This window comes from Pontibacter aydingkolensis, from assembly GCF_019443125.1.
Lineage (GTDB): Bacteria > Bacteroidota > Bacteroidia > Cytophagales > Hymenobacteraceae > Pontibacter > Pontibacter aydingkolensis.
Genome location: NZ_JAHYXK010000007.1, coordinates 57,672 through 173,014, shown reverse-complemented (window position 1 = coordinate 173,014; position 115,343 = coordinate 57,672). Strand labels below are relative to the sequence as shown.

93 protein-coding genes and 4 tRNA genes (2 of these 97 cut by a window edge) are annotated in these 115,343 nt (G+C 45.4%); 52 read left to right on the top strand and 45 right to left on the bottom strand.

Going from position 1 to position 115,343, the window contains the following annotated elements; all coding sequences use genetic code 11:
• On the bottom strand, window positions 1-8 hold the 5' end (the start) of the coding sequence (locus K0O23_RS10680; protein WP_219877408.1) for a hypothetical protein. The gene continues 724 nt to the left of window position 1, outside the view; only the first 8 of its 732 coding nucleotides appear in the window; the start codon lies at window positions 6-8; its stop codon lies off the left edge, out of view.
• A gap of 422 nt (window positions 9-430) precedes the next feature.
• Here K0O23_RS10680 and K0O23_RS10675 point away from each other — a divergent pair, with 422 nt between their 5' ends.
• From K0O23_RS10675 to trpS, 10 genes are all read left to right on the top strand, one after another.
• Entirely contained in the window at window positions 431-1,873 is a 1,443-nt protein-coding gene (locus K0O23_RS10675; RefSeq protein WP_219877407.1) for an SDR family oxidoreductase, read from the top strand.
• Between the two features lie 213 nt (window positions 1,874-2,086).
• Window positions 2,087-3,043: a phosphoribosylaminoimidazolesuccinocarboxamide synthase gene (locus tag K0O23_RS10670; RefSeq protein ID WP_219877463.1), complete on the top strand. Its 957-nt coding sequence runs from the start codon at window positions 2,087-2,089 to the stop codon at window positions 3,041-3,043.
• Window positions 3,044-3,087: 44 nt separating this feature from the next.
• Window positions 3,088-3,465 (top strand): STAS domain-containing protein, encoded by a 378-nt coding sequence (locus tag K0O23_RS10665; protein ID WP_187066453.1) that lies wholly within the window; start codon window positions 3,088-3,090, stop codon window positions 3,463-3,465.
• Between the two features lie 16 nt (window positions 3,466-3,481).
• The gene (locus tag K0O23_RS10660; RefSeq protein ID WP_219877406.1) at window positions 3,482-4,399 is read left to right on the top strand and encodes a ribonuclease Z; all 918 of its coding nucleotides are present in this window, start codon (window positions 3,482-3,484) and stop codon (window positions 4,397-4,399) included.
• Window positions 4,400-4,629: 230 nt separating this feature from the next.
• Window positions 4,630-4,989: a DUF4260 domain-containing protein gene (locus K0O23_RS10655; protein ID WP_219877405.1), complete on the top strand. Its 360-nt coding sequence runs from the start codon at window positions 4,630-4,632 to the stop codon at window positions 4,987-4,989.
• 82 nt (window positions 4,990-5,071) lie between these two features.
• Complete coding sequence (locus K0O23_RS10650) at window positions 5,072-5,839, top strand: queuosine precursor transporter (protein WP_219877404.1); 768 nt, start codon at window positions 5,072-5,074, stop codon at window positions 5,837-5,839.
• Window positions 5,840-5,924: 85 nt separating this feature from the next.
• A complete protein-coding gene (locus K0O23_RS10645; protein ID WP_246597039.1) occupies window positions 5,925-6,323 on the top strand; it encodes a GxxExxY protein in 399 nt (132 codons plus the stop codon).
• Between the two features lie 321 nt (window positions 6,324-6,644).
• Window positions 6,645-7,547 carry an EamA family transporter gene (locus tag K0O23_RS10640; RefSeq protein WP_246597038.1) on the top strand — a complete coding sequence of 301 codons (903 nt, stop codon included), beginning with the start codon at window positions 6,645-6,647 and terminating at the stop codon, window positions 7,545-7,547.
• Between the two features lie 329 nt (window positions 7,548-7,876).
• A complete protein-coding gene (locus K0O23_RS10635) occupies window positions 7,877-8,350 on the top strand; it encodes a copper resistance protein NlpE (protein WP_219877401.1) in 474 nt (157 codons plus the stop codon).
• 84 nt (window positions 8,351-8,434) lie between these two features.
• Window positions 8,435-9,409 carry a tryptophan--tRNA ligase gene (trpS, locus tag K0O23_RS10630; protein WP_219877400.1) on the top strand — a complete coding sequence of 325 codons (975 nt, stop codon included), beginning with the start codon at window positions 8,435-8,437 and terminating at the stop codon, window positions 9,407-9,409.
• A 75-nt stretch (window positions 9,410-9,484) separates the two neighbouring features.
• Here trpS and K0O23_RS20380 read toward each other — a convergent pair whose 3' ends face one another.
• The 5 genes from K0O23_RS20380 to K0O23_RS10605 form a co-directional block, all read right to left on the bottom strand.
• A complete protein-coding gene (locus K0O23_RS20380) occupies window positions 9,485-10,078 on the bottom strand; it encodes an EF-hand domain-containing protein (protein ID WP_219877399.1) in 594 nt (197 codons plus the stop codon).
• Between the two features lie 273 nt (window positions 10,079-10,351).
• On the bottom strand, window positions 10,352-10,720 hold the full coding sequence (locus K0O23_RS10620) for a methylglyoxal synthase (RefSeq protein ID WP_219877398.1): 369 nt from the start codon (window positions 10,718-10,720) through the stop codon (window positions 10,352-10,354).
• A 230-nt stretch (window positions 10,721-10,950) separates the two neighbouring features.
• Window positions 10,951-11,091, bottom strand: a complete 141-nt coding sequence (locus K0O23_RS10615) for a hypothetical protein (RefSeq protein WP_219877397.1) — start codon at window positions 11,089-11,091, stop codon at window positions 10,951-10,953.
• 92 nt (window positions 11,092-11,183) lie between these two features.
• A complete protein-coding gene (locus K0O23_RS10610) occupies window positions 11,184-11,936 on the bottom strand; it encodes a hypothetical protein (RefSeq protein ID WP_219877396.1) in 753 nt (250 codons plus the stop codon).
• Between the two features lie 215 nt (window positions 11,937-12,151).
• The gene (locus tag K0O23_RS10605) at window positions 12,152-12,550 is read right to left on the bottom strand and encodes a hypothetical protein (RefSeq protein ID WP_219877395.1); all 399 of its coding nucleotides are present in this window, start codon (window positions 12,548-12,550) and stop codon (window positions 12,152-12,154) included.
• 149 nt (window positions 12,551-12,699) lie between these two features.
• Here K0O23_RS10605 and hppD point away from each other — a divergent pair, with 149 nt between their 5' ends.
• From hppD to K0O23_RS10590, 3 genes are all read left to right on the top strand, one after another.
• Window positions 12,700-13,824, top strand: coding sequence for a 4-hydroxyphenylpyruvate dioxygenase (gene hppD / locus K0O23_RS10600; RefSeq protein WP_219877394.1), 1,125 nt, complete (start codon window positions 12,700-12,702; stop codon window positions 13,822-13,824).
• A 293-nt stretch (window positions 13,825-14,117) separates the two neighbouring features.
• Window positions 14,118-15,851: a phospho-sugar mutase gene (locus K0O23_RS10595; RefSeq protein WP_219877393.1), complete on the top strand. Its 1,734-nt coding sequence runs from the start codon at window positions 14,118-14,120 to the stop codon at window positions 15,849-15,851.
• A 911-nt stretch (window positions 15,852-16,762) separates the two neighbouring features.
• Window positions 16,763-17,983, top strand: a complete 1,221-nt coding sequence (locus K0O23_RS10590) for a glycosyltransferase family 61 protein (protein ID WP_219877392.1) — start codon at window positions 16,763-16,765, stop codon at window positions 17,981-17,983.
• Between the two features lie 144 nt (window positions 17,984-18,127).
• Here the strand turns inward: K0O23_RS10590 and dnaB are convergent, their stop codons facing one another.
• Window positions 18,128-19,699, bottom strand: coding sequence for a replicative DNA helicase (gene dnaB / locus K0O23_RS10585; protein ID WP_219877391.1), 1,572 nt, complete (start codon window positions 19,697-19,699; stop codon window positions 18,128-18,130).
• A 156-nt stretch (window positions 19,700-19,855) separates the two neighbouring features.
• Between dnaB and K0O23_RS10580 the strand changes: the two genes are divergently transcribed.
• The gene (locus K0O23_RS10580; RefSeq protein ID WP_219877390.1) at window positions 19,856-21,232 is read left to right on the top strand and encodes a UDP-N-acetylmuramate--L-alanine ligase; all 1,377 of its coding nucleotides are present in this window, start codon (window positions 19,856-19,858) and stop codon (window positions 21,230-21,232) included.
• A gap of 18 nt (window positions 21,233-21,250) precedes the next feature.
• Window positions 21,251-22,057, top strand: coding sequence for a 3'-5' exonuclease (locus K0O23_RS10575; RefSeq protein WP_219877389.1), 807 nt, complete (start codon window positions 21,251-21,253; stop codon window positions 22,055-22,057).
• Between the two features lie 144 nt (window positions 22,058-22,201).
• Here K0O23_RS10575 and K0O23_RS10570 read toward each other — a convergent pair whose 3' ends face one another.
• Both K0O23_RS10570 and K0O23_RS10565 read right to left on the bottom strand, forming a co-directional pair.
• Window positions 22,202-22,840, bottom strand: coding sequence for a hypothetical protein (locus K0O23_RS10570; RefSeq protein ID WP_219877388.1), 639 nt, complete (start codon window positions 22,838-22,840; stop codon window positions 22,202-22,204).
• An 18-nt stretch (window positions 22,841-22,858) separates the two neighbouring features.
• Window positions 22,859-23,650, bottom strand: coding sequence for a M48 family metallopeptidase (locus tag K0O23_RS10565; RefSeq protein WP_219877387.1), 792 nt, complete (start codon window positions 23,648-23,650; stop codon window positions 22,859-22,861).
• A gap of 360 nt (window positions 23,651-24,010) precedes the next feature.
• On the opposite strand from K0O23_RS10565, the gene K0O23_RS10560 reads away from it, so the two are divergent.
• From K0O23_RS10560 to K0O23_RS10520, 9 genes are all read left to right on the top strand, one after another.
• Window positions 24,011-24,622: a fumarylacetoacetate hydrolase family protein gene (locus K0O23_RS10560; protein WP_219877386.1), complete on the top strand. Its 612-nt coding sequence runs from the start codon at window positions 24,011-24,013 to the stop codon at window positions 24,620-24,622.
• Window positions 24,623-24,653: 31 nt separating this feature from the next.
• On the top strand, window positions 24,654-26,531 hold the full coding sequence (locus tag K0O23_RS20375; RefSeq protein WP_317195681.1) for a M23 family metallopeptidase: 1,878 nt from the start codon (window positions 24,654-24,656) through the stop codon (window positions 26,529-26,531).
• A 93-nt stretch (window positions 26,532-26,624) separates the two neighbouring features.
• Window positions 26,625-27,074: a thioredoxin-dependent thiol peroxidase gene (gene bcp / locus K0O23_RS10550; RefSeq protein ID WP_219877384.1), complete on the top strand. Its 450-nt coding sequence runs from the start codon at window positions 26,625-26,627 to the stop codon at window positions 27,072-27,074.
• 145 nt (window positions 27,075-27,219) lie between these two features.
• The gene (locus tag K0O23_RS10545; RefSeq protein ID WP_219877383.1) at window positions 27,220-28,077 is read left to right on the top strand and encodes a transketolase; all 858 of its coding nucleotides are present in this window, start codon (window positions 27,220-27,222) and stop codon (window positions 28,075-28,077) included.
• A 73-nt stretch (window positions 28,078-28,150) separates the two neighbouring features.
• On the top strand, window positions 28,151-29,524 hold the full coding sequence (locus K0O23_RS10540) for a vWA domain-containing protein (RefSeq protein ID WP_246597037.1): 1,374 nt from the start codon (window positions 28,151-28,153) through the stop codon (window positions 29,522-29,524).
• Between the two features lie 75 nt (window positions 29,525-29,599).
• A complete protein-coding gene (locus tag K0O23_RS10535; RefSeq protein WP_219877381.1) occupies window positions 29,600-30,556 on the top strand; it encodes a transketolase family protein in 957 nt (318 codons plus the stop codon).
• 142 nt (window positions 30,557-30,698) lie between these two features.
• Window positions 30,699-31,238 (top strand): RNA polymerase sigma factor, encoded by a 540-nt coding sequence (locus K0O23_RS10530; protein WP_219877380.1) that lies wholly within the window; start codon window positions 30,699-30,701, stop codon window positions 31,236-31,238.
• A 35-nt stretch (window positions 31,239-31,273) separates the two neighbouring features.
• Window positions 31,274-31,717, top strand: coding sequence for a hypothetical protein (locus K0O23_RS10525; protein WP_246597036.1), 444 nt, complete (start codon window positions 31,274-31,276; stop codon window positions 31,715-31,717).
• A gap of 7 nt (window positions 31,718-31,724) precedes the next feature.
• The gene (locus K0O23_RS10520) at window positions 31,725-32,162 is read left to right on the top strand and encodes a hypothetical protein (protein ID WP_246597035.1); all 438 of its coding nucleotides are present in this window, start codon (window positions 31,725-31,727) and stop codon (window positions 32,160-32,162) included.
• Window positions 32,163-32,236: 74 nt separating this feature from the next.
• Here the strand turns inward: K0O23_RS10520 and K0O23_RS10515 are convergent, their stop codons facing one another.
• From K0O23_RS10515 to K0O23_RS10500, 4 genes are all read right to left on the bottom strand, one after another.
• Window positions 32,237-34,045, bottom strand: a complete 1,809-nt coding sequence (locus tag K0O23_RS10515) for a DUF885 domain-containing protein (RefSeq protein ID WP_219877379.1) — start codon at window positions 34,043-34,045, stop codon at window positions 32,237-32,239.
• A gap of 192 nt (window positions 34,046-34,237) precedes the next feature.
• The gene (pepE, locus tag K0O23_RS10510; RefSeq protein WP_219877378.1) at window positions 34,238-34,957 is read right to left on the bottom strand and encodes a dipeptidase PepE; all 720 of its coding nucleotides are present in this window, start codon (window positions 34,955-34,957) and stop codon (window positions 34,238-34,240) included.
• Between the two features lie 115 nt (window positions 34,958-35,072).
• Window positions 35,073-35,333, bottom strand: coding sequence for a hypothetical protein (locus K0O23_RS10505; protein ID WP_219877377.1), 261 nt, complete (start codon window positions 35,331-35,333; stop codon window positions 35,073-35,075).
• Between the two features lie 98 nt (window positions 35,334-35,431).
• A complete protein-coding gene (locus tag K0O23_RS10500) occupies window positions 35,432-35,692 on the bottom strand; it encodes a hypothetical protein (RefSeq protein WP_219877376.1) in 261 nt (86 codons plus the stop codon).
• 271 nt (window positions 35,693-35,963) lie between these two features.
• Here K0O23_RS10500 and K0O23_RS10495 point away from each other — a divergent pair, with 271 nt between their 5' ends.
• Window positions 35,964-37,058 carry an MBL fold metallo-hydrolase gene (locus tag K0O23_RS10495; protein WP_219877375.1) on the top strand — a complete coding sequence of 365 codons (1,095 nt, stop codon included), beginning with the start codon at window positions 35,964-35,966 and terminating at the stop codon, window positions 37,056-37,058.
• Between the two features lie 75 nt (window positions 37,059-37,133).
• On the opposite strand, the gene K0O23_RS10490 is transcribed toward K0O23_RS10495, so the two are convergent.
• Window positions 37,134-37,349: a hypothetical protein gene (locus K0O23_RS10490; protein ID WP_246597034.1), complete on the bottom strand. Its 216-nt coding sequence runs from the start codon at window positions 37,347-37,349 to the stop codon at window positions 37,134-37,136.
• A gap of 191 nt (window positions 37,350-37,540) precedes the next feature.
• Here K0O23_RS10490 and K0O23_RS10485 point away from each other — a divergent pair, with 191 nt between their 5' ends.
• Window positions 37,541-38,269 (top strand): Dph6-related ATP pyrophosphatase, encoded by a 729-nt coding sequence (locus K0O23_RS10485; RefSeq protein WP_219877374.1) that lies wholly within the window; start codon window positions 37,541-37,543, stop codon window positions 38,267-38,269.
• A gap of 82 nt (window positions 38,270-38,351) precedes the next feature.
• On the opposite strand, the gene K0O23_RS10480 is transcribed toward K0O23_RS10485, so the two are convergent.
• On the bottom strand, window positions 38,352-39,254 hold the full coding sequence (locus tag K0O23_RS10480) for a DUF4249 domain-containing protein (protein ID WP_219877373.1): 903 nt from the start codon (window positions 39,252-39,254) through the stop codon (window positions 38,352-38,354).
• 12 nt (window positions 39,255-39,266) lie between these two features.
• On the bottom strand, window positions 39,267-41,618 hold the full coding sequence (locus K0O23_RS10475) for a TonB-dependent receptor (protein ID WP_219877372.1): 2,352 nt from the start codon (window positions 41,616-41,618) through the stop codon (window positions 39,267-39,269).
• Window positions 41,619-41,785: 167 nt separating this feature from the next.
• Between K0O23_RS10475 and K0O23_RS10470 the strand changes: the two genes are divergently transcribed.
• The 3 genes from K0O23_RS10470 to K0O23_RS10460 all read left to right on the top strand — a co-directional run bounded on the left by K0O23_RS10470 (window position 41,786) and on the right by K0O23_RS10460 (window position 45,123).
• Window positions 41,786-42,586 (top strand): SDR family NAD(P)-dependent oxidoreductase, encoded by an 801-nt coding sequence (locus tag K0O23_RS10470; RefSeq protein WP_219877371.1) that lies wholly within the window; start codon window positions 41,786-41,788, stop codon window positions 42,584-42,586.
• Window positions 42,587-42,698: 112 nt separating this feature from the next.
• Window positions 42,699-44,456, top strand: a complete 1,758-nt coding sequence (locus K0O23_RS10465; RefSeq protein WP_219877370.1) for an SLC13 family permease — start codon at window positions 42,699-42,701, stop codon at window positions 44,454-44,456.
• Window positions 44,457-44,502: 46 nt separating this feature from the next.
• On the top strand, window positions 44,503-45,123 hold the full coding sequence (locus tag K0O23_RS10460; RefSeq protein WP_219877369.1) for a hypothetical protein: 621 nt from the start codon (window positions 44,503-44,505) through the stop codon (window positions 45,121-45,123).
• Window positions 45,124-45,128: 5 nt separating this feature from the next.
• On the opposite strand, the gene K0O23_RS10455 is transcribed toward K0O23_RS10460, so the two are convergent.
• Window positions 45,129-45,461, bottom strand: a complete 333-nt coding sequence (locus K0O23_RS10455) for a hypothetical protein (protein ID WP_219877368.1) — start codon at window positions 45,459-45,461, stop codon at window positions 45,129-45,131.
• A gap of 3 nt (window positions 45,462-45,464) precedes the next feature.
• Window positions 45,465-45,893: a TerB family tellurite resistance protein gene (locus K0O23_RS10450; protein ID WP_219877367.1), complete on the bottom strand. Its 429-nt coding sequence runs from the start codon at window positions 45,891-45,893 to the stop codon at window positions 45,465-45,467.
• 303 nt (window positions 45,894-46,196) lie between these two features.
• Here K0O23_RS10450 and pfkA point away from each other — a divergent pair, with 303 nt between their 5' ends.
• From pfkA to tamL, 4 genes are all read left to right on the top strand, one after another.
• The gene (pfkA, locus tag K0O23_RS10445) at window positions 46,197-47,168 is read left to right on the top strand and encodes a 6-phosphofructokinase (protein WP_219877366.1); all 972 of its coding nucleotides are present in this window, start codon (window positions 46,197-46,199) and stop codon (window positions 47,166-47,168) included.
• 213 nt (window positions 47,169-47,381) lie between these two features.
• The gene (locus tag K0O23_RS10440) at window positions 47,382-47,639 is read left to right on the top strand and encodes a hypothetical protein (RefSeq protein ID WP_219877365.1); all 258 of its coding nucleotides are present in this window, start codon (window positions 47,382-47,384) and stop codon (window positions 47,637-47,639) included.
• Between the two features lie 477 nt (window positions 47,640-48,116).
• Complete coding sequence (locus K0O23_RS20370; protein ID WP_219877364.1) at window positions 48,117-52,982, top strand: translocation/assembly module TamB domain-containing protein; 4,866 nt, start codon at window positions 48,117-48,119, stop codon at window positions 52,980-52,982.
• 3 nt (window positions 52,983-52,985) lie between these two features.
• Window positions 52,986-55,367, top strand: a complete 2,382-nt coding sequence (tamL, locus tag K0O23_RS10430; RefSeq protein ID WP_246597033.1) for a translocation and assembly module lipoprotein TamL — start codon at window positions 52,986-52,988, stop codon at window positions 55,365-55,367.
• A gap of 125 nt (window positions 55,368-55,492) precedes the next feature.
• Here tamL and miaA read toward each other — a convergent pair whose 3' ends face one another.
• Entirely contained in the window at window positions 55,493-56,416 is a 924-nt protein-coding gene (gene miaA / locus K0O23_RS10425; RefSeq protein ID WP_219877363.1) for a tRNA (adenosine(37)-N6)-dimethylallyltransferase MiaA, read from the bottom strand.
• Window positions 56,383-57,492 carry a glycosyltransferase gene (locus tag K0O23_RS10420; RefSeq protein WP_219877362.1) on the bottom strand — a complete coding sequence of 370 codons (1,110 nt, stop codon included), beginning with the start codon at window positions 57,490-57,492 and terminating at the stop codon, window positions 56,383-56,385. Before K0O23_RS10420 ends, miaA begins: the two co-directional genes overlap by 34 nt.
• Window positions 57,493-57,675: 183 nt before the next feature.
• Here K0O23_RS10420 and K0O23_RS10415 point away from each other — a divergent pair, with 183 nt between their 5' ends.
• The 5 genes from K0O23_RS10415 (at window position 57,676) to K0O23_RS10395 (ending at window position 65,986) form a co-directional block, all read left to right on the top strand.
• Entirely contained in the window at window positions 57,676-62,889 is a 5,214-nt protein-coding gene (locus K0O23_RS10415) for a PAS domain S-box protein (protein WP_219877361.1), read from the top strand.
• 9 nt (window positions 62,890-62,898) lie between these two features.
• The gene (locus K0O23_RS10410) at window positions 62,899-63,276 is read left to right on the top strand and encodes a response regulator (RefSeq protein WP_219877360.1); all 378 of its coding nucleotides are present in this window, start codon (window positions 62,899-62,901) and stop codon (window positions 63,274-63,276) included.
• The gene (locus K0O23_RS10405; protein ID WP_219877359.1) at window positions 63,277-63,552 is read left to right on the top strand and encodes a hypothetical protein; all 276 of its coding nucleotides are present in this window, start codon (window positions 63,277-63,279) and stop codon (window positions 63,550-63,552) included.
• Window positions 63,549-64,310, top strand: a complete 762-nt coding sequence (locus K0O23_RS10400; RefSeq protein WP_219877358.1) for an MBL fold metallo-hydrolase — start codon at window positions 63,549-63,551, stop codon at window positions 64,308-64,310. The genes K0O23_RS10405 and K0O23_RS10400 overlap by 4 nt, the downstream gene beginning before the upstream one ends.
• A gap of 104 nt (window positions 64,311-64,414) precedes the next feature.
• A complete protein-coding gene (locus tag K0O23_RS10395; protein WP_219877357.1) occupies window positions 64,415-65,986 on the top strand; it encodes an NFACT RNA binding domain-containing protein in 1,572 nt (523 codons plus the stop codon).
• Between the two features lie 33 nt (window positions 65,987-66,019).
• Here the strand turns inward: K0O23_RS10395 and K0O23_RS10390 are convergent.
• Window positions 66,020-66,101: transfer RNA gene (locus K0O23_RS10390), tRNA-Leu, on the bottom strand.
• A gap of 358 nt (window positions 66,102-66,459) precedes the next feature.
• Here K0O23_RS10390 and K0O23_RS10385 point away from each other — a divergent pair.
• Together K0O23_RS10385 and K0O23_RS10380 are read left to right on the top strand one after the other, a co-directional pair.
• Window positions 66,460-67,218 (top strand): ABC transporter ATP-binding protein, encoded by a 759-nt coding sequence (locus K0O23_RS10385; RefSeq protein WP_219877356.1) that lies wholly within the window; start codon window positions 66,460-66,462, stop codon window positions 67,216-67,218.
• Window positions 67,219-67,311: 93 nt separating this feature from the next.
• A complete protein-coding gene (locus K0O23_RS10380; protein ID WP_219877355.1) occupies window positions 67,312-68,673 on the top strand; it encodes a hypothetical protein in 1,362 nt (453 codons plus the stop codon).
• Window positions 68,674-68,743: 70 nt separating this feature from the next.
• Here the strand turns inward: K0O23_RS10380 and K0O23_RS10375 are convergent, their stop codons facing one another.
• Window positions 68,744-69,358: a DUF4403 family protein gene (locus K0O23_RS10375; protein WP_219877354.1), complete on the bottom strand. Its 615-nt coding sequence runs from the start codon at window positions 69,356-69,358 to the stop codon at window positions 68,744-68,746.
• Window positions 69,359-69,662: 304 nt separating this feature from the next.
• Here K0O23_RS10375 and K0O23_RS10370 point away from each other — a divergent pair, with 304 nt between their 5' ends.
• Window positions 69,663-69,824: a hypothetical protein gene (locus K0O23_RS10370; protein WP_219877353.1), complete on the top strand. Its 162-nt coding sequence runs from the start codon at window positions 69,663-69,665 to the stop codon at window positions 69,822-69,824.
• Window positions 69,825-69,884: 60 nt separating this feature from the next.
• On the opposite strand, the gene K0O23_RS10365 is transcribed toward K0O23_RS10370, so the two are convergent.
• Window positions 69,885-69,957, bottom strand: a tRNA-Lys gene (locus K0O23_RS10365).
• 141 nt (window positions 69,958-70,098) lie between these two features.
• Window positions 70,099-70,171 (bottom strand) — tRNA-Lys (locus tag K0O23_RS10360).
• Between the two features lie 69 nt (window positions 70,172-70,240).
• On the opposite strand from K0O23_RS10360, the gene K0O23_RS10355 reads away from it, so the two are divergent.
• On the top strand, window positions 70,241-70,978 hold the full coding sequence (locus tag K0O23_RS10355) for an SH3 domain-containing protein (protein ID WP_219877352.1): 738 nt from the start codon (window positions 70,241-70,243) through the stop codon (window positions 70,976-70,978).
• Between the two features lie 201 nt (window positions 70,979-71,179).
• Window positions 71,180-72,454, top strand: a complete 1,275-nt coding sequence (locus tag K0O23_RS10350) for a hypothetical protein (RefSeq protein WP_219877351.1) — start codon at window positions 71,180-71,182, stop codon at window positions 72,452-72,454.
• Window positions 72,455-72,572: 118 nt separating this feature from the next.
• Here the strand turns inward: K0O23_RS10350 and K0O23_RS10345 are convergent, their stop codons facing one another.
• Entirely contained in the window at window positions 72,573-73,382 is an 810-nt protein-coding gene (locus K0O23_RS10345; protein WP_219877350.1) for an SDR family oxidoreductase, read from the bottom strand.
• Between the two features lie 471 nt (window positions 73,383-73,853).
• On the opposite strand from K0O23_RS10345, the gene rlmD reads away from it, so the two are divergent.
• Together rlmD and K0O23_RS10335 are read left to right on the top strand one after the other, a co-directional pair.
• Window positions 73,854-75,206 carry a 23S rRNA (uracil(1939)-C(5))-methyltransferase RlmD gene (gene rlmD, locus K0O23_RS10340; protein ID WP_219877458.1) on the top strand — a complete coding sequence of 451 codons (1,353 nt, stop codon included), beginning with the start codon at window positions 73,854-73,856 and terminating at the stop codon, window positions 75,204-75,206.
• Window positions 75,207-75,212: 6 nt separating this feature from the next.
• Complete coding sequence (locus K0O23_RS10335) at window positions 75,213-75,581, top strand: hypothetical protein (RefSeq protein ID WP_219877349.1); 369 nt, start codon at window positions 75,213-75,215, stop codon at window positions 75,579-75,581.
• A gap of 150 nt (window positions 75,582-75,731) precedes the next feature.
• Here K0O23_RS10335 and thiL read toward each other — a convergent pair whose 3' ends face one another.
• The 4 genes from thiL to K0O23_RS10315 all read right to left on the bottom strand — a co-directional run bounded on the left by thiL (window position 75,732) and on the right by K0O23_RS10315 (window position 80,790).
• Window positions 75,732-76,757 carry a thiamine-phosphate kinase gene (gene thiL, locus K0O23_RS10330; protein WP_219877348.1) on the bottom strand — a complete coding sequence of 342 codons (1,026 nt, stop codon included), beginning with the start codon at window positions 76,755-76,757 and terminating at the stop codon, window positions 75,732-75,734.
• 327 nt (window positions 76,758-77,084) lie between these two features.
• Complete coding sequence (locus K0O23_RS10325) at window positions 77,085-79,193, bottom strand: ComEC/Rec2 family competence protein (protein WP_219877347.1); 2,109 nt, start codon at window positions 79,191-79,193, stop codon at window positions 77,085-77,087.
• Window positions 79,193-79,621: a GNAT family N-acetyltransferase gene (locus K0O23_RS10320; RefSeq protein WP_219877346.1), complete on the bottom strand. Its 429-nt coding sequence runs from the start codon at window positions 79,619-79,621 to the stop codon at window positions 79,193-79,195. The genes K0O23_RS10325 and K0O23_RS10320 overlap by 1 nt, the downstream gene beginning before the upstream one ends.
• A 122-nt stretch (window positions 79,622-79,743) precedes the next feature.
• Entirely contained in the window at window positions 79,744-80,790 is a 1,047-nt protein-coding gene (locus K0O23_RS10315; protein ID WP_219877345.1) for a PhoH family protein, read from the bottom strand.
• A gap of 96 nt (window positions 80,791-80,886) precedes the next feature.
• Between K0O23_RS10315 and K0O23_RS10310 the strand changes: the two genes are divergently transcribed.
• The 4 genes from K0O23_RS10310 to K0O23_RS10295 all read left to right on the top strand — a co-directional run bounded on the left by K0O23_RS10310 (window position 80,887) and on the right by K0O23_RS10295 (window position 83,281).
• The gene (locus tag K0O23_RS10310; protein WP_219877344.1) at window positions 80,887-81,663 is read left to right on the top strand and encodes an SAM hydrolase/SAM-dependent halogenase family protein; all 777 of its coding nucleotides are present in this window, start codon (window positions 80,887-80,889) and stop codon (window positions 81,661-81,663) included.
• Window positions 81,664-81,895: 232 nt separating this feature from the next.
• Window positions 81,896-82,186: a putative quinol monooxygenase gene (locus K0O23_RS10305; protein ID WP_219877343.1), complete on the top strand. Its 291-nt coding sequence runs from the start codon at window positions 81,896-81,898 to the stop codon at window positions 82,184-82,186.
• Between the two features lie 461 nt (window positions 82,187-82,647).
• Window positions 82,648-83,181 carry a Fe-S protein assembly co-chaperone HscB gene (gene hscB, locus K0O23_RS10300; RefSeq protein ID WP_219877342.1) on the top strand — a complete coding sequence of 178 codons (534 nt, stop codon included), beginning with the start codon at window positions 82,648-82,650 and terminating at the stop codon, window positions 83,179-83,181.
• Window positions 83,182-83,197: 16 nt separating this feature from the next.
• Window positions 83,198-83,281: transfer RNA gene (locus K0O23_RS10295), tRNA-Leu, on the top strand.
• 107 nt (window positions 83,282-83,388) lie between these two features.
• Here K0O23_RS10295 and K0O23_RS10290 read toward each other — a convergent pair.
• The 4 genes from K0O23_RS10290 to K0O23_RS10275 form a co-directional block, all read right to left on the bottom strand.
• The gene (locus tag K0O23_RS10290; protein ID WP_219877341.1) at window positions 83,389-87,120 is read right to left on the bottom strand and encodes a two-component regulator propeller domain-containing protein; all 3,732 of its coding nucleotides are present in this window, start codon (window positions 87,118-87,120) and stop codon (window positions 83,389-83,391) included.
• A 760-nt stretch (window positions 87,121-87,880) separates the two neighbouring features.
• On the bottom strand, window positions 87,881-90,805 hold the full coding sequence (locus K0O23_RS10285; protein ID WP_219877340.1) for an SBBP repeat-containing protein: 2,925 nt from the start codon (window positions 90,803-90,805) through the stop codon (window positions 87,881-87,883).
• A gap of 421 nt (window positions 90,806-91,226) precedes the next feature.
• Complete coding sequence (locus K0O23_RS10280) at window positions 91,227-93,224, bottom strand: SBBP repeat-containing protein (protein WP_219877339.1); 1,998 nt, start codon at window positions 93,222-93,224, stop codon at window positions 91,227-91,229.
• A complete protein-coding gene (locus tag K0O23_RS10275; RefSeq protein WP_219877338.1) occupies window positions 93,190-93,978 on the bottom strand; it encodes an SBBP repeat-containing protein in 789 nt (262 codons plus the stop codon). The genes K0O23_RS10280 and K0O23_RS10275 overlap by 35 nt, the downstream gene beginning before the upstream one ends.
• A 541-nt stretch (window positions 93,979-94,519) precedes the next feature.
• Here K0O23_RS10275 and K0O23_RS10270 point away from each other — a divergent pair.
• Entirely contained in the window at window positions 94,520-95,461 is a 942-nt protein-coding gene (locus K0O23_RS10270; protein ID WP_219877337.1) for a DUF808 domain-containing protein, read from the top strand.
• A 137-nt stretch (window positions 95,462-95,598) separates the two neighbouring features.
• Here the strand turns inward: K0O23_RS10270 and K0O23_RS10265 are convergent, their stop codons facing one another.
• From K0O23_RS10265 to K0O23_RS10235, 7 genes are all read right to left on the bottom strand, one after another.
• Window positions 95,599-96,081 (bottom strand): hypothetical protein, encoded by a 483-nt coding sequence (locus K0O23_RS10265; protein ID WP_219877336.1) that lies wholly within the window; start codon window positions 96,079-96,081, stop codon window positions 95,599-95,601.
• Between the two features lie 12 nt (window positions 96,082-96,093).
• Window positions 96,094-96,978, bottom strand: a complete 885-nt coding sequence (locus tag K0O23_RS10260) for a hypothetical protein (RefSeq protein WP_219877335.1) — start codon at window positions 96,976-96,978, stop codon at window positions 96,094-96,096.
• Window positions 96,979-97,463: 485 nt separating this feature from the next.
• Window positions 97,464-98,645, bottom strand: a complete 1,182-nt coding sequence (locus tag K0O23_RS10255; protein ID WP_219877334.1) for an OmpA family protein — start codon at window positions 98,643-98,645, stop codon at window positions 97,464-97,466.
• A 16-nt stretch (window positions 98,646-98,661) separates the two neighbouring features.
• On the bottom strand, window positions 98,662-99,657 hold the full coding sequence (locus tag K0O23_RS10250; RefSeq protein ID WP_219877333.1) for a PorP/SprF family type IX secretion system membrane protein: 996 nt from the start codon (window positions 99,655-99,657) through the stop codon (window positions 98,662-98,664).
• Between the two features lie 5 nt (window positions 99,658-99,662).
• The gene (locus K0O23_RS10245; RefSeq protein ID WP_219877332.1) at window positions 99,663-107,468 is read right to left on the bottom strand and encodes an FG-GAP-like repeat-containing protein; all 7,806 of its coding nucleotides are present in this window, start codon (window positions 107,466-107,468) and stop codon (window positions 99,663-99,665) included.
• Between the two features lie 559 nt (window positions 107,469-108,027).
• Window positions 108,028-108,957, bottom strand: a complete 930-nt coding sequence (locus K0O23_RS10240) for a Crp/Fnr family transcriptional regulator (protein WP_219877331.1) — start codon at window positions 108,955-108,957, stop codon at window positions 108,028-108,030.
• A gap of 310 nt (window positions 108,958-109,267) precedes the next feature.
• Complete coding sequence (locus K0O23_RS10235; RefSeq protein ID WP_219877330.1) at window positions 109,268-109,660, bottom strand: DUF983 domain-containing protein; 393 nt, start codon at window positions 109,658-109,660, stop codon at window positions 109,268-109,270.
• A gap of 144 nt (window positions 109,661-109,804) precedes the next feature.
• On the opposite strand from K0O23_RS10235, the gene K0O23_RS10230 reads away from it, so the two are divergent.
• Window positions 109,805-110,683, top strand: coding sequence for a helix-turn-helix domain-containing protein (locus tag K0O23_RS10230; protein ID WP_219877329.1), 879 nt, complete (start codon window positions 109,805-109,807; stop codon window positions 110,681-110,683).
• 33 nt (window positions 110,684-110,716) lie between these two features.
• Here the strand turns inward: K0O23_RS10230 and K0O23_RS10225 are convergent, their stop codons facing one another.
• The 5 genes from K0O23_RS10225 to K0O23_RS10205 all read right to left on the bottom strand — a co-directional run bounded on the left by K0O23_RS10225 (window position 110,717) and on the right by K0O23_RS10205 (window position 113,091).
• On the bottom strand, window positions 110,717-111,019 hold the full coding sequence (locus tag K0O23_RS10225) for a hypothetical protein (protein ID WP_219877328.1): 303 nt from the start codon (window positions 111,017-111,019) through the stop codon (window positions 110,717-110,719).
• A 100-nt stretch (window positions 111,020-111,119) separates the two neighbouring features.
• A complete protein-coding gene (locus tag K0O23_RS10220) occupies window positions 111,120-111,869 on the bottom strand; it encodes a class I SAM-dependent methyltransferase (protein WP_219877327.1) in 750 nt (249 codons plus the stop codon).
• A gap of 6 nt (window positions 111,870-111,875) precedes the next feature.
• Complete coding sequence (locus K0O23_RS10215) at window positions 111,876-112,334, bottom strand: hypothetical protein (protein ID WP_219877326.1); 459 nt, start codon at window positions 112,332-112,334, stop codon at window positions 111,876-111,878.
• Window positions 112,335-112,522: 188 nt separating this feature from the next.
• Entirely contained in the window at window positions 112,523-112,774 is a 252-nt protein-coding gene (locus K0O23_RS10210; RefSeq protein ID WP_219877325.1) for a hypothetical protein, read from the bottom strand.
• Between the two features lie 77 nt (window positions 112,775-112,851).
• Window positions 112,852-113,091: a hypothetical protein gene (locus K0O23_RS10205; protein WP_219877324.1), complete on the bottom strand. Its 240-nt coding sequence runs from the start codon at window positions 113,089-113,091 to the stop codon at window positions 112,852-112,854.
• 265 nt (window positions 113,092-113,356) lie between these two features.
• On the opposite strand from K0O23_RS10205, the gene K0O23_RS10200 reads away from it, so the two are divergent.
• On the top strand, window positions 113,357-115,343 hold the 5' portion of the coding sequence (locus K0O23_RS10200) for a M3 family metallopeptidase (protein WP_219877323.1). 212 nt of this gene lie beyond the right edge of the window; only the first 1,987 of its 2,199 coding nucleotides appear in the window; it begins with the start codon at window positions 113,357-113,359; its stop codon lies beyond the right edge, outside the window.

Here is a 115,343-nt window from a genome sequence, read left to right as displayed (position 1 = left end):
ATCTTCATCTCGGTACAATTTTAAGGTCACTTCATTACTTAGATGTACGTGCATATTTATGTTATAGCTACAATTTATCACACCTATTTTTCGGTGTTAAAGCCATATGGTCTATCTTTAATCCATTTTATTAACATAAGTATATTTCTTAATACTAAGATTATACTATTCAACGTTATGCATTGATAGGCAATTATTTACCATTGCCAAACAAGTGCTTCCCGTACTCATTCTTTCTTATCCTGCATATCATCTGATAGAGGCATAACAGATTAGTATAACCTACTTACATATTACCCATTTACAGGTTCGTAATTTCTCAGTGCATGCACTTGGCCGTATTTATACTTTAAACAAGAAACCTTGCAATCTGTTGCAGCTAAATAGAAAGCTTCCCTTATTTAGTTAGCTTGCGTTTATATTTAATAAGATGAGAATACTCCTGACCGGCGCCAACGGCTACATCGGCAAAAGACTATTACCGCTGTTAGTAGAGCAAGGGCATGAAGTAGTTTGTGTAGTGCGTGACCCCAGGCGCTTTGATCTGCCTCAAACCCTGAACGAAAAAGTACAGGTTATAAAAGGAGATTTGCTGGACCAGGATTCTCTTGCTAAGCTACCTATTAATATAGATGCCGCTTACTACCTGGTGCATTCTATGGGCGGGGCTGGAGACAACTTTGCAGAATTGGAAACCACGTCGGCACAAAACTTTGTGAGCTACCTGAATACAACTACTGCCCGGCAATTAATTTACCTGAGTGGCATTGCCAACGTAAATAACCTTTCAAAGCACCTCACCTCCCGCCTGCATGTGGAAACTATACTTGGCCAGGCCAGGGCCAACCTTACGGTATTGCGCGCCGCCATTATTATTGGCTCCGGCAGCGCCTCCTTCGAGATACTCAGAGACCTTGTGGAAAAGCTGCCTGTTATGATCACACCAAGATGGCTAAACTCCAGGTGTCAGCCTATTGCCATACGCGATGTCATGTTTTACCTAACGCAGGTACTCGACAACCCTGCATGCTTCGGTAACAGCTTTGAGATTGGTGGCCCGGACACACTTACTTATAAAGAGATGATCCTGCGCTTTGCCAGACAACGAGGCCTGAAACGTTACATAATTTCGGTACCAGTGCTCACGCCGCGCCTGTCATCTTATTGGCTATACTTTGTAACCAGCATCAGCTTTAGCCTGGCAAAGAGCCTGGTAGATAGTTTGCGAAACGATGTGGTAGTAAAAGACCATAGCATTGAAAGTATAATTCCGCACCAGTGCCTTGCCTATGAAAAGGCGATTGAGCTTGCTTTCAGCAAAATTGAGCAGAACATGGTGGTATCGAGTTGGAAAGACTCGCTTGTAAGCGGCAACATGCACCTGAACTACATGGATTTTATCCAGATTCCGGAGTTTGGTGTGCTTACAGATAATCAGCGCCGGAAATTTAACAGGCCGGTATCCGAAGTGCAGCAGAACATCTGGCGGATTGGTGGCGAACGCGGATGGTACAAAACGGACTTTCTGTGGCGGATAAGAGGCCTGTTGGATAAGATGGTGGGAGGCGTTGGCCTGAGGCGTGGCCGGAGAAGCCCTATTGAGCTGAAGGCCGGCGATACCATTGACTTCTGGCGTGTGCTGGTTGCTGATGAAAACCAAAAGCGCCTGTTGCTCTATGCCGAAATGAAATTGCCCGGAGAGGCATGGCTTCAGTTTAAGATTTGTGAGGAAGCTGACGGCAACTACCTGGAGCAACTAGCCGCTTACAGGCCTAAAGGTTTACTCGGCCGCTTGTACTGGTATGCTGTGCTGCCTTTCCATTTTGTTATTTTCGGAGGGATGATCCAGAATATCATTGACTACCAGGAGTAGCTGCGCCATAAATTAAACTCCCGCAATATTCAAAGTATAATACAATTTATAGGTCCTTAAATATAAAACTTAAAACTTAAGCCTTAGTATACTTCAATATAAAATTCAAACTATATTTTAGTAGTCTCAAGACATATAAAACTGTTTCTTCAATAATTTTTCCAGCCCTGTAAATAATAATTAACTTTGCTCGTCTACTACACAAAACACCTGATGGAGGCTATACAAGAAACTAACTTCTCATTTGCCGGCCAAACCGGATTTTACAGGGGCAAAGTTCGTGACGTTTATTATTTCGAGGATAAAATAGCAGTTGTAGCTACAGATCGCATCTCTGCCTTTGATGTGGTGCTGCCACGCGCTATCCCCTACAAGGGCCAGGTGCTTAACCAAATTGCAAGCCTTAACCTGAAAGCCACCAAAGACATTGTTCCCAACTGGGTGCTTTCTACCCCCGACCCTAACGTGACCATCGGATACAATTGCGAGCCTTTTAAGGTAGAAATGGTGATCCGTGGATACTTGGCAGGGCATGCCTGGCGCGAGTACAAGGCCGGCAAAAGAAGCGTTTGCGGTGTAACTTTACCAGAGGGCCTTAAGGAAAACGATAAGCTGCCGCAGCCTGTTATCACTCCTACCACCAAAGCCGATGAAGGCCACGACGAAGACATTTCGAGAGAAGAAATTTTAGCGAAAGGCCTTGTTTCTGAGGAAGATTACACTAAATTAGAGCGCTATACGCAGGCACTTTTTGCCCGTGGCACAGAGCTGGCAAAGCAGCAAGGCCTGATTCTGGTGGACACCAAGTATGAGTTTGGCAAGTATAACGGCGAAGTTTATTTAATAGACGAAATACATACACCGGACTCTTCGCGTTACTTTTACAGCGAAGGCTACACCGAAAGGCAGGCCAGCAGCCAGCCACAGCGCCAACTCTCTAAGGAGTTTGTTCGCCAGTGGCTGATTGAGAATGGCTTCCAGGGCAAAGAAGGCCAGCAAATACCGGAAATGACAGAAGAAGTTGTAGCGGGAATTTCTGAGCGCTACATTGAGCTTTACGAAGTTTTTACCGGTAATAAATTTATAAAACAAGATTACAGCAATGCTCTGAAAAGAATAGAAGCGCAGCTGAAAGAAAACATTTTTAACACCAAAGATTACAAAATTTAAAGTAGATTTGGTACATTTGCTTTTAAATCCTTATAGGTAGATCTATGAAGTACACGATTGATAAGAAAGAAAACTACACAACCATCACGATAGATGAGAAGAAACTTGATACTTCCATCGCACCCGATCTTAAATCTGAGTTCGTGAAGTTGAATGCTGAAGGGATCACCAACCTGATTCTTGACTTAAACAACGTTAAATATACTGACTCTTCAGGCTTAAGCTCTATACTGATCGCAAACCGTCTTTGCAACTCATCAAATGGCTTACTAATTTTGACAGGACTACAGGACCACGTGATGAAACTGATCACAATTTCTAAACTAGAGTCTGTGTTGAATATTCTGCCTACAGTAGAAGAGGCTATTGACCGTGTTTTCCTACACGAGATTGAGCAGGACCTTACAAACAAAGAAGACTAAATAAAAGCCGCCTGTGGTGGAATTCGAACTCAGAATACTTGGCAGTTCGTCGGCAACACCATCGGCAAACAGGCACCATACCGCCCAGGTTTTAACCATTGGCAATCAGTATCACCTGATTGATTGCGGAGAAGGTACTCAAATGCAGCTGATGCTTTACAAAATAAAGCATCAGCGCATTTGTAACATCTACATCAGCCACCTGCACGGCGACCATTACTTTGGGTTGGCAGGCTTGCTGTCTACCATGCACCTGCAAGGTCGCCAAACTCCATTGCATCTCTTCGGCCCTCCGGGCCTATCCGAAATCTTAAGCTTACAGTTAAAGTACTCCGGTACCAATTTGGTATACCCGCTTATTTTTCATGAGCTGGATACTACCTGCAGCAAAAAGATATTCGAGGACAAACAACTAACGGTACACACCATACCAATGGAGCACCGCATACCCTGCTGCGGATTCCTGTTTAAAGAGAAACTTAAGCCGCGACCGCTCCTAAAGGAAAAATTGCCACCCCACCTAACGCCTCCCCAACTGGTGCGGTTAAAATGGGCCGAAGACATTAAAGACGAGCAAGGCAATGTGCAGGTATACTATAAAGACGTAACCGGCGAGCCAAAACGCAGCCGCAGTTACGCCTATTGCGCCGACAGCCGCTACAAGCCCGACATCATACCTATAGTGCAGCACGTAGACCTGCTTTACCACGAGGCTACATTCCTGGACGACATGCGTGAGCGGGCCAGTTATACGTTTCATAGCACTGCCCTACAGGCCGCTAAACTGGCCTCACAGGCAAAAGTAAACAAGCTTGTGCTGGGGCATTTTTCTGTGCGCTATAAAGACCTTACACCGCTTTTAGAAGAAGCAAAACAGGTTTTCCCGGATGCAGATCTGGCTGTTGAGGGAAGCGTGTTTAGTATAGAGGAGTAAGACCGGTGATGAAAGGGATTTAAAAGATTACGAGGATTTCTTTTATCGGTAGTACAATTGGTTTTTACATCGCCACATATCCAGCAAAGGTCAATAAGCTTGTTTCTTTAAAAAAACTTAGAATTCGCTATAAACAACCTGCTTTCTACAAAGTCAGAAATGCTGTACTTTCCCATAATCGAAAAAAGTCTGAACTTGCCCAACTACATACCAACACTCTATAATAAAATATGAAAAGCGTTCTAAGACTAGAAGACATTGCCAGGTTTATACTTGCCTATACTTTAAGCCTATACCTGGGCTATAGCTGGTGGTTGTTTTTTGCTTTACTCCTTGCCCCTGACCTAAGCATGATCGGTTATTTGTTTGGCACAAAAGCCGGAGCCTGGTTATACAACATCTTTCATCACCAGGGCTTGGCCATTGCAGTTGGTCTGGCAGGTTTATACTTTGGTGTAGCGTGGCTACAACTTGCGGGCCTTATACTTTACGGTCACAGCGCCATGGACAGAGCTTTAGAATACGGCTTGAAGTATACAGACAGCTTTAAGCATACCCATTTAGGCTGGATAGGCAAACAATCCGGTTAAGCACCTGTTCCTTTGCAGCTACATTTGTCTTTCCTAATATTTTGTAAATTAGCTTTTCAATAATGGCTTAGCTGCTAATATTATGGCTCAACATACTTCTCTAGAGAGAAAACGTACCAATTTGTTCCTGGTACTAAGCGGTATTTTTATTTCCAATGCATTACTCGCAGAACTTATTGGTGTAAAAATTTTCTCAGGAGAAGCTATTTTTGGGTTGCCAGGCGCTCAGATACCATTGTTTGGCGATAGCATGCTAGACTTTAACCTGTCTGCAGGTGTTATTATCTGGCCGGTTGTTTTTATCACCACCGATATTATAAATGAATACTTTGGTAAAAGCGGGGTTAAAAAGGTAAGCATACTTACAGTTATACTTATACTTTATGCCTTTCTGGTGATTACCTTGGTTACCGGTTTGCCCCCTGCCCCATTTTGGCTTGAGCTTAACAGTACCGATGCAAATGGTAATCCTTTTAACATCGGCTTTGCTTACAACGCTATTTACCGTCAGGGGCTGGGCATTATTATTGGCTCTGTAGTAGCTTTCCTGATATCCCAGTTTCTGGATGCTACCGTGTTTCATTGGCTGCGAAAGTACACCGGAAGTAAAAAGATCTGGCTCCGCGCCACAGGATCTACACTCGTGTCTCAACTCATCGATAGTTTTGTAGTGCTTTTTATTGCCTTCTTCCTGTTCGGTAACTGGACCATGGAATTGGTGTTGTCAGTAGCGGCGTTAAATTACTTATACAAGTTCCTGGTGGCAGTATTGCTTACGCCATTGTTATATGTGGCTCATTCGCTAATCGATAACTATTTAGGAGAGACTAAGATTCTTGTGATTAATTGATTTTTGGATTCAGGAGTTACAAATTTAGAAAGGATAACTTGTTGTGATGCGATTCGTAAATCCTGACATATCACGAAATTCAATATTGGAATTCGATCAGCTAACACACAAAATCATTGGTTGTGCCATGCAGGTGCATCGAACACTCGGAAGTGGATTTCCGGAAGTAATATATCAACGTGCTCTTGAAATAGAATTTAAAAAGCAGGCATTACGCTTTAACAGAGAGATGCAAATGACCATTTACTATGATGGCATTAATATAGGCACTCGTAAAGTAGATTTCTTTGTAGAAGACAACATAATGGTTGAGCTAAAAGCAGTGTCAAAGCTGGAAGATAACCATCTTGCACAAGCGTTAAATTACCTGGAGGCTTATAACCTGCCAATTGGTTTACTGATAAATTTCGGTGCAAAAAGCCTGGAATCCAAACGGCCGTACAATACAAAACATCTCTTATATAAGAAATCCCAAAAGCGTTAAAGAGACTATTAACGAGTTTTATAAATCCGTTACTGCCCAACGCACCTGCAATCATTAAAATCTATAAATCAGAAGCTTATAGGCTATAACCTGTAAATTCTAAAAAATAAATCCTAAAATCTTTTAATCCTAAAAATCCTAGTCTACCTTTGCAGTCCTTATGCCAGCTCATTTAGCACATACACAGATTTTTATTACAGGCTACGTTCTCCACGACTTGTAAGAGTACCCTTTCTAAGATCAGGGCTACTACAGCCCAGCTATTCCCATTTTTTGATTTAGTATTTTTTTGGAGGGACGATTGTGTTCAAAGGCAGTATTATGGTTTTTCTTGGAGCGTGTAGCTTCGGGATTCTTTCGACTTTTGTAAAATTAGCATATAAAGAAGGTTTTACCTTGGGTGACGTGACTGGCACTCAGGTATTTTTTGGGTTGATTTTTCTTTGGGTGATGGTGTTGTTGCGACAGCTGCTTGGCAGCAAAAGCAGCAGCACGTCGTTCAGGGAAAAGCTACAACTCGCAGCAATGGGCACCAGCACAGGGCTCGTTAGCATTTTTTACTACAAGTGCGTTCAAACAGTACCAGCATCTATTGCCATACTTTTACTCATGCAGTTTACCTGGATGAGCCTCGTATTTGATGCCATACTGAAGCGCAAATTACCAAAGGCGTCGCAGGTTAGTATGGTCATACTTGTGCTACTGGGCACTTGCCTGGCAGGCAGGCTCTTTTCCGGCCAGCCACAAACCTTTGACTGGGCCGGGATAGGTTACGGTTTACTGGCTGCATTCTGCTATACTATATTTCTGGCTGTAAACGGTAAAGCCGGCAACAACATGCACCCGATAAACAAGAGCGCTATACTTTTAACCGGGGCAACTATACTGGTGTTCACTATTTTTCCGCCGGTATTCCTGGTAAACGGCGCTTTATTTGATGGCCTGTTAAAATGGGGATTGGTGCTATCAATTTTCGGAACAGTGCTGCCTCCTATACTATTCGCCTATGGTATACCTAAAACCGGACTGGGTGTAAGTGCCATACTTAGCTCGGCAGAGCTGCCTGTTGCAGTGCTTATGTCGTGGGTGGTGTTGCAGGAAGAAGTATGGCCCGTACAATGGGTAGGCGTGGCCCTTATACTTTTGGCCATACTGGTGGCAAACTGGAAAACGATCTTTAAAAAGAAAAAATACGCTGGTGCACTTGCCGCATCCGGTTCATAAAATATACTTCATTACCTACTTTAATCTGATACTACTGCCTATGATGCTATAAAAGTTTTAAAATTTGAATTGGTTGATTTACGATGGTTAGGTTCGGCGAAGCGCTGTTCACTAACCATTATTTTTTACATGCATATTTAACAGAAAAGCTGCTCCTGATCAATGCTGACAACATTTTACTGACTAGGACATACAATAATACAGGAGCTGCATTGTTATATAAGTATAGTTTCAAAAATTAAAGTATTCTACTAACGCACATCCCATATCTATTAACTGCTTGCTGTAAACCTCTACTTTATTTCAACTCTTATTTTAATACATTACAGATGAAACAGTTTCTTGCAGTTATTCTCGTGTCAGCGTTTTGCACCTTTTCAAACAACAGCCAGGCAAGTAATTTACTTGACTCTGCTGCACCGGCAATTGCCAACTCCGCAACCACAATTGCAGCCTATACCGGCACATACCAGGGTACACTGCCCTGCGCTGATTGCCAGGGCATAAGTATAGAGCTTACCTTACAAGAAAACGGGAAAGCGAAGAGCAAGACGTTTGTACTTAAGCAAAAATATCTGGGCAAGTCAGCCAACGCGAATGCGCATACTATTACCGGCAAGTGGTTTTTGGCAACCGGCAATAAGCAAAACCACAAAGCTAAAATCTTACAGCTTATCCCCGACGGCAAAGAAGACCTGATGTACTTTGAACTGCTGAAGGACGGAAGTATAAAATTGCTGGATAAGCGCCAGGCCCAGATCAAATCAAAGCAGAATTATACTTTAAAAAAACAGCGGGCCTAAGGTATTTTGGCAATTTCCGGTAGATGCTTCAATAAACAGGCATTTTAACTTAAATTGCGTGCCGAACATACTTACTATATATAAATGGCACGTTACCTTACCGGAATTCAGGCTACTGGCAGGCCACATTTGGGCAACCTGCTGGGTGCTATCGTTCCAGCTGTAGAACTATCCAGATCTTCTGAGCAGGAGTCGTTATACTTTATTGCAGACCTGCACTCACTTACCACTGTGCGCGATGCAGAGTTGCTGCGTAGCAATACCTATGCCGTGGCAGCTGCCTGGCTTGCATTCGGTTTTGACACAGACAAGCACATTTTCTACCGCCAGTCAGATGTGCCGATGGTAACGGAGCTAACCTGGTACCTGAGTTGCTTTACGCCTTTCCCAATGCTGGCTAACGCGCACTCGTTTAAAGATAAGTCTTCCAGAAGAGGTCTGGCTGAGGTGAATGCCGGTTTGTTTACCTACCCGGTGCTGATGGCTGCTGATATTTTGATGTATGATGCCAACATAGTGCCCGTAGGAAAAGACCAGATACAGCACCTGGAAATTACCCGCGACATTGCCAGCTCGTTTAACCATACTTACGGTGAAACATTTGTACTGCCCGAAGCCAGGGTAGACGAATCGGTGATGACCATACCAGGTATAAACGGTGAGAAAATGAGCAAGTCGTATGGCAACATCATCGATATTTTTGAGGCTGAAAAACCGCTGCGCAAAACTATCATGAGCATTGTTACCGACAGCAGAGCACTGGAAGAGCCAAAAGACCCGGACAGCGACACGGTATATAAGTTGTACAGCCTGCTTGCCTCCCCAGACGAGGTAGCAACCATGCGCGACAACTACATGGCAGGCGGTTATGGCTACGGCCATGCAAAGCAGGCATTGTATGAGCTTATACTTAAAAAGTATGCCCACGAGCGCGACCTGTTTAACTACTATATGAATAACCTGCCCGAAGTAGACAAAAAATTACTGGAAGGTGCCGAGAAAGCCAAGGCCATTGCAGCACCTGTATTAGGCAGGGTGAGGCAGAAGCTAGGTTTCTAGTAACTATTGCATAAAACAGAAATCGCCTGCTAAACTTAAACTAGCAGGCGATTTCTGTTTTATCCTTATAGATGATTACATACCACCATAGTATTTGTTATACCTTGTGTTGTACTCATTAGCATCTAAGGTACCATCTCTGTTAGTATCCCATACTTTAAATAAACCATCCGAATATTCTCTCTGGCTTATCTTGCCATCACGGTCCATATCCCAGTCACGCATGTAGTTGCTCTTCATAAAGCCTGTTCTAAATTCGGTGTCGCTTAGGTTATTGTCTTTGTTTGTATCCCAGTCAGCCCAGCCCTGGCCGGTAATACCGTAGTCAGCTGTGGCAGTACTCCATTCCGCTTCATCTAACACGCCATCATTGTTAGAGTCCCATGCTCTGTAAAAGGTCATGTTAAACTCATTTTCATCCAGATTCCCATCTGCGTTAGCATCCCACTGAGAATACATGTTGTTAGACTCGAACGTAGTGCCAAAACGATCATTATCCCAGGTATCCATTGCTGTTGCATCTGTATCGTCAGCCATTACATCTGTTTCTGTAGTAGTTTCGGTAGTCTCCATTTCAGAGGCTGTTTCTGTTCCGTTTGTTGTACAAGCCGATGCACCGGCTAAAAGGGCCACTCCTAGCCCTATGCTTAAAATCTTATTAATATTCACAGTTTTCATCTCTCTACTATTTAAGGTTTTACACTAAAACATTACATAAAGTGTACGAACCAGGGCAGCGCTTAGGTAAAGATATTACCTACAGACTAGCAAAAGACTTATTTTGATGGGTGTAGGTGGATATTAGCATGGCAAGCATACTTACCCAAGCTTTACGAAAGGGCTGCAAATATTGTACTTTAACAATAATTAACCCAATAAAAAAAGCACTTGTACTGTTATACTACAGCGGCAAGTGCATCTCAAAATAAGGTAAAAGTAGACTTATGCGTTCTCCTGAATAATCAGGTCGGCTGAAGTGCGGTTAAGCGCAATCGGGATATTGTTGATAACGGCCGTGCGTATCAGTGTCTGGATGTCGTGCTCGTGGCCATGAGGTGTTTCGGCATCTATGAAGAAAATCACTTTCTGAACCTCTCCCTGCAGAATCTTGGCTGCAAGTATAATATCGCCGCCACTTGGGCCGTGGCCAAAAGGTTTTACATCCAGGTCCAGCATATCGTTTATCAACTGCGATGTGTTGGAGGTGCCTATCAGATCATGCTCCCGCAGAATGTTGTAGTTTACTTTTGCCCAGTTCAGCATATCGGTTTTGCGGCTGTTGTGGGCAATTAAGGCAATTGTTTTTCTCATATTATCTTTTGTTTACAAAGCCACCATTGTAGTGGCCTCCATTAAAGATAACAGAATACCGAAGATAAAACAGCCTGTTTACAATTTGATAACCTGTACTTCCGGCATCCGGACTATTTTATCACAATTATCCGCTCCTCAAGAGCCAGAGAATTTCAGCGGTTACTTCTGTCTACTTCATACTTCACAAATTCTCTTTGGGTAGTCTCGGAGCCGGATACTCTATACTTTTAGTTGATGATGACATAACTTTGGGTCTCGTTTTTATCCCAATAGCCGATCACCTGCACCGTGGAATCCTGTAGGTTTATTTGCCCGAAAGCTGTGAAAGAAATTAGAAGCGTAAGGGTGGTAAGTAAAAGTTGTTTCATACGGGTGTTTTGTGGATAGTATGAACAAGTATAATTAGAATTTTATACTTGCCGCAATTTTATCAAATAATGGTTTGTATTGGGTAAAGTTATTAAGGCAAGATAAAGCTGACTATGTTGGATGAGTTATTCCCATAAGTCGGAAAAAGATGAGAAATATATCCACCTTCCGTATTGTTATATTGTATAAACATTGAATTACCGGGATAGGCTCTTAAATAAATTCTATCGCCTGACACAAAACCTTTATCGCGGAATAGTTGAAGAGGGAGCAGGGAAGAAAATGAAGCTGCATTGCCAGTCTTCCCCCCAAAACTGCCAATATTATTCCTCATTTTAAAATTAGTGGAAGATACTTGCGAGCTTTTACTGAAGAAGAGCCAATGAGATGCTAAATACCATTCATTTGAGTTGAACTCTGTAATAATCGGGATAGAAACCTGCCCATTATGAAGGCTTGGGCCTAACAAGGAAGTTATCGCAGGGGGTAGTTCGGCTAGCTTAATAAAGTTAAGTGAGTCTGTAGCGGATTGGTGGTTATAGTTCAATGAATCAAATCCACGGTAATTATCTTTTTTAAAGTTAACAGTCAACTTTCCGTAGGCTATATCTCTGAAAGAAAACTCCCCTTTTACATTTGTGGTGGTTGATACCTTGTTGTCACCAATCAAAACTTCGACTATTACTCCTTCCTTATTGGGAAGTTCTTTTTCGAATTTGTCAAAAAGAGTGACAGTACCTACAAGATCGCCAGCTGTCACTTCTGGTGTAGGTTCATCTGATGTGCAGCCAACTAATAACAAATAAGCTACTATAACAGTACTCCAAAAATAACCTTTATGCATTTCCTCTACTAATTAAATTATTTAAACTTATGCCAACAACCTTATCTCAACAGCTACTTTATACTTTAACTACTAAGCATTTAAATTCTCGAAACACAATATAAACAGAAAACTCTGACCAAGTATAAAAAAATTGCCGCACCCACCCAGCTCAAAGCATTGGTAAGTGCGGCAAGTATAAGCCGTATAATTACAGTTCTTAATTAAAGCATGTTCTATTCAGCTGTCCAGAGCACACGCTCCTGATCAGAAAGTACAAGCAGAATGCGTGGCGGGTTAGCTACCAGCACCAGGCGCATCTCCACACCCGGAAAAGAGTCAGACTCAACCCAAACACCTTCAGATTCTTCGCCTTCTTCCAGTTCTTTGCCATCTAAAGAGCTGGCCAGGTAAGCTGTAGGCAACAGAATATCGGCGTCAGATTTTATTTTGCCATGCACATCTTCCAGGGCGTCTTCCAGCAAATCGCCGAACTCTTCGTTAAAGTCGTCCTCCAAGTCGTGCAGTTCTTCTTCAATATCATCGTAGCGGGCATCGTTATAATCCAGAGCATTCAACTCCTGCTTCTTCGCAAGTATGTCAACGATGGCACTGTTAAGGGCAATTGCATTCATAGCATTATGTATTTTTTACAAAGTTGTCAACATGCCACAGCAATTGCAAGTATTCGGTTTGATAATTTGCCTTGCTGGGGCTATGGTTTTGTTAAAACATTAAAAGCTGTATTTTTACGTAATACTTTATAACATCTTTTTTATAAACTATGACAACAGAAACCAAAGCTGCCAATACAACCAGCACAGATATCCTGCCATTAAACGGCACCGACCATATTGAGTTTTATGTGGGAAACGCCAAGCAGGCCGCCCACTTTTACCAGACTGCTTTTGGTTTTAAGCTGATAGCTTATGCAGGTCCCGAAACCGGTGTGCGCGACCGTGCTTCCTATGTGGTGGTGCAGGACAAGATACGGTTTGTACTTACCACGGCGCTGGACCCGAACTCAGAAATAGCCCAGCACGTGCACCTGCACGGCGATGGCGTAAAAGTGCTTGCCCTGTGGGTCGACGATGCTGAGAAATCCTTTAGAGAAACTGTAGAGCGCGGAGCCAAGCCAGCTATTGAGCCTAAAACGCTTACCGATGAGTTTGGTGAAGTAAAGGTAGCCTCCATCCATACGTATGGCGATACCATTCATACGTTTGTGGAGCGCAGCAATTACTCTGGTCCGTTTATGCCAGGCTACGTGGCACGTACTTCTCAGCTGCAGGTAGAGTCTGTTGGCCTGAGGTATGTAGACCATTGCGTAGGTAACGTAGAGCTAGGCAAGATGAACAGCTGGGTAGAGTTCTACGAAAAGGTAATGGGCTTTAACCTGCTGCTTACTTTTGATGACAAGGACATCAGCACAGAGTACACTGCACTTATGTCTAAGGTGGTATCTAACGGCAACGGCTACATTAAATTCCCGATAAACGAGCCGGCTGAGGGCAAGAAGAAATCGCAAATAGATGAGTACCTGCAGTTTTATCGCGGCGCCGGTGTGCAGCACATTGCCGTAGCCACCAACGATATACTTAAAACAGTAGCCGACCTGCGCAGCCGCGGTGTAGAGTTCCTGTATGTGCCTGAAACATACTACGAAGACCTGATCGAGCGCATCGGCCACATAGACGAAGACATGGCAGACCTGCGCAAACTAAACATACTCGTAGACCGAGACGACGAAGGATACCTACTGCAGATCTTCACAAAACCGGTAGAAGACAGACCAACTGTGTTTTATGAGATCATCCAACGTAAAGGAGCCAAGTCATTTGGCAAGGGTAACTTTAAGGCCCTCTTCGAAGCTATAGAGCGTGAGCAGGAACTACGCGGTAACCTTTAATCAATAATAAAAGTATAGAAACCCGTGAATATTCGGGCACTATGCTTTAGATAGAATCGCAAAATCACACCAGTTCTTTCATATGTGTTATAAGCACACAGAAAGCTGGTGTGATTTTTTGTGCAGCAGGGGTACAATTTTCATCCCCCTACCCCCTTCAAAGGGGGACTTTTTCTAATGATGTAAATAAAAATCAAATAAACGCTACAGGTGTCCCCCTTTGAAGGGGGCAGGGGGATGACCTTACACCTGAGTTCACATTATCATCAATAACATTAACACCTATAACGAGAATGATCGAACCATCTATACAACAGAAAATAGACAGCTGGCTAGCCGGCAACTACGATGAAGCAACTAAAACAGAAATAACCGGCCTGCTGGAGCGCGACGAACACGAAGCGCTTTCGGACGCATTTTATAAAGACCTGGAGTTTGGAACCGGCGGTTTGCGCGGCATTATGGGTGCAGGCAGCAACCGCATGAACCGTTATACTTTAGGTATGGCTACGCAGGGCCTTTGCAACTATCTGAAGCAGAACTTTCCGAACGAGCAGATAAAAGTAGCCATTGCCCACGATTGCAGAAACAACTCAGATGTTTTTGCCCGCATCGCCGCTGAGATCTTTTCGGCCAACGGCATTAAAGTATACTTGTTTGAAGAGCTTCGCCCTACACCGGAGTTATCGTTTGCCATACGCCACCTGGACTGCCAGAGCGGTGTAGTGGTTACGGCATCGCATAACCCAAGAGAGTATAACGGCTACAAAGTATACTGGAACGATGGCGCACAGGTAACAGCTCCGCACGACAAAAACATTATTGCAGAGGTTAACAGGATCACAAGTATAGATGATGTTAAATTCGAACCAAACCCTGCTAATATCGAGATGATCGGCAGAGAACTAGATGAGGCTTACATGGAGAAAGTACTTGGCCTGTCTATCTCGCAAGATGCGATTAAGCGCCAGCACGACCTCAAAATAGTATACTCTTCTATACACGGCACTGGTATTACCCTGGTACCGGAAGTGCTTAAGCGTTTCGGCTTTACCAATGTGCATGTTGTAGAAGAGCAGGCAGCCCCAGATGGCAACTTCCCGACGGTAGTATACCCGAACCCGGAAGAGAAAGAAGCCATGACACTGTCGTTGAAGAAAGCCGCCGAAATCAACGCGGACATTGTGTTTGCTACCGACCCCGACTCTGATCGTGTAGGTATAGCCGTTAAGAATCTAAAAGGTGAGTTTGTACTGTTGAACGGTAACCAGACCGGCGCGCTTTTAATTAACTACCTGCTGCAGGCCTGGCAGAAAGCCGGCAAACTAACTGGTAAAGAATTTATCGTAAAAACCATTGTTACCACCGACCTTATCAAAGACATTGCCGAAAGCTACGGCGTAAAGCACTACGAAACCCTGACCGGCTTTAAGTACATCGCTGAAAAGATACGCGAGGTAGAAGGCCAGGAAATATACATAGGCGGCGGCGAAGAAAGCTACGGCTACATGATCGGTGATTTTGTGCGTGATAAAGATGGTATCTCTGCCTGCGCTTTAATTGCCGAGATGGCAGCTGTAGCAAAAGATAACGGACAGAGCCTGTTCGAGATGATGATAGAAATGTATGAAAAGTATAACTTCTACAAAGAAGAACTGGTATCGTTTACCAAAAAAGGCCAGCGCGGGGCCGAGGAGATACAGCAGATGATGGCCGACATGCGCGGCAACCCGCCTAAAAGTATAGCAGGCTCTAACGTTGTAGAAGTAAGCGACTTTAAACTAAGCACGCGCAAAAACCTGATAACCGGCCAGGAAAGCAAGCTGGCCCTCGAAAGCTCAAACGTATTGCAGTACCTTACAGAAGATGGCAGCAAAATATCAGCGCGTCCGTCCGGTACAGAGCCAAAGATCAAATTCTACATCAGCGTAAACGAGCCGTTGCAAAACAAAGAAGAGTACGACGCCGTGGAGCAAAAGCTTGACGAGAAAATTGAGCAGATACTGGTTGACCTTAAACTGAAGTAACAGCATAGTAAACCGGAAGTATAAAACTGATACTTATACTTTTGGATTATACTTCTGCTTAACCCGTAACTTATCACAAATAACCCTTACCCGATCATGATCTGACTAAGAACATGATCGGGTAATTTGTTTATTAACTGGTTCTAATAAAATTACCTTTAATTCTTTCAGTACCTGAACCTGACTTATAAAACTGTTAGACATTAATCTCTTAACGAACGGACAGAGTTTACAAAGCCCAACAGAGGCGTATATGCCATACTGGAACCTGCTCCTGAAAATGCTTATCTGTTTGATCTCTGGACAGGAATTCAAACTTTAGAACAATAATGGAGTAAGGCATGGTGTTTTTAGAGGTGACCCGCCAAAATCCTAATCCTAAACTGCTTAACAGCTACCACGAACTAACTGGGCTCTGAGACTTCGCGAACGTGTAGATATCGCAGGGATAGACACTCAAATCCGTAGGGTTGGGCTTGCGCTACAAGGCTAAGCACTAGCGCCAGTCATCTGTGACCAGATGCCTTTCCTCCATTTGCACCAACGCATTGGCAACTTACTGGAGGTTAAACTTTTCGATAGCGAAGGGAGTGCATAGAACGGACTAAAGATGTTTAGTGTAAAATTACTTTACCTTAATATGATGCTTAATCAGTTAAATTACCTTAATAATACAATTTATTATAACACTAATACTATAAATTTAAACCTTAATTACTTCTCTTCTGCATACGTTCACTCTAACTTATACATTTCTAAATTGTCCAAATTCTGCTTCCACTAAAAAGTTGCTATCAAATATTATTGTAAGGTATAACATAAACTATACTTGAGAGTATACTAGTAGGCGTTGCTGTTAACAGCGACATATTTTTTTATTTAAGCCTTTATGAATACATAATATGCAATATATGTCTAAGCTGTATACTAAGGTGTGCAGAAAGTTAAGCAGAATAATTGAACACCATATACCTTATAATCAGTCATATAAACCAACAGGTATCTATAAAACACTTTCTGATTACGTAAACAATTCCAGTGCAAATCATGCAGAAGTATATCCACCGGAAAAGTCTATCTTAAAGGTGCCTCATGAGCTTTTAAAAAATAATAAAAATCATATTTTCACACCCCTTAAAGGAGTACAGCCTGCCGCCTCTGTTACGGCTATAAACCAAGGCAGGCTATGCACAGACGGCACCCATTTTGCAGCTGTAATTTCAGAAGACAATAAACTTATCGGTGATATTTCGTTACAGGTAGGCACTACTGACCCGGAGAAGAATGGCATCTTCGAGCAAAGTTATTTTACCACACCATTGGGGCTTAAAGGCAATGTTTTTAATATGCTGATAGGCGGAAGTGGGGAGAACAACTACTTCCATTGGATGGTTGATTCGCTGCCCCGTTTACATTTACTTGAAAAAGCCGGCTGGCTTAATAAAATAGATTGGTTCGTGGTACCTACACAAAGTCTGCCGTTTCAGAAGGACACGCTGCGTCTGCTTGGCATCAACACGACTAAAATTGTAGAGGGGCATAGTATAGGACATTTTCAGGCAGACACTTTATTTGCCTCTACCTTTGTGCGTAACATAGAGCACATACCCTCGTGGGCCTGCCAATTTTTAAGGGATAAATTTCTGCCTACAGCGCAAAAAATAATTAATTCACCGAAACGCATCTATATTAGCAGGCAAGACAGTGACGTACGAAATGTAGCCAACGAACCCGAAGTGGTAGAGCTTTTAAACAAGTATGGTTTTCAGCCTGTAGTCCTCAGCGATTTTACTTTTTCAGAACAGGTTGCACTATTTGCATCAGCCGAGTTTGTTGTTTCGCCTCATGGTGCAGGCCTTACAAACCTGGTTTTCTGCCAGAAAGGAACACAGGTTATTGAGCTTTTTGCCCAGGAATACACCCCAGTGCTTTATGCTGACCTGGCAAGTAAGGTTAGGTTAAACTACAGCTATTTACAAAGTTACACACACCCTGTTGCCCAAACCCTGCGTGAGGCCATGCATAAAAGCATACATGTGCAGTTAGACAAGTTAAAAGAGCTGGTTGAGGAAAGCCTGATTGCAGAACCGCAGTTATCACCTGATGACGTTCCCAGCCTGAAAGTGGTTTAAAGCATCACCAAAAAGAAAAGCCGCTGGTCCTTCAGACGCAACGGCTAATCTACCTTTGGCTATATCTTTAAGCTATTCGCCTGTTTTATACTTTAACAGAACAGCTTATACTTCTTTTTATTGCCTTGCTCTAAAATTTATACTTTAGAAAGGCGGCTCTTCCTCAAAGCTTGATGCCGGGAAGCCTCCTCCGGTACCATCGTTCATACGGCTGCCCAGGCGTATCGATCCCGGTGAGTCAGTATCAAACGTACTGTTTGGCAAAGCGTTAAAGCCTCCCATGGCGTCACCCCCGAAGTCGTGATCCAGGTTTGTAAACTTAGTAAACTTACCGATAAATTTCAACTGCACATTTTCCAGCGAGCCGTTACGGTGTTTGGCAATGATCACCTCTCCAACTCCTGCAGTCGGGTTGCCCATTTCATCCTCGGTTATACCATAATACTCAGGGCGGTAAAGGAAGCACACCATATCCGCATCCTGCTCAATAGATCCGGATTCACGAAGGTCGGATAGCTGTGGGCGTTTATCGCCACCACGGGTTTCCACGGCACGGCTTAGCTGCGAGAGGGCAATTACCGGTACGTTCAATTCCTTTGCCAGCATTTTCAGGGCACGTGAGATCGATGCGATTTCCTGCTCCCGGTTGCCGCCACCTTTGCCATCCGAGTTTCCGCTCATCAGCTGAAGGTAGTCGATAATGATCATCTGGATGTCGTACTGTGCTTTTAAACGGCGGCACTTGGTACGTAGCTCACGAATAGAAAGGCCAGGCGTATCGTCGATGTAGATAGGTGCTTCGGTTAGCTTCGCGATTTTATGGTTTAGCTGTGCCCACTCATACTCTTCCAGACTGCCTTTCTTAATTTTTTCTGACTCCAGTTCAGCCTCCGACGAGATCAAACGATTTACCAGCTGCAGCGACGACATCTCCAGGGAGAAAATTGCCACACCTTTGCCAAAATCTACTGCCGCGTTACGCATCACGGAAAGTACGAAGGCTGTTTTACCCATCGCAGGACGTGCTGCAAGTATAACCAGGTCAGATTTCTGCCATCCAGACGTAACTCTGTCCAGAGCAACCAAACCAGTTGGCACACCTGTCAGACCATCCGCCTGTTTACGTTTTTCCTCCAGTTCTTTAATGGCCATGTGCATTAGAGAGCGCATGTCGTCAAAGTTCTTACGGATGTTTGATTCTGAAACTTCGTACAGCTTTGCCTCTGTTTTATCGAGTAGCTCAAAAACGTCGGTGGTATCTTCAAAAGCACTGGAAAGCACCTCTGAGGAGATAGAAATAAGGTCGCGCTTAATGGAGTTCTCTGTGATGATACGCGCGTGGTACTCAATGTTTGCTGCTGAGTTTACGCGTGTAGTAAGCTGTGTAACATAATAGGCGCCTCCAGCCAGTTCCAGTTCGCCGTTCTCACGCAACTCATGTGTTACCGTTAAAATATCAATCGGCTCCGACTTATCGAACAGCGCAAGTATAGCTTTGAAGATACGTTGGTGTGCCTCTTTGTAAAAACTTTGCGGGCGCAAAATATCAATTACACTGGTAAGAGCATCCTTCTCCAACATCAGTGCGCCAAGCACGGCCTCCTCCAAATCAAGTGCCTGCGGCGGCTTTTTGCCTAATTCCGACACAGCAGGGGCTTTTTTCTGCCACCCGTTGCGGTTGCCCGCAGGCCTCACATTCATTTTCATCTCCTCCATAAGCACAAATTTAACAGTTACGGCCTTAAAGCAATCTTAATAACCTTGTTAATAATCCACAAGATATCCACAAAGTATCAACATATTAGTGTATAGCTATTTTATTTTAGTTAAGGTCTTCTAACTTTGCTTACTTGAGTATAAATAGTTTGGCTTATGGAGAAGGATTTTAAGCACATACACCTGATTGCCGTTGGTGGCAGCATCATGCATAACCTGGCGCTGGCGCTGCACGACAAAGGCCTGAAGGTAACAGGCTCTGACGATGAGATTTATGAACCTGCCAAAGGCAGGCTAACTGCCGCAGGTATACTTCCAGAGCAGGAAGGCTGGTTTCCGGAGAAACTCGATGCAAAGCCGGATGCCGTTATACTTGGCATGCACGCACGCCCCGATAACCCCGAGCTGAAGCGCGCGCAGGAGCTTAACATCCCGATCTTCTCTTTCCCGGAATTTATTTACGAGCAGAGCAAAGACAAGCAGCGCATTGTAATTGGTGGCAGCCATGGTAAAACATCCATTACCTCCATTATTATGCACGTGCTTAAGCACATGGGCCGTAAATTCGACTACGCCGTTGGTGCACAGCTAGAGGGTTTTGACCGCATGGTAAAACTCACTGACGATGCCCCGATCATTATCATCGAAGGCGATGAATATTTGTCTGACCCGATCAAGCGCAAACCTAAATTCCACCTGTACTATCACCACATTGGCGTGATCAGTGGCATCAGTTGGGACCATATCAACGTATTCCCGAACCCAGACATGTACCGCGAGCAGTTCCGCATTTTTGCAGAGATGACTCCAAAAGCCGGAACCCTGATCTATAACCAGGACGATGAGCAGGTGCAGTTAGCAGCCGTTCCGCGCAACCCAGCCGATATTGCTTACATTGGCTACGGCGTGCACGAGCACAGCATACGCAACGGCAAAACCATACTTCATACCAAAAAAGAAGGTGACATTGAGATACAGCTGTTTGGGGAGCACAACCTGCGCAATATCAATGCTGCCAAAGAGGTGTGCAAGAAAATAGGTATAAAGGCACACGATTTCTACGAAGCACTAAAAACTTTTAAAGGCGCTGCCAAACGACTGGAGAAATTGGGCGAAAACAGCCACTCTGTTATCTATCGCGATTTTGCCCATGCCCCTTCTAAAGTAAAAGCTACCACGGAGGCAGTTAAGGGACAGTTTCCGCAGCGCGAATTGGTGGCAGTGGTAGAGCTTCATACGTTCAGCAGCCTGAACAAAAACTTTCTGCCGCAGTATGCCGGCGCTTTAGATAAAGCCGATGAGGCCATTGTATTCTTCAGTCCGAAAACGCTCGAGCACAAGCGCATGGAGATGATCTCGGAAGAGGAGTTAAAAGCTGCTTTCAAGAACCAAAGTATAATAGTGTTTACGGATTCATCTGCTTTACAACAGCACCTGACCAGCCGCAACTGGCAAAACGCTAACCTGCTGCTTATGAGCTCGGGCACTTACAACAATTTAGACTTAGAAGCTTTAAAACAGGCTATACTTTAATTTATACTTTAAGCAGCTATGAAACTTAACTTAAAGCGCCCCATGGTTTTCTTCGACCTGGAAACCACCGGCACCGACATTTGCAACGACAGAATCGTGGAGATAAGCGTGCTGAAGATAATGCCTGACGGCGAAGAGATTTTGAAAACACGTCGTATCAACCCGGGTATTCCGATTCCGCTGGAGAGCAGCCTGATACACAAGATCTACGATGAGGATGTTAAGGATTGCCCGATGTTTAAGCAGGTAGCCAGGGATTTTGATAACTTCCTGAAAGGCTGCGATCTGGGTGGATATAACTTGCTGCGCTTCGATATCCCGTTGCTGGCCGAAGAGTTTTTGCGCTGCGATATCGACTTTGACATTGAGAACAGGAATGTAGTGGATGTTTGCCGCGTTTTTCACCAGATGGAGCAACGCACCTTGTCTGCCGCTTACAAGTTTTACTGCGACAAATCGTTGGAAAACGCTCACAGCGCCGAGGCTGACACTGTGGCTACCTACCACATTCTGATGGCCCAATTGGACCGTTACCAGAACACCCCGGTAGAAGTTACTGAAGGCGTGGAAGATTTCCCGGTACAAAACGACATGGAGGCTTTGCATAAATTCACTACCCAGAAAACAGCAGACCTTTCGGGCAGGATAGTGTACAACAATGCCGGCCAGGAGGTGTTTAACTTCGGCAAGTATAAAAATGTATCTGTTGAGGAGGTGCTTAAAAAAGAGCCTAGCTATTACGACTGGATGATGAAAGGTGATTTCCCGCTATACACCAAAAAAGTACTCACGCGGATAAGATTGCGCAACGTACAGATGTCGTAGCGTAACAAGTAAAGTATGAAGACTACTTAAAGTATGAGGCTAAATGTGGAGTTTATGATTTCCAACTGCTGATAAATATTGCATACTTTGATTTTAAGCCATAACCAAAAAGGGCCTGCCAGAATTCTGGCAGGCCCTTTTTGGTTATGGCTTTGGAAGTGGCTTCGGTTTCTGTTCCGACCTTTCTACCTCCCTTAATCTGGAGTTGGAGAGCAGGCTATTTGTTTCGGACACCTTGTGTGCGCAGTTGTTACCTGCGGCACGAGCCGAGCATTCGCAGCCGGTTATTTTATTACCTGCAAACGTAAAGTAACAGAAATCACAGCCCGGCCCGGCATGGCACATAAACTTTGGATTCTTGCTGCTTAAGTATAAACTGTTGTCAGCAGCAATATCCAGTTGTAAAGCCATTGACCGGAATGCTCCGTTTCGGATGCCAAGGCCAACAAGGTAATAAGCGGGTTTGTCAGCCTTTGTCTCCTGCACTTTCCGTATCATCACTTTATCTACTACAGTACCGTCGCCAAACTCTTTTATAAAAGGCTGTAGCAGGTCTTTGCGGTCTACGATATAATCCACGCTGTCAAATACCACCTGGGCAAGCAGCACCCCGTCATACTTTGCAGGAGCCTCTTCCCCTTCCGCTACTTCAATAGGTTCTTCGCTATCTTCCGGAAACGCTTCTCTTCGGGTACAAGCTGTAGTTAACAGCAGCACAAGCATCATAAAAAATCCGGCATGTGAAGCAGCACGCCAATTGCGGCCAAGGGTGAATTTGCTCATGTGGTTATGTTGGTTGGTTTATTTCTTATAGTACTGCAGGGCTTCCGGCATATACTTTTTAAGGTCGGCCTGGCGTGTACCTGCACTTGGGTGCGTAGACAAAAACTCAGGCGGTGATGCACCACCCTTTGCCTCCATACGCTGCCAGAATGGTATCGCCTCCTGCGGGTTATAACCAGCCATGGCCATAAAGATCAGGCCTAAACGGTCGGCTTCCGACTCCTGCGTACGGCCATACTTTAGCAAGCCCAGCTGCGAACCTACACCATAAACAGCCATTACTAAATTTGTGGCTGTGCCTGGCTGAGAACCTGCCAATGCAGAAAGTGTTTGTCCGCCGAATTGCTGCGCCAGCGCCTGGCTCATGCGTTCGCTACCGTGCTTGGCAATAGCGTGCGCAATCTCATGCCCCATTACGACAGCAAGGCCGGTTTCGTTTTGCGCTACAGGTAAAATTCCTTCGTAAACTACAGTTTTACCTCCGGCCATTGCAAAAGCGTTCACCTGGTCATCAGCTATCAGGTTATACTCCCACTTAAAACCCTGAAGTTCACTGCTCAGGTTATTGGCCGCCATATACTGCTCTACCGCATTTTTGATACGGTTACCTACACGCTTCACCATGGCGGTTGCCTGTGCATTGTTGGATAGTTTATTTTCTCTTAAAAACTGGTTATAAGCTTCGTAGCTCATAGACTGCATTTCTGCCTCGGATACAAGGCTTAGCTGGCGGCGACCTGTTATCGGAACTGTCGTACAGCCCACAAACATCACCACAGCTACTACAAAAGCGATTAATTTCTTATACATCGTCATAAAATTTTAGTGGTCATTAAAAATGAATTCAAATTTTGAACCATTTTTTTTATAACCAAACGTAAACACATTAATAAATTATCATATCACTATATTCCGAGAGGCAGAAAAACCATTGTTTACACCATAGCAGCCACTCAGCAAAGTGCAAAATACTTTTCCCGTTATACGTTTTAAGCTTAATAAAATGTTCTGGATGCCGGTAAGGCAATATTCCTGCGCTATACTTGTTGTTAAAACAAAAGGCTTAAGGTTATCAGAACTACGAAGAGAAGTATAAAATTATTGATTTATAGTACGCAGAAAGGTAAGAAAACCCTATTTTTGAGAAACAGATCACCCAAATCACCCTTTATGAAAATATTAGCCATTGGCAGAAACTATGCTGAGCACATCGCCGAACTTAAAAACGAAGTACCCGATGAGCCTGTCATTTTCTTTAAGCCCGATACGGCCATACTAAAGAACAACGAACCGTTCTATTACCCGGAATATTCAAATGATGTACACTACGAGGTAGAGCTGCTTCTGCGCATCAGCCGGGAAGGAAAAAACATCGATAAAAAATTTGCGCACAAGTATTACGATGCCATTGGCCTGGGCATAGACTTTACGGCCCGCGACCTGCAGGCAAAGGCAAAGGCAAAAGGCCTGCCCTGGACGCTGGCCAAAGGTTTTAACGGCTCTGCTCCTGTTTCAGAGTTTCTACCACTGGAGCAGTTCCCCGACCTACAGAACATCAGCTTCAGCCTGAACGTTAACGGCGACACAAAGCAAAAAGGCAACTCACAGATGATGCTGAACACGTTCGACGACATCATTGCCTACATTTCAAAATTTATCACATTAAAAAAAGGCGACATAATTTTTACGGGAACACCAGAGGGTGTTGGTCCGGTTAAGATAGGAGACAGATTAGAAGGGTATGTTGAAGATAAAAAACTTTTGGACTTCGAAGTTAAATAAGAAGCCGCTTGCATTTGCTATACTTGCTTACATGGCATTTGGCAGCGCGTTTGCCCAAATGGCACCAAACTCAGCTCCGGCAACAAAGCCACCGGCAGGCGATTTCCTGTTCCCGATAAAACCCGGGGAGCGTAATTACCTGTCGGGAAGTATGGGCGAGATACGCTCTAACCATTTCCATGGCGGACTTGATATTAAAACCGACCAGCGTGAAGGCTTACCGGTGTATGCCGCTGCAGATGGCTATATTTCCAGGGTAAAGCAGTCTACCTACGGGTACGGTAACATTATCTATATTACTCACCCTACCAATGGCTATGTAACAACTTATGCGCACTTACGCGAGTTTGCCAAGCCGCTGGCAGACCATATACTTCAGAAGCAGTACGAAAAGAAAACCTTTGAGCTGGAGCTTTTCCCGGAGCCGGATAAGTTCCAGGTAAAGCGCGGCGACATTATTGGCTACTCAGGCAATACTGGGGGCTCAGGGGGCCCGCACCTGCACTTTGAGGTGCGCGATGAGAAAGACCGTCTTTACAACCCGCTTAAGCAAAGGTTCTCCGAAATTATAGATACAACGCCACCAGATATTTACAGCATCGGCATTACTCCCCTGAACATCCATGCCCGTGTAAACAACGAGTTTGAGCGCAAAGAATTTAAAACTGTACAAAAGGGTGGCAACGTTTCTTTAACCGATACGGTTTATGCGCACGGGCTTTTGGGACTGGAACTACAGACGATTGACCGCTATGATGGCACAACAAATAAGAACGGCACACAGGAGGTAACCCTGATTGTAAACGGGAAACAAGTATACAGCCATTACATAGACCAGGTACCGTTTGAGCTGTCGCGGCAGGTATCGCAGCACATTAACTATACCCAGTATAAAAGCACAGGACGCACGTTCCAAAAGGCCTTTGTAGATTATGGTAACAACTTGCCACTGTATAAAACCAATGGGCGCCAGGGCAGATTTAGTGTACACGCAGATTCCACTTACCGTGTGCAACTGATAGCCCGCGACTCTTACGAGAATACCTCTACCCTGAGTTTTGTGGTAAAGGGTAAAAAACCGGCATTCTCCCAAACGATGTCTAAAACCGTAACTAAGCCTGCATTGCGCTACGAAATTGTAGGCAACATTCTTAAAGTGAGCGCCAGCGACACCAGTTCTACTCCGCAGAACATCGAGCTCTACAAAGGTGGAAAAGCACTTATACTTGTGCCTAGTTACGTTAAAAACTCAGCTGGCATCGGCCTTTACGACCTGCGTGCCGGAGCCCCGGATTCTATCAGGTTCTGTGGCATTTCGGCTGGGTTGGGACTGGAGCAGATGATACCGCCGGCAACAGATTATACATTTAAAAACCAATTCGTTAAAGTGCAGTTTAACCAGGCTTCGCTTTACGACACCTTATACTTCCAGACCAAACTGGAGGGCGATGTTTATACTATTGGCGACTACTTTACACCGCTGCACCAAGCCATAACAGTAACCATTACACCGCCAAACGAGATCAAAGACAAATCAAAAGCAGCAGTATATTTTCTGGGCACCGGCCGGGGCCGTGGCTACACAGGTGGCAGATGGGAAGGCAACAGTATAACCTTCAGCACCAAAAACATGGGTAAGTATAAAGTGCTGGAAGATACAAAAGCGCCAACCATAAAACTGCTCGGCAAAAGCGGTACACAAGTGAGGTTTAAGATTGGTGACGATTTGTCGGGTATTGCCTCTTTTAACTGCTACGTTAACGGTGAGTGGCTCCTGATGAAGTATGAGCACAAACAGGCATTGATTTACTCAGAAAAATTAGATAAAAGTGTACCTTTGTCCGGTGAAGTAGTTTTAAAGGTTAAGGATTTAGCCGGCAACGAAGCTACTTATACTACTAAGATTTAATTTTAGTCGAATCACGACACACGTATCAGGAATCACGATTTAGGAATCGATAGTCGTGCTACGTGATACGTGCTACTTGATACGTAACCAACTATGACCCTGAACATCGGCGACAAAGCCCCTGCGTTTGAAGGAAAAGACCAGCACGGCAATACCATTAAACTAAGCGATTACAGCGGAAAAAAAGTGGTGTTATACTTTTACCCGAAAGACAACACTCCCGGCTGCACCGCCCAATCCTGCAACCTGCGCGACAACTACAGCGAACTGCAGCAACAGGGCTACGAAGTGATAGGCATAAGTATAGACAGTGAAAAATCGCACCAGAATTTTATAAACAAGTTCGAGTTGCCTTTTACGCTGATAGCAGACACAGATAAAAAGATAGTAGAGCAATACGGTGTGTGGCAGGAGAAATCGATGTATGGCCGGAAGTACATGGGCACCATGCGCTATACTTTCGTGATAGACGAAAACGGTACTATACAAGATATTATCACCAAGGTAAAGACAAGCGACCACGCCAAACAGATACTCAACTAATAACAAGCGCAGCTGTCCTTCCGGGCAGCTGCGTTTTTCGTATCTTACGTATCTTAAGAGGATATATTTTATACTTTGTAATTGAGCATAAGTATAGAATCTGAACTTAGTAATAAAACAATTTAACAATCAACAATTAAATACCGTGAATCCACACAACAAGAGCATTGAAGAGCTAAAAGATATTGCATCGCAGGTACGCCGCGACATAGTGCGCATGGTACACGCCGTTAACTCAGGCCACCCGGGTGGCTCACTGGGCTGTACAGATTACTTTGTGTCGCTATACTTTAAGGTAATGAACTACAGCACTGATTTTAAAATGGACGGTAAAGGCGAAGACCTGTTCTTCCTCTCTAACGGCCACATCTCTCCGGTTTGGTATAGCACGCTGGCACGCGCCGGCTTCTTCGATGTAAAAGAACTGGCTACATTCCGTAAGATCGACTCAAGGTTACAAGGCCACCCGGCCACTGAAGAAGGCCTGGAAGGTATTCGCGTGGCGTCCGGCTCACTTGGCCAGGGTTTATCAGTGGCCTTAGGCGCTGCTCAAACCAAAAAACTGAACAACGACAACAGCCTGGTATATGTGCTGATGGGTGACGGTGAAGTGGAAGAAGGACAAGTATGGGAGGCCGCCATGTATGCCGCACACCACAAAATTGACAACGTAATTGCCACCATCGATAGAAACGGACAGCAGATTGACGGATCTACAAACGAGGTAATGAGCCTTGGAGACCTGAAAGCCAAATTCGAGGCATTCGGATGGCATGTATTAGAAGCAAATGGTAACAGCTTTGAAACATTACTACCCGCTTTTGATGAAGCGAAGAAATCTACCGGCCATGGAAAGCCTGTCATGATCATGATGGACACTGAAATGGGTTATGGCGTAGACTTTATGATGGGCTCGCACAAGTGGCACGGCGTGGCACCAAACGATGAGCAGTTGCAGATTGCCTTGCAGCAGTTGGCCGTACAGGTAGCTTCTGACTATTAATATCCTGTAAGTATAAAATGTCTTTGCTTTACCGCATTTAGCTATAGACGCAATGTTTAACTGGTGCAAACCTTTGGCAGTACTGCTCCTTTTGCTGATAATAACGGCAGGCGGGGATACTATTGCCCAGGAAAAAAAGCCTCAGCCTAAAACACGCATTCTTTTCTTGCTGGATGCCTCTGGAAGTATGCTGGCCAAATGGGAAGACAGCGACCGCATGAGCGTTGCAAAGAACCTGCTGGCACACCTGGTAGACTCCCTGGAAAAGTATGACAACGTGGAGGTGGCACTGCGGGTATATGGGCATCAGTCTGGTCGCGAACGCAGCGATTGTAAAGATACAAAGCTGGAGGTTCCGTTCTCAGTAAACAATAACAGCGCTGCCATCCGGAAAAAGCTGGAACAGATAGTACCCAAGGGCAATACCCCGATAACGTACTCATTGCAGCAAACAGCCACCGATTTCCCCGCTGATAAAGCGCGTAATGTGATCATCCTTATCACCGATGGGCTGGAGTCGTGCGGTGGCGACCCTTGTGCTGTGTCTCTGGCGCTGCAAAAGAACCGGATTTTTCTGAGGCCTTTTGTTATCGGCATTGGCATTGCGCCGGAGTATGAGCAGCAGCTAAGCTGTATTGGCCAGTACTTTAATGCCGCTGATGTTAAAACCTTTGAGAACGTACTGACCCAGATCGCCACGCAAACGCTAAGCGAGACAACAGTAAGTGTGGAGTTGCTGGACGAGCAGAACCGCCCTACAGAGACCAACCTGAACATGACGTTTGTAAATGCTGTAACCGGAAGCACAGAGTATAACTACGTGCACTACCAGGACAGCAAAGGTAAAACCGACATGCTGGAGATAGATGCACTGGTGCCTTACGACCTGGTAGTAAACACTACCCCTGTTGTAACGGCAAAAAGCCTGCAACTAAAGCCAGGACAGCATAACGTGATCCGGGTAAAGTCTCCGCAGGGCGAATTATACCTACGCCAGGATGGCCCCTCCCCTTACGGTGCGCTGGCAGCTATTGTAAAGCAGCAGGGATCAGACCAAACGCTGAACGTGCAGGTATTCGGCAACAGGCATAAATACCTTACCGGAAAGTATGACCTGGAGATTCTTACGCTGCCGCGCATTTACTTAAAAGACGTGGAGGTAAAGCAGAGCCAGGTTAACACGATTACGATTCCGCCTCCGGGGCAGCTGGCCATACCTTCGCAAATGCAGGGTTTTGGCAGTGTTTATACCCTCGACGAGGCAGGCAAACAGACATGGGTGTGTAACCTGCCGGAAGATAACAGCAGAGTAACTCTGGCATTGCAGCCCGGAAAGTATAGGTTGGTTTACCGCATGAAGTCGGCCCAATCAAGCAAGTTTACTGATGTGCAGGATTTCACGATCAGATCAGGCGCAACAACAAGTGTAAAAATTTTCAACAGATAAAAGAACAGGCATTCTCTCAGCATCATCAAAAAGTATGATTAACAGGAACATGCCATTTTAGACAAAAACATACAGATGAAAGAGTACACGTATTCAGAGAAAAAAGACACACGTTCAGGTTTTGGCGCCGGCTTGCACGAGCTTGGCAAAAGCAACCTAGAGGTAGTAGCCCTTTGCGCCGATCTTACCGGCTCGCTTAAAATGGATGCCTTTAAAAAGGATTTCCCGGAGCGCTTTTTCCAGGTGGGTATTGCGGAGGCTAACATGATGGGCCTTGCCGCAGGTATGACCATTGGCGGTAAGATTCCTTTTACCGGCACGTTTGCCAACTTCTCTACTGGCCGCGTTTACGACCAGATCCGCCAGTCTATAGCGTACTCTGGCAAAAACGTAAAAATATGCGCTTCCCATGCCGGCCTTACTTTAGGCGAGGACGGTGCCACACACCAGATACTGGAAGACATCGGCATGATGCGTATGCTACCGCACATGACGGTGATCAACCCTTGCGACTATAACCAGACAAAAGCAGCCACTATCGCGATCGCCGAATACGAAGGCCCGGTTTACCTGCGTTTTGGTCGTCCGTCGGTTCCTAACTTTACACCTGCTGATCAGAAGTTTGAGATTGGTAAAGCTGTGATGCTGAACGAAGGTACAGACGTAACCATAATCGCAACAGGCCACCTGGTTTGGAAAGCTATACTTGCCGGCAAAATGCTGGCAGATAAAGGCATCTCAGCTGAGATCATCAACATCCATACGATAAAGCCATTGGATAACGAAGCTGTACTGGCATCTGTTCGCAAAACCAAGTGTGTAGTAACAGCAGAAGAGCATAACCGTTTTGGCGGCCTCGGCGACAGCGTAGCACAGGTATTAGGCACTAACTTCCCGGCTCCGCAGGAGTATGTGGCAACCAACGATACGTTCGGAGAATCTGGCACACCGGAAGAATTGATGGTGAAGTATGGCCTGACAGAGAATGATATTGTTGCCGCAGCAGAGCGCGCTATCAGCAGAAAGCAATAACATATTTTTATTTTAAAGTATAAAATAGAGGGAGGTACAGTGTTATCTCCCTCTATTTTTTTATACTTGCTATCTTATTCCCATAAACCAAAATTATTATCCTGCTTAGCAAGGTTACTACCTCCTTGCCATTACCTGACCAGTGGAAGACAAAGAGATTTTAGAAAAATTCTCGAACCCGGAAAGCCAGAACCTGGCCTTTAACCAACTTGTGCGTAAGTACCAGCAGAATATATACTGGCACATCCGCAAGATGGTGATAGACCATGACGACTCTGATGACCTAACACAGGAGGTATTTGTGAAAGTATGGAAGAACCTGGGCAATTTCAGGCAGGATGCACAGCTTTATACCTGGATTTACCGTATTGCCACCAACGAGTGCCTTACCTTCCTGTCGAACAAGAAAAAACGTTTCTTTTTACCGATACATGATGTTGCCGCTGAATTGGCTGAGAAGATAGATTCATCGCCGGACATATCCGGAGACGAGATTCAGCTAAAGCTGCAAAAGGCTTTGTTGCGCCTGCCAGACAAGCAGCGGCTGGTGTTTAACATGAAGTATTATGATGAGATGAAGTACGAGGAAATGTCTGAGATATTAGGCACTTCGGTGGGCGCCCTGAAAACATCTTATCACCTGGCAGTAAAAAAAATAGAAGAATTTATAAAGCGGGATTAAACTTTATGACGAGTTCTCTATCTAACCATTAGAGTATGAATAAAATGAAAGAGGATTTTAAACTGGAAAACCTTCCAAAGCACAATGTGTACCAGGTGCCGGAGCACTACTTCGATCGCCTGCCCATGCATGTGATGGAGCGTACAGCCGGAGCAGAAAACAAGGTACCAACCTGGCAGCGAAGCCTTTGGGCACCGCTGCGTATAGCTGTGGCTCCGCTGGTTTTGCTTTTAGTTTTTGTAGGTGCTTTCTATTTTACCCTGCAACAACAAAAGCAGGACGATTATTTTGCGATGCACCCCATGGCTGAACACGAAATTATGGATTACCTTAATTACAACGAAGATCTGGAGACTGCAGACCTGGCTGAGCTTAGTTACCTTTCAAAAAATGAGTTTACAGCTGATTTTTTAAATATCAGTCCTACAGCTGCCGAAGAGGAGTTGGAATATTACCACATCAGACACCTTGAAGAATAATTCACCCATGAGAAAATACCTTATACTTTTACTTTTCTGCGTGATAGGTATGGGCAGCCCTAGTGCATTTGCCCAGGAACGCAACGAAAACGTAGAGGCTGCTAAAATTGCCTACATTACCGATAAGATTGAACTAACGGCTGATCAGGCACAGAAATTCTGGCCGGTTTACAACGAGTACGAGGCAAAGCGCCGCGCCCTGATGAAAGACTACCGAAGCGGTTACCGCAAAGATGTAGATGAAATGAGTGAGCAGGAGGCAAAAGCCAGGATGGACGAGATGTTTGATACAAAAGAGAAAGAACTGGCACTGGAAAAAGAGTATGCAGCCCGGTATCAGCGTATTATCTCTACCAAGCAACTCATTAAGCTTTACCGAGCAGAAAGAGACTTTACAAAACTGCTCTTAAAAAGGCTGGATGCCAGCAGAGCAGCAAACAGATAATAAATACTTTGGCTAAAGTTGAAAAGAGGCACTACCTTAACCGGAGTGCCTCTTTTATTTATTCAGGTTTCGTCTTAACTCTTCTTTTGCGCTGCTACCCACTCATCTATTTTCTTTTCCAGTACGGCCAGTGGCATTACGCCTCCTTTTAGTATTTCGTCATGAAAAGCACTGATGCTAAACTTACTTCCTAACTCACGCTCTGCCCGCTGGCGTAGTTCCTTAATTTTTAGTTCTCCAATCTTGTAACTAAGCGCCTGACCAGGTATGGCCATATAACGCTCTATTTCTGCAACGGCAGCCTCCTTACTTGTCAGTTCGTTATCCAGGGAGTATTGGATGGCTTGTTCACGCGTCCAGCCCTTGGCATGCATACCTACATCTACTACCAATCGTATGGCACGGTGCATTTCATCGCTGAGGCGACCAAAATACTGATAAGGATCTGTATACAGGCCCAACTCTTTGCCTAAGCTTTCGGAGTATAGCGCCCACCCTTCACCAAAAGCACCGTACCAGGCATACTGCCGAAACTTAGGCAGTCCCTCCTGCTCCTGCTGAATTGAGATCTGGTAATGATGGCCTGGAATTGCCTCATGCAGGAAAAGCGACTCCATGCCTACTGCATTATACTTGGTAGCATCCAGAATTGGAACGTAAAAGATACCAGGGCGTGATCCGTCGGGTGCAGGCGGGTTATACTCTGCACTGGCAGATGCCGCACGAAAAGCCTCTGTTTGGCGCACTTCAAATTTTGATTCAGGTGTAATCCCGAACAGTTTGTTTAACTGTGGCTGCATTTTCTGTTCTATACTTCGGTATGCCTCCAGTACCTGCTTCGGCGTTTTATATGGCATAAACTTTGGATTATCGTTTACATGCCTGAAAAAAGCTTGCAGATCGCCTTTAAAACCAACCTGCTCCTTTATCTTCTCCATTTCGCTCCGGATGCGTGCTACCTCCTGCTGTCCTATATCAAAAATCTCATCCGGTGTCATTTCGGTTGTGGTCCAGTAGCGCACCAGGTAACGGTAGTATGCATCTCCACCTTTTATGCCGCTTATGCCGGAAGTTGTCCTGCCTTTTGGTAGGTACTCCTGTTTCATGAAGTCATGCAGCTTTTTGTAGGTAGGAATTATTTCTTCCTTTATCGCCCTCGTGTAGGCCTGGCGAATGCTATCTTTCTGTGTGGTAGTAAAATTATCCGGAAGCTTTTCTACTGGTGCCCAGAAGATGGTCTTTTTTGGGTCTTCCACCACCATGGCCTGCAGTTGTGGCAACACCTTTTGTGTAAGAGAGCGCGGAAGTACAACTCCAGCAGCCATTCCCCTGCGCATGTTGGCTATAGCCGTATCTCCCCATACTGCAAACCCCTGAATACGACCCAGGAAGTCACGGTAGTCCTCTGGTGTTTTAAAAGGCTGGTTACCTGAACCAGAGCCAAGTTGTGCCATCGTAATGGGCATACTCCAGAACTGATTGATCGGCAATAGTTCGTCTGGCTGCTTGAGCGCTTCCAGCGACATCTCCATCTCATACTTAAAGATGTCGTAGCTTACCTGCTCTTGTTCTGTCAGCTTGCTTCTGTCTACTTTGTTTATTTGGTCCAGGTACTTTTGGTATAACTGCCTTACCTGTTCCTCATATTCCAGGCTCAGGGTATTTGGCAATTGATCATTGTAGCGGTTGTCGGCAATGGCTGTAGCTTCGAGCGGAAAGAGTTTGAGTCGGTCCTCAAAATAGTTATCAAACACCTGGCTGATGTTTTGCTCTGTCTGTACGGCTTCTATTGTTTGCTCACTTTCAGAGCTTCGCGTACAACTGCTTGTGCCAGACAGTATTCCTGCCAATGCTGCACATAAAGTTAGGTAATGGATTCTCATAGGTAAAGGTTATATGATTTCGTATCAAAACAAATCATTTAATCCCGGAAATAACTCAAGGGCAGATTTCTTTCAGAAAAAGTATACGCAATTGAAAACAAAACAAATTGAAGGGGCTAAAATAAAAAAGGTGAAGCAACTTATACTTCACCTTTTTTGCAGGCAACTATCCACCCTGATTAGTAATGTCTTTTAATACGCTTCTAACAGAAAGCCTATGTCATCTCCTGGTTTAAACTCAACTGGCTTCTCAGATTGCAGAAAGATGCGGGCAGTGTGTGGTCCTTTAAGTTCTATTCTATCGCCTTTAACACGCAGCATACTGCCCTCACGCAAACCTACCACTGGCTGGCGGTTAAGGTGGTGAAACTCTGCAATACGGGTTTCGCGGGTTTCTCCCATGTGGGTAGAGCCTTCTATCGGGTCGAGGTAATGCGGGTTGATGTTGAAGGGCACCAACTGTAGTGCATCAAAAGACTTTACATGCACAATAGGCATATCGTTGGTAGTGCCAATTGTTTTGCCTGCCACGTTTGTTCCGGCACTTGTGCCCATATACGGCATGCTCTTTTTCACACGCTCCTGCAAGGGCTCAATCAATTTGTTAGCGTACAGGTTCTTTAGCAACTGAAAGGTATTACCGCCGCCAATAAAAACAGCCTCGGCTTCCTGCACCGCCTTTACAGGGTTATCATACTCATGCACGCCAGTTACAGCAAAGCCCCAGGGCTCCAGGGTCTCTTTAACTTTGGCTGTATAATCTTTATGGGAAATGCCGCCCGGGCGCGCATAAGGTATAAATAAGATGCTGGACTTACCCTCCAGTAATGTCTTTACCTCTTCTTGGGCATGCTCCAGATAACCTGTGCCGTGTGTTGTAGAGGTACTTATCAAAAGTAAATTTCTGCTCATGCTCAAAAGTATAAATTTTGAAGTTATGAGACAGGTTTTGATCAACAGAATTTAAGTAAGCCCGGTACTATTTATACTTGTGCAGGTTTGTGGCTCAGGAAAATGTAATTTGTAACTACTCTTTTCTGGCAGTCTTCAGTTTAAGCTTTATAGTTTCCAGGTAGGGCTCCAGGTGCCGGTACTTGGTAAGAGCGCGCACTAAACCTATACTTTTGAGGTCGTATAGAAACCAGATCTCTACATAAAAATCATGAAACCAGTAGAGATCTATTTTGCACCAGCCTTTAATTCGGTGATAGAGGTAATGCCCCTGGCTTAAAACAAGCTCTGACTGTAAATGAGGAGGCAGCTCATTGAATTCTTCGGCGCTTATCATGGTAAAATTATACTCCTATACTACTCTGAAAGAAAAAGTTAAAAAAAAGGCTGCACTGGGCAGCCTTTATAGTTAAACGTAATTTCTCTGAATTTGGTCTAGTTCAGGTGCAAAGTATAAAGCTCGAATCGCGTAGAAGAGAAACTCCAGTGCGAAGACGATGGGTGAATTTCAATGCCATCCTCATCCATGATTGTAATGGCAAAGCCATCACCCTGGTTCAGGGGCTCTGAAAAATGCTTTACAGGGTACACCTTGCCCTCCTCAATCCACTCTTCCGGATCGAAGGCTGGCATCGACGCATCTATACACTTTGCATAAACCGCCATGTAGCTCGGTGGAACAAATAAATTAACCATATGAAGTAAACTTATCAGAAAGATAAATAATTCCTGAAAAAAAGGAAATCAAATTGCCAATAAATAAAGGCAATTATTTATTCATACTTCAAAAAACATGCCTCAATCAAATCCTGCCACATGCTCTTTAAAAAGTATTAATGTAACCAGCAGTAAAACAACCTTTAAGTAGAAGGCCCGAATATTATGAAAATTATAATTAGCCTATTTCAGCAGTCAGCCGTACTAAAAGTCTGACATTATTTCGCTAACTTTAACTAAACGCACGCCTATGGAAACATCAAAAAGACTCCACACCCCGGCTAGCCGCCAAACCTTTGCTGTAGCGCCGCGGGTGTGGGGCCTGAAAACACTTTTCGCTAACTTATACTTTGTTGCCAACCCCAATGGCTCGTGGGTGCTGGTAGATACTGGTGTAAAAGGCTACGCGCACCAGATCCGGAGTGCTGCAGATGAATTGTTCGGGGAAAACAGTGTACCACAGGCCATTGTATTAACGCACGGGCACTTTGATCATATTGGCACCGTACGGGAGTTGGCAGAACACTGGCAGGTACCGGTATACGCACACCCCATGGAATTTCCATACCTTACCGGTCAGTCAAGCTATCCCCCACCCGACCCAAGTGTAGGCGGCGGTGCTATGGCCTACCTTTCATTCATTTACCCCAAAAAACCGATTGATATACATCAGTTGTTAGTACTTCTTCCTGAGGAAGGAATTGTGCCTGCACTGGAAGGATGGCATTGGGTATTTACGCCGGGCCATAGCCCTGGGCATGTGTCTTTTTTTAGAGAAGAAGATCGCGTATTGCTGGCTGGCGATGCGTTCACAACACGCGATGCCGAATCTGCAATCGCCGTGATGACAGAAAAGCGAGAAGTACATGGCCCGCCTAATTACTATACGCCGGACTGGGGAAATGCCCACCGTTCTGTAGAAACACTCCTTAATTTAAACCCCAAAATAGCAGCCACCGGACACGGAATGCCTATGAAGGGCGAAGAACTAACCCGACAGCTGGAAAACCTGGTTAAGAACTTCTGGCTAAAAGCTGTGCCGAAACATGGCCGCTATGTGCACGAACCAGCCATTACAGATGAACAGGGTGTCGTTTCGTTGCCGCCTGAAGTTAGTAACACAGTACCCAAAGTGCTTGCCGTTGCAGGTGCCGTAGCTGTAGCAGGCTTATTCTGGATGGCGATAAAGAAACGTAACAACAGTAAACAAAAAAACGGCCAGGGGCACTACGGGTCTTATCCAAAAAACCGGCCTTACTCTCACAACCGCGTCATGACAGGTCTGCCTCCTACCATAGACCCCGATTTTGATGATCCGGATGCGCATACAAACAATTATCCGTAGTATAAACAAGTATAAAGCAAAATGGCCAGGCGTTAAATACACCTGGCCATTTTGCTTTAATTGAATAAATTTTCCTTAGTCTTTCTTGTTGTTTGATCTGCCGGAGCCGCTTTTGTTACCGCCGCCGTCTTGTTTGTTAACGGTAGCCCAGGCTCTTTTTTCGGCTTCTTTATGGCTTACGCCTCTTTTTTCGTAACCCTCTTCAATATGTTCTGCTTTTCTTTTCTGCTTGTCAGTATAAGCAGATTTATCGCCTTGTGGCATAATAACCTCCTTTTCTTGGTTTAACATAAAGCTGTTTATGAACAGCCTTTATATATTTTACGGCATAGGCCCAGCCATTGATTTAAAAAGATGTAAAAAGTAAAGTTGTTCTGATAAATAGCATTTTATCTTAACCACCCTCAAAGCTATCTTGTATTACTTTTGTCCGTTTATACTTTGTACTAACTTTTACTATACTTCCCATTATCAACTTAACCATGAAAAGTATATTTAACTGGAGTGGCGGTAAAGACTCGACGCTTTGCCTGTACCATGTGCTCAGGCAGAAAGAGTACAATGTACAGTTACTGCTAACTACCCTGAGCGGAGCTACTAACCGCATAACAATGCACGGTGTGCGTCAGGATCTTCTGGAGCAACAGGCAAATAGTATAGGTATTCCATTACAGCAAATCATGCTACCGGAAAATGCCACTATGGAGGCTTATAACAATTTGATGGAAAGCACTATGCGCCCATTGCAGCAACAGGGCTTTACACATGCCATTTTTGGAGATATTAACTTGGAGGACCTGCGCCTTTACCGGGAGCAACAACTGGCACAGGTAGGTATAAAGGCTGCGTTCCCGCTTTGGGGCAGATCTACTAAAGAACTGGTTGCGGAGTTTATAGACCTTGGCTTTAAGGCAGTAGTGGTAAGTATAAATGCCCGATTGCTGGACGAGTCGTTTGTAGGCCGAATTCTTGACCACAGCTTCTTAAACGATTTGCCGGAAGGCGTAGACCCTGCGGGCGAAAATGGCGAATTCCATACGTTTGTTTTTGACGGACCTATTTTCAAAAGACCTGTAAAGTATACGTTGGGAGAGAAAGTCCTGAAAACGTATGGTGCACCTGCCAATGCTGATGATAGCTGTTTTAAGAAAGAAGACTTACCAACCTATGACACCGGCTTCTGGTTCTGCGATTTGGTACCTACTCACTAAACATAAAAATCGCACTTCAAGAAGAAAACAAAAAGAGAGGCTATTAACCAACCTCTCTTTTTGATGTTAAGGTATGTAAGTCCTATTCCATATCAATCAGTGCTTCTACCTGGTTATAACCTGCAAACACACCAAGTCCCCCCTCTATGTTGCTGTACATAACCACTGGCTCCGCAAAGGGGTTACCGTTAGACTGAGATTGCTTGTACTGTGCGTCCTGGTACAGGTAGTAGTTTTTATCCGATACTACAAGCAGCAAGTGTAGTTGGTATTGCTTTTCTATATCCGGCGATTGTGCCCCCTGGTAATAATAGAAGTCATCGGATGTTAGAACTCCACCTTGTGCTTTATCATCCTTGTACAGGCCTGGCTTGCCACGATCCAGATGCGCAGGCTCTGCTACCCGCTGCCTATCTCCATAGTAGTTTTTATGCCAGAAAACTTTGGCAGCCAGCGTGCGGTAGTAATTGTTTACGCCGGGCGCGTCTGTCCACTTATAGGCTACTTTATACCTTTTCATTTCGCCCCCATAGTAATCGGTTTCAGTTGTGGTGGAGGTACTTACATCAGTTATCGCAATTCCCGTAGCTTCCGGAACCGAACAACTGGCAGTAGCTGCATATCCTCCGGGGGCTGTAACTTTTAAGGTGTAAGTTTTGCCTGCCACTATAGCCCATTCACGTAATTTAGAGAAATAAGCATTGTGGTCAGGGTCGTAGGTTAATGTTACAGCCGAACTACCGTCCGAGATGGTAACATTGGCGTTTGGTACCTGAAGTTGCTCCTCGCTCAGCCTTCTTCCCAGCGCCGGCTGCGACTTTTGCAGGTGCACTTTAAGCACTGTATCCTGCGGAGAGATAAAGGCGTGCACTACCAGCTTAGAGTCTACTTTGAAAGGCTTTACATTATCTGCATCTTTCTCGCAGGCAGTTAACAGCGTAATTGCAATAAGTATGATAAATGGTATGATACGATATGTTTTCATGTGCTGTACGTTTTAAAATTTAAAGCCATAAGTAACCGATGGGATAATCGGGAACAACGTGATCTGCTTTAGTTTACTTTCTGATGTGGTGCCGTTATTATCTTCTTCTATGTAATAAAAGAAGGGGTTGCGGCGGTTGTAGGCATTGTAAAAACTGATCTCCCAGGTACGCTCTCCCCACTTTTTCTGCTTATGAAACTGTATACCAATATCCATGCGGTGGTAAGCTGCCATCCGGAACGAGTTGCGGTCGCCGTAGTCAACTGCGTTGCCCCCGTAATAGGAGTATGAATTGACTTTATACTTTGATGGCAGATGGTGCTGCGATTCGTAAGTGCCTACAGGCATTGTAATGGCGTTGCCTGTACCGTAAACCCAGGTGCCAGATAAAGTTACACCTTTGCTTAGCTCGTAAATACCTACCAGTGAAATATCGTGGCGGCGATCGTAGCGGGCATAAAACTTTTTACCGTAGTTAAGCGAGTCAAACTGCAGTTGCGTCCACGATAAAGTATAACCAGCCCAACCAGAGAAGCGGCCCACCTTTTTCTGTAACAGGAACTCCACACCATAAGACCAGCCCTGGCCCGCTGTGATGTTATTTTCCCAGCTAACTTCTTCAGCTGTTTCCGGGTCGTCGATTACCATAAAGCTGGCACCCTCTTTATAACCTATAATGTTGTTTGATTTTTTATAGTATCCTTCGATTGTGAGGGCCAGGTCTTTTTTCAAAAAATCCTTAGCTATTCCTACTGCAATCTGCTGAGATGTCTGGGGCTTTAGCTTATCAGTAGTAGGCACCCACAGGTCGGTTGGTAAGCCAATACCAGTGTTGCTGATCAGGTGCACGTACTGGTTCATGCGTGCATACGATGCCTTTACAGCCAGGTCTTCTTTTATACTATAGGCAGCTGCCAGGCGTGGCTCCGGCATAAAGTAGCTTTTCTTATCTGCAGCAAAATGGCTCAGACGCAAACCGGCGTTAATTCTAAGGGCTGGTGTAGGCTTGTAAGTATCCTCCACGTAAACTGACGACTCTACACCATCCACATTTTTAGACTCCTGCTCAATAGTAGGCTGCTGTGAGTCTTTTATAACCAGCGCACTTGGCGTAAACCGATGGAATGTGCTCTGAAAACCGGCTTTAATCGAATGCTGCGGGTTAGGAAGGTAATCCAGGTCATACTTTAGGGCTACGTCCTGAATGCTGGAGAAATAGTCAAGCTTAAACTTTTCGTCTTTCTCGTCGTCTTCTTCGGATGCAAAAATATTGAAGCGGTAACGGCTAAAAACCAGGGAAGTGTTTGCAAACACTTTATTGGAGAACAGGTGGTTCCAGCGCAGCGTGCCTGTAGCATTGCCCCAGTGTATGCCTCCCTCCGACTCACCGTCATCATACTTTTCCCGGAAAAAGAAGCGATCACGGCCAAAGTAACCGCTTAAGTAAAGTTTATTCTTCTGCCCAAAGTCGTAGTTCACTTTTGTGTTCAGGTCATAAAAATAATACCCGGCCTTGCCATCTATGTCCATAAAAGGGCGGGCAAGTACATCGGCATACGTGCGGCGTCCGGATATCAAAAAAGACGATTTGCCTTTGCTTAAGGGTCCTTCCAGCATCAGCCGCGACGAGATCAGACCAATTCCTCCTTCACCATGCAGTTCCTCTTTGTTACCGTCTTTCATGTTCAGGTCGATAACAGAAGAAAGCCTGCCTCCATAACGTGCCGGAAATCCGCCTTTGGTCAGCTCCACGCTCTTAAGCGCATCGCCGTTAAACAAGGAGAAAAACCCAAACAGGTGCGATGCGTTGTACACTGTGGCATCATCAAGTATGATAAGGTTCTGGTCAGGGCCTCCGCCGCGCACGTAAATGCCGCTGTTGCCCTCGCTGCCAGACTGCACTCCCGGCATCAGTTGCAGCACTTTCATCACATCCTTCTCGCCAAGCAGCGCCGGTATACTTTTAATTTGAGAGATGGGCACTTCTATCTTACTCATATCCACTGCCTGGCTGACTTTCTCCACTCTTTCTGCTACAACTTCCACCTCTTTGAGCGTAGCCTCCGACTGTAGCTCAATATTCAACTCCAGGCTCTGACGCAATGATACTTTCCTTATTTCCGGCTTATAGCCCAGATAGCCAAATGTTAGTGTAACTGAATCTTTAGCCGGAAGTGTAAGGGAGTAAAAACCATAGGTGTTGGTAGAGGTACTAATGGTAGTGCCCGGCTGGTACACGCTTACTCCTATCAGCAGTTCGCCGCTGCCTTTCTCGCGCACATAGCCACTTAAGGTATACTTGCTTTGGGCAAAGGCAAGGCTGGTACAGCAAAACAGCAGCGCAAGCGTAAAAAGTTTTTTCATAGCTTTAATAAATTGAAATATTCTACAATAATATTGAATTGCTTTCTAACAACTAATATGCCAAGTATTAACTTTTTAAAATATTTAGTAAATGTAATACTTAGGGATTATACAGCAGCACCAGAGCCATGCAATACACGTAAAGGCTTGATATACAAAACAAACCTATGGAACAAGTAAAGTATGATTTCACAGATAAGGTAGTATTGGTTACAGGCGGCACCTCTGGCATTGGCCTGGCTACAGCTCAAAAATTTGCCCTTGCCGGCGCAAAGGTGATCATTACAGGTCGCAGCGAGGAAAAAGCCAAAGCACTTACAGGCAAGGCCGCATTTAACCCTGAGTTTATCCGCACCGACAACAGCCAGCCTGAGGCTATACTTGAGTTATTCCAGAAGATAAAGCAAAAGTATAAGCGCCTGGATATTGCCGTAAACAACGCCGCGAACGAAGCCGGAATAGGCATGTCTCTGCACGAGTTCGAGCTTACTGACTATGAGGAGGCTATGGCCGCTAATCTGCGCGGTGTGTGGCTGTGCATGCAGCAGGAGATCAGGCTAATGCTGGAGCAGCAACCAGCGGGTGGGGCCATTGTAAATGTGGCAAGTATCAATGGCTTGGGCGGAGCACCGGGAGGGGCTTTATACTCTGCCGCCAAAGCAGGTGTAATTGCTATGGCCAAGTCGTCGGCGCAGGAACTGGCCACCAGCAACATCAGGGTAAATGTGGTAGCTCCGGGGGCTCATCATACCCCTATGCTGGAAGACATGTTCAGGATGCAGTCAGGCGGCGATGCCGCCAGGGAAGAAGAGGTAAAGCAGATGTACCTTAACTTTATACCTCAGCGGCGCCTTGGCGATCCTGCTGAAGCCGCCGCTACAATTGTCTGGCTTTGCTCAGATGCAGCCTCTTATGTTACCGGAAATACTATGATAGTTGATGGAGGTATGTCGGCTATGATACGCTAGGCTTGAAAACAGCTACTCATGCATCTGCCAAACCAAACTTTATGTAGCACGTAAAAGCCGAAGCCATACCTCAATCTTTCTCCTGAAGTATGGCCTCACCCTAAGGCTTTTTATGGAAATAGCGCTTGTGCTCGCACTGTTGGTTGTAGCCATTATCCTGTTTGCAACCGAGTACCTGTCTATCGAGATTGTGACGCTGGTAATGCTGATCATTCTCGCCAGTGTGCGCATTATATCCCCTGAAGAAGCTTTTGCCGGGTTCAGCAGCGACTTTATCATCATCATTGCCTCCATTTTTATACTTAGCGCCGCCCTGCAGGAAACCGGTATATTAGACTTTGCAGTAGTACGGCTTGCCAACCTGGCCAGGCAAAGCACCAATGTTATGTTGCTGGTGGTTATGCTGGTAACTGGTGTTGTGTCTGCGTTTATGAACAATACCACTGTTACAGCCATGTTTGTTACCCCGCTTGTCGGGCTGTCGAAACGCATTAACCGCAGTGCCTCTAAAATACTGATGCCGCTTGCCTTTGCGGCTATACTTGGCGGTACGTGCACGCTTGTCGGTACCTCAACCAATGTGGCTGTAAGCGGCTATATTGCCAAAACAGGCCTCCCTCCCATTGGCTTGTTTGAGATCTCTGGCATCGGGTTTATTATTTTTGTGGTGGGCATTATATATATGATGACGATTGGCCAGCGCATGCTCCCCAGCCACGACGACCAGCAACTCACCGATGAGTATAAACTGCAGAAATACCTTACTGAAATCATTGTATTGCCAGATTCACCACTGGTAGGGCAAATCGTATTCGCCTCTGACCTTACCTCGCTTAATTTCAGGATGCTTAACATTATACGTGACCACGACAACTTTCTGCCAGACTTCAGAACCCGCATTCAGGCCAACGATGTACTATTGGTAGAAGGCGACCTGGACAACCTGATGAAGGTAAAAGAGACAAAGGGAATACAGATTATGGCCGACGCCATACTTGCCAAAGACCTGGAGACAGAAGATATCAGGCTGGCGGAGATGCTTGTTGTGAGGCAATCCAACCTGATAGGCAGATCTATAAAAGAGGTGGAATTTACGCGCCGCTACGGGTTGGTGGTACTGGCCATTTCACGCCACGGCGAAACCTTAAGATCCAAAATAGGGAGTATACGTTTGCAACTCGGAGACCTTTTGCTGGTACAGGGCGCAGCCGAAAGGCTGGGACAGCTACGGCAGTCAAGTAATGTAGCCTTGCTGGATGAATTTGAGCCTTTGCTGTTTAAAAAGCGCAAAGGCATTATAGCGATCTCCTGTTTTATACTTGCCATCGTAGCCGGCACAACCAAATTACTGCCTTTATCCATTGCTTTTCTGCTGGCTGCCATACTTACCATACTTTTCAGGTGTATTAATACGAACAAGGCCTATGCTGCTATAGACTGGCGCCTGCTGATACTGATTGGGGGTATGACGGCTTTCGGCACGGCTATGGAAAACTCAGGTGCAGCAGACTTTCTGGCGCAGGGCATTGTTAGCCTGATGGGGCCACTTGGAAAAACCGCTGTGCTGGGCGGCTTTGTGGTGCTTACGGTTATACTTACCCAACCCATGTCTAACGCGGCGGCAGCGCTGGTAATAGTTCCTGTTGCTTTACGAGCCGCCGTTGAGCTCAATGCAGACCCACGGGCCTTTGCTATAGGTATTATGCTGGCTGCCTCTGTGTCTATGGTTACGCCGTTCGAGCCGGCTTGCATTCTGGTGTACAGCCCGGGCAAGTACCGCTTCTGGGACTTTATTAAAGTAGGCACCCCACTTACGATATTGCTGATTTTGGTTATTATACTGCTGGTGCCGGTATTCTGGCCTATGTAACTGCTTTGCCAGATAGCGAGTAAGCATAAATGTAAGCTAAACCATTATGAAGAACACGTTATTCATGCTGCTTTTAATTGCCTTTTCGTGCAGCCCCAAAAACGAAGAGATTAAAGATGAACAGATAGCCCTTGGCTCTAAAGAAAAAGCTTTAGACTCTATAGCCAACACTGAACAGGACGGAGTAATAGTCGATGATACCGGTCAGGATACATATCTCCCACTGCCTCAGCCTGTATTGCAGTTGCTGGCACAAAAGTATCCCGGGTATAAAAAACCTATGTTGGCAAACGCGGCCAGAGATCGGGCCGCAGGAAACGAACAGGGTCCGTTTTTAATAAGCGGAGACTTCACGAACGACACCCATCTGGATCATGCCCTGCAATTGCAGCAAGATAAAAACATATTTATAGTGGCCGCCACAGATACAGGAAATGGCAGCTGGACTTTACACGAGTTAAAACGGGATGTGCTGTTTAACGATCGTGGTACCCTTAAAAGCCTTTATTACCTGCAGCTTACAGAACCAGGCCAAACATTACTGGACAGTGAAAGCAGATCCGGCTTTGAGTTGAAAAACAATGCGGTGTCGGTGGGCCTTGAAAACGATTTAACTACTTATGTATACAGCGACAACGGATTTAAAGCTTACCCTTCCTACAAATAAGCTATTTAAGCCAAAGTATAAAAAAGCACACCGGTCAGCGTAGCCATACTAACACCTGCAACAAAAGTAAAAGTACCTACTTTAGTTGATTGCGCTATCTCGGCTTCGGAGAAAGCGTACTGGTGCATGCGTATGTGGAATACAAAGAAAAGCAGGGCCAGTACAAAGCTCACAAACCAGAAAATTCCGAAGCGCAGCAGAAAATCCAGTGGCAGTTCGCTGGGGGTGTTATGATTCATCAAAAACCTGCCATTTAGCAACAGGAAAGAGCCCAGTAACAGTAGCAGGCAAACATAAGCGGTAATAAGCATCTTACTACTAACCTTAATTCTATACATAGGTTAATAATTTAAAAAAGCCTGTGCCTCATGTTTAATATGCTCGCGCGTTAACCCGTCTTTAACACCCATAGTTATTTTCCTGACCAGTACTCCAACAATAGACTTCTTAAACCCAAGGCGGGCAGCCATGTTAATGCAAAACTCCATTTCATTCTCGTCTACAATTCCATCGGCCAGCATCATCTCCACCAGGTCGTATATCTGGTCAAACCGATCAGAGTCGTTTGTGGGTATTTGCGGTTCTGTCTTCTCGGCATTGGAGATCAAATGACGCACTTCGTCGGCTTTCATGCCATGTTTCTTACCTATCGAAATAATAAAGTTCATTTCGTTTGGGTCAACGTGCCCGTCTATTTTAGCTAATGCTCCCAGGTTAGCGATATGGCTCTTTAACTTTTTTGTTTCTTCGCTCTCAAAAAAACCGAACATAGAGTGGCCCCTTTATAAGTATAAATTATGTTATTGATGCATCTTGCAAGAGTTGCCAAGTTGTGTTTATACAATACGAAACACAGCCTGAGAAATAATGGTACAGATACTACCGATTTTACATACGGTTTTCTCTATTTTTGGGGATATGGTTTTGCAGCTTTTTTTAAATTTATGGCAAAACAAAAGCTTAAAGTGCATAAGCATTATCCTTAAAATAACTTCCTGCGCAATAAGTTACTTAACTTGCACCTGATAACCAAGTGGGTACGGGCAAGTGCGCTATAATAAAAATAGATTAAAATGAAAAAGATTGGAGTTTTTACTTCTGGCGGCGACTCTCCTGGCATGAATGCCTGCATACGCGCTGTAGTGCGTGCTGCAGTGCACAAGGGTATAGATGTTTACGGTATCATGCGCGGCTACCGCGGTATGATCAAGGGCGAAATAATCAGGTTGGAATCAAATTCTGTGAGTAATATTATTCAGAAAGGCGGCACCATACTTCGCTCTGCCCGAAGCAAAGAGTTTATGACTAAAGAGGGAAGACGCGAGGCCTACGAGCAACTACAAAAGTTTGGAATAGAGGGCCTGGTGGCTATTGGCGGCGACGGTACATTTACCGGTGCAAACATCTTTTTTGAAGAATACGGCATTCCAACAGTAGGCGCTCCCGGCACCATCGATAACGACTTGTATGGCACAGATTATACCATTGGGTACGATACAGCTGTAAATACCGCACTGGATGCTATAGACAAGATCCGCGATACGGCAGACAGTCACGACCGCGTTTTCTTTGTTGAGGTGATGGGCCGCGACTCTGGTTACATAGCCATGCCATGCGCCATAGGCGGCGGAGCCGAGATTGTGATGATTCCGGAAACAGAAACAAGTATACAATCTGTAGTAGATACCCTTCGCCTTGGCTGGGATCGGTCTAAAACATCATTTATTGTAATTGTGGCAGAAGGCGACGAAGAAGGAAACGCTACCGAAATTGCTGCCCAGGTACAAAAAGCATTGCCTTACATGGATGCCCGCGTAACCATACTTGGCCATGTGCAAAGGGGTGGAGCGCCTACTGCTGCAGACAGGATGCTGGCCAGCCAACTGGGTATTGCCTGTGTAGATGGCCTGCAGGAGGGCAGAAAAGGTGTAATGGCAGGCATTATGAATTCAGAACTGGTGTACACTCCTTTTATCGAGACCATCACAAAGCAAAAGATCATCAACCCATACTATGCCGAGATGGTAAATATACTTTCGGTATAGTTTTAAGGTTTTTAAAAGTATAGTCTTGCAGAGGAACCAAGCATGAAAAAGTATACTTTATTTCTGTTACTTGTCATACTGCCTGCCTTATCAGGCTGCGATAAAGAATGCGCCTACATTGATTGTATATAAGAGCCATTCGTATTTAAACTAACCGATGCACAAGGCGCTAACCTGCTGGATAACGGAACTGTTAAATTAGAACAGATATACATGCAGCCAAAAGACAGTCCTTATCCTGTTAGCATTGTAACGGAAGATCGCACGGGCGGAACACTGATTATAGCTGCCGTTAATGAGCGTAACACCGAATACCTGCTTTTGGTGGAAGGATATGATCATCAGAATCTTAAAATTGACTTTGATGTAGTTACCGGCGACTGCTGCACATCTGTTACAATCAAGAAAGTATATCAGAATGGTAACCCTGCGTCAGACACAGGAAACGGCAGCGTAACCATAAAGCTCTGAACACCTGCCTTAGCCACGCCTAAAACTAAAGGCCCTTGCTGTAGTATTAAACGGCAAGGGCCTTACTATTGGCAGCAGTCTTAAAACTCGCATGCATTATCCCTTGCAGGCTACAGCATAAGCGGGTGCCTTTTGCATTGATTTTTTAAAGCGGCCACCAATTGCTGTGCATCTGCAAAGTATAAAAAATGCCTCTCTCTATCCATATTAAAACTTTCCCGTACAAGCAGTACACACGTAATTGTAACAGTTATCGCATCTGCTAAACATATCGGAAAAGGAATCCTAAAATTTATACTTTGGCTGTTAGCCATCGTAATCGGCCTTGTTATACTTATTGTTATAGCCCTCCAGTTCCCGGGTGTACAGAACTTTGTTGCTCAGAAAGGTGCAAATTACCTGGAAAACACCTTAGGCACCCGCGTAGACATAGGCAGGTTTACCACCGACTGGCGCAACACCTTTGTGCTGAAAGATGTGTACATAGAAGATCAGCAACAAGATACTTTATGGTATTCTGAACGTTTGGGGGTAGACATGCGCATTTTATCCCTGTTCAAAGGCGAACTGAACATCAGCAAAGCAGACCTCAACAATGCCACCCTTAAACTACACATCCGCGAAGACAGCACTACTAATTTCGACTTCATAATGGAGGCGTTTGCCACCGATACCACTACCGCCCAACCCGCCGATACTTCAGCTGCCATGGCCATTAACCTGGGCGTGATCAACCTGGATAATGTATACCTGGTGTTTCGGGATGATGCCGGGGGAAATTACATCAGGGGCCGCATTGGCGAAATGACAACCTCTATGGAAGAGCTTAACCTGGATGAGCAACGGTACCTGGTTGATGAAGTGGAGCTACGAAATACCTGGGTGGACTATAAGCAGACCAAAGTGCCACCACCCTCTGGCGATGAAGAGCCACTGGAGCTTGATTTTGGTATAAATCGTGTCGCCCTGGAGAACATAAGATTGAGTTATCTCAGCTACCCCTCTGACCAGCGCATTGAACTGGATCTGGGTAAGTCTGAGGTTGTTTCTGATAATATCAATTTAAAGGAAGCCCGCATAGATCTTAAGAGCTTCACCCTGCTCAATACCGATGTAGTATATGTGCAGGAAAAACTTACTCCCTCCGACTCCCTGACTATTAATCCGGAACGGACTGCAGAGAAACTAAATGAGTCGGTGGAGAAGGCAAGTGGCGAGCCTATGAACTGGGTATTGGCACTAGGTGAGCTGGATGTAAGAAATGTGAACGTTAAGTTTGATAATGCCGATGTAGCTCCCCAGCCGCGTGGGATGGACTACAACCACTTGCTGTTTACGGATGTGCTGATTGAGGCGCAGGATATTTTGTATAGCATGAACAGAACGGTAGCCGATATTAACCAACTCCAGTTAAAAGAAAAAAGCGGCTTCACACTGCAAAACCTGCAGGCCAACATTGTCTTCGACTCTACCGCCACAAGTATAACCAACCTGGATATAAAAACACCAAACAGCCACCTGCAAAACCAACTGGCCATGCAGTATCCGTCCCTGGACGCGATGGCCGAACGCCCCGAAAGTATAAGCTTAGACGTAGACCTGCGTAACAGCTATATTGGGATGAAGGATGTATTATACTTTGCACCCGACCTTGCCCAGGACCCATCTTTCAGAAGTATAGCCAACTCCACTATAAAAGTAGATGCGCAGGCCTCAGGGCCGTTAAACAACCTGCAGGTAAGAAATCTGCAACTGGTAGGTTTAAGCGGCACGAACATAGATATAAGCGGTACAATACGTAACACCCTTGACCCTGACAACCTGTACTTAGACGCCAACATCAGGCGCTTTACCACCACACGCACCGATGTGCAGGCACTGCTGCCCGCCGGTACACTGCCACCAGACATAAGACTGCCAAACCAAATGAGCCTGACAGGTAACTTTGCCGGTACCCTTACAGCTTTTGATGCCATTGCAGATATCCAAACATCTTTTGGCAACGCTGATGTAGTGGTAGATATGGGAGCCAACGAGAGTTTTACCGCCACAGTAAAGTCAGGCGGTTTTGACTTGGGACAATTGTTTACCGAAGATCTGGGTCTGGGCAAAGTGGCGCTTACAGCAAAAGCAACAGGCCGTGGCCTTACCCCGGAAACCATGCAGGCAAACGTACAAGGTACCATCCAGCGGCTAGACTACAACAATTATACTTATAACAACATTGCACTTAATGCCAATATCAACCGAAACCTGTATGCTGTTAAAGCCACATCCAAAGACCAGAACCTAAACTTTGACCTGATAGGTGATTTTAACCTGCGCAACGAACAGCAGCCTGTCTACGACTTTAACCTGGACCTGGGCAATGCGAACCTGCAGGCGCTTAATTTATACCCGGAGCCGCTATCGGTGCAAGGGCAGTTAAAAGGCAGGTTTACAGGCGCAGATGCCAGCACAATCAGCGGAAAGCTTACTGGAGACCAGGTCGTGGTACGGCACAATAATAAGGCTTACCCGATTGATTCGTTGCTGCTTACACTTGACCAAAGTGGCGAGAGGGCCAGTTTAAACCTTGCCTCAAGTGTAGCGGATGCTGAAATGCAATTTGAAAATTCGTTGGCCAACCTGCCCACTGCTTTGCAGAAGTACTTTTCTAATTACTTTGACCTGCAGCCAGACCCACCTTATCCGGCAAACGTGAATCTGAAAGACTTTACCGCCACCATCGATTTGAAGAAGACAGGCCTGATTACCTCTTTTGTGCCAGGGCTGGAGCAACTGCAAACAGCGGGGCCAATTACGGCTGTATATGACGGCAGCACCAATCAACTGAAGCTGGATGGAAATATCCGCAAAGTAGCCTATACAGACTATACTTTACAGAACATTGACCTGGAGATGCGCGGCAACAGAGAGCAGTTAGCTTATAAAATCGACCTGCAAAGGCTTATTTCACCATCTCTTAAAGTAAACAACGCTACTCTGGAGGGTGCGGCCCGGGATGATAATTTGCAGGTAAAACTAACGGTGGCAGGCTCCGACACCACCGATACTAACTTTATGCTGGGAGGGATCTTTAACAGCCTGGGCGAAGGGTACCGCTTCACGTTCCAGCCTGACGAGGTAATCATTAACGGAGACGTGTGGAATGTACCGGATGATAACTCCCTGCAGTTTGATACAGATTTTATTTACGCCAATAACATTGTACTGCAACGCAACAACAGCTCGCTATCGCTAAACAGCACGGGTCCTGTTGGCCCTGGAGCACCGTTAGAGATAAATATACAAAATTTTGACCTGGGCTACCTGATGGCATCTTTCCAGCCAAGCGATAGCCTATTGCTCGATGGTACACTCAACGGGGAAGCTACTGTACAAAACCTTCTATCAGGCACCCTTAGCTTTACCTCCGATCTGAATATTACAGATTTTACATACCAGGGAGTGCCAGTCGGTAACCTGGCTCTGGAGGCAAGCAGTGCAGGCGGCAACCGCTATAATATTGATGCCGCACTCACCGGAAACAGCAACCAGGTAAAAATAGCCGGCTTTGTGGAAACGCAGCCAAATGCCACTTTGCTTAACCTTAACGCTAACATCTCTAACCTGAACATCGCCTCGTTGCAAGGCTTTACAGAAGGTATTGTAGAAGATCTGGATGGGAGCGCACGCGGAGAGTTACGTATCGCCGGAACACTAGAAAACCCGGAAGTGCTGGGACAACTTAACTTTGACCAGGCGCAGTTTAACCTCACTACACTAGGATCTGTATTTACGCTGAAGGATGAACGACTGGTGTTTAACGAATCCGGCATCAACTTTCCAAACTTTACCGTAACCGATTCGCTGGGTAACGACCTTGTTGTAAGTGGAGATATCCTGACGCAAAACTATACCGACTATAAATTTGACCTGAAAGTAAACACCGATCGTTTTCTGGCTATCAATTCCACTGCTAAAGACAATGACTTATACTATGGCACCGTGTACTTGTCTGCCGACGCAACCATTACCGGCAATTTAGCAGAGCCTGCCATCAGCGTAAGAGCAACTATACTCGATGGCTCAGACTTTACCACCGTGATACCAGCCGAAGAAGTAGGGGCCGCTGAGCGGGATGGCATAGTAGAGTTTGTTGACCTTAACCCGGAGCTAACTGCCATACTTAGAAGAACCGAAGACTCTGTACAAACTACTGGTTTTGTTGGAGCAGATGTAGAAGCAGAAATAACTGTAACCGATGCAACAACCGTAACCATTGTGCTTGACCCAACGACAGGCGACAATATAGTAGTAAGGGGTAACGCAGATCCGCTGTACATCGGCATAAGGCCCTCCGGCGAAATCAACATGTCGGGGCGCTATACCGTTACCGAAGGAAAATATAGCATGGATTTCTACGATCTGGCCTCACGGGAACTGGCAATTGAGAAAGGCAGCTACATAAACTGGACAGGCGATCCGCTATTGGCAGATATGCAGGTAACAGCGATTTACGAGGTGCAGGCTGCGCCTATGGAACTTGTTGCCTCACAGGCGGGCGGTACCCTCGACCCTGTTCTGCGTAACCAGTTACCATTCCAGGTGTATGTTTTTGTAGAAGGTGAAATGCTTAAACCTGAGATTAGCTTTGACATACGTTTACCGGAGGAGCAACAGGCACGGGCAGGCTCGCTGGTGGTCAGCAGTCTTGGTAACCTGCGGCAAGACGAATCAGAACTGAACAAGCAGGTGTTTGCCCTGCTGGTACTTAACCGTTTCCTGGCACCGGATCCGCTTAGCAGCTCGGGTGGCGGTTTTGCAGCAACAGCCCGTAACAGCCTTAGCCAAGTAATGACCGACCAGCTTAACCAGCTTACCAACCGTTATGCCGGTGGCCTGGGTCTTGAGTTAGGAGTTAGCTCTTACGAAGATTATTCTTCCGGCTCTGCCTCTGGCCGCACTGATCTGAATGTGGCCCTGCGCCAGCAGTTCCTCGACGACAGGCTTACCGTACGCGTAGGCACAGATATCGGGCTGGAAGGCCAGAATCAGGGTCAGGCGCAAAGCAACATGAGTGGTTTTGGCGGAGACTTGTCTGTAGAGTATTCTATTACAAAAGACGGCAGGCTGCGTGTGCGGGGCTTCCAGCGCAATCAGTACGAAGGGGTTCTGGATGGCGGTGATGTGCGTGCCACAGGTGCTGCGCTGATCTATGTGCGTGACTACAACAACTTCTCCGATCTGTTCCGTAACCTGGAGCGCAGAAGAGAACGCGAGGCAGAACGTAAACTCGAGCAAGCCGAGAAAATAAATGAAGAAGAAAGAAAGCTAAGAAAAGAAGGACTAGAGAACTAAACTATGATGCCACAGAAGCCTGTCAGCAGGCAAGTATACTTTACACATATATTGGTGCTCCTGGCAGCGGTATACTTATCGGCGTGCAGCGGCACTAAACGCATACCAGAAGGTGATGCCTTGTTTACTGGTTTTACAGTGAAAGTGAAAGGCAAGAACGACAGCAGCAACCGGCAGTCTGAGATGGAAACAGAGCTTAGTGCCACTGTACGTCCTAAACCATCAGGTTCTATACTTGGCCTGCGTCCAAAACTATGGATCTACAATACCTTTTACACTGAAAAGGAGAAAGGGCTGAAGCATTTTATCATGACAAAACTGGGATCACCCCCTGTACTTATATCGCAGGTAGACACCGGTAGTGTTAGCCAGGTGATGAGTAACCGGTTGCATAACAGAGGTTACTTTAACAATTCTGTATCCAGTGCCATAACTTCTAAAAACAAAAAGGCAACCATACAGTGGACAGCCAATGTAAGCGAACCATACCGAATCCGTAAAATAGAGTATACTTTAAACGATTCCCTGCCCATCCACAAGCAAATAAAACAGGCGCAGCCGGAATCTTTGCTCAAACCCGGAGAGCCCTATGATCTGCAAAACATGACCAATGAGCGGATGCGTATCGATGGCCTGCTCAAGAACAAAGGGTACTATCATTTTACCCCGGATGCCCTGATTTTTAGCGTAGATACAATGGTAGGCAACAGGCAGGTAGATATGCTCATGCGCCTGAAACGCGATGTTGCCTCGCGTACGCTTAAGCCTTATACGTTAGATGACATTTACATCTTTGCCAATTACTCAGTTGGAGACAGTCTTTCAGTGAGCGATACCCTAAGTTACAAGTCATACCATTACATTCCGAACGAAGACTTTGTGCGTGCGCGCCATCTGCTCCGTAACGTGTTTTTAGTACAGGATAGTTTATACACACGCCAAAACCATTTACTGACGCTTAACCGCCTGGCTGGGCTATCAGCATATAAGTTCTCTAACATCGATTATAAGATAGACACCCTGAACAACGATAAGCTGGATGCCTTTATTTACCTCACGCCTGCCTTCAGAAAGTCGTTGCGTGTGGAGACGCAGATGGTAAGCAAATCGAATGGCTTTGCCGGCCCCGGTGTAACGGTATCGTTCCGGAACCGGAATGCCTTTAGGGGCTCTGAGCTGCTGAACGTAGATGTTACTGCAAATTTCGAGAGCCAGGTGGGTGGTCGCGGCACTGGAACAACTCCTGAAGGGAACAGGCAAAGCAAGCAACAGCAAGGCTTAAACTCCTACGAACTAGGCACACAGGTTAGCCTTACAATACCACGTATACTATCACCGTTTGAGTTGCCTAATTTAAGAACAGAATTTGTGCCTAAAACCAGAATAGGATTAGGATTTAGCTTCCTGAACAGGTTGGCATTTTTCAAGATGAACTCCTATAATGCTTCTTATGCTTATAACTGGCGCCCACGAAAAACCCTTACGCACGATATAACTCCCATCAATTTACAATATGTACGACTGAGCAACACCACCGAGGATTTTGAAGAAAGGCTGGCCGAAAACCCATACCTGCGCCGCAGCTTCGAGAACCAGTTTATTATAGGCTCCATCTATCAGCTTATTTATACTACCCAGGTATACCCGGACAGAACCAGTCAGGTGTTTAACAGCTTGGTTCTGGATGGCTCGGGTAATATGATAAATGCGCTCAACTCACTAAGAGGGGTCGATAAACCTACTCAGGATGCACCCCGAACCCTATTCGGACAGAACTATTCGCAATATATTCTGGCAAACAACGATTTCAGACATTACTTTAATTTTGGGAAAGAGAGCCAGTTAGTAGCCCGTTTGGTTACGGCCGTTGGTTACTCCTACGGCAACTCTAACACGCTTCCTTTTGTAAAACAGTTCTCTATCGGCGGACCGAACAGTATCAGAGCTTTCAGGGCGCGTAGCGTCGGACCAGGCACCTACAACATTCCGGACGAACTCAGCTTTTCATACTTCGACCAGACCGGCGATGTAAAATTAGAAACAAACCTGGAGTATAGATTTCCGATTTCGGGTTTCTTTAAAGGAGCCGTGTTTGTAGATGCAGGCAATATATGGCTATTGCGGGATACTTTTGATGATGAGGGAAACCTTAACAAACCCGGTGCCAAGTTCAACTCAAAAACATTCCTGAATCAGTTGGCGGTGGGAACAGGTTTTGGTTTAAGGGTTGATGTAGAGTTTTTCGTATTGCGCTTCGACCTGGGCATACCGGTACAAGTGCCTTACCTGCCTAAAGGCCAACGCAACGTGCTCAGCGATTTTGATTTCAGCTTCGGAGGTGAAACTGGCATGGTACTGAACATTGCCATAGGGTATCCGTTTTGATTTAATTTTGAAAGAGTGATTGAGTGAATGTATGTATATTTTTCCTGTCATTTCGGGCTAATCCGGAAATAACCAGAAGGCAGGTTCAACAATTCCGCAGTTTAACAATTCATTCACTCAATCACTCATCTACTCATTCGCTCATTGATATACCCTACAATCTCCTCCCACTGCTGCGGGTTAAACCAGGCATACTCATCGGGGTGTTTGGTAAACCAGGTAAGTTGGCGTTTGGCATAGCGGCGGCTGTTGCGCTTAAGCAAACGTACGGCTTCTTCCCAGTTATACTTGCCATCCAGGTAATCGAATATCTCTTTGTAGCCTACAGTTTGCAGGGCATTGTGCTGGCGGTAAGGGTATAAAGCCTTTGCCTCATCCAAAAGCCCCTGTTGCAGCATGAGGTCCATGCGCTGGTCTATGCGGCTGTAGAGTTCTGCCCGGTCGCGGTTAAGCCCTATTTTTATGATCTGGAAGGGCCTTTCCTGTTTTTCGCTTTTACGGAACGAAGAGTAAGGCTGTCCGCTGCTCAGGCATACTTCCAAAGCCCTGACCACGCGCTGTGTATTGGCTTTATCAACCTGGGCAAAGTATACGGGGTCCAGTTTTTCCAGCTGCTCCAGCAGCGGTGCTATACCTTCCCTTTCCAATTGCCCGGAAAGCTCTTCGCGTATACGTTGGTCTGTTTCCGGCATCTCGTCCATACCCTCCAGTACGGCCCGCACATACAACCCCGATCCGCCGGTCATCAGCACCACGTCTTTTTCATTAAAAAGCTTTGCCAGCAGTTGTAGCACATCGGCCTCAAAGGCACCGGCATTATACTCTTCGCTTATACTATGCGAGCCTACAAAATAATGCTTGATGCCCTGCTGCTCTTCCGGTGTTGGTTTGGCCGTACCCACATTCATTTCTTTAAAGAACTGCCGGGAGTCTGCAGAGATAATGTCGGTGTGGTAGTGCTTGGCCAGTTGTACGCACAGGTCTGTTTTGCCTACTGCTGTTGGTCCTACTACCACTACCAGGTATTTCTGTTTTTTTTTACTTGCCATAGTTCTTCGTAAAACCTGAGAAGCTTCTGCTCTTCGTGTTGCCAGTTAAGTTCCTGTTTTGCCTCTAAGCAATTTGCTGTCAGTGTCTGATAAAGTTGCTCATCCGTTAACAATAAGGCCAATTTTCCCCTTAGTTCCTTCACATCTAAGCTTGTAAGCAAACCTACTTTATACTTTTCGTTCAGTTGCCTGTACTCCGGAAAGTCTATTACCAGTTGGGGCACACCGGCATGTACGTAATCAAAAAACTTGTTTGCTAGGGAATAGTAGTAGCTCAGTCCTTTATTTTCCAGCAGCATCATCCCTACCCGACAGGTTCGGGTAATTTGCAACAAATCCCCAGGCAGTACCTGCCCTTTAAATTCCACCCGGTCTTCTATCTTCAGATCTTTTGCAAGAATTTTCAGGTTATCAAACTCATCCCCTATACCACAAATTATCAGTTTAGCATCCAGGCCTACCATGGCTTCCAGCAAAGGCTCCAGTCCACGGCCAGTATTTACAGCACCTTGGTAAAGTATAGTTCGTGGCTCTTTGCTTACCGGTGCTGATGGCTGCAGTACAGGCATGTTCCGGATCACCTCGAATCTGGTATTATACTTTCTGTAAAAAATATCGGCAATAGACTGCGTTACGGTATAAGCATACTTTGTGCGTGTTACAATAAATTTCTCGATAGCGGTCCAGGCGGCTTTTACCAGTTTGCGGTCCGTAACCTCTATCACTTCCGGAAAATACTCGTGGGCATCGTAAATAAACGGCACCTGCTTCTTTTTTGCCTGAAAGTACACCGGAAGCGCCGTATCCAGGTCTATGGCACAGAGGGCATCGTAGCGGCGGGTGCCCAGGTAAAAGTATAATCGCAGCATGTACTCCAGGTAAAAAAGTTTACCCTCGTTATACTTGCACCTTATGCGGTGCTGGGTGTAAGGTTGCTGCAACAGCGGTTTTGAGTCAGGTTTTTGTCTGCCAATCAGTTCCACTTCGTATCCCTGTTTTGCCAGCGAACCGCAGATGCGCTGCATGCGCTGGTCATGGTTAAGGTCTGTGGTAACGGCAAACAAAAGTCTCTTCATAGGTTAGGGTGTTAACATTTTGAGCACTTATAGCACTATCGGCAACCAATGTGTGTTTAAGTACAGCAGCGTTTTATGTAAGCAGTGCTTTTTTTGCTAAATTATGACGCAAATAGTAAAATTAATAATAGAGTGTAGCGTAAGGCGTAAAATACACTTAATCTAACAATACTGATTTCCCAAATGCCCTATATACCAACACTCCATCCTGACCATAAAATAGTACAGCTTGCAAACAGCCTGCTGGATGTGCTGGTGCAGCTTTCCAGCAATGGAAATGGCTTACTTGTTGCCTTACCCAACGGTCAGGTGCTTGCCACTAACCAAGAGATAAGTAAGTATACTGCAGCCCACTCTGAACAAATACAGGATGTACTGGCCATGGAGAGTGCAGCTTTTGAGGAGCTTGTAAGTGAGCTAAAGCTCAGTAAAACTGTATCAGGCAATTTCGTGGCTACAAATGGCACAACACGCACTGCTAACCATTACAGCATCAAGGTTGTAGCTTACCAGGAGCAGGAGTTTATGTGTGCCGAGCTTTCGGGTGTGGGTCAGCCTACTACTCTTGTACCCGCAGACGGTGATAGTTACCATAATATATTTGACAATAGCGTAGAGCCTTTTTTTATACTTGACTGCAGCGGCAACTTTATAGATCTGAACCAGAGTGCGCTTAAGATGATCCATAAGCCAAAGGAAGAGCTTATTGGAAAGTCTATTTACCGGAACTTCGGTTTAAATCTTTTTGAGCGGGTTGCACTCAGGAACCAGCTAAACCAGGCGCTTATCGGAAATACACAGCGTTTCGAGTGGTGGCTGCATGAAGAGAACAATGAACTTCTACCGATAGAAATATCTCTGCAGGCTGGCAGTTTCCGCGACGAACCGGTAATTTTTGGTTATGTAAAAAACCTGTATGAGGTAATTGGTGCAGAGCAGGACGTACGGTTCCGTAACCACCAATTGGAGTTTGTAAACCAGCTTATTACCAACCTTTCCTCTTCAGATAGCCAGCACCAGGTATTAAACTTTACCTTAGACGAGCTGATTGATAAAAGCGATGTGACCGGTGGAGCAGTTTATACATTTACCCAAAGCGAAAACACACTACAGCTTTCTTACTCAGCCGGCGAAGCAGGGCCAACGGTAATGCCCGAAATGCTTGCACTTCCTGCCTCCCTGGTTAATAAAATATTAAAGAGTGAAAAAAGAAAAGCCCTTGCGGATACACGCGCTTTCTTAAAAAAGGCTACTCACAAAGATCTGACGGTTGTACCTGTAACCACAGAGACCGAACTGCTGGCCCTGATCCTGATATGGCCAGGGGATGACCTGCACATGACGAAGTCGTTTGCTGCGCTTTTAGATTTTATCGGAAGCGCCATCGGCAACTATATTTCGCGCCACAGGCTGCTGCACCAACTCTCACTCTCAGAAGACAAGTATAAACTTCTGTTTGAGGCTTCGTACGATGCCATACTTCTTTTTAAAGATGGCGTTGTGAAAGAATGTAACGAAAAGGCGCTTGAGTTTTTCCGCTGCACCCGCGAAGACCTGATAAACCATACCCCTATTGATTTCTCTCCTGAATACCAGCCAGACGGCTTACGTTCTGTAGAGAAAACTGAGAAGATCATGAAAGAGGTGATTGAGACAGGAAAATCAGTAACTTTTGAGTGGAAGAACCGCCGTAAAGACGGTACCCTGTTCGATACCGAGATCAATGCAACCCGCCTGGAAATAGATGGGGAGTATTACATTCAGGTGTTTAAGCGCGACATTACACAGCGCAAACAAGCACAGCAAGCCGTACGCCGCCAGGAGATCCTGAACGAATCGATGGAACAGTTCCGAAGCTTCCTTGATAAAGTAAACCTGATCTACTTCAGCCTTGATCCGGAAGGTAACATTACCTATGCCAACGACTATTTCCTTAAATACATAGAGTATAACCGGGAAGAACTTATAGGGGAAAATTTCTTTAAGGTACTTGTTACAGAGCATGACCGTGCACAGCGAAAAGCGGAATACCTGGCTACCCTGCAATCAAGGCAGCTTAACGCATACTATGAGCGCGATGTAATTTCCAAATCGGGGCAGACCAAAACTATTCGCTGGAACAGCATGTTTGAGTATAACGCTGATGGCGAGCTTATCGGGCTAACCGTTGTCGGAAAAGATATGACCGACAAGCGTATTGCTATGGAGGCCTTAAAGGATAACAAGATACGCCTGCAGGATCTTTTCGACAACGCACACGACCTAATTCAGAATATTTCGGTAGATAACAAGTTTATTTTCGTAAACAGAGCCTGGAAAGAACGTCTCGGCTATACCGATGAGGATATAGAGACGCTAACGCTTAACGATATAGTACACCCTTACTATAAAGCCAAGCTTATCTATCAGTTGCGCAACCTGTACAAAGGCGAGAATGTAAACAAGATCGAAACCGTATTCCTGACAAAGGCCGGCAAGCCGGTACACCTTATCGGAAGTATAACCTGCAGCTGGCAGGATGGCCGCCCAGTGGCTACGCGCGGCATATTACACGACATCACAGACCGTATTAAGGCAGAGCGCCTTCAAAAAGTATACTATAGTATAGCTAACCTGGCCATCAGCAGCAAAGACCTTAACGCGCTATACTCTGCTATACACCGTGAGCTCAGTAAAATAATTGAGACACGTAATATCTACATTGCCCTTTGCGACGATGAGCGCCAGCAACTTAACTTCGTTTATCTGGTAGACCAGTATGTTGAAAAAACAGGCAGAGCACTTAGACAGAGACCTTTTTCGTCTGGCTTATCTGAGTATATCATACAGTCTGGTAAACCGCTGTATATGCAAAAGGCAGACCTCATACAACTGGCCGACCAGGAAAACCTAACTGTCCATGGTGCTATACCGGAAGTTATGCTTTGCTCTCCCCTTGCCATCGGCGACAGAATAATTGGCGTAATAACGTTGCAGGATTACCATAATCCGGACGCTTATGTGCACACTGATATCGAGATTCTGCACTTTATCTCTAACCAAGTGGCCCTGGCTATTGAGCGTAAGCGCAACGAGGAGCAGATAAATACACAGAATGCACGTTTGAATGCCATCTTTGAAAGTGGCACGCATCACATGTGGTCTCTTAACCGCAGCTACGAGCTAACATCCTTTAACCGCAACTTTGCACAAAGCTTTGAAGGCAGGAACGAGCAGAAACTACTGCCTTATGCTAAGATAGACAGCGAGAACATGCTCCCGCTGCATAAAAACTCCTATGATTTCTGGAGAGAAAAGTATGAGTTGGCATTTAAAGGCGAGCCACAGCATTTCGAGGTTCATTTACTGGACCCGGACAGCTGGCGCGAAGTATACCTGCATCCTATTTACCTGGACAACGGTACCTTTGAAGAAATTTCTGGTATTGCCCTTGATATAACAGACAAGAAAAAATCGCAGCTTGCCCTGGCAGAGAACGAAGAGAAGTTCAGGCATGTGTTCGAGTCGTTTCAGGATGTGTACTACCGTACAGCCATGGACGGAGAGATAGAACTCATCAGCCCGTCGGTTTACAATTTGCTTGGATACCGCGAACAGGAAGTGCTCGGGGAAAACGTTAAATCGTTTTATGCCAATCAGGAAGACTTTAGCGAGTTAAAGCGCCTGGTGCAGGAGCACGACAGTATTCGCGACTACGAAGTGGATATGCTTAGTAAAGACGGTGCCAGAATAAACCTCCTCATAGACTGTCGACTGGCCTACGATGCCCAGGGTAACCCGATTGCCATGGAGGGCGTTGCCAGGGACGTTTCGGAACTGAAGCGCACACAGGTAGAACTGCTTACAGCAAAAGAAGAAGCCGAAAACCTGCTGAAAGTAAAAACACAGTTCCTGGCCAACATGAGCCACGAACTGCGTACGCCAATGAACGGCATCATTGGCATGATAGATTTACTGAGCCAGATGAACATAGATCCGGAGCAAAGCGAGTACATCGACACACTTCGTAAATCATCTGACGCGCTGCTGGCCATACTTAACGATATACTTGACCTTTCTAAAATGCAGGCAGGTAAACTGGCTGTAAGCGAAAACAGCGTAGATCTGCACGAAACAATCGGTAAAATACACTCTTTGTTTGCTAACCGGGCACAGCAAAAAGACCTTACCTTTACCTATAGTATAGCTGATAAAACGCCGCGTTATATTATTACCGACGAAACGCGGCTGCTACAGATACTTTCTAACCTTACCTCAAACGCCATTAAGTTTACAAACTCGGGTGATGTTAATATAAATGTAGAAAGCGAGTGGCTGGAGTCTGACAAGTATAAACTTAAAGTACGGGTAAAAGACTCAGGTATAGGCATCAGCCCGGAAAACCAGGCACTGCTCTTCACCGACTTTACACAGCTCGACAATTCTTCCACCAAAACATTTGGCGGTACGGGGCTGGGCTTAGCAATATCAAAGCAGCTAACACAATTATTGGACGGCGACATTGGGGTTGAGTCAAAGCAGGGAGATGGCAGCGTTTTCTGGTTCTACATAATAGTGCGCAAAGCAACCGAGGCAGAAATAAAACAGCACATTAAAACTCAGCAGCTGCAAAGCGTAGAGCAGAAAGTGCTGGATTATACTCCTGTCGTGTTGCTGGTAGATGATAACCAGATAAACCAGAAGGTGGCCGAAAAACAGCTGGAGCGCCTGGGATGCCAGATCGACATTGCCTCTAACGGTTTTGAAGCCATTGAGTACGCTACTACAAAACCATACGACGTTATTTTTATGGATATTCAGATGCCAGAGATGGATGGCGTTACGGCTACCGGGCATATTAAAGAGCAACTTGGCAGCAATTGCCCTCCTATCATAGCCATGACGGCTTATTCCATGAAAGATGATGCTGAAAAGTTTATGAACCAGGGTATGGACGATTATGTATCCAAACCTGTTAAGAGCTCTGACCTGTACACTATTATCAGCAAATGGCACAAGGACGCTAACACAGTTAAAAGTGCTGCTGTAGCTGAAGAAGAGAAAAATGCGATAGCAGCATCTCCTATAATAGATAGCCAGGTAGTAGAGCAACTTAAGCAGATAGGCGGAGAGGAATTTACCAGGCAGTTGTATTTTGAGTTTGAGCAGGAAGCCGCAGAATTATTAGAGGAGGCTAAAAAAGAACTGCAGGCACAACAATACAAAAGTATTTTGAGTACATTGCATCAACTTAAGGGCACAGGCTTCACGCTTGGCATAAACCCGATCGCAGAGTTAGCTAAACAGCTTGAGCACGAGATCAAACACGATAAATTTGATACTGTGGATGATATGTTTGCTGAGTTGTTGTTACAATATGAAAATTACCGAAAAGCATATAAAGGAATTATAATATAATTTACTCTTATGGCAGATAAAACAATCCTGATCGCAGAGGACAGCTCTGTAATTCTTAACCTGACAAAAAAGATACTTGAGCTTCAGAACTACAAAATTCTGACGGCCAAAAACGGAGGGGAAGTGCTAAAGCAAGTAGAGAGTAACAAGATCGACGCGATTTTGATGGACCTGAATATACCTGTAAAAAATGGTATGGACTGTACCCGTGAGATACGCGCGCACCAAGACAAGCAAATAGCCAATATTCCGATCATAGCTGTAACAGGCAACGCCAACAACTATTCGATGGAAGATTTCAAAGAGGCTGGCATTAATGATTACTTGCCAAAGCCACTGGATTTTGATGCATTGGTGCTAACCGTTAAAAAGTATACGGCTGAGTAAATGGAGCTTAAGTACACGCGGCCATTCTTAAACAAACTGGAGGATATTTTTGCAGAGTCGGATTTTGTGCTGCGCTACGAAAAAGGCAACTTTAAAGCCGGTTACTGTGTGCTGAAGGATATGAAAGTGGCTGTGGTAAACAAGTATTTCAGCCTGGAGGGCAAAATTAACTGTCTCTACGATATTCTCCGTACCATTACAGTTGACGAAAGCCGACTTAGCGAAAAAAACCGGCAACTCTATCTTGACATCCGAAATCAGGAGAAAGCCAATTGAAAGTAACATTCTTAGGCACGGGCACCTCGCAGGGCGTACCAGTAATTGGGTGCAGTTGCGAGGTGTGCCGTTCTGTAGATTACCGTGACAAGCGCCTGCGCGTATCGGTGCACCTGCAGGTGGACGGCAAGAGCATCATTATCGACTCTGGGCCCGATTTCAGGCAGCAGGTCCTTCGTGAGCGCATTAAAAAGCTGGACGCCCTGGTGTTTACCCACGAGCACAAAGACCACACCGCTGGCCTGGACGATATACGCGCCTACAACTTTTCCCAGAACAAAGACATCCCTATTTTTGGCGAGCAACGTGTACTGGACCAACTCCAGCGTGAGTTTGCCTATATCTTTGCCGATTACAAATACCCCGGGATTCCGCAGGTAGAGTTAAATGCTATTGAAAATCAGCCATTCGAAGTAGAAGGAGTACCTTTTACACCTATTCGTGTAATGCATTATAAGCTGCCTGTTTTCGGTTTCCGTGTAGGCGACTTCACTTATATTACCGATGCCAACCACATCAGCCACGATGAGAAAGAAAAAATAAAGGGCTCTAAGGTGATTGTGCTGAATGCGCTGCGCCGTGAGCCTCATATTTCACACTTCTCGTTGCATGAGGCCGTGGACTTGCTGGAGGAATTGCAACCCGACAAAGCTTACCTCACACACATTAGCCATTTGCTTGGCCAGCACCGCGAGGTAGAACCACAACTGCCGGATTTTATCCGCCTGGCATACGATGGCCTGCAGGTGGAAGTATAAGCAACTTAACTGACTGACATTTTAAAGGACAACAGACTATTTTATCAGAGTCTCAGCATCTAACGATACCCTCCTTTGTCATCAGGTCCTTTGTCTAAAAAAACATGCACCAGAACTACTACTTTTTACGGCAATTAACCACTGAGCTTGGCTACAAGCTCGTGGGCATGAAGGCAATTACAGCTTTTACCCAAAATAAAGGGGAACTTGTACTTGGCTTTGCCAGCGATGAGAAGGAGTTCTATATCCGTGCCCTGCTCACCTCACAGTTTACCTCCCTATCCTTCCCCAGCGATTTTAAAAGGGCACGTGCTAACACCATGGAGCTGATGCAGGCTATGCAGGGACAAACAGTGCAGGAAGTAGTACAACACCAGAACGAACGCAGCTTTTACCTCAAACTTACCGATGGGTTTATACTTCTGTTCAAGCTTTTCGGTAACCGCTCCAACATTATACTTTTTCAGCACGGTGAGCCAGTGGAGCTTTTCCGGAAAAAATTCGGAGCTGATGCCGACCTAGACCCGCTGCAGATGCACCGCCCTCTGCAACAAAACTACGAGGCCTTTGCAACTGCTAACGGAGATATCAAAAAAGTATACCCCACCTTTGGCGAACTACCGGTTTTATACTTAGCAACGCAAAAATACGGGGAACAGACCCTGGAGCAGAAATGGGAACTGGTGCAAAGCATGCTGGATGTGCTTCTGGCTCCTGAGGCTTACTACATTATCAGGCTGGAGGATAAGCTGCGACTGTCGTTGTTACCAATTGGCGAGATAATTTATACTTATACAAATCCGCTGGAGGCGCTAAATGCCTATACCCGTTTATACTTATCCGAAACCGGTTATGAGCGGCAGCACACCCAGGCAAAGCAACAACTGGAGCGCAAACTGCACGTAACCAAAACTGTGCTCGAGCAATCAGAAGCGAAGATAAAAGAACTGAAGCACAACAAATCCTACTCTCAGACAGCTGACGTGATCATGGCTAACCTTACCAATATTCCGCCACGTGCCACAGAGATTGAGCTTTATGATTTTTACACCGATCAAACCCGCATTTATACTTTAAAGCAAGGCGAAACGCCACAGAAGTATGCAGAGCGCCTTTACCGCAAAGCCAAAAACCAGCACGTAGAAGTACAGCAGCTGGAAGAGAAGGCAGAGCGGAAACTGGAAGAGGCAATTATACTTGAAGATGCGCTGCAGGCACTCTTAGAGGCAAACGACTACAAAAAGCTAAAGCTGTTTTTACGGGAATATGCGCCGTTACTGGTAAGCAAGCAACAGGCGCTACAGGAAGTACCTTTCCGGGTATTTGAGACGGAGGGCTATAAAATACTGGTGGGCAAAAGTGCAAAGAACAACGACGAGCTTACCCAACGCCATTCCTACAAAGAAGACCTGTGGCTACACGCTAAAGATGTTTCCGGCTCTCATGTGATCATAAAACACCAGGCTGGCAAAACTGTACCTGCCACAGTGCTCGAGAAAGCAGCTCAACTGGCCGCATACTATAGCAAACGTAAAAGCGATTCGCTTTGCCCGGTAATATATACGCCCAAGAAATGGGTAAGAAAACCTAAAGGCGCTGCCCCCGGCGCTGTTGTGGTAGAACGTGAGAAAGTTATACTTGTAAAGCCTGAGAATCCTTTTGAGAAAAGAAAATAGCCGTAACTAATTAAAGCTACGGCTACTGTAAAGTGCGCGCGGGGAGATTCGAACTCCCACACCCGAAGGCACCACCCCCTCAAGATGGCGTGTCTACCAATTTCACCACGTGCGCAGGTAAAAGGTGGATGCAAAAGTAAATACCCGTACCGATATATGCAACAATACCGGCTACAGCTTTACTTTTTAACTTGTATTTATACAAACCAAGCCACCTTTCTGGTAGAGTATCAGCAGCTTACATCGTCATCATAAAATAATATTGGATTATTCTGTATTTCAGAAACCATCTTAGCCTAAATGCTTGTTCAGAAACTAACTACAACAAGTAATTATTGAGCTATACTTTAAACACCTGCGAAAACCTGAGTGCTTTTTCATCAATAATTAGGACAAATTGTAGCTAACCCTTAACTTTATTAAAATACAATTGTTTGGGTATTAAGGAATTGGCGTTTTAGTTTCAGAGGTATATGAGCTTAGAGATCAAAGAACTAACAAAAGCATACGGGAAGAAGCAGGTACTGCAAAACCTGAATATTACTGTTGAACAAGGACAATGTTACTGCCTTTTAGGTAAGAACGGGGTTGGCAAAAGCACTTTCCTGAACTGTATTCTTGATCTAGTACAACCAGACAGCGGCACCATTAGCCTGTTCGGCCAGGATTACCACAAAGATTCGCTTGCGGTTAAACGAAATGTTGGTGCCCTTTGCGAAGACAACCCTTTGATCGAAGAATTTACTGGCCTGGAGTACTTAAATTTTGTAGCCAAGCTGTACAAGCTTACTGCCGCAGAAGCGGAAGAGCGGATCACAAGCCTCACCAATTACTTTTTCACTGATAAGGAGTCGTTGCACAAGAACATTGCCGGCTACTCTACCGGTATGAAAAAGAAAGTGGGCATCGCCGCGGCCATACTTCATAAACCAGGTATACTTATCCTCGACGAGCCATTTACAGGCCTCGATCCGATTGCCGCGCAGCTGCTGGTAAACCTTATCCGAAACTACAGTACACCTAACAGAGTGGTGCTTATCTCGTCGCATGACCTTAACTACGTGGAGAAAGTTGCCACGCATATTGGGGTGCTTAACGACGGCCAGCTGATGTATAACGGCTCGGTGCAGGAGTTTACCATGAACGGCGAAAACCTGATAGACCAGGCCCTGTTCCAGTTACTGTTACCGCACCACACCACCGAAACCAACATCGACTGGATGCTCACTTAAGTGAAAAGTTAAAAGTTGAGGGTAGAAAGTAAAGCGCCGATCTTTCCTTTTAATAACCCTTGGCTCATGGCTCTAAACTCTTAACTAGATTACATGGATCTGATCATATTTTCTTGCCGTGCACGCATAAACAGCTTTTTCAGGCAAAAAAAGATGCTGCGTGTGCTGCTTCTTTCGCTGGGCATTGTTGGTGCTGCATTTTATGCATGGCTTTTCTCTTTTTTACTTACCAAAGCACACCATGGCGGTATAAACCCGGGGGTGCAGCAGGTATTGCAATATGCAAACCTGTTTTTGCTGGCTATTATTATACTTCGTGGCTTTTTCCCGGCTTATATTCCAAAGGCTAACATTATACAGCGCATTTACCCGGTAAAAGCGCTCCAAAAGTTCAGTACAGAGTTTATTGTAGAGTTGGTATCGCCGTTCTATTTTATACTTGTCAATTTCCTGATACTACTGTTCCTGATGTCGCCGGAGTATACTTTTCTGCATTTGCTGCAAAGTATGCTGGTTATGCTGACGGCACATGTCACGCTGCGCTCGCTACAGGTGTTTGTGGAGCGGCGCATGAGATGGCTAAGTATAAACTTTGCATCGGCAGTTGTGCTGGCAAGCGGTTTTATCGCTTTGCAGGCCCGTGTGCCAATGTATAATGCCTCCGATGAGTGGTTATACTTGATCGTGCACCTGGCAAGCCTGAGCTCTTTAATCATCGCTAATTTTTTTGTTGAGCAGGCTGCTGCCGAGCCTAAGCGACGTGAGGTATCTTATAGCAGCAACGCGCGCCGAAGCCTGGGCTGGCGCTTATTCAAAAACCATAAGCTGGCCAAGCAAATGATTCTTTTCGGGTTGGTGTTTAAAGGCTTTTTCCTGGCTGTTGATGCATTCTCGGCTTACAAAACAGGGACACACATCTTCGACAAAAATATGGTGATGTGGATCTTTGTAGGCCCTATGGTTATCTATACTTATGTGTTTAACAATGCCTGGGGCTTCTATAAAAACCTGTGGCTGTCGATAGAGCGCACCAGCGGCAACTACGTTGATTTCCTGAAAGCGAGTTTGCTGCCCCTACGCGTTCCGCTGATGATGGATGCTGTGCTTACATTCCTGTATGTGATGCTCTTCAACCACCAGAATGCACTTTTTATTGTGGCGGTGTATATTGGCTCTGTATTGCTGCTTACACCATTTGGCATCATCGTTTCCATTATTAGCCCTAAAGCGATCAAAGGCGGCTTATTCAGCTTCGAAGCAAAGTCGTCCTACTTTTATAACTTCTTGGGAATGGCACTCTATGCCATGTTATTTCTGCCTCTGTTGCACCCTATACTTTACCTGATCTACCCGGTATTGATCGGGATGATGTTCTTTGCCCTGGCAGCTGTGCTGAAGGAGTATCCAAGCTACAAGTATAAACTCTTCGAAACGCTCTTTAAAACAGAGGCATAGTATAAAATCCCTGGCTGCGAGTTTAAGTGCAACCGGGGATTTTCTTTTATTGCTGATAAAAAGGCGGCTACTAAGCTGGCATCAAGCTGAGCAAATCAAAAATATCTGCTTCCAGGTCGCCCTGAATCTCCAGTAAAACAGTTGCACGGGCTTGCTGCAGCGCAATTTCCTGCACACGTACGGCCTCTACCCTTCCTATTAGTTTAAAACCCTTCAGTTCAAGCCCTTTGTCTAGCATGCCGTTTGCCTTCTCCAGTTCTTTAGAGATGATTTGCCTTAGGTCGAATCTGGTTTTCTTTAGAATCTGGTTATAAGCAACCTTATTTGCCAGCACTTCCAGTGCTGTATTGTAGAAACCGCTGGATGTTCTGGACTCCAGTTTAAACCGCTGCACAAATAGCTGTTCTGTTGCAGAGTCGTAGTCTAGCGTGGCCTGCACATACAGGTCAACCTGGTCCCGTTTCAGCATGGTACGGAGCACCCGCATTTTAACGGCAAGTATAACATCATTGGGGCCGGTACTGCTCTTGGCAATCCCTACGTCCAGTATTTGAGCATATGGGGGCTCCTGGCTGTCTTCTTCCGGCCTGGGAATAAACTCACCAACCATCTGCTTCTTCAGCACATCTTCTATAGCCGGATAGCTCACTGATATTGGTATTCGGATACTGATTGCGTTCTCCATAGTTTAAGTGTGCGGCAGATTCTAGTAAAAGAGAGAGACTGGCATTTAGCCGCCTGCCAATTATTAAGATGCCTAAAAATAGGGAAAAGCTTTTAGAACACCTTGCCAGTTATGACTAATTCCGCCTGATTAGAGATAAGCAATGCCAGCATTCTTGCCACATCTTAGGCAGCCTGAGCGTCTTAAAGTATAATCAAAAACGTGTTTTCCGGACCTGGTTTCTTATCCGGGCTTCAGCAGCAATTATCATTTAACCGGCGAAGATCCTGATGTTATCCTATATCCTGATGTTATCCTATATAATGTGCCAAAGCAACTGATCGCAGCCTTAGATAACACACCAGGCATGGTAGTGGAGATCGCAGACGATTGGGCAATGCTTAGAGCGGAGAAGAATTTATCGGAAGATGTGATGCTGGGCCTGATCGGGCTAGGTTTAAAGATAATAAAGCAGCAGGATGGTTAGCTCGGACAGAAAGTATAAAAAGCAAGAAAGCCACCCTTTATCGGAGTGGCTTTCTTTTAGTGATCCCGCTGGGATTCGAACCCAGGACCCATACATTAAAAGTGTATTGCTCTACCAGCTGAGCTACAGAATCGGTACTGTTTTCCCGTTGTTCGGGAGGGCAAAATTAGAAGTTTTATTTTAAACTGCAAAATAAATTTTCTGGCTTTGCCTGTTGTTGTAAAAGTAGAAAGGAAAAGCCTTTCCGGTTAAGAAAGGCTTTAGCTCTCATTTGTGATCCCGCTGGGATTCGAACCCAGGACCCATACATTAAAAGTGTATTGCTCTACCAGCTGAGCTACAGAATCTTTTACTAACTTGCATTCTCAAGGACGTTTCCCTGAATTGCGATGCAAAAGTAACAACCATCTGTTTAAATGCAAAATCTTTGGTTCAAAATATCAGCGTTTGTACTAGTTTTTTTAACGCTTTTTGCAAAACCAGCTTATTCTCAGGCAGATAATTCTGCACTTATTAAAGCAGATTCTTTGTTCCTGAAGCAGCATTACTCTGAGGCACTAGGCTTATACGAGGATGTGCTGCATAACCAGCAGGTATATTCACCGCAAATGCTCCTGAAGATGGCCTATATCAAAGAGGGCTTGCGCGATTATACAGGGGCTATGTATTACCTGCACATGTTCTACACCAAGGAGCCCAGCCGGTCTACCCTCAAAAAAATGGAAGAGCTTGCCCAGGCTCACCGCTTGCAGGGATACGAGTACAACGACCTGCAGTTCTTTAAAACGCAGTTTAACAAACATTACATGCGCATACTGGAGCTGATGCTACTGGCTGCCGTCGTATCTGTAACCATCATGTTCTTTAGCTGGCGAAAAGGGCATCGCTTTTCAAAGCAATTCAAGATCGGCTTTATACTTTATCTGCTGTTTATACTTTACTACATTAACTTTCTTAACCTTGGCGATGCCGGCATTATCCGGAATAACAATGTAGCTATCATGTCTGCCCCGTCTGCCGGAGCATCATGGTTGGCTACTGCCTCACAGGGCCACAAGGTACCCATCACCGGCGAGCAGGACATCTGGTTTGAGATCAGGTGGAAAGGCTCCAAAGCATACATCCGCAAGAGCAACCTGCTGGAACTGCCCTAGTTTCGTTATTGGCTATTCTTTATTCGTATTTTGCAGAGGCGCAACGCCTTGCGTCTTATCTGCTATAGGGCCCTAGGTTCGATGGTGGTTGTTCAGTGGTACGCGCTACTCAAAACCTGTCATAAAATATTACCATATTTGCTTATCTTACATTAGCTACTTCCTATATTTACATTGTATACTTAACCTAACATTATTTAAATGAAAACAGCTTTACTCCTACTCGCATTCGTGCTCTGTATTTTTACAGCCCATGCGCAGGCTCCTACAGCTAAATTCGATAATCTTCGGGTGTTTCTGGATTGCCAAACGTACTGCGACTCTGATTTCATTAAGCGCGAACTTAACTTTGTAGATTATGTTAACGATCGCTTTGAAGCCAATGTATATGTGCTTATCACCTCCCAGTCTACAGGCAGCGGCGGACGTGAGTATAAGCTTCAGTTTGAGGGACAGGGCAAGTTTGAGGGAATAGTTGATACAAAATCTTATATCAGGCAAGCCACAGCCACCGACGACGAAGACCGCAAAGAGGCTATTGAGAAGATAAAGTTAGGCCTTCTCCCCTACCTGCTGAAAACCGACAAAGCAAAAGACCTGCTTATTTCTTTTAAGTCGGAGGAGCAGAAAAACGATATAGCAACAGCCCCAACCGATGATCCCTGGAACTTCTGGGTATTTAACCTAAACGTGCGCGGCTACTTTAGCGGCGACAAAAACTACTCTAATAACAGCCTGTCCGGTAACATCAGCGCCAACAGGGTTACAGACAAAATGAAAACCAGCCTTTCTGTAAATGCTAGTGAGAATAACAACCGGTTCGGGCAGGGAGACGAGGAGTTTAAGTATACTAACAGAAGCTACAGCTTTAACAATACAACGGTGTGGTCTGTTACGGATCGGCTTTCTGCGGGTGGCTATATTAGCGCACAAAACTCTGACTACAACAACTACCAGTTAAACCTGGCTGTAACTCCAGCTATAGAATACAACTTCTTTCCTTACTCAGAGTCTAACAACAAATATGTGGGATTAATGTATAAAGTTGGGCCGCGCTATTTCAATTACAAAGAAGAGACCATTTTCTCAGAGATGGAGGAACTCCGTTTTCAGCAGAGCCTGTCTTTAGATGTAAGTCTTAACCAGAAATGGGGACAGCTAAGCGGCTCTACTTCTTACAGCCATTACTTCCACGACTTTGACAAAAAACGGGTGTCTTTCTCAGGCTATGCAGATATCAGGCTTGTAAAAGGCCTTTCATTTAACGTGGGTGGATATTATGCCATTCAGCACGACCAGCTAAATATTATAAAGGGAACCGTTTCTGACGAAGACCTTCTAACCCGCCGCCGCCAGCTAAACTCAAACTACGACTTTTACTTTAACTTTGGTATTCGTTACAGATTCGGCTCAATTTTTAACAACGTAGTTAACCCTCGCTTTAATGGAGGCGGAGGTATGATGTACTTTTACTAATTGGTTATTGGTTGTTAGTTAGTGGTTATTAGTTCTTAAATTCGATTTTTGCTGAGCTTTTAATGATTAACCCTAGTTTTGATTGGCAAATAACCAATAACTAACAACCAATAACGAACTACCTCTTTAGCGGAGAATCTTTTTCCTTCGCCATTACATTATACACCAGCTTATCAGCCAGGCTCGGGAAGAGCTTGTTAACCCACACCGCCATTTTGCCCTGCGTGGTCATTACCAGGTCGCGCTTACGTTTTTTGGTGGCGGTTAATATTCTGTCTGCCACCTCTTCGGCGCTCATCATCTTTTGTTCTTCGCGCGGTGTTTCGCCCTGCTGCTGGCCATCTGCAGCCAATGCCGTGTTACGGATATTAGAAGCTGTAAAGCCCGGGCAGGCCAGCAACACATGCACACCAGAGTATAGCAGTTCAGTGCGAAGCGTTTCCAGGAAGCCGTGCATGGCAAATTTAGAGGCTGAGTAACCGGTGCGGGCAGGCAAACCTCTGTAACCGGCAATGGATGAGATCCCGATAATGGAGCCCTTGGCAGACTTGATGTAGGGCAGCGCATACTTGGTGCTATACACCGTACCCCAGAAGTTTATGTCCATTACCTGGCGCAATACATTCAGATCAAGATCTTCGAACAAAGCACGCATCGAGATACCGGCATTATTGATAAGGATATCCAGGCGGCCATACTTGTTCACGGTTTCCTGCACCATGCGCTCACAATCTCCCTCTATACTTACATCAGCCTGTATCGCCAGATTGTCTATACCTGCTGCCGATAGTTCTGCTGCCGTTTCGTTTAGGCCGGCCTGCTTACGACCTGAGAAAGCAATTTTAGCTCCTTCCCTGCCAAATGCAAATGCCAATGCCTTGCCTATACCCGATGTTGCGCCTGTAATTAAAACAACCTTATCTTTCATTTATACTTTGGTCCTGATGTTAGTGTAGTTGCAAAGATATATTTAATTGCTGATTGGTTTAATTGTTGAATGGTTATTCGTTGTTCGAATGTAGAGACGCAATACTTTGCGTCTTGTCTGCAACAGAGCGATATGTTTAGTTATTGGTTGCTGGTTATTCGTTATTGGGAAATGTAATCTTCCCTTTCCTGGCGCAAGTCTTAGGCAATAGCGTGACTTGTGACTTGTCATGATGTGAAGTCTGCAGACTTCCGTGAACCATACTTTATACTTTGAGATGTCTGCTATTGCGAACGTTAAAAGGCACTGCCTTGTGCAGAAAAGACGCAAAGTATTGCGTCTCTACATTCGAACAACGAACAACAAATAACCAATAACGAAACCTACCTCATATTTTCGTACTTTTGCAGCATTGTGAGAAATAAGCATAAAAAGAAATTACCGATACTCGAGAATATTAGAATCGAGGACATGGTGGCCGAGGGCAAATGCCTGGCTCGCCACGACAACATGGTTATTTTTGTGGGTGGCGTAGCTCCCGGCGACGTAGTAGACCTACGTGTTACCCGCAAAAAGAAAAGCTTTATGGAGGCGGTGCCTGTAGCGTTCAGAGAATATTCTGAGCTGCGTGTTGAGCCGTTTTGTGAGCATTTTGGTGTATGTGGAGGCTGTAAGTGGCAACACATCAGTTACGACACACAGCTGCACTATAAGCAGAAACAGGTAAAAGACAACCTGGAGCGCATTGGCAAAGTTGCCCTGCCTGAGTTCGATCCCATACTTGGTTCCGAGAAAACCCGCTACTACCGCAACAAACTAGAGTATACTTTCTCCAATACCAGCTGGCTTACCAACGAGCAAATTCAGTCGGGGCAGGAGTTTGACCGCGATGCGCTTGGCTTCCACATCCCTGGCCGCTTCGATAAGATCCTTGACATCAAGCATTGCTACCTGCAGCCAGACCCATCGAACGCGATCCGCCTGGAAGTTAGAAAGTATGCAAAAGAGCATGATCTGCCGTTTTTTGATATTGTGAAGCAGGAAGGCTACATGCGCAACCTGATCATCCGTACGGCCAACACCGGCGAACTGATGGTGATTGTGCAGGTGTACGAGGACAGACCGGAGGAAATGGCTGCCCTGATGGAGCATTTGGCAACTACTTTCCCGGAAATTACTTCGCTGCAGTATGTGGTAAACTCAAAAGGCAACGAAACCTACCACGACCTGGAGGTTGTATGCTACAAAGGCCTGCCATACATTCACGAGGAGATGGAAGGCATCAAATTCCGTGTAGGTCCTAAGTCTTTCTACCAGACTAATGCCGATCAGGCTTACGAACTTTACAGGCTTACCCGCGACCTGGCTGCATTAACCGGCAACGAACTGGTGTACGACCTGTATACCGGAGCCGGCACCATTGCTAACTTTGTAGCAAAGCAGGCCCGCGAGGTAATTGGTATAGAATATGTGCCTAGCGCCATCGAGGATGCTAAGATCAACTCTCAGATCAACAACATAACCAATACCACGTTTTATGCCGGTGATATGAAAGACATACTTTCGGATGAGTTGATTGAGCGTCATGGAAGGCCGGATGTTGTGATCACAGACCCTCCGCGTGCAGGTATGCACCAGGATGTAGTAGAGAAGCTACTGCAGGTGCACCCGAACCGCATTGTGTATGTAAGCTGCAACCCTGCCACGCAAGCGCGCGACCTGGAACTGCTATCCGAAAAGTATGATGTAAGCCGTGTGCAGCCAGTGGATATGTTCCCACAGACGCACCACGTAGAAAATATAGTACTGTTAACTGCTAAATAATCCAATATGGAAAACGATCCGGAATTAAATGGCAAATATCTAGGCACTATCTCCCAGGATTTTGTGGTAGTAGCCGAGACATTAAGAGAAGCGTCTTACCAGGTGCGTAAGCGTAAAATTTCAGATTACCCGATCTTTGTTTTCAGCCGCACGCAGGTGCCGGTTGGCTCAATTTTCCTGGCAAAAGAAGAAGTAGCCCTGGACTGGCACATCAACGCCTCCTATTTAGAGGATTTTGTGCAGCGCCAACTCGTAATGCCTGAAAAGGTCGAAGAGTTTAAATCTGCCTTTAAAGACCCCGACGAGTTCTGCTGCCTGTTCGTGGTAGACGGTGATTTCCAGAATTTCGTGTTTATACCTTTTCCGGAGGATTGATTTTTACAAGCGACTAGCTCTGCTAACGATTTCATTAGGAAAAGATAAACCAATGTATATTAAAACAGGGAAGGCAGCTGTAGTAGCTGCCTTCCCTGTTTCAGAAATATAACAATCTCCTTTGTCAAACAATCCTTTGTCAACAGAACATTAAAAGTGACTCCAGCCCTGTGCTTTAAGCGGATAAGAGTTACCATGCTTCGTAGCTAGGTTTATACCTTCGCTCTCTTCGGTAATCACACCGATGATGCTGATGTCAGGGTGGTTTTTTAGCTTTTCGTGATCTGTAAGCGGTACTGTAAACAGCAGTTCGTAATCTTCACCGCCGTTCATGATGCAGGTTAATGGGTCGATGTTAAACTCAAGTGCCGTTTGCAGCATCTGCTCATCGGCTGGCAGGTTGTCTTTGTAAACTGTTGCCCCTACCCCAGACTGCTTACAGATATGAAACAGCTCCGATGCCAGTCCATCCGAAATATCGATCATAGAGGTTGGTTTAATGCCACGCTCTTTCAGGTCGTATACTACATCCATACGCGCTTCAGGCCGCAGCTGGCGGCCCACAATGTATTGCTTGCTCTCCAGCTCCGGCTGCATTTCCGGATTGGCCATAAATGCCTGCTTTTCACGCTCTAAAATCTGTAAGCCCATGTAAGCAGCGCCCAGGTCGCCGGTTACACAGATCAAATCATTTACTTTAGCGCCGTTGCGAAGCACTGCTTCACCTTTGGCTATCTCTCCTATCGCAGTCACGCTTATCACCAAACCAGCATGAGACGACGTCGTGTCGCCGCCAACCAGGTCTACTTTGTAATTGTCGCAGGCTAATCTAATGCCTTCATAAAGCTCTTCCACAGCCTCTACTGTATAGCGAGCACCAAGGGCAATGTTCACTGTTATCTGCGTAGGCTTAGCGTTCATAGCCGCAATATCAGATACATTTACAGCCACAGCTTTGTAACCTAAGTGCTTTAGCGGGCAAAAGGTCAGGTCAAAGTGCACGCCCTCTAGCAGCATGTCACTCGATACTACAATCTGCTTTTCGCCTGGCTCAAGTATGGCCGCATCGTCACCGATTCCTTTTATAGTGGATAGGTTGTTTAGCTCGATCTTCTCGTTTATCAACCTGATCAGGCCAAACTCGCCTACTTCGCTTAATGGGGTATAGTCACTCATAGTTTCTCGTTTTGGAGGTACAAAGGTAAGTAAAAGCGTTTGTTTGTGCTAAAGTGGGTGATATAACCTCACCCCAGCCCTCTCCTAAAAACAAGAGAGGGAGTTGATTTTACTTATTTTCCTGTCATCCTTAAAGGATCTTGGTGGAAGGGAGGTTAAGCAGCAGCTACTGAGCAAAACACACCCCTACCCCTCTCAAGAGGGGAATTTCTGCTTTAAGGGATCAATCTAATTACCAGACAATACAAAACTGTAGTGCCAGGGCACCCTCTCCTGTTGTTAGGAAAGGGCTGGGGTGAGGTAAAAAGGCAGGGGTGGTTGGAAAGCTTACTCCACCACAAAAGCCCCAGCCTCCATCACATCATGAAAAGCAATACCAGCAGCTTTTAATTCCTTCCGCTTTTGCTCCCTGTACCAGAGGCTGTTAGAACCATCAAGTATAACTTTATCAAAAGTATAAGCTTGCAATGCCTCCGGTTTCACTTTCACGTTTCGCCGCAGAAGTATAGAATCCACTACAAAATTACCTGATGGCTGCACCAAAAGCGGTTTAGAAAGTATAAGCCAGCGCTTACCGTTTGCTACAAGTAGTTGATTACCGTCTGCTAAAAGCTGTGAAGAGATACCAGTTTTTATACTTTGCTCCAGCGATACAAACTTTGGTTCCTGCACTCCCCGTTGCCACAGGTGTGGCTGTACGTTAAAAGTATAATTTCCATTGTTTTGAAGTAAAGCAGAGTCAGCTACCAACATTGCCGCTTGCCCATTAAGTACCAGTAAGCCAGTACTGCCGCGCAGGGTATAAACTGCCTGTATGTTTTGCTCGCGTTGCTGTACTGTCTCCAAAACCTGTTGCACCGATAGTATGGCAATTATACTTACAGCTATACTTAGATAGCGTAGTTTCTTTAGCGCCATAAAAAGTATAAACGCCAGTAACAGCAAGTATAAAAGTATAGTCTGGAATAGGGTAATGTCGATACCATTGATAATAGATTGCGGGAGCTGCTGCACCCACAGATTAAACTCGTTCATGCACCAGATAAAGCCGAAGTGTATCTTAAACAGCAGCCAGCTTAAGCCCGGAATCCAATTTAAGGCAAGCGCTGCCACACCCGACCACAGCACAAAAGTTGCTAGCGGCACTACCACCACATTGGCCAGCCAGAAGTATACCGGAAACTGATGGAAGTAAAAAAGACCTATGGGTAGCGTAGCCACCTGCGCGGCAATAGCCACCGTAAACAGTGCCCATACTTTATCCAGAAACCAATTATTGATTTCCAGTAAATTGTAAAATCGGGGCTGCAGGTACACAATTCCCAGCACTGCCACAAACGACAACTGAAACCCCACCTCAAGCAGGTTATAAGGGTTGATGAACAGCAGCACCAGCGCAGCAATACTTACCGTGTTGTAAATATCGGTATTTCGCCGCAGGGCCAGGCCAATGGTTACAAGGCTAAACATCAGCACTGCCCGAAGTACAGACGGTGAAAGTCCGGTAATAAAAGCATACAGCCAAAGTATGGTCAGCGTAAGTATGGCTCCCAAAAACCGTTCACGGCCAGTTCGGTTAAACCGCGCCAATACCAGCATGAGCACCGAAAAGATCAAGCCTACATGCAAACCCGATACAGCCAGCACGTGCATGGTGCCTGTTTGCGCGTAGGCATTCCGAATACTGTTGTCCAGTTCGTCTTTTACGCCAAGTATAAGCGCCGACGAAATGCCATACTCCCGCTGCTTGTCCAGCCGGTTTTGCAAGAGGTTATCCATCTGCCGGCGAAGCTGTATGCTAAAGTATAAAATACCAGAACCTGGTTCGCTGCCTAATTTCTGGTATTGATACGTTTGCAGATAATGCTGGTGGTAAATGTTTTTGTTAGCCAGGTATTGGCTGTAGTTAAACTGTGCAGGGTTTGCAGGCGGAGCAACAGGTTGCGGTGCTCCTTTAATTAAAAGCCTGTCGCCATAGGCCAGTTCATACTGCCGTTCCGTATCGTGTGGCACCGATAGCTGTACTTTGCCAGATGCCTGCTGCCATTCCCCGTTTAGGTTTACATGCTCCACTTGTAGCACTGTGCTCTGGTAACTGGGCTTTTGCAGCACATAATCTTCTACCACACCCACGTAGTATGCCGGGGCTTCGCTTAAATGGATCAGGTGCTGCGCTTGATGGGTAGCCGTGCGGTAATGTGTTGTAAACAAGCCTGCAGCAAAAAAGCTGAGCAAACCAAGTATACCGGCCAAATCGGTGGCAAACCCGGATTTATACTTTTTAGAAAGTATAGCCGCTATAACGAAGGCTAGAAAGAAAAAGGCAAGCAGCTCAAGACTATACCTGAACTCCTTGCCCAAAGTAATGTAAAGCAATATGCCTGCTATAAAGCTAAGCGTGACGCGCACAAACGGATATGGCGCCCACTTCAGCATCAGCCTTTGTAAACCATTTTATAGTGATCAATAGCACACTCACTGAACATCTCGCCTTCTGTTATAAAGCCATGGCGCTTGTAAAAGTTTACTGCAGGCAACTGGGCATTCAGGTAAATTTTTTTATCAGCATGGTTTGCCAATACATCTTCCAGAACAGCTTGCAGCACGTGGGCACCAATGTTTTTGTTGCGATAAGGCTGCAGTACAGCAAAACGCTCCAACTTTATGCCCTGCTCTGTTTCGCGCCAACGGGCAGCGCCGCAAGGCACATCATCATACATGGCCAGGTAATGTTTGGCAGTAGCCTCGTACTGGTCACATTCCGCCTCGCGTGGCACGTTCTGCTCCAGTACAAACACCTGCTCTCGCACAGTATGGGCAGCTTTTAAATCTTCCTGGCTATTAACTCGTTTCAGCGTGATCATGCTGTAAAGTATAAAATAGGGTAAACGTGTACAAAAAATTTAGAGACGCAAAATATTGCGTCTCTATAAATGATACTTCAAATTTATGCTGTTTTAGATTTCTCACCAACAGCTTAATGTTGTCAGGAGTCCTGCTCAGCTTTCTGCTTTCTTTTGTAGCCGTTAACTTTGACCGGCTCTCCGTCATTAGCAGCTTCAGCGGCTTCTCTGGCAATGCGGCGCTCATCTTCCATCACGCTATAGGCATTTACGATGTCTTTAACCAGGCGGTGTCGCACTACGTCCTCGGCCTTCATTTCCACAAAGCCAATACCTTTAACATCGCGCAATATGTTCATGGCCTCAAACAAGCCCGAGCGCTGTCCGCGAGGCAGGTCTATTTGCGAGCGGTCGCCGTTTACCATTACTTTGGCATGCGGACCCATACGCGTTAAAAACATTTTCATCTGCGCAGGCGTGGTGTTCTGGGCCTCATCCAGCAGCACGAACGCGTGGTTTAGCGTCCGACCGCGCATGTAGGCCAGCGGCGCAATTTCAATGATCTTGTTGTCCTGGTAATACTTCAGTTTTTCCACCGGAATCATATCTTCCAGGGCATCGTAGATCGGGCGTAAGTATGGGTCAACCTTTTCCTTCATATCGCCGGGCAGGAAACCAAGGCTTTCGCCGGCCTCTACCACAGGTCTGGAAATGATGATCTTTCTTACTTCCTTGTTTTTGAGGGCGCGTACTGCCATCGCCACCGAAATATACGTTTTACCCGTACCAGCCGGACCAAGTGCAAAAGTAAGGTCGTGCTTTTCTACTGCATCAACCAGTTTTTGCTGGTTCGGAGTTTTGGCTTTGATAATGCCGCCCTTGCTGCCGTACACGATCACGTCCGAAGAGGTGGCAATTACTTCTTCTTCTGTAAAAGGATCAGCAGAAAGATATCTATTTACGCTATTATGCGTAATCTTTCCGAACTTATGGTAATGGTCAATTAATGATGCGAGTATTTCGTGAATTTTGGTGATTTCAGGAGTTTGTCCCTGAATTTTGATCTCGTTGCCCCTGGAAATAATCTTGCTACTTGGAAAAGCTGCGGCCAGTTGCTTGATGTTCTGGTTCTCTGTTCCCAGAAAATCGATCAGAGAAATATTCTCTAGGGTTATTACTTTCTCTACCAAATGTTTATCCTAAATATAGTTAGTTGGGTATATTGCTATAATTTAACTAAATTACATATATATTAATACAAATCTACCTAAATTATAGTTCGTAGTATGGCTGTAATTACGTTTCTGTCTGACTTTGGGTACACCGACCATTACGTGGCCGCTGTAAAGGCTAAAATAATCTCCCAAAATCCGGATGCCACCATCGTGGACATCTCGCATGGCATCGAGCCTTACAATATTGCGCAGGCCGAGTATGTGCTGGGCGCTGTCTTCCGCGATTTTCCGGAAGGCACGGTACACCTTGTGGCCGTTAACACCCATGGTAGTAAACATGGCAAATACCATGCTGCAAAGTATAAAGGGCACTATTTTTTACTTGCAGATAATGGTTTACTCTCTCTTTTAACAGAAGGTTCTCCTGAAATGGTTGTTGAACTGAACTCGGATAACCCTTATATGGCTTTTCCGGCAAAAGACCTGCTTGCACCGGCTGCGGTGTACCTTGCCAAAGGCGGAGATCTTGAGATTCTAGGGGAACAGACCCACAACTTCAGGCAATTGCTAAACCGCCAGCTGCGCCTGAACGACCATTCTATAACAGGCCATGTAATACACGTAGACTGCTACGGCAACCTTATTACCAACATAACCCGCGAGTGCGTGGACACCATAGCGCATGGGAGAACTTACACCATACATTTTGGGCGCGAAACAATAGGTCGAATCCACCCTAACTACAACCAGGTAGACGACGGCGACTGCTGCTGCGCCTACAACAGCCAGGACCAGCTTTGCATCGGCATCAACAAAGGCCACGCCGCTGAGCTTCTTGGTTTAGGGTTCGACTCGCAGGTGGATGTAAGGTTTTATCCGGGAGCTTGATTTCGTTGTTCGTTATTGGTTATTCGTTATTGGGGATGTAGAGACGCAATACTTTGCGTCTTGTTTCCTACAGAGTGGTATGTTCCGTTATTTGTTAATGGTTGCTAGTTATTGGGGAATACGTTCTTCGAGGTAAAGTCTTTACTTCTTGCTAACTTCACCAAAAATTGTCTATGGGCAGAGGAAGCTTATTTACGAATAACTAATAACGAGCAACCAACAACGAATAATTATGTTAACTCGCATCGTCCGGATGACGTTTCAGGAAGACAAGACAGCTGATTTCCTGGAAATCTTCCGCAATTCTAAAGATAAGATCAGGGCTTTTGAGGGATGTAACCACGTAGAGCTGCTGCAGGACCTGAACCACCCCAACATTTACAGTACCTACAGCCTCTGGGATTCTGAAGAGCACCTGAACAACTACCGCGATTCCGAACTTTTCGGGCAAGTATGGAAAGCAACCAAAGCCTTGTTTTCCGATAAGCCCCAAGCCTGGTCTAATGTGCAGGTTGAAGTATAAAAGTTAGAGAAGTAGAGAATTTGGGAGTTAGAGAGTTAAAAAATTTCTGCCGAAAGTTTAGCGGCAGCGCAACTTGTGGCGGTATATGAGGCCAGTTTATAACTGGCGTTCTACGGGAGCAGAAAAGTATACATTTACAGTTTTATACTTTTTGTGTAAATTCCCTTCTTGAGAGGGGCCGGGGTGTGTTAATCGCTTGCTATCAAAGTATAAAGTTTAGCTTCGGCCATGGTCACCCTTGCTTTTTCCAAGCAAAGCAGCTAAAACCTGCTACAATAACCAGCCACAAGTTACCGCTGCGTTCAAACTTGCGGGGCTAAATTTATACTCACTCCAAAGAACTGCGCACGCTGCGAGGTCTTAGGTACAAGATTAAACAATCCTCCCGCTTTTACTGTACCTTTACAAAGTATAAACTATCCTTTAGGGTGGTTTACTGACAAATAATTGAAAGCACAGACATGAGCAATTACTTCGAGTTTTATAATATCCCAGAGAGTTTTATACTTGACGAAAAGGCACTAAAGGCAAAATACTACCAGCTTAGCCGCGAGTACCACCCCGACTTCTACGCTAATGAGCCACAACAGAAGCAGGACGAGATCTTACAGCTAAGTACCCAGAATACCAACGCCTACCGCACCCTTTCCAACCCTGACCTGCGCATGCAATACATCCTTAAAGAGCATGGCCTGCTGGAGGAAGGAAAAAACGAACTGCCTTCTGATTTCCTGATGGAGATGATGGAGCTGAACGAGGAGCTGATGGAGCTGGAGTTTGATTTTGATGCCGCCAAACTGCACGAGATCGGAGAAAAAAGTAGCGGTCTGATGGCTACCATGGATAACGACATTTTACCTATGCTGCAGCGATATCCTGAGTTACACGGACTTACCAAAGAAGAGGCTCTGCAGGAGATAAAAACATACTATCTGAAGAAAAAATACCTGTTGCGTATTCAGGAAACTTTATCTAAGTTTGCAGCACGTTCCTAACAGAGGAACACCATTTGCCTTGGTGGCGGAATTGGTAGACGCGTTGGTCTCAAACACCAATGAGGTTACACTCGTGCCGGTTCGACTCCGGCCCAAGGTACATAAACAGCAAAACCCATTGATAATCAATGGGTTTTGCTGTTTTAAAACTCTAATAGGTGGCAAAGCTTAAGGCAAAACAAACTGGAAAGGTAATCTATCCTCTACCTATCTAAGAACAACCTTCTTATAAATAACCCCCTTATCTGTTTGAATCTGTAGTATGTGGAGTCCTTTAGCGTAGGCACTTACATTTACCTTCACCTTATTTTTGTTATCTCCATTAATCATAATTAGAACTTTACCCTGAGCATTATATATAGCTACACTTTCTAAAATAATATCATTTGGCAGGTCAACAAATAGAGCTTCACTTGCGGGGTTAGGATATACTTCTATAGCTTGTGATAATTCATCCTCGACTGAGGTTAGTGTATAAGTGGCTGCCTCTGACATTTCACTTAACCCGCAGCTACCACTAACCTGTACAGTATATATACCAGAGATCGTTGCTGTATACGATTGACTCGTTGCCCCTTCTATTGCTGTGCCGTTTAAATACCATTGGTTACCTGTCGGGCTATTAGAAGTAAGTTGATTTTCTTGCTGAGTTATCAAAGGTTTATCAGGAAGATTACAGATTAAAGTAGAGCTAAGCTGGAAGGCTATTGCCTCGGAAACAGTGTTTACTCCTTTGAAGGCAAAAACAGCATAAGGATTATCTGTAGCTCTCTCAGCAGTAAGGGTAAAAGTTATTTGACCTTCCTCATTTCCTTTTACTCCTGCTACATGAAGAGAATCTGAATTAGCAATTAAATCTTGACTAGCTGTAATTACAGCATCAAAAGCACTGCTCGTGTTAGCTCCATAGTTTTTGTACTTTAATGTTACATCAAAGCTTTTACCGTAATATATCGTATCAGGATACGTCACATCAGTAACTGCTAAGTATGGATTAGGTGATACACTAATAGGTATTGAAAATGCTTGCTCTAATGAGGTTACAACAGAGTTGTTTGATGCTATCAATGCATCAATTTCATTCTGGAGGTCCTGTTTGTATGCTATGTTTTCAGGATCTAACAAATAACTCATAAACATGTAATATACTGACATTCTCTTCAAAGCCGCCTTCCCAGAAATATTAATTATATTGCTATATGCTGCTTCAAAGTCAGGACTTGATAATGTAAGTGGTGCAACAGAATAAAGCTGATTCTTAACTTTTTTTACTGATTTATCCAGCTCTTCTTCTACTGATTGGATTGAGGCGGCTCTAGCAGAAACTTTTGATGTATCATTTTCTGATAATGCAAGTTTGAGCACAACTAATGAATCGTTATACCGTTTTGTAGCTATTAAGAGTTCTGTCAAGTCAACATCTATTCTATTATTTTCAAGCAGGTTGCTTCTTTGTGGATAGTAAGCATGACCTATTCCTGCTTTCGCATCAGAAGGTAATGTAAGGAAGTTATAAGTATATGTAAAGATAGATCCTGCAAGGCTTGCTGTAGATAATACATCTAATGCCTTTGCCGTACCCTTGAATAGAGGTGCAAGTGAAGCTCCTACTCCAGATATAAGCAAAATGTTAGCACCAATGCTTGCCACTTCACTCGCAGTTGAAGACAAAGCGGAAGTTTCTTCCAATGTCTCTCCTAAAACCAATGCATCAAGCACGTCTTTCTCAGAATTTTGAATATTCATATTTACCTTAACTGCTGCTTCTTTGAAAGTACCACTATAAGTGTTGCTTGCTGCATTAGCTACACTCTCATCTAATAAAGACTGGGTCTGATAGTCGATATAGTAATCTTGAGTGGCAACTGGGGCTACTGACATAACTGCTAATGTTTTAAACACATCATAGAAATCTTTCCCTGTAACAGCTTTCTTTTCTATGGTAAATAGCTGCAGTCGCTCTACTGCTTGTTTTATAGCAGCTTTAACCATCCTATATCCATCTTCATCTGGTATCTTCTCAAGTGCCGGGGTTAAAACAATTTCATTAAACATTTTAACAGAAATCTTGAGTAGTCTATTCGTAATATCAAGCTTCTCATAATAACTTTGCAGTTTATCCTCCAGTATCTTTTTTCTATGGGCAGGAGCTCTTGGAATCATTTCCCTTAAGATCTCTACTTCCATTTCCATATCTTGCTTGACCTTTGTCATCGGTCTTATCGCCTCAAAGAACATCCAAACCCCCTCCCCTATAACATTTAAGGCTTTTCCAGGAAGGGGCTCTCCAATCTCAAAGAATCTTTCTAGTGCATCTACAGTCAAATAGAGCCTATTCATTGATTCAACAGCTTTATCATGATCCCTATCAATAATCTTCCATTTATCGAGTTGTGCATCTAGAGCTGCTGTGTTGTAACTTATACCCGAGACACTATACTTTTCTTGGTTCCCCAAAAATGGTATAACAATGGGTACTCTGATAGTTCTTCCAACCAAAGAATCAGCTCTACTGTCAATCTGTTTTTTGAGTCCGAAAGGTACTCTTATCTGTAAGTCACTCTCATATGGAGGAACATTGTGCAGAATCACTGACATCTTAGTTATGTCATGCTTAACTGTGAGTTTATACTTTTTATCAGGCTGTAGTCCTACTAACAATGGATCAAACTCAAAACTGCCATCATCACCGATACGGACTATACCATTAGGCAATAATACTCCATCTAATTCTAGATGAACGTCTGTGCTACCACTTAGCAAAGGATAAGAGTTAGTTCCAGTAAAAGTATTTGCTCTAACGTCAGTTACTTTACCTTTTAATTGGAGATTAAGGTTAACTTTAGTTATACCGGCACTTGTGGCCAACCACATATCTACACCATTAAATGTAATTCCGTTAATAAAGTTTGAGGGCAGTTTGTTGTCTGTTGTATAAAGACTCCAATTGGAGCTATCTTGATAAACGTTACCTGATAATTTAAGCAATCCATTTGATGTACCTATCCAAATATAGCCTGACTCATCTTCTCTTATTGACTGAAAACCTACTGCTGTACCTAGAGGTAACTTTGTTATGGAGTTATTCATCACTGTCCAGTTATTGTTTTCATAAACAGCCACCACACCATCTCCAGAACTTAAACCTACCCAAGTCCTACCTTTGCTATCGTGGTAGATGCTTCTTGGCAGAGGCCCTCCTACAGCATTAACAAAAGGAAGCCCATCAGACACCTTTCTTATAAAAGTCCCCGCTGCAGTGTATTCAGCTATGTAGGGAGCAGTACAGGTACCATTGATGCAGGACCGATCTACCCCTACCCACATATTTTCACCTACTTTAGCAACAGACAAGACTCTTCTGTCACTTGCAGGCATTCCTGCTTGAGTGATTTTGTTCCACACGTTACCGTCATACCATCCTATTCCACCCTCATCTATTTTATCATTTGGATAGGCAGAAGTTATAGTTTGTCCATGAGCTGCCCATATGGTGTTATTATGTCCTTCAGCAAGCCCATTAACATACCTGTTTAAAGCTCCTGTAGTAGCCCCCCAATAGGTAAAGGAGCTTAGGTCGCCCTGAATAAACTTCCGAATCCCACCGCCTGTAGCCTGAATACCTCCGCTCCCGGAACCTACCCATATGTCACCATTGCTGTCTTTGGAAATAGCTCTTACCTGGTGGTTGGTGATTGCTCTTGTCCATGAAGAGTCCTCTGGACTGAACTTTACAAGCCCGAGCCCATTCGTGCCTACCCAGACATGTCCTTTACCGTCAACTTCTACTCTTTGAAATACATTGGTTGGCAAAGAAGGAGTATTCGTTTGATTGAAAACTTTTACGTTTAGCTGCTCCTGCGCGAGAGCCAGGACTCCAGAGAGTGTGAAGAGCACTGCTAGAATGCACCTGTTGAAGTGGTAAATGTTTGCTTCCATTCTTTAGTAATATTATGGGTTGATAATAATTTACACATCTTCTAAAAGCCACTGCTTTAGCAAAAGCTGTTTAAACTCTTCCGTAAATAGATTCAGTTCCTCGTTATTAACAATCAAACTAACTCTATGAGACTACTCTAATAGTTTGGTAACTACACGATTTATTTTCATAACAAAAGCCAAATAAATATACTTATATTGATAAACATATTTTAAGTTGTACAAACGTAATATTACCTTTGATATTTATGGTGAAGGAGGAGTTATTGCAGGTAAACATCCCAAATAGGGCAGTAAATTGATTCTTAAAATCAACATAAACAGAATTACAGAGATTAGTTTGTAGGTGAATAAGGTGAGACAAAATGTATTAGCTTTTACATAATGAGATAACAACCTTTATACATGCTGTAAACGCATATATTAATCCGCTCGTAGCTGTTAAAAATCTCTTTAAGTCCGGTTTAAGGTACAAGTTAAAACGAAAAGGCCCTGTAAGTTTAATTGCTTACAGGGCCTTTTCGTTTAATGCCGGAAGTTTAAATCATATTATTAAGGTTTTACTCAGTTTCCACACTGAATTCTTCTCTTTTAGAAAGTCTGTAAAGACAAATCATTACCAATTTGAAATGAAGATAAGTGTGGGTCACGCTAACACTTTTAAAAAAACTTCAGCCTCAAAAAAGCGAAGCCCGGTTTTCCGGTTAAGGCATATTATGCTTTAACCGGAAAACCGGGCTTAACTGCTATAGAGATTTTCTTACTGCTTTACCACGCGCTTGGTGACTACACCCTGGTCTGTGACAACCTGGAGCAGATACACCCCGCGCTGCAGCTTAGAGAGGTCCAGCGCCTGGTTAAATTCCCCTGATGCCATTGGGTAGAACTGGCTTAGTACTGCCATGCCCTTTACGTCCAGTAGCCTAAGCTCATGGACTGCGCCCGCTGAGGCAGAGAGGGATACCCGCAGGCTACTACTGGCCGGGTTCGGATAAACCATCAGGCTCTCAGAGAGCTGTCTGTCTACAAGGCCTGTAAGATTAGGCTGGCTGTGGAGTTTGGCAACGAACATCTCCGCTCCTAAGGACGAGAGGCTCGTGCTCCCGAAGGCAGCAGCGGAGTAGAAATAACCTGTTACCCGGGCGCTGCCAGACCCGTCAACGGCGATGCCGTAGCCTATGTCATAGCCTGTTCCACCTGCCCGCTGTGCCCACAGCGCGTTGCCCGAGGCGTCGTACTTGGCGATAAATACGTCTGCGACGCCAGAACTGGTAAGCGCAGTAGTCCCGAAGCTAGCTGTGTCCCAGAAATGACCGGTTACGTAAGCGCCGCCCTGGCTGTCCAAGGCAATGGCGTATCCGCTGCAATGGCTGGTGCCCCCGGCCCGCTGTGCCCACACCACCGTGCCCGAGGCGTTGTACTTGGCCACGAACATATCATTGCGGCCCGCGCTGATGAGCTCGATAGTGCCGAAGCTGACCGTTTCAAAAAAGTAGCCCGTCACATAGGCGTTGCCGGAGCCGTCCACGGCGATGCCCCGGCCATAGTCACTAGACGTGCCCCCGGCCTGCTTGGCCCACACCACCGTGCCCGAGGCGTTGTACTTGGCCACGAACATGTCGGTGCCCCCCGAGCTTGTGAGCGTGGTGCCCTCGAAGGTGGCCGTGCCGTAGAACTCGCCCGTCACGTAGGCGTTGCCCTGACCGTCCACGGCGATGCCCCGGCCATAGTCACTAGACGTGCCCCCGGCCTGCTTGGCCCACACCACCGTGCCCGAGGCGTTGTACTTGGCCACGAAAACGTCGGTGCCCCCCGCGCTTGTGAGCGTGGTGCCCTCGAAGGTGGCCGTGCCGTAGAACTCGCCCGTCACGTAGGCGTTGCCCTGACCGTCCACGGCGATGCCCCGACCATAGTTAAAGCTTGTACCCCCGGCCTGCTTGGCCCACACCACCGTGCCCGAGGCGTTGTATTTGGCCACGAACATGCCCCAGCCCCCCGAGCTTGTGAGCGTGGTGCTGCCGAGGGTAGTGGTTCCGTAGAAATAACCTGTCACATAAGCGTTTCCAGAGCCGTCCACAGCAATACCAAAGCCTAATTCATTACTTGTTCCACCGGCTCGCAGCGCCCACAGCACAGTACCCGAAGGATCATACTTGGCCACAAAGATATCTGCGCCGCCTGCGCTTGTGAGCGTGGTGCTGCCGAAGGTGGCCGTGCCGTAGAACTCGCCCGTCACGTAGGTATTGCCCTGACCGTCCACGGCAATGCTGCGCCCGTAGTCTGCCGTGCCCGTGCCTGTAGGATTTTTGGCCCACAGGGCATTGCCAGAGGCGTCGTACCTAGCCACGAACATGTCCCATCCCCCCGAGCTTGTAAGCGTAGTGCTGCCTAAGGTGGCCGTGCCCAAGAACTCACCCGTCACGTAGGCGTTGCCCTGACCGTCCACGGCGATGCCCCGGCCATAGTCACTAGACGTGCCCCCGGCCTGCTTGGCCCACACCACCGTGCCCGAGGCGTTGTATTTGGCCACGAACACGTCCAGAGCGCCAGCGCTGGTGAGCGTAGTGCCCTCGAAGGTGGCCGTGCCCAAGAACTCGCCCGTCACGTAGGCGTTGCCCTGGCCGTCCACGGCGATGCCCCGGCCATAGTCACTATTCGTGTTCCCGGCCTGCTTGGCCCACACCAACGTACCCGAAGGATCATACTTGGCCACAAAAATATCGTCGTAGCCAGCACTGGTGAGCGTGGTGCTGCCGAAGGTGGCCGTGCCCAAGAACTCGCCCGTCACGTAGGCGTTGCCCTGGCCGTCCACGGCGATGCCCCGGCCATAGTCACTATTCGTGCCCCCGGCCTGCTTGGCCCACACCACCGTGCCCGAGGCGTCGTACTTAGCCACAAAAATATCGTCGTAGCCAGCGCTGGTGAGCGTGGTGCTGCCGAAGGTGGCCGTGCCGTAGAATTCGCCCGTCACGTAGGCGTTGCCCTGGCCGTCCACGGCGATGCCCCGGCCATAGTCACTATTCGTGCCCCCGGCCTGCTTGGCCCACACCACCGTGCCCGAGGCATTGTACTTGGCCACGAACATGTCCTGACCGCCCGAGCTGGTGAGCGTGGTGCTGCCGAAGGTAGTGGTTTCATAGAAATAACCTGTCACGTAGGCGTTGCCTGACCCGTCCACCGCGATGCTGTTGCTAATATCATTGTTTGCGCCCCCTGACCGCTGCGCCCACAGCACATTGCCCGAAGGATCATACTTGGCCACAAACATGTCCGCACCGCCCGCGCTAGTGAGCGTGGTGCTGCCGAAGGTAGCCGGGTCATAGAAATAGCCCGTCACATAAGCGTTGCCAAAGCCGTCTATCGCAACTCCGGTCCCTACATCAGTGTTGGCGCCGCCAGCCCGCTGTGCCCACAGCACCGAGCCAGAGGCGTTGTACTTAGCGATGAAAACGTCCCAGCCGCCTGAGCTTTTAAGGGTAATGCCGTCGAATATTATCCTGTCACGGAAGTAGCCCACTACATAAGTATTGCCTTGGGTATCGCGTGCAACCGAACGACCGTACTCTGGGTTGTTTGTATCTGTGCCTTGGGCCTGCTTGGCCCACATGAAGTCGGGCGCCTGCGCCTTAGCCCTAACGCTGGTCAGCAGCAGGCATAGCAAAAGTAGTCTGTAAAGTTTGTTCATATATAGTTCAAATGGTTAGGTGCGGGAAAATCCGCTTTGGGTGGTGAAAATAATACTAAATTTTATAATATTAAATATACTATATATTAAATCCACTTTTTTGAAGACTCCTTTATTGATTTCATTTTTAAACAAAGAGGGCTACAGGCAATAACACCTGTAGCCCTCTACATTATTTCCGCTACTAGTTAGCTCTTCCCATTTCCTTGTTACCTCGTTAACCAAAGTATAATGCTCAAAAAGAAACTGCTGCCCAGGCTTGCATTGCTGATTAGTACATCTACTCTTCCTTCTGCTTTCCGAATCTGGCCAGTACACCTAACAGAATTAAATACGCCTCAAAAAAGCGAAGCCCGGTTTTCCGGTTAATGCAAAATATGCTTTAACCGGAAAACCGGGCTTAACTGCTATAGAGATTTTCTTACTGCTTTACCACGCGCTTGGTGACTACACCCTGGTCTGTGACAACCTGGAGCAGATACACCCCGCGCTGCAGTTTAGAGAGGTCCAGCGCCTGGTTAAACTCCCCTGATGCCATTGGGTAGAACTGGCTTAGTACTGCCATGCCCTTTACGTCCAGTAGCCTAAGCTCTTGGACTGCGCCCGCTGAGGCAGAGAGGGATACCCGCAGGCTACTACTGGCCGGGTTCGGATAAACCATCAGGCTCTTGGAGAGTGGTCTGTCGGCAAGGCCTGTAAGATTAGGCTGGTTATGGAGTTTGGCCACGAACATTTCAACTCCATCGGATCTAAGCTTATCGCTCCCAAAGGTAACTGATCCACTAATAGCTCCTGTTACGAAAGCATTATTAAAATCATTTAGGGCAATACCGCGCCCATAATCGTTCCCTCTTTCTCCAACTGCCTGCACCCAGAGCACATTTCCAGCGGCGTCATACTTGGCGATGAAAACGTCTTCTCCGCCGTTGCTTGAAAGCGAGGTTGCGCCAAAGAAACCTGTGCTCTTGAATGAGCCAGTCACATAGGCATTTCCAGAGCCGTCTACGGCAATGCCGTAGCCATAATCGGCTTCGGTTCCCCCAGCTTTCTGTGCCCAGAGCACATTTCCAGCGGCGTCATACTTGGCGATGAAAACGTCACCGTTACCCCTACTTGTAAGGGGTGATGTATTGCCGATGGTGACCATACCATCAAACCTCCCTGTCAAATAGGCGTTACCTAATGCATCCACAGCAATGCCAGAGCCAGAGTCAGAAGAGGTTCCCCCCACTTTCTGCGCCCACACTACATTACCTGATGCATTATACTTGGATATGAAAAAATCTAAATTACCACTTTGGTTAATTGCCTGACTACCGGTTATATAAGCGTTGCCAGATGCATCTACAGCAATGTCCGAACCAGAGTCATTATATGCTCCTCCGGCCTTCTGTGCCCAGAGCGCATTTCCGGAAGCATCGTATTTGGCAATGAATATATCATCGCTCAAGCTGTTACTGGTGAGGGTAAAAGTTTCAAAAGTAGCAGTCCCACCAAATTTCCCAATTATATAAGCATTGCCCGAGTCATCCACTGCCACGCCGTGGGCGGCAGCAAATCCATAACTTTTACCTGTTCCCCCTGCATTACGAGCCCACAGTACAGTACCAGAAGGGCTATACTTAACAAGGAAGGCATCCATATCATTTTTGCATTTAAGCGTTGTATTTCCGAAGGTAATATAACCTTGATAGTAACCTGTCACATACGTATTCCCTACATCATCTACAGCAATACCTCGCCCATAATCTTTAGCAGGTTGCCCGGCTCTCAGCGCCCAGTCTACATCATCATTGGCATTAAATTTTACAAGAAAGGCATCCTCATTGTCTTTGCTGATTAATGTAGTGCTTCCAAAAACGGCAATACCTCCAAAAGAACCTGTCACAATAGCATTTCCAGATATGTCCGCTACTACGCCATAACCATAATCATTGTCTTCTCCTCCGGCTCTCTGTGCCCAGAGCACATTTCCGGAAGCATCGTATTTGGCAATGAATACATCATAAATGCCGCTGCTAAATAGCATGGTGTTTCCGAATGAGGCCGTACCTTGAAAACGACCTGTCACGTAAGCATTACCCGAGGCATCCAACGCGAGACTATAACCATAATCATTGGAGTTCCCTCCAGCTCGCTGCGCCCACAGTGCATTTCCGGAAGCATCGTATTTGGCGATGAAAACATCACTGTTACTGCTGTTGGTCAGGGTGATATGGCCAAAGGTAGCTATACCATAAAATGCGCCTGTCACATAGACATTACCCGATGCATCCACTGCAATACCGCGGCCATTATCGTGAAAGTCTCCTCCGGCCTTCTGTGCCCAGAGTACATTTCCGGAGGCATCGAATTTTGCGATAAAAACATCACTGCTACTGCTTTTAAGAGTGATATTTCCAAAAGAAGCTGTACCCATGAAAGAGCCAGCCCGTCACGTAGGCATTTCCTGAGGCATCTACCGAAATACCATAGCCATAATCCTCAACCGAGTCACCGTACCTCTGTGCCCAGAGCACATTTCCGGAAGCATCATATTTAGCGACAAAAGCATCATTGTAACCCCTGCTCGTGAGAGAGATATGGCCGAAGGAGGCAGCACCTTGTAAAGAGCCCGTCACGTATGCGTTTCCGGAGCCATCTACCGCAATACCATAGCCATTGTCTGAGGAGCTCCCCCCGGCCTTCTGCGCCCAGAGCACATTACCGGAGGCATCGTATTTGGCTACAAATATATCATTGTTGCCGCTGCTCGTGAGAGTGATATTTCCGAAAGAAGCTGTACCCTGGAAAGAGCCCGTCACATATGCGTTTCCGGAGGCATCTAACGCAATACCATAGCCATAGTCAAATGAAGTCCCTCCAGCTCTCTGCGCCCAAATCGTGTTTCCGGAGGCGTCATGCTTAACTATAAATATATCAGTACTACCACTGCTTACATCCGATGTTCCACTACTGGTAAGCATTGTACTTCCGAAGCTGATATAATTACCGAAAGAACCGGTAGTATACGTGTTACCAGTTGCATCTCGAGCAACTGATCTACCATGTTCTATACTAGACCTGGTTGTACCAACGGATTGTTTGGCCCACATGAAGTCGGGCGCCTGCGCCTGAGCCCCAACGCTAGCCAGCAGCAGGCATAGCAAAAGTAGTCTGTAAAGTTTGTTCATATATAGTTTAAATGGTTAGGTGCGGGAAAACCCGCGTTGGGTGGTGAAAATAATACTAAATATTATAACATTAAATATAGTATATATAAAATGTCTTTATGTAAGGATGCTTTATTTAATTTATGGACTACTTTTAAAACATATAAGCCTGCTCCAATCAAAAATACCTGCAACTTTTTTTAGGCTGTAAGTTATTCAACACCTTTAAATTGCAGTATCTCTAGTAGGGACACTCCCTAACTAAATAGAAAGTTTAAATCTTATGAGAATAGATTTTTAGGAATTGCTTTGAAATATTAACGATGATCAGTGTTATCAAATCCATTAAACTCAATCATCAAAATATTTCTAAAACTCATACTTGTTTTAACTAAATACCAGAGATTTTCTTCCATCTAAATACTCTAACCTAACAACCAACTCTAATTGCCATGCCGTTTCTTTCCTTTAAATTAGGAGCCTGAAAAAGACTGCCTTTACAGTTAATCCGTATAGGGCAAGCAGCACAAACTCAATTATACTATAAACTAAAATATAAATAATGGCGACAGGTCTTCTCGCACTCTTAGATGACGTATCAGCACTGGTTAAAGTTAGTGCGGCTAGTCTCGATGATGTTCCAACGCAGGTGGCGAAAACAACAGGTAAAGTATCAGGTATTGTGATCGACGATACAGCCGTAACCCCAAAGTATGTGGTGGGCCTCGATCCCAAGCGCGAGCTCTCCATCATCTTTCAGATCGCTAAAAAGTCGCTGATTAACAAAGCTATCTTTTTAGGACCAGCAGCCTTGCTGCTTGGGTATTTTGCACCAGCAATTATACCATATCTGCTGATGGTGGGTGGGGCCTTTTTATGCTTTGAGGGGTATGAAAAAGTACACTCCATGTTCAGTAAAACCCACAAACCAACTGCGGAGCCAACAGAAGACATGGTAGTGATCACGCCGCAGGAGTTGGAAAAAGAGCGGGTGGGCAGCGCCGTGCGTACAGATTTTATACTTTCCGCTGAGATCATGGCTATTGCTTATGCTACTGTAGCCAACAGCCCATTGATAAACCAGATTGCGGTGCTGTTAAGTGTGGCCATTTTTATCACCATTGCTGTTTACGGGTTTGTTGCCTTGATCGTGAAAGCAGACGACATTGGGCTGCACATGGCGCAGGACAAATACCACCCAACTACCCAAAAGATCGGGCGCAGCATCGTTAAGTCCATGCCATCGTTCTTAACCATACTTGGCTATGTGGGTACTGCGGCCATGCTGTGGGTAGGTGCCGAGATAATTGCACATGGTTTGCCGTTTCTGCACCATCCGCTGGAGAATTTAGAACATGCCCTGTCAGGAATTCCTGCACTTGCCTGGCTGGCTAAAGTAGTTATACTTGCTTTAGGGGGTGTGCTATTGGGAGCTGTTATTGCAAAACTGGTGTCCCTGGTCCGCAGTTTATTTAAGGGGTCAACTGAAAAGGTAGCGCATTAATTTTATACTTTACTGCCCTCTACTGCCCGCATCAAAATCACCAAAGTATACTTAGGGATACAGGCCCTTTAGTTTTCCTAAAATAAAAAAACAGGAGGCAGCAAATAACCGCCTCCTGTTTAAATTAATTTTTTGCCTTAACCTCTTGTAAAAACTGTTGTGCGTCTTACCCCATTCGTAGAAACCTCAGTCACAAGCTCTGCCCCACCATTCTGGCAGGTGAAGGTAATGGAGTAGCTGCCGGTTGGTACATTGGGGCGTCCCTGGTTTTTACCGGAGCAAATCACATCGTCGGTGCGGGTATAAGAGTAAGAGATCGTGTTACCGCTTACCGTATACTTAAAGTGAAACCTGAGCGGCGTGCATATACCGTTGCAGTCTGGGTTTTCAGCAAAACCTTCGCCGTTGCTGCCAAAATTGTAGATCAGGCTGGCGGTACCATTACAGGTAGAGGTTTTCCATCTTCCTACCGGGCAGGAACTACTGCCGCCTGAGCCTCCGTCACCATTCTTAATTTTATCGGCAATCAACATAAATTCCTCTTCTGCATCGCTGGCACAGCCAGAAAAAGTAAACGTGAGAAGAGCTATAAGCAGGTATAAGATTGATCTGTTCTTCATGTTCAGGATAATTTAAAAGCTGATAGATATATTTGCGCCCAACGTACTGTTTCCGTTTGACATGAAAAATATGTCGTAACCGAGACGTACCAGGAAAGATGGCTTGCCCGATGCACCTGTCGTTAGGGCTCGCTGTGCGAACAGGCCAAGATGAGCGCCTCCACCAAACACACCCGCAGATTCCCCTGGGTTTACTTCGTTGTTCTCGTCGGCTTTGCCGCGGGTATAAGACATACCACCACCAGCCAGGCCACCCAGCGTCGCAATGTTTTTCACAGGTATTTCCTTAAACAGGTAACCGGTAAAGTAATGCCGCGAACCTGTATAGATGTCATCGCCTATAGTTTCGGAGTATCCAAAATAGTTTGTCGAAGCTAAACCGTAACCTTTCGAAGGCGCTTTAACACTGCCTTGCTTCGGCTCAAAATATTTCTCCAGCAGTACATTAAAGCCAAAGATCGGCTTTGTCTCAAAATCATAGCTATCTGTAGAGAATGTCAGGTGCCGGGAGTAGACCACCCCGATAAACGTGCGCCCTAAATTCCCTGTCGTGGTCTGTGCCGCAGGAACAGGCGGCTCTGCCAGCTTGCCCAGTAGACTACCTACCTTTGATTCTGTGTTTACAGTAGCAGGTGACCCTGTGTATGTGGGAACGGGTTCTGTGGCATTAAACTTTTCCTCTCTGCCGTTTGAGTACACAATTTTGTATACTTCGGCGCGCTTCAGGTTATAAACCGGTCCTCCCTGAAAATCAAATAGCTTGTATTTGATTGTTTCGTCCGAGATCTCGGTAACCAAGGCTTTTATCTCGGTTTTGTCGGTTTTGGTGATAATGTCCTGCGCCTGCAAAGTATATGCTGCCAGGAGTGCGAAAAAAAACAGGTAAAGTTTTTTCATTTTAGAATGTTAAGGGTGAACGATGGACTAATTCATAGCCTAGCGCCTGATTATATACCAAAGCGCATTCATACAGCAAAAACTGCAGGTTTAGATGTATTAATGTAGATATAGTCTGTAAATAAGGCGTGTAGATAACAGCCTCGAACTCCTTACAGATAGAGAACTGGGAAAACGTAGTTAGTAGATTTTTATAATAAGCGTTGGGTTAGAGTTATACATGGCTTTATGAACAAATATAACTTTTGCTGGTTTTTATTGCAATACCCCAAAATGGGTATTTTTCGTTGTCTTGTACAGCTCAAATTCGCTTAAATCAGCAGGTTAAAACCTATATCAGAAAATATGCAAAGCTTTTCTATTTCAAATTCGCATTGCTTGATAGGTGGCATCGACATCGAGGCAAAAGTAAATAGTAGCAGGGCCTTAAAACAAAACAGGCCACTCATTTAGAGCGGCCTGTTTTATCTGGTGCAAATCTAACGCTATTGCATTAAGTATACTTCTGTCTTGCGGTGTAGTTTGCCTTTCTCAACTTTCACTTCGTTTTCAAGCGTTATAACAAACTTTTTGCCAGCGAAGTACCTGTCGATATACTGCTTCACGCTCACAGCGCGATTGCGGCTCACGTAGTCCTTAGCCTCTGCAGGACCGTAGCCATCTGAGTAACCCTTAATTACAAGAGCTGTACCCTCTGGCTGATCTCTCAGGAACCTTGCAAGAGCGGAAATACCCTCCAGGCCCAGACGTACTGAGTTAAACCCATTTAATAGCACAAGCGCAGGCTCATCTGCTTTTTTCTTCACAACAAGCTCCGGCACAGGCACCTCCTCCACGACAACAGCTTCATCTATTTCCACTTCCTCAATTACCTCAACTACGGGCTTCTCAAGCACGTAAGCATAATAAAATGCCTTGTCTGTTGATGCCGAAATCCATGTCTGAATGTCTTCCTGCTTTCTGTAGTAAGCGTTGTAGGTATTGGCCATATTAATTGCCGTGCTCAACCTTACAGGATTTGCTTCAGGCTGTCCCTGGTTAAAAGGAACACCGTAAATATAGGCAGTCTCTGCATCTTTGCGTGTAAAGTACAAAGAGTCATTGGCAACAAACGGGGCAAATTCAGGCTGTTGTGTGTTCACATTCTTTCCTAAATGTTTAGGACTGGTCCAACGGTCATTCTCCCACTTGCTCAGGTACAAGTCGTCGTAGCCGCGACTCCTGCCAAGCTCTGCCGAAAGTATCAGCGTCTGTTTATCCTCTGAAAGGAACATACCCAGGGTATGGGAGTGGTTTCGCAGTTTAGGCATAGGCCGCTCACCAGTCTTCTCAAAGCTGCCGTCTTTTAAAGTATAAAAGGAAATCACCTCCTCGTTACGGCCATTCTTCTGATATACAAACAACTCGTTGTTATCTCTGTTGCGGCCAACCACTGTATTGATAACCCCGGCATTAAGCGCAGTTTCCTTCCTGGTACTTGCGCTTTCGCCACGCTGCTCAGAATAGATATATTGGCCCTTAGCCTCCTTCACGGTAAATACCAGCAGGTTATTCTCCAGGAGCATAAAGTCCGCCAGTTCTTCCTTAGACTGCTTCACCTGTGTCTGGGCCTGAACGCAAGTTCCGGTTGCCAGCAAAAATGCGATCGTGTAAACTATTTTCTTCATCTTTCTTTTCTTCAGGTTACCACATGGTTACTTTCTTGCCATACTTCGGATACTTTACCGGAATCAGGTTATAGGTGAGCATGATCTCGTTGGTGCCTCTGCTCATATGACTAGCATTGCTCACAGGCATCTCGTACACGTAGCCGATCTTGAACTGCCCTGTGCGTACGCCGGCGTTCAGACCATAGGCAAGGTCCTTGCGATAACCTGCACCCAACCAGAACATATTCTGATACACGGCCTTTACCTGACCTTCCAGTGTTTCCTCCAGTTTATCGTCGTAGCGGTACATGGAGTTAACTACGACACCTACTTGCTCCGTAACCGGGGCACGGAGACCTGCCTGCACCACATGGTGCTGGGGTACATTGTTCTGCAGGTAATCATCCCCGGAAGTCATCAGCTTGCCTTTTGTAATATCCTGCATGGCGTAACCCAGGTAGAAGTTCTCACCGGTAAGCATCAGGCCCATATTCAGGTCTATGCGGTTAACCTTGCCTGTGCTGCCAATCATACCGGCAAACTCAGGGTCATTCTCCTGGTCGAGGGTCAGCTTATTGCCGTCCAATTGCTGGGCACTGTAAGCAAGAGCGCCGCCCCAGCGCAGGCTTAGCTTCTCTGAAAGGCGAACGCGGGAGCCATAGCTCAGGTGCACCTGGGTTTCAGTAAAAGGCCCGAATCGGTCGTTGAGCACTGCAAGTCCGAATGCATGCTTTGCGCCGGCCTGCCTGCTGTAGCTATCTGTCGCGTGGGTCTTTAAAAGGTCCTCTTTTTTCCAGGAGCTCAGGTCTGCCAGGTCCAGTTCTGCGGAGGCAAAAATGGTTTTAGGGGCATCCTCAAACCCTGTCCATTGGTTACGGTAAAACGATTTGACCATGGAGCCTTCGTAACCTGTCAGCGCGGGATTAAAATACTGCTGAAACAGCGAGAAGTTGGCCACATGTTTTCTGTTCTGGGCCTGCAGGCCCAGAACAGATGCAACAAGTGCTATGGTTAATACTATCTTCTTCATGATAATTACTTACTAATAATTGTAACAACACCTTTTTTCACCAGGTTGATGTCTTTTACCTGCACAATGTAGAAGAAAGCGCCTTTCAAAACCTGTCCATTCAGGCCGCGTCCGTCCCATCCTTTCTCAGGGTCAGTTGTGTGGAACAGTCTCACGCCGGATCTGTCGAACACCTCAACCTCCACGCTATTGTAGAAGCGAAGCTCAGGTATAAACCAGTTGTCGTTGATGCCGTCGTTGTTCGGAGAGAAGGCGTTTACGATCTTCAGTTTATCCTCTGCCACACCGTAATTGCCTTTGCTTAATGTGAAGGCTTTTTCGATTGTATTCTGATAAGGATCTGTGCTTCTTACCCTGAAGGTGAACTGTGTCTGACCAGACAGGCCGTTGTTGGATTTCAGATATACTTTGTCACCTCTGATCTCAAACAGGCTATTGTCTGCATCACCTGTGCCAGCTACCAGTGTGTACACAAACTGTGTATCATCAGGATCTGTGGTTGTGAGTGTACCGATCACGTCGTCAGCTTTCGCATCCGGCTTAAAGGTAGTCGCACTAAAGGCAAGGGCTGTAGGCACTTTGTTCGGCTCTACCACAACTGTGATCTTAGCGACTTTACCACCTGTGTTTGTGGTACCTGCAGTTAATGCAAGCTGGCCGTTTAATACGTAGTTACCGGCAACAGTGCCATTGTAAGTACCCTGTGTCCATGTTACTCCAATCACCTCAGTTTTACCATCAGAGTAGGTTACCGTTACAGTAGCCGGAAGCGGAACAGCAGCATACGCAGTTCTGATCGGAACATTGATGGTGGCCGGTGTAGCAACTGATACAACATCACGTCTTACTGTTACTGTCTGTGTTGTGGTACTTGTATTTCCGGAAGCATCCGTTACAGTCCAGGTTACAGTGGTTACACCTGTCGGGAATACAGCCGGAGCATCGTTGGTTACAGAAGCTACCGAGCAGTTGTCTGCCGTTACAGGCGTACCCAAAGCTACATTAGATGCTGTGTTCTTGCCCGGGTCCACATCTACCACTACATTGGCAGGGGCCGTGATTGAAGGCGCGATCTTGTCTTCTACTGTAACTATGGTCGTGGCGGTATGCGTGTTGCCGCTGTTGTCTGTCACTGTCAGCATCACCGTGTTGGCACCTGTGTTGGAGCAGTCAAAAGAAGACTTGTCAAGCGTTATACTTGCTACCCCGCAATTATCGCCAGAGCCGTTGTCTACATCAGACGCAGCAATGGTTGCGTTACCGCTTGCATTTATTTGCACCGTAATGTTTTTGGCTTTAGCTACCGGTGCTATATTGTCTACTACAGTAACAATTGCCGTTGCCGAAGACCTGTTGCCATTAACATCAGTAACTGTTAAAGTAACTGTGTTGGCAGCAGAATTAATACAAGTGAACTCTGTTTTATCCAGTGTTATACTTGCTATGGCGCAGTTATCAGTCGAACCGTTGTTGATCATGTCAGGCGTGATGGTTGCCTTTCCGATTGCGTCCAGCTGAACGGTGATGTTTTTTGTAACTACGGTTGGAGCAACCTTATCTTCTACAGTTACAATGGCTGTTGCAGAATGCGTGTTGCCACTCTTATCCGTTACGGTTAAGGTAACAGTGTTGTCCCCTACATTTGAACAATCAAAAGTAGTCTTTGACAGCGCAAAAGAAGCAACACCGCAGTTGTCACCGGAGCCGTTGTTTATTTGCTCAGCCATAACAGTTGCATTACCAGAAGCATCTAGCTGAACTGTAATATTCTGTGCCATAGCTACCGGTGGAATGTTGTCCTCTACTGTAACTGTAGCAGTGGCTGTATGTGTGTTGCCGCTGTTGTCGGTTACAGTCAGCGTCACTGTGTTGGCACCTACTTCAGCGCATCCAAAAGTAGTTTTTGACAGTGCAAGAGAAGCTATACCACAGTTATCAGTCGAGCCATTGTCGATATCAGCAGCAGCTATCGTAGCTGTACCGTTGGCATTCAACTGCACAGTTATATTCTGTGCCTTAGCGACAGGGGCAATGTTGTCCTCTACTGTGACGGTAGCCGTGGCGGTAGCAGTGTTGCCATTGTTGTCTGTTACGGTTAAGGTAACAGTGTTAGCGCCAAGGTCTACACAAGAGAAGATTGTTTTGTCTATAGCAACAGAGGCGATACCGCAGGCATCAGTGCTGCCATTGTTTACCTGTGCTGCCGTGATAGTTGCAGCGCCGTTCCCATCTAAGTAAACAGTAATGTTTTTGGCAACTGCTGTAGGTTTAACATTGTCTACTACAGTAACAATTACTGTAGCCATAGCGGTGTTGCCATTCACGTCTGTTACAGTTAGTGAAACGGTCTTATCGCCAAGATCAGCACAGCTAAAGCTTGTTTTGTCTAAGCTGTAACCATCAGAAGCTATCGAGCAATTATCTGTTGAGCCATTATTAACCATTGCTGGCGTAATTGTAGCTGCACCAGTTGCATCCAGTTCAACAGTAATAGCTTTTGTTTTAACTATTGGCTTTTCTGTATCTGCTACCGTTACAGTAAATGAACAGGTTGTTTTATTTCCAGCAGCATCAGTTACCTCTCCGGTTACTGTTGTTACACCAATTGGAAAAAATGAACCTGAGGCATGAGAGTAAGCTACTGTTGCTCCTGGACAATTATCTGAAAATGCATTCGTAAAAGTAACAACGGCCCCACATTGCCCTGGTGTATTATTTACTACAATGTCGCTACAGCCACCTGTTACAGGATGAGTAAGCTGGTTAAATACAACTTCATTGAAAGCACCTGCCATAGCATCTACAAAATCCAGATCCTGGTCACCATCCATATCAACAAAGATCATATGTTTCAAAACCGCACTATATTGGATAGGAATTGTATTGCCCAACGAATACTGACCAGATCCATCATTTAAATAAATTCTTGGTGAAGCAGAATACCCTACGATAATGTCTGCATCATTATCATTGTCAATATCGGCAAATTTTACATCCATAGGCTTGTGCCCTTCTGGGTTTGAAAACACCTGAGTGGATTGAGTAAAGCTTCCTGTTCCGTTATTAATAAGGAAGGCAAAAGTGGTATTGGAGGTTGCATAAATAATATCCATATCACCATCTTTATCAAAATCGGCAGCATCAATTCCATAACCATTCACAAAAGAAGGCCCGGAAGCAGAAAACTGACCTGATCCGTTGTTAATCCATAACCTGGAAGAATTTTCTGGCCAATCTGCTGTAACAAAAGCATCAATCGTTCCGTCTCCGTTAAAATCACGTAGAACAACTCTAGCACCCCAATCATTTGTATTAAACAATTGTGATGAAGGTGAAAGATTTCCATTTCCATCATTGAAATAAACACGATGGTTTCTGTTACTGTAACCTGATCCTACGAAGAATACATCAAGATCACCGTCACCATCAAGGTCTGCAAGAGCTACATCGGTAACCCTGTCTACTCCTCCAACATTAGATTGAGTAATAGTAAAAGTACCGTCACCATTGTTCATATATACCCTTGAGCTTGGAGTTCCACTAGCTGATGCTCCATATATGATATCAGGTTTACCGTCACCATTCAAATCACCAGTAACTACTGAACCGGGTCTAAAATTAGATATTGAAAATCCGGCAGTCATTACCCCTTTGCCATCGTTCAAATAAATAGCAGGTGAATTGTTAGTGGTATAAGCAAGGTCAAGATCACCATCTCCATCGAAATCAGCAGCAGCTACCTGATGATGATCATAAGGAGAAGGACCATGCCACACATCTGCTTTTTTCATAAAAACACCAGGTTGTGAACTGGTATTAGAGGCAACAGGATTTCCAACCATATTACCAAATCTTGGCTTGATGTTATCTACAACAGTTATAGTTGTTGCAGCAGTACTAGTACCGCCTTTACCATCCGAAACTGTTAAAGTAACATTGGTAGTACCAACGGTAAACGGACCTGCAGGAGAAATGCTGTACGTCAGTTCATCACCATCCACATCACTTGAGCCATTGTCGAATGCCGAAGCATCAACTACAGCCTGGCAGTTGGCGTCTACGGTTGCCGTAACTGTTTTAGCCACAGCAACTGGAGCATCATTAACAGAAACAATATTTACGTTAACTGTCGCTGCATCTGAATCCAATGATCCATTATTTACCTTGTATGTAAATACATCGGAGCCGTGTATGTTGGCTGCAGGTGTGTAAGTAAAGGCACCCGTAGCAACATCTGTTATAACAAGTGCGCCTTTTGCCGGAGCCGTAACTACACTATAAGTAAGCGTGTTACCGCTTTCGTCGCTGCCTGCAAGTTTACCTGTAAAGACCACATCTTCATTAGTCGTTATATCGCCAGCAGTTGATGCAACTCTGGCTGCTGCCAGGTCCATGTTTATAAGCGTACCATGATTTGCGTTTGCAGTTGCATCGTAGGCAATAGTACCTGTAGTTTCATCAAAACGCCAGTAACCTGCCAAGCTGGCTTCGTTGCCATTCAGTGTTGAGGTACCTAACGTCTTTATCTCTTCAACTGTAAGGGCCTTTTTCCAGAGAGATACGTTATCTATCTGGCCATTGGCAAAGCCACCATCTACATTCATGAATGTACCGATACGAATAGGGGCGCTTGATGCAGAGGAAGTGTAGGCAAGGCTTGCAGACCCAACGAGCACGCCATTAGCGTAAATCTCCATGTTACGTTGCCCGCTAACATTTCTCCTTACTATAGACACTTGTACCCACTCACCAACTTTATAAGCATCCGTACTAGTTAACCATCTCCATCCCCAGCCGTGCTTATCAATGGCAAAAGTAAATTTGCCATTCTCAGCTGTAAACCAAAGTTGCATGTCGCCGCCACCTGAAGGCCTGTTGAAGAGACCTGCTGCAGCCATGCTGTTGGCTTTGTACCACATGGAAACAGTAAACTCGGTATTAGAATCAAACTGATTGGAAGTCTGAGAAGGAATTTCAACATAGTCGTTTACTCCATCAAATTTTAACCCGTTTAGGTAGCCGGCAATAGGTTTTGGGGTATTGTTTACGTTAGCAGTAAGTGTATAAGATTTAGTAGTACCATTTTGTGCCGTTATCGCTATTGTAATGGCATTATTGCCAGTATTAAGCGTTACGCTATGCGCACTACCACTTGCCACATCTGTACCATTCACCTTTACAGTAGCATTTGCATCGGCAACTGTTGGAGTTAGGTTTAGAGAGGTCGTGCCACTTGGGAGTGAAACACTGTAAGAAGTTGTACCGCTTGCAAACGCAGGGGTAATCACACCAGCGCTAACAGCTAAGTTTGATAAATCCGCGTTGCTGCTTAGTTGCCTGGTCACATTTATAGTGTAAGTCTTGATCGTGCCATCCTGCGCCGTTACTTTCACATTAACGGCATTGCTTCCGAACGCCAGGTTTACCGGAGTGGTTGAGCCACTTGCTGCGGCAACGCTGTTTATGTTTACGGTTGCTTTGCTGTCAGAAGTGGTAGGAGTAACGTTGATTGAAGATGCGGTAGAAGGCACTGTGGCAGAATAGCCTGTTGTAAGTGTTGCAAAAGCTGGAGAAAGAGTACCTGCAGAAATAGCAAGACCCTTCAAGTCTGCATCATTGAAATAGTTGACAACTGTACCGTTATAGTTGTTGCCAGAGTGATCCGTCGCGGCTTTGGCGAACTTATTGCCATCTGCGGTAATACCCGCATCAATTTTATAGTAAGCCACCAGGCCAGTTGCGGGAACGGTTAATTCGTTCTGGTAACTGCTGGCGATCTGGCTTGCCGTGCGCATCGTGTTCCACACGCGGATATCATCCATCTCGCCCAGGAAGAACTCCTTCGTATAAGCGGAACTCGCGCTGATTTCGGAGGCGCCCACTTTAAAATTAAGCCCCGTTACACCAGTAGCGATCGGGTTGTTGGTTGAGCCGATCGACACGCCGTTGACAAAGTATTCATTCCCGGTTGCCTTCATGACAACCGCAATATGATACCATTGGCCTTTTGCAAAGGAGTAAGGTAAAGTTGCATAAGAACCGTTGTATATACCGATAGCCCCTAAGTTATCATTGATGTGTAGGCTATACCTTGTGGCTCCGCCTGCATCAGCTCTCATGGACAACACGCATGGGTTTGCACCTTTAGTACCTGGCGTCCAGTCTGGCTTTACCCAAACCTCTACTGTTCCGGTTCCATACTCAAAAGCACTGTTGTTAGGCACATTAATGTATTGGTTAAAACCATTGAAACTGATGGCGCTGGCAGGAACAGAAGGGTTTAATCTAGTTACATTTACCGTATAGGTCTTGGTAGTGCCGTCTTCTGCGGTCACTAAAATTGTAATTGCATTATTGCCAACAACCAAAGGAACATTGGAAGCAGAACCGCTTGCTACTGAATTGCCATTTACTTTGATTGCAGCTTTAACATCTGCAAGGGCAGGCGTGATATCAATAGTAGATACACCATTAGCTACTGTTGCTGTATAGGAAGTTGTGCCAGTTGCAAAGGTTGGTGCTAATGTACCAGTTGAAAGGGTTATACCTGATAGATCAGCGTTTGAGGAAAGAGCTGCACCAGTAGTCACTACTAATAGAGGCTGGTTTGTAGTGCTTTCCATCGAATTAAAGTATACTTCTCCAGGGCTTGAGGAAGTATTACCAGTTACAACCAATGAAGCAATTTTACTTCCCGCAACTTGTGCTTTAACGTAATCTGTAACATCCACCTCTATCCAACTATTAACAGCAGTTGCATCAACTTGACCTAAGGCCTGATTTGTAGCAGGTGCAGAGCTAATAGAAGCTGTCCATGATTCATTTGCTGAAGACCAAACTTTGATAAATGGATTTGTACCGCTTTTGTAATTTACAAATAATCGAAGTTTAGCGGAAGTTACTGTGCCAGATATTGGGGTTAAAGCAAATTTAAGAGCGGCTGTCATCTGCCCCCAAGAAGGCTCATACCCTACATAACATGTATTTTCATTTGGATATGATCCAGTATTATCAAAAGAAGTATCTAGTGTCGGAGTTAAAGAAAAAGGTCCAGAAGCATCGGTGGTAGTAAATGACACTTGGCTTCCATAGGCAGTCCCTGCTGAGTTGATTGCATAGGCACGCACATAATAAGTGGTGTTAGCTGTGAGGTTGGTAATCTGGCCGCTAAATGAGCCTGTACCACTACCTATCGCTAGCTTGTTGTCGCCTGTTGTTGGATTTGTGGCTGTTGACCATACTAAACCTCGCTCAGTTATCGGACCACCACCATCGCTAGTAATGTTACCCCCAGCTGTAGCGAAAGTACTGTTTATGTTACTTACGCTATTTGTAACAAGTGTGGGTAAACTAGCAACCGCTGGACCAACAATTAAGTTATCAAGATATAACCTATCTAGTCCTCCAAAGTAGAGTGACACTGATGTAACATTCACATTTTTAGAGAGAACAGCTGTAGAATTGCCTCCAAAAGTTTGCTGTGGATCAGTAGAGCCACTGTATGTTACACGAAGATCTTTGTTTGCATATCCTGAGTAATTAGTATACTTTAACCAAACCCCGTAAAACTGAAATCGTTGATTGTCTTTTCTTTTCAGCGTTACACTTACGTCCCCTCCGCCTATCGCGGTGATAGATCCACTGTTGGACTCACCACCGGAAGAGGAATGCGACCAGTTGGTTACTTGCCCTATTGTAATATCATAATCTACACCACCAAGATTTACTGTCGCGTGTGTTTTTGCACCTGCCCAAAAGCCTTCATAGAAAGTAGGAGGTGTTGAAAAATTAGCAGTATACTGTTGCGCCATTACCTGATAGGAGCTTAACAGAGAACTAAAGAGCACAAAGCATATAGCAAGCCATCTTGAACGTAAGCTCAATTGGACACACCATATACTTTTGCCCTCCGTTTTAGAGGTAAAAGATTGGATTTTCATAAAATGTTGAAGGGGTGTAGATTTTTACTATATACAAAAAATTAAAATATTTTAACAAATTTAAGTGCAATTATCAAACCTACAACCAGTTGAGCTAAAATATTTTAAGCCGTATAAATTAAAACCTTAGACCAATATATTAATATTAATATATTTACCACTATAACTTTAATATTTCACTAAATATTCCATAATAGTACAATTATGAAATATTTATAATTAGTGTCAGATTCTATACTAATTACTTATTTAATTTAAGCTAATATCTTGTAGAATTTAATCAACTTATAGATTCACCCGCTTGTAGTTCCATACACAGCTCTCTTCTCAGGCATGCCTGCAATTGCTAAAACCATACACCGAATGCGTATAAGCCAGTTACTGTAGCGGAGATTGGTTTTGAGTATTCTCTGTGGCTTCCGTAATAGTATTAGGTGCGGGTAAGCCCAGTGGGTTGACAAGCCGATGCCATTAAAAAAGCATTACAAAATAATGAGGGCAAAGTAGCACCAGAGAACCTTGCTCTAACAAAAAAGAGGAATTGGATAGCATATGCAGTTCCAATTATAAAGTCCTTGAAACTCTTCTTTAAATAAGTATTTATTACCATAGAAAGCTTATAGGCCGGAATATCAAGCCTTGCTGCAAGGTCCTGCACCTTAAGAGCTTTCTCTTTGAAACACTTGGTTTCATACATATACTGCTCTACTTGCTCCAGCAGGTCTTCGGCCTCTTGGCCTTGCAAATAAAACTGGTCTTGTTTTCTGATGCGGGAAAGTGTTTCCGGTTTCATGTCCAGAAAAGAGGCAACGCTCTCCAAAGGGAGACGATCAATATAGCCTGGCTTGGATTGCACAAAGTATAAATACCGCTCCTGTGCGTTGCCTACACGCACGATATGAGAACGCTCCTGCGCATCGCGATAATAATTCTCGTATACTTTTCGGATGATAAAATTCAAATCGAAAAAGCGCTGATACCATTCTTGCAGAACATCGGTGTGTACTCCCAAAACCAGCGTTGGTTCCACTGCTATGATAGCTTCCCGGGAGGGTTCTTCGCCATAGAGCCCTGACAAAGAACTAACGAACTCATTCTCAACTGAAATATACGTTGTAATCTTTTTATGATTGTGCAACGAATAAGCCATTAACGCACCCTCACGGATAAAATACATGTATTGGCACAACTGCCCGTGATAAAGCAGGTGCTCCCCTTCCTCTAACTGGATGGCAATGGCGTGCTTGTAAAACTCATTCTGCAACTCTTCGCTTACTGGATGCTGTGTGGCAAGCAGCCCGATAATGTAGGCAATATCTTTCGGGTTTACTTGTATGAATTGCAGAGGTTTTTCAGGCATCAAATAAGGTAAGTTGGCGATTTGTAAATGCTGCAGAATGCAGACACAAATACACTTTGTGACCACAGTTGCCTAATATTAAATAAAGATAATAATTAATATTAATTATACACAACTATTTATGTTAAAGGTTATTTATAGCATGACATCTTATGTAGAGAATATAATGTCACATGAATGAATAGTGATCGCAGCTATCTGCTGTTAAGAATTATCAGTTGACCTAATTTAAAGTTCTGAACAAACGTATGATTTTAAAAAGGCAATAAAACTAGCCTGGCAATAAAATCAAATGGCAAAACTACTTCGGTTACTTCTTAGATATCTGATTGCAAGGGCCTTCATACTTCACAAAAATATTTATCCACATTGCTCTGGAAAGTCGGAATATGATGGGCAAAAGGCCTACAACGCTTACAGCTACAATCCCGATCATCATGGCCATAGTAACCTCATCTACAAACTGGTAAAGTATAAACAGTGCTACCAGGAATATACCTACATTAAAGGCAAAGCTTACGTACATGGCTCCGTAGTAAAAACCTGGCTCGGGCTCTAACGTCTGTCCGCAGCATGGGCAATTTGGGTGCATATCCGCAAATCTGGTCGTATACAGTGTGCCTTTCGGGAACATGTTTCCTTCTCTGCACCTGGGGCATTTAGCTGATACGATACCGTATAAGAGTGAATTTCCTTGGCTCATTCTGTCAAAATTTATCTACACACAAAGGTACACTGCCTTTACATCTACTTACGTGACAAAAGTGACTTTTTACTGTACATTTGAGCCAATTTTACTGAGTGTTTTTCCTGTGCGTTAACTAACTTGTGCCTTAATAAGTATAGCATGACACAAAGGAAGTACCTACCAATTTATCAGATTCAGGACTATAATGCACAGGACCAAAAGGAGCATTACTTCTATTATAGCTCCTTCTCTGCACACTTACAGGAGCACTTGTTCATTAGAAGGCCTCATAAGCACAACTTCTACATCATACTTTTTATAACACAGGGCAGTGGTAAGCATACTATTGACTTCACGGAATATGAGGTAAAGCCTTACACTGTGTTTTTCCTGGTTCCGGGGCAGGTGCACAGTTGGCAACTTTCAGATAATGTTGATGGCTTCATAATCTTTTTTACGCAGGAATTCTACGCCAAAGCATATCCTGATCGTAAGCTGTATAGTTTTCCTTTTTTTAACACCATGCTGCACAGACCCATTCTAAGCATCTCTCCTGAAGAAAACGCGCTGCTTATGCCTGTTCTGCAAAATATTGCGCAAGAGCATAATACTTCAAGATTTATGAAAGAGGTAATGCTCAGCAGGCTGCTGGATGTACTACTTATAGAACTGACGAGAATTTGCAGGCACACAGAATGCAGCACAGCATTTAAAGGCAATGAACACACGCTCTTACAAAATCTGGAAAGGCTGATTGACCTGCACCACAAAGAACACTTGCCTGTACGCTTTTATGCTGACTGCTTACATGTAACCACAAAACATCTGAACGAAATTTGTAAAAGGTCTCTGGGAAAAACTACGATAGAGTTGATACAGTTTCGCACTTTACTCGAGGCCAAAAGGCTGTTGGTACACTCCGATTTAACAAGCTCACGAATAGCTGCAGAACTAGGGTATACTGATAACGCTTATTTCTTTCGGTTCTTTAAAAAACACACAGGCTTAACACCGGAACAGTTTAGAGCTGACAAGTAAGTATGTAAGCAGGCAAAGGTATAGACATAATACTTATCGCCTTTCCACCACAATATATCGGGCAGAGTAGCCATTGCTTTTATATAACAGTTGCAAAGCAGTAATAAAAGAGCTGGTGGCAGATACCCGTGCATACAGATGGTTTAGCGGTTCCAGATAGTTTTTATACCCACTCCCCTCAACACGCTGTACATACCTTCTAACATCTGCCTCCTCTACTTCAGAAAGGCCTTTTGCCAGCACGACGCGCCGCATGTACGGCAAGGCTACTTTCATACTTCTGTAATCGGAGAAGGCGTAAAGGCGGTAGTAAGAGCTCAGGTCAATGGAGTTCATGTGACAAATATAACAGGACCACGCGTTCCTAAGGAACAGTTGTTTGTAAGAAAAACCCAGTCTTACATATTATCTCTTAAATCTTTTAAAATCCCTTTAATCACCGGTCCTCTTTCTCAAACATCAGGAAGTGCTGAATCGGGAGGGCATCTACCTGTTTGTGTAGTTTAAAGCCGTTGGCTTCGAGTTCTTTTTTAACCTGGGCCGCACTCATTTTGTGTAGTTCTCTTATGGCAACCTTTGGATCTTCGGCACGGTACTCCAGCAACACTAGTTTACCACCTGGCTTGAGGGCTTTATGTATAGCTTGCAGCATTTCCTGCGGATACTCCAGTTCGTGGTACACATCCACCATAAAAGCAAGGTCCAGGGTGGCATCGGGCACATTTATACTTTGTGTGCCTCCTTTTACTACCTCTACATTATTTAAACCCAACTCTTGCTTGCGTTCTTTTAAAGTAGCAATAAAAGCATCCTGTAATTCTACAGCGTATACTTTGCCTTGCGGCACCCGCTCTGCTACCCTGAAAGTATAAAAGCCAGTACCGGCTCCAATATCGGCTACCACACTCTGAGGTTTCAGCATCATGTTATCAATAGCCAGTAATGAGTTCTCGTCTTCCTGGCGTGTACTTCGCTCGAGCCAGTTTCCACCACCTGTTCCGATAACCCTTGCAATTTCGCGGCCCATGTATACTTTGCCCGTACCTCCCGGGCCTGGTGCTTTGGTAGCGTATACTTTATCGATATTTTTCTCTTTCTGGGCATGGCACGACGTGCAGGTGCTTAGCCACAACACCATAAGCAGGGGGAATAGCAGGTTTGAAGATGTAATTGACAGCGATTTCATACTTTATCAACCAGTTATACTTTCCAGGCGTTGCGTAATGGCATCAATCAGTTCTTCGGCCCATTGAGCAGCCACCATTTCATATTCGGATGTTTCCCAGCGTTGAGTGTAATCTTTTTCGAGCCAATTGGTGTTTTTATCCGGGCCTACGGTGTAGCTGCTGCGTTCCAGTTTAAACAATAGGTCTTTGTTCATGTCGAACGCGCCAGCACCTGCTCTTTTAAAGCCTTCCATGCGTAGCTTTAGCCCCATAAACTGCACATTACCGTTTTCTATACTTACAACTTCATCGTCGCCTGCTGCAGGGTCTCTGGTCCAGGTGTCGATTACCCGCTCCAGCCCAAAATCATGAAACAAAGCTGTTACAGGCATAATGTTATGGTTGATATGCTGTGCCAGTTCCGGTAGGATGGCATTGTACAGGTGTTGTATCGAGTGCTTATTTCTCAGATTCTCAGCGTCCATTTAATTTCGTTTTATCATGTTATCTATCTGAATGTAAGTATACGCATAGTATACAGAAAACATAGCGATAACTATTAAACACAACCTGGTTGCTGATGTTTGTTGATAATATCTGTTATTGACTTAAGAAAAGGATACAGGTTATTAGTAAGTGGCTGGCTATGCTATCTGAAGCAGCCGTATTCTGGTTACCACTCCATCATCCTTTCCAGGCTGATCTCGGCTATGTAAAGCTCCAGGGCTTTCTTGCTCTTATAGCCTCTCACCATGCTAATGTAATCTGTGTGTGGGTTAGACCAGATCTCGGCAAAGAAATTACCCAGATCGTAAAGCGCAATACGATAGCCTCTCCTGCCCCGCTGAGCTAAAAAAGTGCCATGCGCCCAGATTATCTCTAGTCTTCCTGCGTGCGAATGGGTGTTAAAGAATTCGAGGTTCATGTACTAGTATACGAAGGCAAAATGAAAAACAGCTACCCCATACATGCTTTGTTATGAAGTAGGAAAGATATCGGCCATTAGTTAACAGGAAACTCGTCCGGACTCTTAAAATCCCAGTATATTTCCAGGGTTAATGGACCATTGAGGTAGGCAGGAATTGGAGTATAAATAATTAAGCCATACTTAAACACATCTTTACCGGTTTTAGCTACACGCATTGCCTGCCATAGTAACCTATCTTTAATTTCCTGCTTTACCGGACGTCCGCTTTTAATAAAGGGACTTCCTTCTCCAAACTTAAAAACGGTTGAATGCATGGCTTATACTTTACAGATACAATATATTCTACGTAAGTTTCAAATTTGAGATATAGTCTATTTTTCCTTACAAGCTTGAAAGCTAGCAGGTTTGGTTAACTTTTTCATTTTAGCACCAGACATACTGATAGTATAAACAGATTTTTAACAAAGCCAGATCTATGCTGCGAGAGCCCAAAACCGGCTAATAACAAAGATTTTTCGTATCTTGTGCTAATTTATACTAGCAGGGTTCTCAGGAACTCTATTCACAAACTAACAACTTATGCAGAAATCAATTATAATAGCCGGCAAGAAATCCGGATTACTGGTACTGCTGGCACTGGCGAGTTGTACCTCTTCTGTACAAGCCCCGCAGGCACAGGAAACACAGGCTACCGTAGCGCAAAAGCAGGAAGAACCCAACCCGCTGCTAAAAGAATGGACCGGCCCTTACGGAGGTGTTCCAGCCTTCGATAAAATGAACCTGGCCGACCTGAAGCCGGCTATGGAAAAGGCTATGGCCATGAACCTGGCTGAAATAGAGGCGATTGCCAACAGCCCGCAGCCAGCCACTTTCGAAAACACCATCGAGGAAATGGAAAGAGCCGGTAAGGAGTTGAACCGCGTGTTCACTTACTACGGTATTTGGGGCAGCAACGTGTCTACGCCTGCGTTCAGAGAAGTACAAGCTGAAATGGCTCCAAAGATCTCTGAATTCAACTCTAAGATATCACAGAACGAGAAGCTGTTCCAACGCATTAAAACAGTATACGATAACGCTCAGAAAAACCCATTACCTGCCGATCAGCAGCGCGTGGTAGAGCTGGTGTACAAAGGTTTTGAAATGGAAGGCGCCAACCTGAGCCCTGAGAAAAAGCAGCGTTACGCCGAGATCAACAAAGAGCTTTCGTCGCTTTACACGAACTTCTCTAACAACATTTTGGCAGATGAGGAGAATTATGTGGTATATTTTACAAAAGACCAACTTGGCGGCCTACCGGAGTCGTTTGTAAAGGCAGCTGCCAAAGCCGCAGCAGACCGCGGTAAGCCAGGGCAGTATGCCGTTACCAACACCCGCTCCAGCATGGACCAGTTCCTTACCTATTCTGATGAGCGTGCGCTGCGTGAGAAAGTATGGAAAAACTACTACTCCCGTGCCGATAACAACGATGCCAGTGATAACAAGCAGAATATTGTTGACATATTAAAGCTACGCAAAGAGCGGGTGCAACTGATGGGCTACGACAATTATGCCCAGTGGCGCCTGCAGGACCGTATGGCCAAAACACCTGAGGCAGCCATGGACCTAATGATGGCCGTATGGCCAGCTGCCATTGCCAGAGCCAAAGAAGAAGTGGCCGACATGCAGAAAGTAGCCAATAAAACCAGTAAGACCAAGATAACTATTCAGCCCTGGGATTACCGATACTATGCCGAGAAAGTACGTCAGGAGAAGTATGACCTGAACTCTGACGAGGTGAAGCAGTACCTGGAGCTGGGTAACCTGACGGATGCGATCTTCTTTACAGCCGGTGAACTGTTCAACTTCAAATTCACACCGGTACCAGAGGGTTCTGTGCCTGTTTTCCATGAGGATGTGAAAGTATGGGAAGTAACCGACAAAACTACCGGCCAGCACATCGGTTTATGGTACTTGGATCCGTTCGCACGCCAGGGCAAGCGTTCCGGTGCATGGGCTACTACTTACCGTGCCCATACTACGTTTGATGGTAAGAAAACAGTGCTATCGTCTAACAACTCTAACTTTGTGAAGCCTGCTCCGGGTGAGCCAGTGCTGGTATCGTGGGATGATGCGGAAACCTTCTTCCATGAGTTTGGCCACGCGCTGCACTTCCTGGCTTCTAACGTAAAGTACCCAACCCTTAACAGCGGCGTGCGCGATTACACCGAGTTCCAGTCGCAGTTGCTGGAGCGTTGGCTGTCTACTGACAAGGTGATCAACCAATTCTTGAAGCATTACAAAACAGGCGAACCGATGCCGAAAGAACTGGTGGCCAAAATCGAGAAGGCTTCTACCTTTAACCAGGGCTTTGCAACAACTGAGTTTTTAGGTTCTGCCCTGATGGATATGCACTTCCACTTGGCTGACCCGAACGGCATGGACCCTGCTAAGTTTGAAAAGGAAACCCTCACAAAACTAGGTATGCCGAAGGAAATAGTGATGCGTCACCGTTCACCGCACTTCGGACACGTATTCTCTGGTGAGGGTTATGCTACCGGTTACTACGGTTACCTGTGGGCCGATGTGT

Coding starts and splice junctions, on each gene's coding strand:
- K0O23_RS10675 (WP_219877407.1), top strand. CDS start 431: ATGAGAATACTCCTGACCGGCGCCAACGGCTACATCGGCAAAAGACTA.
- K0O23_RS10670 (WP_219877463.1), top strand. CDS start 2,087: ATGGAGGCTATACAAGAAACTAACTTCTCATTTGCCGGCCAAACCGGA.
- K0O23_RS10665 (WP_187066453.1), top strand. CDS start 3,088: ATGAAGTACACGATTGATAAGAAAGAAAACTACACAACCATCACGATA.
- K0O23_RS10655 (WP_219877405.1), top strand. CDS start 4,630: ATGAAAAGCGTTCTAAGACTAGAAGACATTGCCAGGTTTATACTTGCC.
- K0O23_RS10650 (WP_219877404.1), top strand. CDS start 5,072: ATGGCTCAACATACTTCTCTAGAGAGAAAACGTACCAATTTGTTCCTG.
- K0O23_RS10640 (WP_246597038.1), top strand. CDS start 6,645: ATGGTTTTTCTTGGAGCGTGTAGCTTCGGGATTCTTTCGACTTTTGTA.
- K0O23_RS10635 (WP_219877401.1), top strand. CDS start 7,877: ATGAAACAGTTTCTTGCAGTTATTCTCGTGTCAGCGTTTTGCACCTTT.
- trpS (WP_219877400.1), top strand. CDS start 8,435: ATGGCACGTTACCTTACCGGAATTCAGGCTACTGGCAGGCCACATTTG.
- K0O23_RS10620 (WP_219877398.1), bottom strand. CDS start 10,720: ATGAGAAAAACAATTGCCTTAATTGCCCACAACAGCCGCAAAACCGAT.
- K0O23_RS10615 (WP_219877397.1), bottom strand. CDS start 11,091: ATGAAACAACTTTTACTTACCACCCTTACGCTTCTAATTTCTTTCACA.
- K0O23_RS10610 (WP_219877396.1), bottom strand. CDS start 11,936: ATGCATAAAGGTTATTTTTGGAGTACTGTTATAGTAGCTTATTTGTTA.
- K0O23_RS10605 (WP_219877395.1), bottom strand. CDS start 12,550: ATGAATGCAATTGCCCTTAACAGTGCCATCGTTGACATACTTGCGAAG.
- hppD (WP_219877394.1), top strand. CDS start 12,700: ATGACAACAGAAACCAAAGCTGCCAATACAACCAGCACAGATATCCTG.
- K0O23_RS10595 (WP_219877393.1), top strand. CDS start 14,118: ATGATCGAACCATCTATACAACAGAAAATAGACAGCTGGCTAGCCGGC.
- K0O23_RS10590 (WP_219877392.1), top strand. CDS start 16,763: ATGTCTAAGCTGTATACTAAGGTGTGCAGAAAGTTAAGCAGAATAATT.
- dnaB (WP_219877391.1), bottom strand. CDS start 19,699: ATGGAGGAGATGAAAATGAATGTGAGGCCTGCGGGCAACCGCAACGGG.
- K0O23_RS10580 (WP_219877390.1), top strand. CDS start 19,856: ATGGAGAAGGATTTTAAGCACATACACCTGATTGCCGTTGGTGGCAGC.
- K0O23_RS10575 (WP_219877389.1), top strand. CDS start 21,251: ATGAAACTTAACTTAAAGCGCCCCATGGTTTTCTTCGACCTGGAAACC.
- K0O23_RS10570 (WP_219877388.1), bottom strand. CDS start 22,840: ATGAGCAAATTCACCCTTGGCCGCAATTGGCGTGCTGCTTCACATGCC.
- K0O23_RS10565 (WP_219877387.1), bottom strand. CDS start 23,650: ATGTATAAGAAATTAATCGCTTTTGTAGTAGCTGTGGTGATGTTTGTG.
- K0O23_RS10560 (WP_219877386.1), top strand. CDS start 24,011: ATGAAAATATTAGCCATTGGCAGAAACTATGCTGAGCACATCGCCGAA.
- K0O23_RS20375 (WP_317195681.1), top strand. CDS start 24,654: ATGGCATTTGGCAGCGCGTTTGCCCAAATGGCACCAAACTCAGCTCCG.
- bcp (WP_219877384.1), top strand. CDS start 26,625: ATGACCCTGAACATCGGCGACAAAGCCCCTGCGTTTGAAGGAAAAGAC.
- K0O23_RS10535 (WP_219877381.1), top strand. CDS start 29,600: ATGAAAGAGTACACGTATTCAGAGAAAAAAGACACACGTTCAGGTTTT.
- K0O23_RS10525 (WP_246597036.1), top strand. CDS start 31,274: ATGAATAAAATGAAAGAGGATTTTAAACTGGAAAACCTTCCAAAGCAC.
- K0O23_RS10520 (WP_246597035.1), top strand. CDS start 31,725: ATGAGAAAATACCTTATACTTTTACTTTTCTGCGTGATAGGTATGGGC.
- K0O23_RS10515 (WP_219877379.1), bottom strand. CDS start 34,045: ATGAGAATCCATTACCTAACTTTATGTGCAGCATTGGCAGGAATACTG.
- pepE (WP_219877378.1), bottom strand. CDS start 34,957: ATGAGCAGAAATTTACTTTTGATAAGTACCTCTACAACACACGGCACA.
- K0O23_RS10505 (WP_219877377.1), bottom strand. CDS start 35,333: ATGATAAGCGCCGAAGAATTCAATGAGCTGCCTCCTCATTTACAGTCA.
- K0O23_RS10500 (WP_219877376.1), bottom strand. CDS start 35,692: ATGGTTAATTTATTTGTTCCACCGAGCTACATGGCGGTTTATGCAAAG.
- K0O23_RS10495 (WP_219877375.1), top strand. CDS start 35,964: ATGGAAACATCAAAAAGACTCCACACCCCGGCTAGCCGCCAAACCTTT.
- K0O23_RS10490 (WP_246597034.1), bottom strand. CDS start 37,349: ATGTTAAACCAAGAAAAGGAGGTTATTATGCCACAAGGCGATAAATCT.
- K0O23_RS10485 (WP_219877374.1), top strand. CDS start 37,541: ATGAAAAGTATATTTAACTGGAGTGGCGGTAAAGACTCGACGCTTTGC.
- K0O23_RS10480 (WP_219877373.1), bottom strand. CDS start 39,254: ATGAAAACATATCGTATCATACCATTTATCATACTTATTGCAATTACG.
- K0O23_RS10475 (WP_219877372.1), bottom strand. CDS start 41,618: ATGAAAAAACTTTTTACGCTTGCGCTGCTGTTTTGCTGTACCAGCCTT.
- K0O23_RS10470 (WP_219877371.1), top strand. CDS start 41,786: ATGGAACAAGTAAAGTATGATTTCACAGATAAGGTAGTATTGGTTACA.
- K0O23_RS10465 (WP_219877370.1), top strand. CDS start 42,699: ATGGAAATAGCGCTTGTGCTCGCACTGTTGGTTGTAGCCATTATCCTG.
- K0O23_RS10460 (WP_219877369.1), top strand. CDS start 44,503: ATGAAGAACACGTTATTCATGCTGCTTTTAATTGCCTTTTCGTGCAGC.
- K0O23_RS10455 (WP_219877368.1), bottom strand. CDS start 45,461: ATGTATAGAATTAAGGTTAGTAGTAAGATGCTTATTACCGCTTATGTT.
- K0O23_RS10450 (WP_219877367.1), bottom strand. CDS start 45,893: ATGTTCGGTTTTTTTGAGAGCGAAGAAACAAAAAAGTTAAAGAGCCAT.
- pfkA (WP_219877366.1), top strand. CDS start 46,197: ATGAAAAAGATTGGAGTTTTTACTTCTGGCGGCGACTCTCCTGGCATG.
- K0O23_RS10440 (WP_219877365.1), top strand. CDS start 47,382: ATGCAGCCAAAAGACAGTCCTTATCCTGTTAGCATTGTAACGGAAGAT.
- tamL (WP_246597033.1), top strand. CDS start 52,986: ATGATGCCACAGAAGCCTGTCAGCAGGCAAGTATACTTTACACATATA.
- miaA (WP_219877363.1), bottom strand. CDS start 56,416: ATGGCAAGTAAAAAAAAACAGAAATACCTGGTAGTGGTAGTAGGACCA.
- K0O23_RS10420 (WP_219877362.1), bottom strand. CDS start 57,492: ATGAAGAGACTTTTGTTTGCCGTTACCACAGACCTTAACCATGACCAG.
- K0O23_RS10415 (WP_219877361.1), top strand. CDS start 57,676: ATGCCCTATATACCAACACTCCATCCTGACCATAAAATAGTACAGCTT.
- K0O23_RS10410 (WP_219877360.1), top strand. CDS start 62,899: ATGGCAGATAAAACAATCCTGATCGCAGAGGACAGCTCTGTAATTCTT.
- K0O23_RS10405 (WP_219877359.1), top strand. CDS start 63,277: ATGGAGCTTAAGTACACGCGGCCATTCTTAAACAAACTGGAGGATATT.
- K0O23_RS10395 (WP_219877357.1), top strand. CDS start 64,415: ATGCACCAGAACTACTACTTTTTACGGCAATTAACCACTGAGCTTGGC.
- K0O23_RS10385 (WP_219877356.1), top strand. CDS start 66,460: ATGAGCTTAGAGATCAAAGAACTAACAAAAGCATACGGGAAGAAGCAG.
- K0O23_RS10380 (WP_219877355.1), top strand. CDS start 67,312: ATGGATCTGATCATATTTTCTTGCCGTGCACGCATAAACAGCTTTTTC.
- K0O23_RS10375 (WP_219877354.1), bottom strand. CDS start 69,358: ATGGAGAACGCAATCAGTATCCGAATACCAATATCAGTGAGCTATCCG.
- K0O23_RS10355 (WP_219877352.1), top strand. CDS start 70,241: ATGCAAAATCTTTGGTTCAAAATATCAGCGTTTGTACTAGTTTTTTTA.
- K0O23_RS10350 (WP_219877351.1), top strand. CDS start 71,180: ATGAAAACAGCTTTACTCCTACTCGCATTCGTGCTCTGTATTTTTACA.
- K0O23_RS10345 (WP_219877350.1), bottom strand. CDS start 73,382: ATGAAAGATAAGGTTGTTTTAATTACAGGCGCAACATCGGGTATAGGC.
- rlmD (WP_219877458.1), top strand. CDS start 73,854: ATGGTGGCCGAGGGCAAATGCCTGGCTCGCCACGACAACATGGTTATT.
- K0O23_RS10335 (WP_219877349.1), top strand. CDS start 75,213: ATGGAAAACGATCCGGAATTAAATGGCAAATATCTAGGCACTATCTCC.
- thiL (WP_219877348.1), bottom strand. CDS start 76,757: ATGAGTGACTATACCCCATTAAGCGAAGTAGGCGAGTTTGGCCTGATC.
- K0O23_RS10325 (WP_219877347.1), bottom strand. CDS start 79,193: ATGCTGAAGTGGGCGCCATATCCGTTTGTGCGCGTCACGCTTAGCTTT.
- K0O23_RS10320 (WP_219877346.1), bottom strand. CDS start 79,621: ATGATCACGCTGAAACGAGTTAATAGCCAGGAAGATTTAAAAGCTGCC.
- K0O23_RS10310 (WP_219877344.1), top strand. CDS start 80,887: ATGGCTGTAATTACGTTTCTGTCTGACTTTGGGTACACCGACCATTAC.
- K0O23_RS10305 (WP_219877343.1), top strand. CDS start 81,896: ATGTTAACTCGCATCGTCCGGATGACGTTTCAGGAAGACAAGACAGCT.
- hscB (WP_219877342.1), top strand. CDS start 82,648: ATGAGCAATTACTTCGAGTTTTATAATATCCCAGAGAGTTTTATACTT.
- K0O23_RS10290 (WP_219877341.1), bottom strand. CDS start 87,120: ATGGAAGCAAACATTTACCACTTCAACAGGTGCATTCTAGCAGTGCTC.
- K0O23_RS10285 (WP_219877340.1), bottom strand. CDS start 90,805: ATGAACAAACTTTACAGACTACTTTTGCTATGCCTGCTGCTGACCAGC.
- K0O23_RS10280 (WP_219877339.1), bottom strand. CDS start 93,224: ATGGGTACAGCTTCTTTTGGAAATATCACTCTTAAAAGCAGTAGCAGT.
- K0O23_RS10275 (WP_219877338.1), bottom strand. CDS start 93,978: ATGAACAAACTTTACAGACTACTTTTGCTATGCCTGCTGCTGGCTAGC.
- K0O23_RS10270 (WP_219877337.1), top strand. CDS start 94,520: ATGGCGACAGGTCTTCTCGCACTCTTAGATGACGTATCAGCACTGGTT.
- K0O23_RS10265 (WP_219877336.1), bottom strand. CDS start 96,081: ATGAAGAACAGATCAATCTTATACCTGCTTATAGCTCTTCTCACGTTT.
- K0O23_RS10260 (WP_219877335.1), bottom strand. CDS start 96,978: ATGAAAAAACTTTACCTGTTTTTTTTCGCACTCCTGGCAGCATATACT.
- K0O23_RS10255 (WP_219877334.1), bottom strand. CDS start 98,645: ATGAAGAAAATAGTTTACACGATCGCATTTTTGCTGGCAACCGGAACT.
- K0O23_RS10250 (WP_219877333.1), bottom strand. CDS start 99,657: ATGAAGAAGATAGTATTAACCATAGCACTTGTTGCATCTGTTCTGGGC.
- K0O23_RS10245 (WP_219877332.1), bottom strand. CDS start 107,468: ATGGCGCAACAGTATACTGCTAATTTTTCAACACCTCCTACTTTCTAT.
- K0O23_RS10240 (WP_219877331.1), bottom strand. CDS start 108,957: ATGCCTGAAAAACCTCTGCAATTCATACAAGTAAACCCGAAAGATATT.
- K0O23_RS10235 (WP_219877330.1), bottom strand. CDS start 109,660: ATGAGCCAAGGAAATTCACTCTTATACGGTATCGTATCAGCTAAATGC.
- K0O23_RS10230 (WP_219877329.1), top strand. CDS start 109,805: ATGACACAAAGGAAGTACCTACCAATTTATCAGATTCAGGACTATAAT.
- K0O23_RS10225 (WP_219877328.1), bottom strand. CDS start 111,019: ATGAACTCCATTGACCTGAGCTCTTACTACCGCCTTTACGCCTTCTCC.
- K0O23_RS10220 (WP_219877327.1), bottom strand. CDS start 111,869: ATGAAATCGCTGTCAATTACATCTTCAAACCTGCTATTCCCCCTGCTT.
- K0O23_RS10215 (WP_219877326.1), bottom strand. CDS start 112,334: ATGGACGCTGAGAATCTGAGAAATAAGCACTCGATACAACACCTGTAC.
- K0O23_RS10210 (WP_219877325.1), bottom strand. CDS start 112,774: ATGAACCTCGAATTCTTTAACACCCATTCGCACGCAGGAAGACTAGAG.
- K0O23_RS10205 (WP_219877324.1), bottom strand. CDS start 113,091: ATGCATTCAACCGTTTTTAAGTTTGGAGAAGGAAGTCCCTTTATTAAA.